Source organism: Streptomyces sp. NPDC047081 (assembly GCF_040643775.1).
Classification (GTDB): domain Bacteria; phylum Actinomycetota; class Actinomycetes; order Streptomycetales; family Streptomycetaceae; genus Streptomyces.
In genome coordinates this window covers 110727-221101 of record NZ_JBEYUY010000004.1, presented here as the reverse complement: position 1 = coordinate 221101, position 110375 = coordinate 110727, and the positions used below count along the sequence as shown (strand labels likewise).

The 110375-nt window shown below is 71.5% G+C and carries 113 protein-coding genes and 3 pseudogenes (2 of these 116 cut by a window edge); 63 read left to right on the top strand and 53 right to left on the bottom strand.

The annotated features are described in order from the left end of the window. A protein-coding gene (locus ABZ848_RS09405; RefSeq protein WP_360827871.1) for an ATP-binding cassette domain-containing protein crosses the window boundary here: on the bottom strand, positions 1-635 show its 5' portion. Its footprint begins 295 nt before the window's first position; only the first 635 of its 930 coding nucleotides appear in the window; the start codon lies at positions 633-635; its stop codon lies beyond the left edge, outside the window. 172 nt (positions 636-807) lie between these two features. On the opposite strand from ABZ848_RS09405, the gene argG reads away from it, so the two are divergent. Further along, positions 808-2262 (top strand): argininosuccinate synthase, encoded by a 1455-nt coding sequence (gene argG, locus ABZ848_RS09400; RefSeq protein ID WP_360827868.1) that lies wholly within the window; start codon positions 808-810, stop codon positions 2260-2262. 221 nt (positions 2263-2483) lie between these two features. Next, positions 2484-3587 carry an FAD-dependent oxidoreductase gene (locus ABZ848_RS09395; RefSeq protein WP_360827864.1) on the top strand — a complete coding sequence of 368 codons (1104 nt, stop codon included), beginning with the start codon at positions 2484-2486 and terminating at the stop codon, positions 3585-3587. A 32-nt stretch (positions 3588-3619) separates the two neighbouring features. Here the strand turns inward: ABZ848_RS09395 and ABZ848_RS09390 are convergent, their stop codons facing one another. From ABZ848_RS09390 to ABZ848_RS09370, 5 genes are all read right to left on the bottom strand, one after another. Beyond that, a complete protein-coding gene (locus ABZ848_RS09390) occupies positions 3620-4060 on the bottom strand; it encodes a VOC family protein (RefSeq protein ID WP_360827861.1) in 441 nt (146 codons plus the stop codon). A gap of 59 nt (positions 4061-4119) precedes the next feature. Further along, complete coding sequence (locus ABZ848_RS09385) at positions 4120-4968, bottom strand: helix-turn-helix domain-containing protein (RefSeq protein ID WP_360827858.1); 849 nt, start codon at positions 4966-4968, stop codon at positions 4120-4122. Positions 4969-5013: 45 nt separating this feature from the next. After that, positions 5014-5979: an alpha/beta hydrolase gene (locus ABZ848_RS09380; RefSeq protein ID WP_360827855.1), complete on the bottom strand. Its 966-nt coding sequence runs from the start codon at positions 5977-5979 to the stop codon at positions 5014-5016. A 63-nt stretch (positions 5980-6042) separates the two neighbouring features. Then, entirely contained in the window at positions 6043-7425 is a 1383-nt protein-coding gene (locus tag ABZ848_RS09375; RefSeq protein ID WP_360827852.1) for a Tat pathway signal sequence domain protein, read from the bottom strand. Positions 7426-7555: 130 nt separating this feature from the next. Beyond that, positions 7556-8152, bottom strand: coding sequence for a TetR/AcrR family transcriptional regulator (locus ABZ848_RS09370; RefSeq protein WP_360827849.1), 597 nt, complete (start codon positions 8150-8152; stop codon positions 7556-7558). A gap of 135 nt (positions 8153-8287) precedes the next feature. On the opposite strand from ABZ848_RS09370, the pseudogene ABZ848_RS09365 reads away from it, so the two are divergent. From ABZ848_RS09365 to ABZ848_RS09340, 6 genes and pseudogenes are all read left to right on the top strand, one after another. Next, positions 8288-9189, top strand: a pseudogene (locus ABZ848_RS09365) (NAD(P)-dependent oxidoreductase). Further along, entirely contained in the window at positions 9186-9485 is a 300-nt protein-coding gene (locus ABZ848_RS09360) for a hypothetical protein (RefSeq protein WP_360827846.1), read from the top strand. The pseudogene ABZ848_RS09365 and the gene ABZ848_RS09360 overlap by 4 nt, the downstream one beginning before the upstream one ends. Further along, a complete protein-coding gene (locus tag ABZ848_RS09355; protein ID WP_360827843.1) occupies positions 9482-10474 on the top strand; it encodes an MBL fold metallo-hydrolase in 993 nt (330 codons plus the stop codon). The genes ABZ848_RS09360 and ABZ848_RS09355 overlap by 4 nt, the downstream gene beginning before the upstream one ends. Before the next feature lie 37 nt (positions 10475-10511). Continuing rightward, positions 10512-11306: an SGNH/GDSL hydrolase family protein gene (locus ABZ848_RS09350; RefSeq protein ID WP_360827840.1), complete on the top strand. Its 795-nt coding sequence runs from the start codon at positions 10512-10514 to the stop codon at positions 11304-11306. A 40-nt stretch (positions 11307-11346) separates the two neighbouring features. Beyond that, positions 11347-11925, top strand: coding sequence for a PadR family transcriptional regulator (locus ABZ848_RS09345; RefSeq protein ID WP_360827836.1), 579 nt, complete (start codon positions 11347-11349; stop codon positions 11923-11925). Positions 11926-12015: 90 nt separating this feature from the next. After that, positions 12016-12717 carry an SDR family oxidoreductase gene (locus ABZ848_RS09340; RefSeq protein ID WP_360827833.1) on the top strand — a complete coding sequence of 234 codons (702 nt, stop codon included), beginning with the start codon at positions 12016-12018 and terminating at the stop codon, positions 12715-12717. A 28-nt stretch (positions 12718-12745) separates the two neighbouring features. Here ABZ848_RS09340 and ABZ848_RS09335 read toward each other — a convergent pair whose 3' ends face one another. Then, entirely contained in the window at positions 12746-13186 is a 441-nt protein-coding gene (locus tag ABZ848_RS09335) for an ATP-binding protein (RefSeq protein WP_360827830.1), read from the bottom strand. A gap of 186 nt (positions 13187-13372) precedes the next feature. Between ABZ848_RS09335 and ABZ848_RS09330 the strand changes: the two genes are divergently transcribed. Next, positions 13373-13879, top strand: coding sequence for a MarR family winged helix-turn-helix transcriptional regulator (locus tag ABZ848_RS09330; RefSeq protein WP_360827827.1), 507 nt, complete (start codon positions 13373-13375; stop codon positions 13877-13879). Positions 13880-13893: 14 nt separating this feature from the next. On the opposite strand, the gene ABZ848_RS09325 is transcribed toward ABZ848_RS09330, so the two are convergent. Then, positions 13894-14388, bottom strand: coding sequence for a MarR family transcriptional regulator (locus ABZ848_RS09325; protein ID WP_360827824.1), 495 nt, complete (start codon positions 14386-14388; stop codon positions 13894-13896). Positions 14389-14449: 61 nt separating this feature from the next. Here ABZ848_RS09325 and ABZ848_RS09320 point away from each other — a divergent pair, with 61 nt between their 5' ends. Next, the gene (locus ABZ848_RS09320) at positions 14450-15736 is read left to right on the top strand and encodes a multidrug effflux MFS transporter (RefSeq protein WP_360827821.1); all 1287 of its coding nucleotides are present in this window, start codon (positions 14450-14452) and stop codon (positions 15734-15736) included. A 28-nt stretch (positions 15737-15764) separates the two neighbouring features. Here the strand turns inward: ABZ848_RS09320 and ABZ848_RS09315 are convergent, their stop codons facing one another. Further along, positions 15765-16490: an alpha/beta hydrolase gene (locus tag ABZ848_RS09315; RefSeq protein ID WP_360827818.1), complete on the bottom strand. Its 726-nt coding sequence runs from the start codon at positions 16488-16490 to the stop codon at positions 15765-15767. 258 nt (positions 16491-16748) lie between these two features. On the opposite strand from ABZ848_RS09315, the gene ABZ848_RS09310 reads away from it, so the two are divergent. Further along, the gene (locus tag ABZ848_RS09310) at positions 16749-17174 is read left to right on the top strand and encodes a CBS domain-containing protein (RefSeq protein ID WP_360827816.1); all 426 of its coding nucleotides are present in this window, start codon (positions 16749-16751) and stop codon (positions 17172-17174) included. A 64-nt stretch (positions 17175-17238) separates the two neighbouring features. Here the strand turns inward: ABZ848_RS09310 and ABZ848_RS09305 are convergent, their stop codons facing one another. After that, positions 17239-17535, bottom strand: a complete 297-nt coding sequence (locus tag ABZ848_RS09305; protein ID WP_360827813.1) for a hypothetical protein — start codon at positions 17533-17535, stop codon at positions 17239-17241. A 92-nt stretch (positions 17536-17627) separates the two neighbouring features. On the opposite strand from ABZ848_RS09305, the gene ABZ848_RS09300 reads away from it, so the two are divergent. Beyond that, positions 17628-18278, top strand: a complete 651-nt coding sequence (locus ABZ848_RS09300; protein WP_360828616.1) for a phosphoribosyltransferase family protein — start codon at positions 17628-17630, stop codon at positions 18276-18278. 110 nt (positions 18279-18388) lie between these two features. Continuing rightward, positions 18389-19258 carry a fructosamine kinase family protein gene (locus ABZ848_RS09295; RefSeq protein ID WP_360827810.1) on the top strand — a complete coding sequence of 290 codons (870 nt, stop codon included), beginning with the start codon at positions 18389-18391 and terminating at the stop codon, positions 19256-19258. Between the two features lie 110 nt (positions 19259-19368). Here ABZ848_RS09295 and ABZ848_RS09290 read toward each other — a convergent pair whose 3' ends face one another. Then, a complete protein-coding gene (locus tag ABZ848_RS09290) occupies positions 19369-21540 on the bottom strand; it encodes a hypothetical protein (RefSeq protein ID WP_360827807.1) in 2172 nt (723 codons plus the stop codon). Between the two features lie 206 nt (positions 21541-21746). Between ABZ848_RS09290 and ABZ848_RS09285 the strand changes: the two are divergent. Then, a pseudogene (locus tag ABZ848_RS09285) lies at positions 21747-21968 on the top strand (type 1 glutamine amidotransferase domain-containing protein); the annotation flags it as partial. A gap of 43 nt (positions 21969-22011) precedes the next feature. On the opposite strand, the gene mftR reads toward ABZ848_RS09285, so the two are convergent. Then, the gene (mftR, locus tag ABZ848_RS09280; protein WP_360827804.1) at positions 22012-22641 is read right to left on the bottom strand and encodes a mycofactocin system transcriptional regulator; all 630 of its coding nucleotides are present in this window, start codon (positions 22639-22641) and stop codon (positions 22012-22014) included. An 82-nt stretch (positions 22642-22723) separates the two neighbouring features. Between mftR and mftA the strand changes: the two genes are divergently transcribed. From mftA to ABZ848_RS09240, 8 genes are read left to right on the top strand one after another with little or no spacing between them, the layout of a single operon-like run. Further along, positions 22724-22846 carry a mycofactocin precursor MftA gene (mftA, locus tag ABZ848_RS09275; protein ID WP_360827801.1) on the top strand — a complete coding sequence of 41 codons (123 nt, stop codon included), beginning with the start codon at positions 22724-22726 and terminating at the stop codon, positions 22844-22846. Positions 22847-22858: 12 nt separating this feature from the next. Further along, positions 22859-23155 (top strand): mycofactocin biosynthesis chaperone MftB, encoded by a 297-nt coding sequence (gene mftB / locus ABZ848_RS09270; protein ID WP_242767677.1) that lies wholly within the window; start codon positions 22859-22861, stop codon positions 23153-23155. Beyond that, the gene (gene mftC, locus ABZ848_RS09265) at positions 23152-24372 is read left to right on the top strand and encodes a mycofactocin radical SAM maturase (protein ID WP_360827798.1); all 1221 of its coding nucleotides are present in this window, start codon (positions 23152-23154) and stop codon (positions 24370-24372) included. The genes mftB and mftC overlap by 4 nt, the downstream gene beginning before the upstream one ends. A 19-nt stretch (positions 24373-24391) precedes the next feature. Next, the gene (gene mftD / locus ABZ848_RS09260; RefSeq protein ID WP_360827795.1) at positions 24392-25570 is read left to right on the top strand and encodes a pre-mycofactocin synthase MftD; all 1179 of its coding nucleotides are present in this window, start codon (positions 24392-24394) and stop codon (positions 25568-25570) included. After that, complete coding sequence (mftE, locus tag ABZ848_RS09255; RefSeq protein ID WP_360827792.1) at positions 25567-26250, top strand: mycofactocin biosynthesis peptidyl-dipeptidase MftE; 684 nt, start codon at positions 25567-25569, stop codon at positions 26248-26250. Before mftD ends, mftE begins: the two co-directional genes overlap by 4 nt. Beyond that, positions 26247-27047: a mycofactocin-coupled SDR family oxidoreductase gene (locus tag ABZ848_RS09250; RefSeq protein WP_360827789.1), complete on the top strand. Its 801-nt coding sequence runs from the start codon at positions 26247-26249 to the stop codon at positions 27045-27047. Before mftE ends, ABZ848_RS09250 begins: the two co-directional genes overlap by 4 nt. Then, a complete protein-coding gene (gene mftF, locus ABZ848_RS09245) occupies positions 27044-28474 on the top strand; it encodes a mycofactocin biosynthesis glycosyltransferase MftF (RefSeq protein ID WP_360827786.1) in 1431 nt (476 codons plus the stop codon). The genes ABZ848_RS09250 and mftF overlap by 4 nt, the downstream gene beginning before the upstream one ends. Next, positions 28471-29820 (top strand): CoA transferase, encoded by a 1350-nt coding sequence (locus ABZ848_RS09240; RefSeq protein ID WP_360827783.1) that lies wholly within the window; start codon positions 28471-28473, stop codon positions 29818-29820. Before mftF ends, ABZ848_RS09240 begins: the two co-directional genes overlap by 4 nt. A 16-nt stretch (positions 29821-29836) precedes the next feature. Here the strand turns inward: ABZ848_RS09240 and ABZ848_RS09235 are convergent, their stop codons facing one another. Both ABZ848_RS09235 and ABZ848_RS09230 read right to left on the bottom strand, forming a co-directional pair. After that, a complete protein-coding gene (locus ABZ848_RS09235; protein WP_360827780.1) occupies positions 29837-31222 on the bottom strand; it encodes an amidohydrolase family protein in 1386 nt (461 codons plus the stop codon). Further along, entirely contained in the window at positions 31212-32240 is a 1029-nt protein-coding gene (locus tag ABZ848_RS09230; RefSeq protein WP_360827777.1) for an enoyl-CoA hydratase/isomerase family protein, read from the bottom strand. Before ABZ848_RS09230 ends, ABZ848_RS09235 begins: the two co-directional genes overlap by 11 nt. A 69-nt stretch (positions 32241-32309) precedes the next feature. Between ABZ848_RS09230 and ABZ848_RS09225 the strand changes: the two genes are divergently transcribed. Genes ABZ848_RS09225 through ABZ848_RS09210 form a run of 4 tightly spaced genes read left to right on the top strand, consistent with a single transcriptional unit; the run spans position 32310 to position 36380 of the window. Then, positions 32310-33890, top strand: a complete 1581-nt coding sequence (locus ABZ848_RS09225; RefSeq protein ID WP_360827774.1) for a methylmalonyl-CoA mutase family protein — start codon at positions 32310-32312, stop codon at positions 33888-33890. 45 nt (positions 33891-33935) lie between these two features. After that, positions 33936-34325, top strand: coding sequence for a cobalamin B12-binding domain-containing protein (locus tag ABZ848_RS09220; protein ID WP_360827772.1), 390 nt, complete (start codon positions 33936-33938; stop codon positions 34323-34325). A gap of 46 nt (positions 34326-34371) precedes the next feature. Further along, entirely contained in the window at positions 34372-35328 is a 957-nt protein-coding gene (locus tag ABZ848_RS09215) for a TIGR03564 family F420-dependent LLM class oxidoreductase (protein WP_360827769.1), read from the top strand. Continuing rightward, positions 35325-36380 (top strand): CoA transferase, encoded by a 1056-nt coding sequence (locus ABZ848_RS09210; protein ID WP_360827766.1) that lies wholly within the window; start codon positions 35325-35327, stop codon positions 36378-36380. Before ABZ848_RS09215 ends, ABZ848_RS09210 begins: the two co-directional genes overlap by 4 nt. On the opposite strand, the gene ABZ848_RS09205 is transcribed toward ABZ848_RS09210, so the two are convergent. Beyond that, positions 36357-37358: a ferredoxin--NADP reductase gene (locus ABZ848_RS09205; protein ID WP_360827763.1), complete on the bottom strand. Its 1002-nt coding sequence runs from the start codon at positions 37356-37358 to the stop codon at positions 36357-36359. The genes ABZ848_RS09210 and ABZ848_RS09205 overlap by 24 nt on opposite strands. A 97-nt stretch (positions 37359-37455) precedes the next feature. Here ABZ848_RS09205 and ABZ848_RS09200 point away from each other — a divergent pair, with 97 nt between their 5' ends. The 4 genes from ABZ848_RS09200 to ABZ848_RS09185 are packed head-to-tail and all read left to right on the top strand — an operon-like array spanning position 37456 to position 41601. Further along, positions 37456-38874 (top strand): AMP-binding protein, encoded by a 1419-nt coding sequence (locus ABZ848_RS09200; RefSeq protein WP_360827760.1) that lies wholly within the window; start codon positions 37456-37458, stop codon positions 38872-38874. Further along, on the top strand, positions 38852-39745 hold the full coding sequence (locus ABZ848_RS09195; protein ID WP_360827757.1) for an acyl-CoA dehydrogenase family protein: 894 nt from the start codon (positions 38852-38854) through the stop codon (positions 39743-39745). The genes ABZ848_RS09200 and ABZ848_RS09195 overlap by 23 nt, the downstream gene beginning before the upstream one ends. Further along, on the top strand, positions 39732-40820 hold the full coding sequence (locus ABZ848_RS09190; protein ID WP_360827754.1) for an acyl-CoA dehydrogenase family protein: 1089 nt from the start codon (positions 39732-39734) through the stop codon (positions 40818-40820). Before ABZ848_RS09195 ends, ABZ848_RS09190 begins: the two co-directional genes overlap by 14 nt. A 1-nt stretch (position 40821) precedes the next feature. Continuing rightward, positions 40822-41601 carry an enoyl-CoA hydratase/isomerase family protein gene (locus tag ABZ848_RS09185; protein WP_360827751.1) on the top strand — a complete coding sequence of 260 codons (780 nt, stop codon included), beginning with the start codon at positions 40822-40824 and terminating at the stop codon, positions 41599-41601. Here the strand turns inward: ABZ848_RS09185 and ABZ848_RS09180 are convergent. The 5 genes from ABZ848_RS09180 to ABZ848_RS09160 are packed head-to-tail and all read right to left on the bottom strand — an operon-like array spanning position 41588 to position 48383. After that, entirely contained in the window at positions 41588-43348 is a 1761-nt protein-coding gene (locus tag ABZ848_RS09180; protein ID WP_360827748.1) for an RICIN domain-containing protein, read from the bottom strand. The two genes, ABZ848_RS09185 and ABZ848_RS09180, sit on opposite strands and share 14 nt — an antisense overlap. Before the next feature lie 55 nt (positions 43349-43403). Beyond that, positions 43404-44213, bottom strand: coding sequence for a carbohydrate ABC transporter permease (locus ABZ848_RS09175; RefSeq protein ID WP_360827745.1), 810 nt, complete (start codon positions 44211-44213; stop codon positions 43404-43406). Next, positions 44210-45181 carry a sugar ABC transporter permease gene (locus ABZ848_RS09170; RefSeq protein WP_360827742.1) on the bottom strand — a complete coding sequence of 324 codons (972 nt, stop codon included), beginning with the start codon at positions 45179-45181 and terminating at the stop codon, positions 44210-44212. Before ABZ848_RS09170 ends, ABZ848_RS09175 begins: the two co-directional genes overlap by 4 nt. Before the next feature lie 3 nt (positions 45182-45184). Next, complete coding sequence (locus ABZ848_RS09165; protein WP_360827739.1) at positions 45185-46432, bottom strand: extracellular solute-binding protein; 1248 nt, start codon at positions 46430-46432, stop codon at positions 45185-45187. Positions 46433-46463: 31 nt separating this feature from the next. Then, on the bottom strand, positions 46464-48383 hold the full coding sequence (locus tag ABZ848_RS09160) for a beta-L-arabinofuranosidase domain-containing protein (RefSeq protein ID WP_360827736.1): 1920 nt from the start codon (positions 48381-48383) through the stop codon (positions 46464-46466). A gap of 214 nt (positions 48384-48597) precedes the next feature. Here ABZ848_RS09160 and ABZ848_RS09155 point away from each other — a divergent pair, with 214 nt between their 5' ends. Further along, the gene (locus ABZ848_RS09155) at positions 48598-49644 is read left to right on the top strand and encodes a LacI family DNA-binding transcriptional regulator (RefSeq protein WP_360827733.1); all 1047 of its coding nucleotides are present in this window, start codon (positions 48598-48600) and stop codon (positions 49642-49644) included. A 59-nt stretch (positions 49645-49703) separates the two neighbouring features. Here the strand turns inward: ABZ848_RS09155 and ABZ848_RS09150 are convergent, their stop codons facing one another. Continuing rightward, complete coding sequence (locus ABZ848_RS09150) at positions 49704-50471, bottom strand: SDR family NAD(P)-dependent oxidoreductase (protein WP_360827730.1); 768 nt, start codon at positions 50469-50471, stop codon at positions 49704-49706. Positions 50472-50570: 99 nt separating this feature from the next. Between ABZ848_RS09150 and ABZ848_RS09145 the strand changes: the two genes are divergently transcribed. Beyond that, positions 50571-51725, top strand: coding sequence for a thiolase family protein (locus ABZ848_RS09145; RefSeq protein ID WP_360827727.1), 1155 nt, complete (start codon positions 50571-50573; stop codon positions 51723-51725). A gap of 44 nt (positions 51726-51769) precedes the next feature. Here the strand turns inward: ABZ848_RS09145 and ABZ848_RS09140 are convergent, their stop codons facing one another. Both ABZ848_RS09140 and ABZ848_RS09135 read right to left on the bottom strand, forming a co-directional pair. Then, on the bottom strand, positions 51770-52804 hold the full coding sequence (locus tag ABZ848_RS09140; RefSeq protein ID WP_360827724.1) for a dihydrodipicolinate reductase: 1035 nt from the start codon (positions 52802-52804) through the stop codon (positions 51770-51772). Then, positions 52801-53631 (bottom strand): acyl-CoA thioesterase domain-containing protein, encoded by an 831-nt coding sequence (locus ABZ848_RS09135; protein ID WP_360827721.1) that lies wholly within the window; start codon positions 53629-53631, stop codon positions 52801-52803. Before ABZ848_RS09135 ends, ABZ848_RS09140 begins: the two co-directional genes overlap by 4 nt. Positions 53632-53765: 134 nt before the next feature. Here ABZ848_RS09135 and ABZ848_RS09130 point away from each other — a divergent pair, with 134 nt between their 5' ends. Beyond that, positions 53766-54782: an alpha/beta hydrolase gene (locus ABZ848_RS09130; protein ID WP_360827718.1), complete on the top strand. Its 1017-nt coding sequence runs from the start codon at positions 53766-53768 to the stop codon at positions 54780-54782. Between the two features lie 18 nt (positions 54783-54800). Here the strand turns inward: ABZ848_RS09130 and ABZ848_RS09125 are convergent, their stop codons facing one another. Then, positions 54801-55472 (bottom strand): TetR/AcrR family transcriptional regulator, encoded by a 672-nt coding sequence (locus tag ABZ848_RS09125; RefSeq protein WP_242767641.1) that lies wholly within the window; start codon positions 55470-55472, stop codon positions 54801-54803. Between the two features lie 159 nt (positions 55473-55631). On the opposite strand from ABZ848_RS09125, the gene ABZ848_RS09120 reads away from it, so the two are divergent. Genes ABZ848_RS09120 through ABZ848_RS09105 form a run of 4 tightly spaced genes read left to right on the top strand, consistent with a single transcriptional unit; the run spans position 55632 to position 58752 of the window. Further along, positions 55632-55781: a hypothetical protein gene (locus tag ABZ848_RS09120; RefSeq protein WP_242767639.1), complete on the top strand. Its 150-nt coding sequence runs from the start codon at positions 55632-55634 to the stop codon at positions 55779-55781. After that, entirely contained in the window at positions 55771-56787 is a 1017-nt protein-coding gene (locus ABZ848_RS09115; RefSeq protein ID WP_360827714.1) for an acyl-CoA dehydrogenase family protein, read from the top strand. The genes ABZ848_RS09120 and ABZ848_RS09115 overlap by 11 nt, the downstream gene beginning before the upstream one ends. Beyond that, entirely contained in the window at positions 56784-57959 is a 1176-nt protein-coding gene (locus tag ABZ848_RS09110) for an acyl-CoA dehydrogenase family protein (RefSeq protein WP_360827711.1), read from the top strand. The genes ABZ848_RS09115 and ABZ848_RS09110 overlap by 4 nt, the downstream gene beginning before the upstream one ends. A 10-nt stretch (positions 57960-57969) precedes the next feature. Further along, positions 57970-58752: an enoyl-CoA hydratase gene (locus ABZ848_RS09105; protein ID WP_360827709.1), complete on the top strand. Its 783-nt coding sequence runs from the start codon at positions 57970-57972 to the stop codon at positions 58750-58752. A gap of 13 nt (positions 58753-58765) precedes the next feature. Here ABZ848_RS09105 and ABZ848_RS09100 read toward each other — a convergent pair. Beyond that, positions 58766-58990 (bottom strand): annotated as a pseudogene (locus ABZ848_RS09100) (DUF5713 family protein); the annotation flags it as partial. 129 nt (positions 58991-59119) lie between these two features. Beyond that, positions 59120-59965 carry a helix-turn-helix transcriptional regulator gene (locus ABZ848_RS09095; RefSeq protein WP_360827706.1) on the bottom strand — a complete coding sequence of 282 codons (846 nt, stop codon included), beginning with the start codon at positions 59963-59965 and terminating at the stop codon, positions 59120-59122. Positions 59966-60066: 101 nt separating this feature from the next. Between ABZ848_RS09095 and ABZ848_RS09090 the strand changes: the two genes are divergently transcribed. Next, positions 60067-60774 carry an SDR family NAD(P)-dependent oxidoreductase gene (locus ABZ848_RS09090; RefSeq protein WP_360827702.1) on the top strand — a complete coding sequence of 236 codons (708 nt, stop codon included), beginning with the start codon at positions 60067-60069 and terminating at the stop codon, positions 60772-60774. A gap of 1 nt (position 60775) precedes the next feature. Here the strand turns inward: ABZ848_RS09090 and ABZ848_RS09085 are convergent, their stop codons facing one another. From ABZ848_RS09085 to ABZ848_RS09065, 5 genes are all read right to left on the bottom strand, one after another. Then, the gene (locus tag ABZ848_RS09085; RefSeq protein ID WP_360827699.1) at positions 60776-61537 is read right to left on the bottom strand and encodes an acyl-CoA dehydrogenase family protein; all 762 of its coding nucleotides are present in this window, start codon (positions 61535-61537) and stop codon (positions 60776-60778) included. A 2-nt stretch (positions 61538-61539) separates the two neighbouring features. Beyond that, entirely contained in the window at positions 61540-62640 is a 1101-nt protein-coding gene (locus ABZ848_RS09080; RefSeq protein ID WP_360827696.1) for an acyl-CoA dehydrogenase family protein, read from the bottom strand. Beyond that, positions 62637-63065: a nuclear transport factor 2 family protein gene (locus tag ABZ848_RS09075; protein ID WP_360827693.1), complete on the bottom strand. Its 429-nt coding sequence runs from the start codon at positions 63063-63065 to the stop codon at positions 62637-62639. Before ABZ848_RS09075 ends, ABZ848_RS09080 begins: the two co-directional genes overlap by 4 nt. Beyond that, the gene (locus tag ABZ848_RS09070; protein ID WP_360827690.1) at positions 63055-63627 is read right to left on the bottom strand and encodes a carboxymuconolactone decarboxylase family protein; all 573 of its coding nucleotides are present in this window, start codon (positions 63625-63627) and stop codon (positions 63055-63057) included. The genes ABZ848_RS09075 and ABZ848_RS09070 overlap by 11 nt, the downstream gene beginning before the upstream one ends. 80 nt (positions 63628-63707) lie before the next feature. Further along, positions 63708-64172, bottom strand: a complete 465-nt coding sequence (locus ABZ848_RS09065) for a pyridoxamine 5'-phosphate oxidase family protein (RefSeq protein WP_360827687.1) — start codon at positions 64170-64172, stop codon at positions 63708-63710. Positions 64173-64307: 135 nt separating this feature from the next. On the opposite strand from ABZ848_RS09065, the gene ABZ848_RS09060 reads away from it, so the two are divergent. The 13 genes from ABZ848_RS09060 to ABZ848_RS09000 are packed head-to-tail and all read left to right on the top strand — an operon-like array spanning position 64308 to position 77788. Beyond that, entirely contained in the window at positions 64308-65762 is a 1455-nt protein-coding gene (locus tag ABZ848_RS09060) for an aldehyde dehydrogenase family protein (RefSeq protein ID WP_360827684.1), read from the top strand. A 44-nt stretch (positions 65763-65806) separates the two neighbouring features. Continuing rightward, positions 65807-67195, top strand: coding sequence for an ABC transporter substrate-binding protein (locus tag ABZ848_RS09055; RefSeq protein ID WP_360827682.1), 1389 nt, complete (start codon positions 65807-65809; stop codon positions 67193-67195). After that, on the top strand, positions 67196-69307 hold the full coding sequence (locus ABZ848_RS09050; protein ID WP_360827679.1) for an ABC transporter permease: 2112 nt from the start codon (positions 67196-67198) through the stop codon (positions 69305-69307). It abuts the gene before it with no gap. Further along, entirely contained in the window at positions 69288-69998 is a 711-nt protein-coding gene (locus ABZ848_RS09045; RefSeq protein WP_360827677.1) for an ABC transporter ATP-binding protein, read from the top strand. Before ABZ848_RS09050 ends, ABZ848_RS09045 begins: the two co-directional genes overlap by 20 nt. Next, on the top strand, positions 69995-70702 hold the full coding sequence (locus ABZ848_RS09040; RefSeq protein WP_360827675.1) for an ABC transporter ATP-binding protein: 708 nt from the start codon (positions 69995-69997) through the stop codon (positions 70700-70702). Before ABZ848_RS09045 ends, ABZ848_RS09040 begins: the two co-directional genes overlap by 4 nt. Beyond that, on the top strand, positions 70699-71136 hold the full coding sequence (locus ABZ848_RS09035) for a hypothetical protein (protein ID WP_360827673.1): 438 nt from the start codon (positions 70699-70701) through the stop codon (positions 71134-71136). Before ABZ848_RS09040 ends, ABZ848_RS09035 begins: the two co-directional genes overlap by 4 nt. Further along, a complete protein-coding gene (locus tag ABZ848_RS09030; RefSeq protein WP_360827670.1) occupies positions 71102-71419 on the top strand; it encodes a hypothetical protein in 318 nt (105 codons plus the stop codon). Before ABZ848_RS09035 ends, ABZ848_RS09030 begins: the two co-directional genes overlap by 35 nt. A 25-nt stretch (positions 71420-71444) precedes the next feature. Then, positions 71445-72743, top strand: a complete 1299-nt coding sequence (locus ABZ848_RS09025) for an amidohydrolase family protein (RefSeq protein WP_360827667.1) — start codon at positions 71445-71447, stop codon at positions 72741-72743. Continuing rightward, positions 72743-73510: a 3-oxoacyl-ACP reductase FabG gene (fabG, locus tag ABZ848_RS09020; RefSeq protein WP_360827664.1), complete on the top strand. Its 768-nt coding sequence runs from the start codon at positions 72743-72745 to the stop codon at positions 73508-73510. Before ABZ848_RS09025 ends, fabG begins: the two co-directional genes overlap by 1 nt. Next, positions 73510-74694, top strand: a complete 1185-nt coding sequence (locus tag ABZ848_RS09015) for a CaiB/BaiF CoA-transferase family protein (protein WP_360827662.1) — start codon at positions 73510-73512, stop codon at positions 74692-74694. The genes fabG and ABZ848_RS09015 overlap by 1 nt, the downstream gene beginning before the upstream one ends. Next, on the top strand, positions 74691-75509 hold the full coding sequence (locus ABZ848_RS09010; protein ID WP_360827659.1) for an enoyl-CoA hydratase: 819 nt from the start codon (positions 74691-74693) through the stop codon (positions 75507-75509). Before ABZ848_RS09015 ends, ABZ848_RS09010 begins: the two co-directional genes overlap by 4 nt. Then, on the top strand, positions 75494-76627 hold the full coding sequence (locus ABZ848_RS09005) for an acetyl-CoA C-acyltransferase (protein ID WP_360827656.1): 1134 nt from the start codon (positions 75494-75496) through the stop codon (positions 76625-76627). Before ABZ848_RS09010 ends, ABZ848_RS09005 begins: the two co-directional genes overlap by 16 nt. 12 nt (positions 76628-76639) lie before the next feature. Beyond that, positions 76640-77788 carry an acyl-CoA dehydrogenase family protein gene (locus tag ABZ848_RS09000; protein WP_360827653.1) on the top strand — a complete coding sequence of 383 codons (1149 nt, stop codon included), beginning with the start codon at positions 76640-76642 and terminating at the stop codon, positions 77786-77788. A gap of 20 nt (positions 77789-77808) precedes the next feature. Here the strand turns inward: ABZ848_RS09000 and ABZ848_RS08995 are convergent, their stop codons facing one another. Next, complete coding sequence (locus ABZ848_RS08995; RefSeq protein WP_360827650.1) at positions 77809-78837, bottom strand: phosphotransferase family protein; 1029 nt, start codon at positions 78835-78837, stop codon at positions 77809-77811. Next, complete coding sequence (locus ABZ848_RS08990) at positions 78834-80135, bottom strand: acyl-CoA dehydrogenase family protein (RefSeq protein WP_360827647.1); 1302 nt, start codon at positions 80133-80135, stop codon at positions 78834-78836. Before ABZ848_RS08990 ends, ABZ848_RS08995 begins: the two co-directional genes overlap by 4 nt. Positions 80136-80172: 37 nt before the next feature. On the opposite strand from ABZ848_RS08990, the gene ABZ848_RS08985 reads away from it, so the two are divergent. The 3 genes from ABZ848_RS08985 to ABZ848_RS08975 are packed head-to-tail and all read left to right on the top strand — an operon-like array spanning position 80173 to position 82144. Further along, a complete protein-coding gene (locus tag ABZ848_RS08985) occupies positions 80173-80853 on the top strand; it encodes a TetR/AcrR family transcriptional regulator (RefSeq protein ID WP_360827644.1) in 681 nt (226 codons plus the stop codon). Continuing rightward, positions 80850-81308 carry a VOC family protein gene (locus tag ABZ848_RS08980; protein ID WP_360827641.1) on the top strand — a complete coding sequence of 153 codons (459 nt, stop codon included), beginning with the start codon at positions 80850-80852 and terminating at the stop codon, positions 81306-81308. The genes ABZ848_RS08985 and ABZ848_RS08980 overlap by 4 nt, the downstream gene beginning before the upstream one ends. Beyond that, the gene (locus ABZ848_RS08975; protein ID WP_360827639.1) at positions 81305-82144 is read left to right on the top strand and encodes an SDR family oxidoreductase; all 840 of its coding nucleotides are present in this window, start codon (positions 81305-81307) and stop codon (positions 82142-82144) included. Before ABZ848_RS08980 ends, ABZ848_RS08975 begins: the two co-directional genes overlap by 4 nt. A gap of 26 nt (positions 82145-82170) precedes the next feature. Here the strand turns inward: ABZ848_RS08975 and ABZ848_RS08970 are convergent, their stop codons facing one another. Genes ABZ848_RS08970 through ABZ848_RS08955 form a run of 4 tightly spaced genes read right to left on the bottom strand, consistent with a single transcriptional unit; the run spans position 82171 to position 84931 of the window. Then, entirely contained in the window at positions 82171-83145 is a 975-nt protein-coding gene (locus ABZ848_RS08970; protein WP_360827636.1) for an LLM class flavin-dependent oxidoreductase, read from the bottom strand. Further along, positions 83142-83453, bottom strand: coding sequence for a DUF1330 domain-containing protein (locus tag ABZ848_RS08965; protein ID WP_360827633.1), 312 nt, complete (start codon positions 83451-83453; stop codon positions 83142-83144). Before ABZ848_RS08965 ends, ABZ848_RS08970 begins: the two co-directional genes overlap by 4 nt. Positions 83454-83465: 12 nt before the next feature. Then, on the bottom strand, positions 83466-83654 hold the full coding sequence (locus ABZ848_RS08960; protein WP_360827630.1) for a ferredoxin: 189 nt from the start codon (positions 83652-83654) through the stop codon (positions 83466-83468). Further along, the gene (locus ABZ848_RS08955) at positions 83651-84931 is read right to left on the bottom strand and encodes a cytochrome P450 (RefSeq protein ID WP_360827627.1); all 1281 of its coding nucleotides are present in this window, start codon (positions 84929-84931) and stop codon (positions 83651-83653) included. Before ABZ848_RS08955 ends, ABZ848_RS08960 begins: the two co-directional genes overlap by 4 nt. Before the next feature lie 143 nt (positions 84932-85074). Between ABZ848_RS08955 and ABZ848_RS08950 the strand changes: the two genes are divergently transcribed. From ABZ848_RS08950 to ABZ848_RS08930, 5 genes are all read left to right on the top strand, one after another. Further along, positions 85075-85461, top strand: a complete 387-nt coding sequence (locus tag ABZ848_RS08950; protein ID WP_360827624.1) for a carboxymuconolactone decarboxylase family protein — start codon at positions 85075-85077, stop codon at positions 85459-85461. After that, entirely contained in the window at positions 85458-86318 is an 861-nt protein-coding gene (locus ABZ848_RS08945; RefSeq protein ID WP_360827621.1) for an NAD(P)-dependent oxidoreductase, read from the top strand. Before ABZ848_RS08950 ends, ABZ848_RS08945 begins: the two co-directional genes overlap by 4 nt. A gap of 107 nt (positions 86319-86425) precedes the next feature. Beyond that, positions 86426-87694, top strand: a complete 1269-nt coding sequence (locus tag ABZ848_RS08940) for an aromatic ring-hydroxylating dioxygenase subunit alpha (RefSeq protein WP_360827618.1) — start codon at positions 86426-86428, stop codon at positions 87692-87694. Between the two features lie 12 nt (positions 87695-87706). After that, on the top strand, positions 87707-88036 hold the full coding sequence (locus ABZ848_RS08935) for a hypothetical protein (RefSeq protein WP_360827615.1): 330 nt from the start codon (positions 87707-87709) through the stop codon (positions 88034-88036). Further along, entirely contained in the window at positions 88036-89289 is a 1254-nt protein-coding gene (locus tag ABZ848_RS08930; RefSeq protein WP_360827612.1) for an amidohydrolase family protein, read from the top strand. The genes ABZ848_RS08935 and ABZ848_RS08930 overlap by 1 nt, the downstream gene beginning before the upstream one ends. A 47-nt stretch (positions 89290-89336) precedes the next feature. On the opposite strand, the gene ABZ848_RS08925 is transcribed toward ABZ848_RS08930, so the two are convergent. Next, entirely contained in the window at positions 89337-90101 is a 765-nt protein-coding gene (locus tag ABZ848_RS08925; RefSeq protein ID WP_360827609.1) for a glucose 1-dehydrogenase, read from the bottom strand. A gap of 5 nt (positions 90102-90106) precedes the next feature. Then, the gene (locus tag ABZ848_RS08920; RefSeq protein ID WP_360827606.1) at positions 90107-91597 is read right to left on the bottom strand and encodes an AMP-binding protein; all 1491 of its coding nucleotides are present in this window, start codon (positions 91595-91597) and stop codon (positions 90107-90109) included. Between the two features lie 99 nt (positions 91598-91696). Between ABZ848_RS08920 and ABZ848_RS08915 the strand changes: the two genes are divergently transcribed. Continuing rightward, complete coding sequence (locus ABZ848_RS08915; RefSeq protein WP_360827603.1) at positions 91697-92863, top strand: acyl-CoA dehydrogenase family protein; 1167 nt, start codon at positions 91697-91699, stop codon at positions 92861-92863. 17 nt (positions 92864-92880) lie between these two features. Here ABZ848_RS08915 and ABZ848_RS08910 read toward each other — a convergent pair whose 3' ends face one another. From ABZ848_RS08910 to ABZ848_RS08865, 10 genes are all read right to left on the bottom strand, one after another. Continuing rightward, entirely contained in the window at positions 92881-93843 is a 963-nt protein-coding gene (locus ABZ848_RS08910; RefSeq protein WP_360827600.1) for an electron transfer flavoprotein subunit alpha/FixB family protein, read from the bottom strand. A 36-nt stretch (positions 93844-93879) separates the two neighbouring features. Further along, a complete protein-coding gene (locus tag ABZ848_RS08905) occupies positions 93880-94668 on the bottom strand; it encodes an electron transfer flavoprotein subunit beta/FixA family protein (protein ID WP_360827598.1) in 789 nt (262 codons plus the stop codon). Between the two features lie 31 nt (positions 94669-94699). After that, positions 94700-95446, bottom strand: a complete 747-nt coding sequence (locus ABZ848_RS08900; RefSeq protein ID WP_360827595.1) for a GntR family transcriptional regulator — start codon at positions 95444-95446, stop codon at positions 94700-94702. After that, positions 95439-96605, bottom strand: a complete 1167-nt coding sequence (locus ABZ848_RS08895; RefSeq protein ID WP_360827592.1) for an acyl-CoA dehydrogenase family protein — start codon at positions 96603-96605, stop codon at positions 95439-95441. The genes ABZ848_RS08900 and ABZ848_RS08895 overlap by 8 nt, the downstream gene beginning before the upstream one ends. A 26-nt stretch (positions 96606-96631) precedes the next feature. Continuing rightward, a complete protein-coding gene (locus ABZ848_RS08890; RefSeq protein ID WP_360827589.1) occupies positions 96632-97822 on the bottom strand; it encodes a CaiB/BaiF CoA-transferase family protein in 1191 nt (396 codons plus the stop codon). After that, positions 97819-99024 (bottom strand): MmgE/PrpD family protein, encoded by a 1206-nt coding sequence (locus ABZ848_RS08885; RefSeq protein ID WP_360827586.1) that lies wholly within the window; start codon positions 99022-99024, stop codon positions 97819-97821. Before ABZ848_RS08885 ends, ABZ848_RS08890 begins: the two co-directional genes overlap by 4 nt. Before the next feature lie 248 nt (positions 99025-99272). Continuing rightward, positions 99273-99539: a hypothetical protein gene (locus tag ABZ848_RS08880; protein WP_360827583.1), complete on the bottom strand. Its 267-nt coding sequence runs from the start codon at positions 99537-99539 to the stop codon at positions 99273-99275. 52 nt (positions 99540-99591) lie between these two features. Further along, positions 99592-101025 carry a FadD3 family acyl-CoA ligase gene (locus ABZ848_RS08875; RefSeq protein WP_360827580.1) on the bottom strand — a complete coding sequence of 478 codons (1434 nt, stop codon included), beginning with the start codon at positions 101023-101025 and terminating at the stop codon, positions 99592-99594. Continuing rightward, positions 101022-102200, bottom strand: a complete 1179-nt coding sequence (locus ABZ848_RS08870; RefSeq protein WP_360827577.1) for an amidohydrolase family protein — start codon at positions 102198-102200, stop codon at positions 101022-101024. Before ABZ848_RS08870 ends, ABZ848_RS08875 begins: the two co-directional genes overlap by 4 nt. Before the next feature lie 38 nt (positions 102201-102238). Beyond that, positions 102239-103792 (bottom strand): AMP-binding protein, encoded by a 1554-nt coding sequence (locus ABZ848_RS08865; protein ID WP_360827574.1) that lies wholly within the window; start codon positions 103790-103792, stop codon positions 102239-102241. Positions 103793-103924: 132 nt separating this feature from the next. Here ABZ848_RS08865 and ABZ848_RS08860 point away from each other — a divergent pair, with 132 nt between their 5' ends. Beyond that, on the top strand, positions 103925-104653 hold the full coding sequence (locus ABZ848_RS08860) for an enoyl-CoA hydratase/isomerase family protein (RefSeq protein ID WP_360827571.1): 729 nt from the start codon (positions 103925-103927) through the stop codon (positions 104651-104653). A 63-nt stretch (positions 104654-104716) separates the two neighbouring features. Here the strand turns inward: ABZ848_RS08860 and ABZ848_RS08855 are convergent, their stop codons facing one another. The 3 genes from ABZ848_RS08855 to ABZ848_RS08845 form a co-directional block, all read right to left on the bottom strand. After that, positions 104717-105475, bottom strand: coding sequence for an SDR family NAD(P)-dependent oxidoreductase (locus ABZ848_RS08855; RefSeq protein ID WP_360827568.1), 759 nt, complete (start codon positions 105473-105475; stop codon positions 104717-104719). After that, a complete protein-coding gene (locus tag ABZ848_RS08850) occupies positions 105472-106308 on the bottom strand; it encodes a TauD/TfdA family dioxygenase (protein ID WP_360827566.1) in 837 nt (278 codons plus the stop codon). Before ABZ848_RS08850 ends, ABZ848_RS08855 begins: the two co-directional genes overlap by 4 nt. A gap of 66 nt (positions 106309-106374) precedes the next feature. Beyond that, the gene (locus ABZ848_RS08845; protein WP_360827563.1) at positions 106375-107616 is read right to left on the bottom strand and encodes an MFS transporter; all 1242 of its coding nucleotides are present in this window, start codon (positions 107614-107616) and stop codon (positions 106375-106377) included. A gap of 153 nt (positions 107617-107769) precedes the next feature. On the opposite strand from ABZ848_RS08845, the gene ABZ848_RS08840 reads away from it, so the two are divergent. Beyond that, complete coding sequence (locus tag ABZ848_RS08840) at positions 107770-108684, top strand: LysR family transcriptional regulator (protein WP_360827561.1); 915 nt, start codon at positions 107770-107772, stop codon at positions 108682-108684. A 240-nt stretch (positions 108685-108924) separates the two neighbouring features. Here the strand turns inward: ABZ848_RS08840 and ABZ848_RS08835 are convergent, their stop codons facing one another. After that, positions 108925-110136, bottom strand: a complete 1212-nt coding sequence (locus ABZ848_RS08835) for a CoA transferase (RefSeq protein WP_360827558.1) — start codon at positions 110134-110136, stop codon at positions 108925-108927. Between the two features lie 198 nt (positions 110137-110334). On the opposite strand from ABZ848_RS08835, the gene ABZ848_RS08830 reads away from it, so the two are divergent. Further along, a protein-coding gene (locus tag ABZ848_RS08830; RefSeq protein ID WP_360827555.1) for an NAD(P)-dependent oxidoreductase crosses the window boundary here: on the top strand, positions 110335-110375 show its 5' portion. Its footprint extends 775 nt past the window's final position; only the first 41 of its 816 coding nucleotides appear in the window; its start codon is at positions 110335-110337; the stop codon falls past the right edge of the window.

Genomic DNA, 110375 nt, shown 5'->3' with positions numbered 1-110375 from the left:
TCCACGGTGGTGTCCGCGAGCAGCCGGCCGCGCCCGATGATCACCAGGTGGTCGGCGATCAGCGCGGTCTCGCCCATCAGGTGCGAGGAGAGCATCACGGCCCGGCCCTCGTCGGCGAGGCCGCGCAGGAGGTTGCGCACCCACAGCACGCCCTCGGGGTCGAGGCCGTTGACCGGTTCGTCCAGCATGATGATCGCCGGGTCGCCGAGCAGGGCGGCGGCGATGCCGAGCCGCTGCCCCATGCCGAGGGAGAAGGCGCCGACGCGCTTGCCGGCCACGCTGGTGAGACCCGCGAGCTCGATCACCTCGTCCACCCGGCTGCGCGGGATGCCGTGCGTGTGGGCCAGCGCCATGAGGTGGTTGAAGGCGGTGCGGCCCGGGTGGACGGACTTGGCCTCCAGCAGGGTGCCGATCTCCTGGAGCGGCGCGGAGTGCGTGGCGTAGGTGTGGCCGTTGACGGTGACCGAACCCGAGGTGGGGGAGTCCAGGCCGATGACCATGCGCATGGTCGTGGACTTGCCCGCGCCGTTGGGGCCGAGGAAGCCGGTCACCTCGCCGGGCTTGACGGTGAAGCTCAGGTGGTCGACCACCGTCTTGTCCCCGTACCGCTTGGTCAGTTCACGTGCCTCGATCATGGGTGGCCCCTTCTCGCCTCTCGCGCTTCCGCCTCCGAAGCTATGAGCGCGGCGGGCGGCGGCCCTGGGACCACGGGGGACACTTCGGAGCCCGACTGGTACCGCGGTACCAGTCCGGTCTCATCCCGACGGGGGCTTTGCATGGTCATGCGTAATCGTGCATACTCTTCCTATGTCCAAGGTCCTCACCTCCCTGCCCGCCGGCGAGCGCGTCGGCATCGCCTTCTCGGGCGGCCTCGACACCTCCGTCGCGGTCGCGTGGATGCGCGACAAGGGCGCCGTCCCGTGCACCTACACCGCCGACATCGGTCAGTACGACGAACCCGACATCGCCTCGGTGCCCGGCCGTGCGAAGACCTACGGTGCCGAGATCGCGCGTCTCGTCGACTGCCGTGCCGCGCTGGTCGAGGAGGGCCTGGCCGCGCTGACCTGCGGCGCGTTCCACATCCGCTCCGGCGGGCGGGCGTACTTCAACACCACGCCGCTGGGCCGCGCCGTCACCGGCACGCTCCTGGTGCGCGCGATGCTGGAGGACAACGTCCAGATCTGGGGCGACGGCTCCACCTTCAAGGGCAACGACATCGAGCGGTTCTACCGCTACGGCCTGCTCGCCAACCCGAACCTGCGGATCTACAAGCCGTGGCTGGACGCGGACTTCGTGACCGAGCTCGGCGGCCGCAAGGAGATGTCGGAGTGGCTGGTCGCCCACGACCTGCCCTACCGGGACAGCACCGAGAAGGCGTACTCCACCGACGCCAACATCTGGGGCGCCACCCACGAGGCCAAGACCCTGGAGCACCTGGACAACGGCATCGAGACCGTCGAGCCCATCATGGGCGTACGGTTCTGGGACCCCGAGGTCGAGATCATCACCGAGGACGTGACGATCGGCTTCGACCAGGGCCGCCCGGTGACGATCAACGGCAAGGAGTTCGCCACCGCCGTCGACCTGGTGATGGAGGCCAACGCCATCGGCGGCCGGCACGGCCTGGGCATGTCCGACCAGATCGAGAACCGCATCATCGAGGCCAAGAGCCGCGGCATCTACGAGGCTCCGGGCATGGCCCTGCTGTTCGCCGCGTACGAGCGCCTGGTGAACGCGATCCACAACGAGGACACCGTCGCCCAGTACCACAACGAGGGCCGGCGCCTGGGCCGCCTCATGTACGAGGGCCGCTGGCTGGACCCGCAGGCCCTGATGATCCGCGAGTCGCTGCAGCGCTGGGTCGGCTCGGCGATCACCGGCGAGGTCACCCTGCGGCTGCGGCGCGGCGAGGACTACTCGATCCTCGACACCACGGGCCCGGCGTTCTCGTACCACCCGGACAAGCTGTCGATGGAGCGCACCGAGGACTCCGCGTTCGGCCCGGTCGACCGGATCGGCCAGCTGACCATGCGCAACCTCGACATCGCCGACTCGCGCGCCAAGCTGGAGCAGTACGTCGGCCTCGGCCTGATCGGCACCGGCAGCCCCACCATCGGTGCCTCCCAGGCCGCCGCGACCGGTCTCATCGGCACCATGCCGGAGCTGCCCGAGGGCGGCGCCGAGGCCATCGCCTCCCGCGGCGAGGTCTCCGAGGACGAGGCGCTGCTGGACCGCGCCGCGATGGAGTCCGGCACCGACTGACCCCGCACCGCCCGCACGAGGAAGAGGCCGCCCGGCACCGGGCGGCCTCTTCCGCGTGCGGGGTGGGCATTCGGCAACACCCGCACCACACTTCACAGAAAACCCACGCATGCTCACATCAACTTTAGAGTTCAAGGGATAGGGTCGTCGGCAGTCGAGTGGCCGAGGGAGCCCCACGCGCCACGGCGCTCGCATTCCCCCACACGGCCCTGGAGAGCGTTGTGCGCGACGGCGAGATAGTGGTGATCGGCGGCGGCTACGCGGGCGTCCGCCTGGCGAAACGACTGGACGAGACGGCCCGGGTCACGCTCGTCGACCGCAAGGACGTCTTCTTCCACCGCATCGCCTCCCTGCGCGCCGGAGTGCGCCCCGACTGGTCGGTGACGCCGTTCATCCCGTACGACCGACTCCTGCGCAACGGCCGGGTGGTGGTCGGCAAGGCCCTGCGCGTCGACACCGCCGGACGCGAGGTCGTCCTGGCGACGGGCGAACGGCTCCCGTACGACGTCGTGGTGATCGCCACCGGCGCCGACTACCCCGAACCGGCCCGCTTCACCGGCACCACCACCGACGAGGCGCTCAAGTCCTTCGCCGGCCACCAGCAGAAGATCGCCCATGCCGAGCACATCCTGGTCGTCGGCGGCGGCCCCTCGGGCGTCGAACTCAGCGCCGAGATCCGGCTGGCCCGCCCGGACGCCCGGGTCACCCTCGCGCACTCCGGGCGGTCGCTGCTCAGCTCCACGGGCGTCGAGCGGGCCGGACGCCGAGCGCAGACCTGGCTGGAGTCCCACGACGTGGAGGTACGGCTGGACTCCTTCATGTCGCCCGGCAACGACTTCGGCACCTACCGCGACGCCCACGGCAACATCGTCGCCGCCGACCTCTCCTTCTGGGCGACGGGCACCACGCCCAACACGCTCTGGCTGCGGCTCGGAGGCCACGGCGACTGGCTCAACGGCAGCGGGCACATCAAGGTCGACCGTTCACTGCGGGTCGGGGGCCGGCCGGACGTCTTCGCGGTCGGCGACGTCAACGACGCCACCGAGCACAAGATCACCCCGGCCGCGCTCGCCCAGGCCGACCTCGCCGCCTGGAACATCCGCGCCCACCTCAACGCCGGCCGACATCGCAAACAACCCCGCCACTACCGCCCGGTCCAACGCACCCCTCTGATCGTCCCCTTCGGCCCCGGCGACGGCGTGACGGTGGTCCCGGTACCGGGCGGCGAGAACGCGATCCTGGGCACCCGCACGTCGGTACTGGCCAAGGCGAAGAAACTGATGACCCCGTACATGAGACGCCAGCTGGGCTATACGGCCGGCTGAGAGCGGGGTCGCGGGCGGTCGGGCCGCCAGGGTCAGTTACCGGTGTCTCGGCGCGGCTCCCCGGGATACGTGCCGAAGTACCAGCGGTTGCCCTCGGGGTCGCGCGCCGCGAAGTCGCGGGAGCCGTAGTCGGTGACGTGCAGGTCGTCGGTGATGTCGGCGCCGGCCGCCTTGGCGCGGGCGTGCACGGCGTCCGGGTCGGCCGTGACGACGTACGCGCTGAAGGCGCCGGGCGGGGTCGGGCCGGTGCCCGGTTCCTGGTCCTCGCGTGCCGAGCCGAGCATGACGCCCCCGCCCTCGGGCCAGCTGAGCTGTGCGTGCTGGACCAGGTCGTCGTCGCCGTAGACCACCGTCTCCTCGAAGCCGAAGGCCTCGACGAGGAAGCGGATCAGGGCGCGGGCGTCGCGGGCGCGCAGGGTCGGCCAGACCTGCGGGGCGGGCGGCTGCCGGTCGGTGTCGGGTGTGCTGGGCATGGCGATGGGCCTCCGTCTCGCGGTGTCCGGCCCCAGGGACCGGCTGACACCATCAAGGGTCAGGCCGGCGGGTGGCGCCCGGATTGGATGTTTCGGAACTCCTGCGCGAGCCAGCCGCTCGGCGTGCAGGAGGCCAGCGCGGCGAACTCGCGGTCGAGGTGCGACTGGTCCGCGTATCCGCAGTCGGCGGCCAGCCCCGCCAGGTCCGGAAGTGTGGGCCGGGACGCGAGGCGGCGGCGGGCCAGGTCGAAGCGGATGACCCGGGCCGCGGCCTTCGGCGTGAGGCCGATCTCCGCACGGAAACGGTTGCGCAGATGCCGATCGCTGAACCCGGTCTCGGCGGCCAGTCGGTCCACCCGCAGCCGCCCACCGGAGGCGAGCAGCCGCTGCCACGCACCGGCGACCGGCGCGGAGGTGGCCGCCCTCTCCCCGCGGGTCATACGGTGCAGCAGCCATTCGTCGACGACACGGAACCGTGCCGTCCAGTCCCCGGCCGCCCGCAGCCGCTCATGGACCTCGCGCACACCCGCGCCCAGGACCTCGTCGGCATGGACGTCGATCCCGGCCAACTCCCCGGCGGGCAGCCCCAGCAGGGCCCGGGCGCCCAGCGGGCTCAGCACCACCTGGACGCCGGACTGCCGTCCGGGCATGTGGATCAGGGCCGGCGTCAGATGCAGGCCGCCCAGCAGGGTGAGGTAATCACCGGGCGCATCGCCCGGATTCGGGTGGGCGGTGATGGTGAGCGGTTCGTCGAGGGTGAGGATCAGCGTGAGCCACGGCGACGGCAGCCCCCGGTGCAGGCCGGCCGGGACTCCGCGCTGGCGGTAGCCGGAGTACCAGCCGACCAGGCCTCGCAGGGGCGGCGCGGGAGCGACCCGTACCCCCTCGTCCACGATCTCGGCACCCATACGGCCATTCTCCCGCCGCGCTCCGCATCGCGCAGCGAGGTCCGCTCAGCCCCTGAGCTCGGTGAGGAAGTCGATCAGCGCCGCGTTCACCTCGGCCGGCCGCTCCTGCTGCGTCCAGTGCCCGCACCCGGCGAGCCTGATCGGCCTGCGCCGCAGGCTGGGCATCAAGTCGGGGAGTTTCTCGATGAGTTCGGGCGTGCCGGGGATCGCGGGGACCAGGTCCCGGTCGCCGTAGACGTACAGCGCGGGCGCGCTGACGACGGCGTCCTGCCAGGGGGCGGTGAGCTCCCAGTTGCGGTCGAGGTTGCGGTACCAGTTCAGCGCCCCGGTGAAGCCGCCGGAGAAGCTCTCGGTCAGTACGTCGAGATCGTCCTCGGTGAACCACTCGGGCAGCACCTCGGGGTCCTCCAGGTCGGCGAGCCACCCCCGCTCGGGGTCGACCAGCGGCTGCCTGCCCTCGGCCGTGCCCGGGGCGTCGCCGGAGGCCATGTAGAAGAACTTCCGCAGCGTGGTGCGGGTGTCCCGGGCGAACTCGGCGTCGGCGACACCGGGCCGGTTGAAGTAGTTCCAGTAGAAACGGCCGCCGAACCGCTCCTCCATCACGCCCAGCGGCGGCGCCGACCCCCGGAACGGCGGCGGCACGCTCAGCCCCGCCACGCCGAGCACGACGTCCGGCCGCAGCAGCGCCGTGTGCCAGGCGACCGGCGCACCCCAGTCGTGCCCGACGACATACGCCTGCTCCTCGCCGAGCGCCCGGATCAGCCCGACGACATCCCCGACCAGGTGCAGGATGCTGTACGCGGCCACGTCGTCGGGACGGTCGCTGCGGCCGTAACCGCGCTGGTCGGGCGCGACCACCCGGAAGCCCGCGGCGGCCAGCGGGCCGAACTGGTGGTGCCAGGAGTGCCAGGACTCGGGAAAGCCGTGCAGCAGCACGACCAGCGGACCCTCGCCCTCCTCGGCGATGTGCAGCCGTATCCCGTTGACGTCGATCATCCGGTGCTCAACCATGTGCAAGAGCATACGAGTCAAGATCTTCCGCCAGTTTGCCGATCAGCAGCTGACCGGTGAAGGTCAGCCCGTCCAACCCCGCAGCGGGTTTGCGCGTGAGACGGCCAGCAGATACCAGGCGGTGGCGCCGGTGTGCCGGTACGGGTAGTAGCCGAAGCCGAAACCGGTGTCGAGCGGACTGCTCGCCGACACGACACCGGACCGCTCGGGAACCGCCCTGGACCCCAAGGTCTGCGCACCACCGAGGAGTTCCTGGGCGCGCTCGACGGAGGCGAGCAGCCGCCGGGCGCGCGCCTCGTCGTCCCGGGCCCGCCGGGTGCGCAGCGCGAGCGCGAGATGGGCCGTCCCCTCGAACCACACCCCGTTCCGGTCCGGCTTCGGCTGCCCGTCGGCGATCGGCGCGTCCTCGTTCGCCAGCAGAGCGGCCGAACTGAAGGTGACACCTTCGTACGACTGTCCTGCCGGCAGGGTGCTGTTGCGGCGGTCGGCCGTGTCCAGGACGGCGAGTTGTCCTGCGGCCCAGTCCAACGACCGTGCGTGGATGGGGGAGTTGAGGGCGAGGAAGGTCCAGGTCTGGGTGTCCTCCGGGATCGGGGACTTGTTGATCGTCACCCCGTCGTTGGTGCCGGTGTAGAAGAAGCCCCCGGACGGCTCCCACATCTTCTTGACGAAGGTCTCGGCCCGCGCCCGCCGCTCCAGCCACACCGGGTCCCCGGTCAGCCGCGCCAGCCGCCCGAACAGCCCGAGCAGATCGGTGTTGTGCTCGGTCGAGGTGAACGGCAGTTTCTCGTTCGCGCCGTTCACCCCGAACTTGTAGCCGCCCAAAGGCTCTTCGGTACGTCCCGTGCGCTCGATCCACTCTCCGATGCGCGCGGCACCGGTCAGGAAGCGCCGCTCACCGGTCCGCCCGGCGAGGGCGGCCAGCGCGATGCCGGCCCAGGCCATGTCGCCCACCGCGGTACCGGTGAAGCCGAACTGCGTCCCGACGTTGGCCGTACCGTCCGCCCGCACGAAGCCGTCCGGCTGGGCGGAGCCGTCGTAGAAGGTGTAGGGGCCGACGTTGTACGCCTGCCGCAGCCGCCCGTCGTCGTAGCCGGGGTCATGGGTCTGCGCGTACAGCAGCGCGTCACCGAGCACCACGGCCCGCGCCCGCCCGTCCGCCGTGCCCGACGCCAAGTGGGCAAGGATCGCAAGGGCGTTGTCGTACGTGAACGCGGTGCTGAACAGTCCGGCCTGGTCGGTGTAGCTCTGCGCGAGCCGGACCGGCCCGTGGTCCGGGTAGGCGTCCATGGCGGCGGCGAGGAAGCCGGCCGCGCGGCTCGGCGCCGAGGGCCGAGTCTCCGCGGCCTCGGCCGTCCCGGCACCCATGAGGACGGCGGCGCCGACACCGACCCCCGTCCCGATGAGCGCGCGCCGGCTGACTACCGGGCCTTGGCTGCCGGTCATGGGTCTCCTCGGGAGGTGCGGGAAGCGGAGGCAGGACGTTCTTGAGAGCGCTCTCAAGAACGTGCGCTCATTCTGCTGTGGGGTGGAGCCCCGGTCAACGCCTGTGATGCGCGGGGCAGTTGGTACGGGGTCACTCGGCCCGGCCGGCCGCGGCGTCGAGGAGCGGGCCGAGCTCGCGGGCCGCCGTCGTGAGGGCCCGGGTGTCCTGTTCGGCGCGGGCGATGAGGATCGCGCCCTCCAGGGTGCTGATCACGAGCGTGGCGAGGGCCGTCGAGCGCTCCTCGGGCACGCCCATGTCCGCCAGCGCCCGGGCCACCGGGTCGGTCCAGGTGGCGAAGGCGGCGGCCACGGCCTCCCGGGTGGACGCGGTGGACTCGGCGCAGTCCACCGTGGCGGCGGCCACCGGGCAGCCGCCCGCGAACCCGTCCGCCGCGTACTCGTCCGTCCAATGGCGCACCATCTCGCCGAACAGCCCGCTCGGCGTCGGCTCGGGCAGCGCGGCCAGGAAGCGCGCGACCCGCTTGCCCGCGTACCGGCCGGCCCAGCCCACCGCCTCGTTGACCAGCTGTTCCTTGCCGCCGGGGAAGTAGTGCTGGAGCGAGCCGCGCGGCGCCCCGGCGTGCGCCGCGACCTCGCGCATACCCGTGGACGCGACCCCGTCGCGCCGGATGAGCTGGGCCGCGCTGAAGACCATGCGCTCGCGCGGCCCGTGCTCGGCCGCCGTCATCCCGGACCTCCCATGCCACGAACGTTCCGGAGCCCACCCTATGACCGCTGTCATAGCGACAGCTACTATGACCGCGGTCATAATCGAGAGCGATGGCGGCCTCTGCTCCCCGCGGGCCGGAAACGGCGGTGCGTCGTGTACGTGGGTTTCATCGGCCTGGGCGTCATGGGGCAGCCCATGGCCCTCAACCTCGCCCGCGCGGGCACGCCCCTCCTCGTGTGGAACCGCACCGCGGAGCGCTGCGCACCCCTGCGCGACGCCGGAGCCGAGGTCGCGGCGAGTGCCGCCGAGGTCTTCGAACGGGCCGGGGTCGTGTTCCTGATGCTGGCCGACGAGGGCGCGATCGACACGGTCCTGGGCCGCGGCCACCGGACTTCGCCGCGCGGGCCGCCGGACACGTCGTGGTCCACATGGGGACGACCTCGCCGGAGTACTCGGCCGGTCTGCAGGACGAGATCCGGTCCGTGGGCGGAAGATATGTCGAGGCGCCGGTGTCCGGGTCCCGAGTCCCGGCCGAACAGGGGCAGTTGGTGGCGATGCTGGCGGGCGAGGACGAGGCAGTGGAGACGGTACGGCCGCTGCTCGCGCCCATGTGCCGGGAGGCGTTCGCCTGCGGTCCCGTACCGGACGCCCTGCTGATGAAGCTGTCGGTGAACCTGTTCCTGATCACACAGGTGACCGGGCTGACCGAGGCCTTCCACTTCGCCGACCGGCACGGTCTCGACCGCCGCCTCTTCCTGGACGTGCTGGACGCGGGGCCGATGGCCAGCGCCGTCTCGCGCATGAAGGCACCGAAGCTGCTCGCCCGGGACTTCACCGTGCAGGCCGGAGCGGCAGACGTACTCAAGAACAACCGCCTGATCGCGGAGGCCGCCCGCCGGGCCGGTCTCGCCTCGCCCCTGCTCGACATCTGCCATGCCCTGTTCGACGAGACCGTCGCCCACGGGTACGGGCACGAGGACATGGTGGCCGTACTCCACGCACTGGAGATCCGCACCCGGACGCGGACCGCGGTCGCGACGGAGGACCGAGTATGAGCTGGACCATCGAACGGCACGGCCGCGTCGCCGTGGTGACGATGACGACCAACGAGTTGGTGCCGGCCGAGGAGCTGGTGGCGCGGGCGGTGGCGGTGGCCGGGGAGACACCGGCGGATTGCGTCGAGCAGTACGCGTTCACCAGGCGGGCCGCCCAGGCTGCCGCCCTGCGGGACATCGCCGAGCTGTCCGATCCGCTCGACCAGGAACCGCTCGCCGGGATGAAGAGCGAGGGCGCCCGGCACGCCCATAAACGCTACTGGCAGGAGCTGAAGGGCAGTTCGGCGCCGTGGTGAGCGCGGCCGACGGTGAGCGGCTGCCCGCCTGGGTGACCTGGCGCCAGCGGGCCTTCCCGGACGCCAACCTGCTTCTGCTGCACGGCAGTCGGCCGGCCCTAGTCGACAGCGGCTTCGTCGGCCACGCCGAGGAGACGGCCGAATGGGCCCAAGCCCAAGCCGGACACATCGAGTTGGTCGTCAACACCCACTGGCACTCCGACCACGTCGGCGGCAACGCGCTGCTGCAGGCGGGCGGTTCGGCGATCGCGGCCGGCGCGCCCGAAGCCGCCGCCGTCGCCCGCCGCGACCCCGGCTGCTGCTCGGCGGAGTACCTCGACCAGCCGGTCGCCCCCTACGCCGTCGACCAACCCCTGCACGACGCACAGCTGTTGCGCCTCGGCGACGCCGACTGGATGGTCGTGTCCACCCCCGGGCACACCCCCGGCCACCTGGCCCTGTGGCAGCCCGAGGAACGGCTGCTCGCGGTCGGCGACGCCCTGTCCGACTACGACGTCGGCTGGGTCAACCTCGCCCTCGACGGGCCCGAGGCCGCCGCCACCGCACTGGCCTCCCTGCAGCGCCTGTCCGACCTCGCCCCGCGTGTCCTGCTCCCCGGGCACGGCCCACTCCCCGCGGACCCGGGCGCCGCCCTCGCCGCCGCACTGCGCCGCGCCCAGCGCCTCGTCGACGACCCCGACGGCGCGGTCTGGTACGGCGCCCGCCGCGTCTTCGCGTACGCCCTGATGATCCGCGACGGCCTCCCCGCCACCGAGGCCGAGCCCTATCTCCACGCCCGCGCCTGGCTCACGGACGCGGCCCGGCTGCTGCGCCGCACCCGCGAATCCCTCGCCGCCGAACTGATCGACACCATGCTCCGCAACGGCACGATCGTCCTGCGCGAAGGCCGTCTGCACGCCGCCGCCGAGCACACTGCGGTCGACGCGCAAGCGATGCGCGTACCGTTCCCTCGCGCATGGCCGAACCTCTATAGTCAACAAAGCGAATAGGTGCTGAGTTGGCTTGCTCGGAGGGGTGTGGGGGCTCGTGGCAGGCAGCGGATATCTGCGGTACGTCGCCCTGGGCGACAGCCAGACCGAGGGGCTCGGTGACGGCGACGAGGTCCGCGGGCTGCGTGGATGGGCGGACCGGCTCGCCGAGCAGATCGCCCGCGACAACCCCGATGTGCTGTACGCCAACCTCGCGGTGCGCGGCCGGCTCGCCGGGCAGGTGCGCGCCGAGCAGCTCGCGCCCGCCCTCGCGCTGAAGCCCGACCTCGCCACGGTGGTCGCCGGTGTCAACGACGTGCTCCGGCGCCGCTTCGACCCGGACGAGGTGGCCGGACACCTGGAGGCGATGTTCGCCGCGCTCACCGCGCAGGGCGCCCGCGTCGCCACGCTCACCTTCCCCGACCTCGGCCGGATCGCCCCGCTGGCCCGCCCGCTCGCGCCCCGCGTCCTCGCCCTCAACGCCCGCATCCGCGAGGCGGCCCGGCGGCACGACGTCATCGTGGCCGACTCGGAGCCGTACCCCGCGGTGACCGACCCGCGGCTGTGGAGCGCCGACCGGCTGCACGCCAACCCGCACGGGCATGCCCGTATCGCCGCCGCGGTCGCCCATGCCCTCACCCTGCCCGGCAGCGACGACGGCTGGACCCGGCCGCTGCCGCCCGACCCGGCGGCACTCTCGGGCCTGCGGGCCGCCGGTGCCGAACTCCGCTGGGCCGGCGCCTTCCTGGGCCCCTGGCTCGTGCGCCGGGTGCGCGGCCGCTCCTCCGGCGACGGACGGCAGGCCAAGCGGCCCGCGCTGCTCCCGGTGACGGTGCTCGCCGACGGGACGTAGTCACCGTATTGACTAATCAACACGGTGTTAATTTGGGCGAATGGCATTGCGCAACGCGGTGATGGCCGCGCTTCTGGAGGGCGAGGCGTCCGGCTACGACCTCGCCAAGGGGTTCGAGGCGTCCGTCGCCAACTTCTGGATGGCCACGCCCCAGCAGCTCTACCGCGAACTGGAACGCATGGAGGGCGAGGGGCTCGTCTCCGCCCGGGTCGTCCAGCAGGAACGCCGGCCCAACAAACGGCTGTTCTCCCTCACCGAGGCGGGACTGGAGGTCCTGCGCGACTACGTCCTCGCGACCCCGGCCAAGCCCCTCGCCATCCGTGACGAGCTGATGGTCAAGGTCCAGTGCGTCGACATCGGCGAGATCACCGCCGTACGGGCCGCGATCGCCGAACGCGTCGAGCGGTCCGCCGCCAAGCTCGCCCGCTACGAACGCCTCCAGGAGCGGCTGCTCGACGGGCGCACCGAGGACGAGTACTTCACCAACGCCGAACGCATCGGTCCCTACCTCACCCTGCTGGGCGGCCTGGCCCTGGAGCGCGGGAACCTCCACTGGGGCGAGACGGCCCTGAAACGGCTCGACCAGCGTGCCGCGGCCCTCGCGAAGCCGGAGGTGTGACGCCCGGCTCAGCCGTCTGCCCTTGAGCGAGGGAAACCGATCGGTTTACAGTGGTGGAAACCGATCGGTTTACTGCGATGGGAGCAGACCATGACCGCGATCAAGGACGCCGTAGTACTCGTCACCGGCGGCAGCCGGGGCATCGGCAAGGCGCTGGTGGAGGAGCTGTACGCGCGCGGCGCCGGCAAGGTGTACGCCACCGCTCGCGACCCGCGGACGGTCACCCACCCCGACGCCGTACCGCTGGCGCTGGAGGTCACCGACCCGGACTCGGTGGCCGCCGCGGCGGTACAGGCGCAGGACGTCACCGTGCTGATCAACAACGCCGGGGCCTCGGTCGGCGGATCCTTCCTCGACACGCCGGTCGACGACGTGCGCCGGGAGTTCGAGATCAACTTCTACGGGCCCCTGCTGGTCGCCCGCGCCTTCGTGCCGGTCATCGAGCGCAACGGCGGCGGACACATCCTGAACGTCCACTCCGTGCTGTCCTGGCTGGGCAACGCCGGTTCCTACAGCGCCTCCAAGGCGGCCCTGTGGCAGCAGACCAACTCCCTGCGCCTGGAACTGCTGGAGCGCGGCATCGACGTCACCGGACTGCACGTCGGGTACGTCGACACGGACCTGACCGCGCGGATCGACGCGCCCAAGATCGACGCCCATACGGTCGCCGCGCTGGCGCTGGACGGTATCGAGTCCGGTGCGCCCGAGGTGCTGGCCGACGACATCTCGCGTCAGGTGAAGGCGGGGCTGTCCGCCGACCTCCCGGCGCTGTACCCGCAGCTCGCGCAGTAGTGGTGGGACGGGGTCGGGCCGGCCGCCGTCACTGATCCCGGTGGCGGCGGGCCGGTGCCGGGCCGTGGGCGGGGGTGGCGACCAGGGCCCACACCGTCTTGCCGTTGCGTCCGCGGTGCCGGACGCCCCAGGTCTGCGCCAGCTGGTCGACCAGGTGCAGGCCGCGGCCCCGTTCGTCGTCCGTGTTCTGCGCGGTCTGCAGCACGGGCTGTGCGGGGCTCTCGTCGGACACGGCGATGAAGCAGGAGCCGTCCGCCCGTGCGGTCACCGATATCTCGAACTCCCGCTCCAGGATGGGCCCGTGCCGGACGACGTTCGCCGCCAGCTCGGACGCCAGCAGGACCACGTCGTGCGTGATCGCGTCGTCCTTGCCATGTCCCCAGGTGGCCAGATGCTGTCGTACCCGGTGGCGTGCGAACCCCACCGAAGCCGGATGCCGGGGCACCCGGAAAGCCTCACGTCTCAGCACAAGCGTCCTCCCCATACGCTGCCGAAGACCCTCCCCACTGCTAGAAGCGCACAGTGACAGATAAATGTCACTCCGCACATGGGGAGGGTCGAAATCGGGCCATGATCGAGAAGGGGGCCTTCGGGTGGGCATCGCCGCCATGTGGTTTGTATGAAGATTCAAACGCAGGCCGGATAGGCTGTGGCCATGTCCACTCCGCCACGCTGGCTCGATGCCGAGGAGCGACGGGCCTGGCTGGCCTACGTCGAGTTCTCCACGCTGCTCGCCGATCACCTCAACCGGCAGCTGCGGCGCGACGCCGGCATGACCCACGCCGACTACATCCTGCTGGCCCATCTGTCCTCGGTGCCCGACGGCACACTCTGCATGTCGGAGCTGGCCCAGCGCCTCAAGATCACCCGCAGCAGGCTCACCCACGCGGTGAACCGGCTGCGGGAGGCCGGCCTGGTGGACCGGCGCGAGGACCCCGCCGACGGCCGCGGCCAGCTCGCCGTCCTCACGGCTGAGGGACACGCCTTCCTGGAGCGGGCCGCGCCCGGCCATGTCGAGGCCGTGCGCCGCGCGGTGTTCGACGCCCTGACCCCGGAGCAGGTACGGCAGTTCGCGGAGATCGGCGAGGCCATCAGCGACGCCCTGCACCGGGCCGAGGACGCCGAGGCGGATCCAGCGGTGCTGCCGTGGCGGCGGCGCTGAGGCGGAAGCCGCGGTCAGTCGCGACCCGCCCCGCCCTCCATCGCCGCCACCAGCCGGCTCAACGCCTTGAGCACCCACTCCCGGTCCTCGCCGAGGCCCGCCAACAGGTCGACCTCGGCGGCTAGTTGGCGGGGGAAGAGGTCGTCGACGGCATTGGCGCCCTCCGGGGTGATGGTGACCAGGGCGGCGCGGCGGTCGGCGGGGTTGGGGGTGCGGGCGATGTAGCCGCGGCGCTCCAGCTTCGCGAGCGTCTTGCTCACGCCCGCCCGGGACAGCCCCATCCGCTGGGCGAGCGTGCGCGCGATGACCGGGTCGGTGGCGTGGCGCAGGGGGATGAGCATGTCGACCTCGGGGGCGGTGAGCGGGGCGCCCGCGTAGAGGGGTTCGACGGCGGCGTTCAGGAGCCCGGTCGCGTGTTTGAGCAGCCCGACCACCTCCATGGGGGAGGTGTCCAGGCCTGGGTTGTGCTCGGCCCACTGCGCGCGGACGTCGCCGGGGGTGGAGGTCATGCGGCTCGCCTTCTCGGAACGCTCTTTGTTAACCAGTGAACTATCGGTTATCGTTTCGCCCATGGTATCCCCGTCCCCCTCCCGCTCCACCGCACCGCACTCCACCGGCGCGGACGCCCACCCCGCCGATGCCCCTCGTCCCGCCGTCGCTCTGATCGCCGTCCTCGGTGCCCTCACAGCCGTGGCCCCGCTCGCCACCGACATGTACGTGCCGGGCTTCCCCGCCATGGGGGAGACGCTCGGGGCGAGCAGTTCGGCCGTGCAGCTGACGATGACCGCGTTCCTGGCCGGACTCGTGGTGGGACAGCTGCTGATCGGGCCGCTCAGCGACGGGCTCGGACGGCGGAAGCTGCTGCTGGGCGGAGTCACCGGTTTCGCGGTCTTCTCCCTGGCGTGCGCGTTCGCGCCGAACATCGGCCTGCTGACCGCCGCACGCTTCCTGCAGGGCGTCGCCGGCGCGGCGGGCATGGTGCTGGCCCGGGCGGTGCTCACCGACCGCTTCCACGGCCCCCGACTCCCGCGCTACTTCGCGGTGTTGTCCCAGGTCATGGGCGTGGCCCCGATCGCCGCGCCGGTGCTCGGCGGCGCGATCCTGTCCGTGTCGACCTGGCGCGCGGTGTTCGCCGTACTCACCGTGCTGGGCGTTTTTCTCCTGCTGGCCGTGGTGCGGGCGGTGCCGGAGTCCCTGCCGCCCGAGCGGCGCCACGGCGGCGGTGTCGCGGGCACCTTCCGGGCCATGGGCGGACTGCTCGCCCGCCGGACCTTCATGGGGTACGTCTTCGCGCTCGCCCTCGTCTCGGCGGCGCTGTTCACCTACATCAGCGGTTCGAGCTTCGTCTTCGAGAACCTGCACGGCGTGTCGTCGACGACGTACTCCCTCATCTTCGCCACCAACGCCGTCGGCATGCTCATAGCCGGCGCCACCTTCTCCCGGCTGGTGGGGCGGGGGACGCGGCTGAACACCCTGCTCACCGCCGGGATCGCGCTCGCCGGGCTCGGCGCGCTGGCCCAGGTGCTGCTCGTGGTCACCGTCGGCGAGACCCTCGCCGGCACCTGGGCCACGCTCTTCGTGACCGTCGGCGCCATCGGCCTGGTCTTCCCGGCGGCCATGAGCCTCGGCCAGACCCTCGGCCGCGCCACCCCCGGCGCCGCCTCGGCGCTGCTCGGCGGCTTCCAGTTCCTCTTCGGTGCGCTGGCCTCGCCGTTGGTCGGTCTGTTCGGCGAGGCCAGCTCACTGCCGATGGCCCTGATCATGCTGATCGCCGTGGCGGCGGCGGGAGTTGCCCTGGTCGCGCTGGCCCGGCCCTGGCGCGGGGAGGGCGAGCCGGGCCACGGTCACGCGGGCTGACCGCTGCCGTCGGCCCGGCAGGGCGGCCCTACTTCAGGTGCCGGTCGTAGAACCGCCCCGCGTCCTCCGCCTCGAACGCCGGGGTGCCGAGGTGTCCGCCCAGATTGGCGTGCAGGGTCTTCTCCTTGCTGCCGAAGGCGTCGAACAGGTCCAGGGCCCGTTGCCGGGGATTGCCCTCGTCGTCCCACTGCAGCAGGAACAGCAGCGGAATGGTGACCTGGCGGGCCTCCTCGCGCTGGGCGCGGGGCACGTAACCCCCGGCGAAGAAGCCGGCGGCCACGATGCGCGGCTCGGTCACCGCGAGCCGGATGCCGAGGGCGGTCCAGCCGCCCGCGTATCCGACCGGGCCGCCGATCTCCGGCAGTTCGAGGAGGGCGTCCAGCGTGGTCCGCCACTCCGGTGCCGCGTTCTCGACGAGCGGGCCGACGAAGGACTCGAAGATCTCGTCGACCGGCTCGCCCGCCCGCATGGCCCGCCGCAGTTCGGCGCGGGCCTGCTCGTCGGCGGCGGAACGGGGCCGCTCCCCGCACCCGGCCGCGTCGATGGTCGCCACCGCGTAGCCGTGCGCCGCGGTGTGCCGGCCCCGGGCCACGAGGCGGGGGTCCGCCTTGGGCAGGCCGTTGTTGTGGGGCATCAGGAGCAGCGGAGCCGGTGCGGAGCGGGGCGTCGTCCACAGGGTGCCGGGGATCTCGCCGAGGGTGAACTCGCGCTCCAGGACGCCGTCTTCGAGGAGCTGTTCGGAAGTGAATCGCATGGTCGTGCCTTTCGGGAGTGCGCTGCGAACGGCGCTCCCGGACGACCTATCGCCCGACCGCGACCCCGGAGGGGAGCACCCATGTCGATACTGTGTTCACGGGTACCACCTCCTCGTTCTCCGGCACGGCCACCGGCAAGTTAGCAGCGGCCACCGCGCTCCACCAACGGGTTTTCGCGGTTTACCGGGACCGGGACGGGCTACGCGGCTGGCAGGCAGTTGCAGACCGCCGCCGTCCCCGCATCCCGGAGGTGCCCCATGAGCCGGAAGATCCGCGACGTGATGTCGAGCGGTACCGCCGCCGTCGAGCCCATGACCACAGTGGCGCGTGCGGCGCGTGTGATGCGTGAGCAGGACATCGGCGACGTCCTGGTCGCGTACGACTGCGACCTGTTCGGTGTGCTCACCGACCGCGACATCGTGGTCCGGGTCCTCGCCGGCGGTCTCGATCCCGAGGTCACCACCGTGGGCTCGGTGTGCACGCCGCCGCCGGTGGCCACGTTGACGCCGGACGACACGACCGACCTGGCCGTCGAGCTGATGGCCCGGTACGCCGTGCGCCGCCTCCCCGTCGTCGAACGCGGCGGCTGCCCGGTCGGCATCGTCACCATCGGCGATCTCGCGACGACCGAGGACCCGCACTCCGCGCTGGCGGGCATCGGCCGGGCGGCACCCAATCACTGAGAAGCGAGCGTCCGGCGTGATCGCCGAGAAGGGCGCTACAGGCGGGATCGCTGAGAAAGGCGCGTCAGGCGTGCGCGTCCCGGCCGGTGATCCTGTCGGTGCGCGCGGTCTCCGTCGTGTCGTACGCCCTTGGCCTGCGATGACGGCGATGCGTCGCACCGCTCACGGCCATGGCCAGCGCCAGGCAGAAGATCAGCGCCAGCGCGAGACCCGAGCTGAAAATGGCGAGCGTGTTCATGGTGGCGATCGGGTGATCGAGCACCGACACGGTGTACTCGGGGCCGCCGGACAGGTTGTCGGCGATCGCCAGGGCGGTGAACGCGCCTGTCGCCCCGAGGAGGAGCAGTCCGATGAGCAGCATCCGAGTCATCTCCTCGAAAGAGGTCTTCACCACCACGGGTACCCCCGCCCCGCAAGGGCATACGGGGCATGCCGGAAGGAGAGGTGAGCGTGATGCAGTTCCATGACCGCGCGCAGGCCGGCCGGGAGCTGGCCGAGCGGCTGCGTGCCGAACAGAAGAAGGGGAATCTCCCCGACCCTGTCGTCCTCGCCCTGCCACGTGGTGGCGTCGCCGTGGCACGGGAGGTGGCGCGGGCGCTGGACGCCCCGCTCGACGTGCTGGTGGTACGGAAGATCGGCGCCCCTTTCCAGGAGGAACTCGGCGTCGGCGCGATCGCCGGCGGCGACGACCCGGTCTTCGACGAGCGGGCACTCGACCGGCTGGGCCTCGGCGAGGCGGTGCTCGCCCCGGTCGTCGAACGGGAGCGCGCGGAGCTCCAGCGCCGTGAGCGACGCTACCGGCAGGGCCGCCCCGCCCCCGACCTCGCGGGCCGTACGGTGATCGTCGTGGACGACGGACTCGCCACCGGCTCGACCGCCCGCGCCGCACTGCGCGCCGTGCGCCGCCACAACCCGGCCCGGGTCGTCCTGGCCGCGCCGGTGTGCTCCCCGGAGGCGGCGGAGCTGATGCGGGGCGAGGCCGACGAGGTGCTCTGCCTGTGGCAGCCGGCCTCCTTCATGGCCGTGGGCCTCTGCTACCAGGAGTTCGACCAGCTGACCGACGAGGAGGTCATGCGGGTGCTCCACGCGACGGCCGGTCACTGAGCGTCGTCGAGCGTCGTCGCTGCGAGTGCGCGGGGCGGCCGTAGGCTGGTGCTCGTGCGTCTCCGTCGTATCAGCAGCGTGTCCCCGTCGCCCCGGCCGTGGGTCGCCGGATGACCGCCCAGGCCGCTGAGGGGCCCGGTGCGGCGGCCGCGCGGATCACCGGGCGTACGGTGCGCGGTGAACGGCGGGTTTCCGGTGCCGTGTCCGAAGTCGCCCTTGACGACGGCCGGTTGGTGATCGTCAAGCGCGCGGAGGAGCCCGGCGCGGTGCCGGCGGAGGCGGCGGGGCTGCTGTGGCTGGCCGAGGCCCGAGCGGTTCGTGTCCCCAACGTGCTTGGCCAGGACGGGCGTTGGCTCGTCACCGACCTGGTGCCGCAAGGGCGGGCTTCGGCGCGGGCCGCCGAGGTGTTCGGGCGGGAGCTGGCCGCGCTGCATGCCACCGGTGCGGGCGCGTTCGGGGCGCCGCCGCCCGGTGGTCCCGTGGACGCGTACATCGGGCTCGCGCCGATGGGCAATCACCCCGGCTCCGACTGGCCCCGCTGGTACGCCGAGCACCGTGTGCTGCCGTATCTGCGTGCCGCCGTCGACCGGGGGACCGTCCGCCCCGCCGAGGCGGCCGTCGTCGAGCGGGTCTGCGAGCGGCTGCCCGAGCTGGCCGGACCCGCCGAGGCGCCGGCCCGGCTGCACGGCGACCTCTGGAACGGCAATGTGCTGTGGGGCGCCGACGGACACGCCTGGCTGATCGATCCGGCCGCGCACGGCGGGCACCGGGAGACCGATCTGGCGATGCTCGAACTCTTCGGCTGCCCGCACCTGGAGACCGTGCTGGACGGTTATCGGCAGGTGGCGCCGCTCGCGGACGGGTGGCGGGAGCGGATCGGGCTGCACCAGCTGTTCCCGCTGCTGGTGCACGCCGTGCTGTTCGGGCGCGGTTACGCCGAGCAGGCGCTGGCGGCGGCCCGGGCGGCACTCGCCGGCTGAACTGTCGCGGCTGGGCCTCAAGTCGGCGGCGAGGAAAGCGAACGGGCTATTTCAGAAAGGAGTTTGAGAAGGAAGCCCGTTCATGGCCTCGCCTGCGCCGACTCTAACAGTCACTCCGGGATCAGGTCGCGCAGATTTTCCGGGGTGATGACCCGCGAGTCCGCGTGCAGACCCTCGGGCCGTTCCATGCCGATGTAGGTGACCGGGCCCTCCGGAATCGACCGGCCGTCCCACAGCGTCACCGTCGCCCCGCGCCCGGCCAGCAGACCCGTGACATACCGGACGCTGACGTACTCGCGGTCGGCGATGCCCCGCAGCAGCGTCGCCACCGTCACCTGGTTCTCCTCGACCCGGTTGGCCGAAGGGGTGCCCCGCAGATACAGGTGCAGCCACTTCGCGGTCCAACGGCCGTCCCGCGCGCGGCGGAACGCCAGCGGCAGCGCGACCCGGCCGGGACCGCGCAGCTCCGACTTCATGCGCACCGTGCGCGGCTCGAACGGCCGGCCCTGCTGCTCGCCCTCGCGCAGCATGAAGCCGAAGAAGGACTCCTCGCACTCCTCGAAGCCCTCGCCCGCGTAGATGTTGACCTGCGGCACGATGAAGGTGCTCCGCACCGCGCCCAGCCGCAGGTTGATGAACTCCGAGGCCCCGTCGGGCGCTTCGGTGATGTCGCCGGAGTGCTCGCCCTCGAACCGGCTCAAAGACGTGTACGACAGCCAGGACACGGTGTTCAACTTGGCGTCCAGCAGCAGCCCCGACAGGTCGTAGTCCGTGCGCTGTTCGGTCTGCTTCCAGTAAACGAAGAACCGAAGCAGCTCGCCGTCGACCGGGGTGACGGAGCCGCGCGGCAGCACGCCGAGGCCCGCCGCGGTCGCCCGGCCGCTCAGCGGGAGCGCGACGTCGAGGACGTCCGGGTCGATCAACACCCGTTCCACGGGCGGGAGTCGGCGGCCGATCTCCGCGTCGAGGGCGGCGATCAGCCGCTTGCGCTCGGCCGGCAGCACGGGCGGCCGGGTGTCGCCGGTGACCCAGGCGCGGCCGAGCCGGTTGACGAAGACACGGCGCTCGCCGGTCTCCTCCGCACGGTTGTGGAGGTGCTCGCGCACCGACAGCACCACCCGCCCCGACACCTCCGGCGCGACCAGTTCCGCGGCGGCCACCACGGCGTCCCGCTCGTCCTGGTCGAGCGCCATGCGCAGCAGCCGGTCCAGCGAACGGAACAGCTTTCCCGGCGCGGAGGTGAGGAGTTCGGTCGCCCCGATGACGTCGTTCATGGCGAGCAGTTCCTCGACGCGGCTGTCGAAGGAGCGCGCCTCCCGCTCGCCGCGCGCCACGGCGAACACCTCGGCGGCGTGCGGCCACCGCGGGTACTCGTGCGGGTGCAGCCGCTCGCCGAGCCGCTTCCACGGCTCGCGGTGCACGGACACGTCGGCGAGCTTGGCGGGGGCCGCCGCGACGACGGAGTCCAGACCGGCCAGCAGCGCCCGCCGGACCGGACGCGGCAGGGTGCGGAAACGGGTGGGCTCCTGGAGCGCCACGTCACCGCCCGACAGCGCGCAGGCCAGCCGCAGCACGTCGGTCACGGTGTCGAGGAGCAGGCCCGAACCGGCCGACAGACGCGCCTCGTTGACCACGGCGCGGTTCTCCCGGACCGGTATCGCCTCCGGCTGCGGGCCGTCCGCGCAGTACGCGGCGAGCAGCCGGAGGTCGTGCAGACCGTCCTCGCCGAGCGGTGTGTTGCTGCCGGCCAGCGCCAGGTACAGGGCGGTGACCTCGTCCTCGGCCTTCCCGCCGAGGTGCAGGACGGTCAGGCGGTCGCCGACCGCGGCGATCAACTCGTCGTGGTGGGCGAGCATTTCGGCGTACGTGTGCCGGTAGGTGCCGTAGGACGGCAGGGTGAGCAGGTCCACCACACCGCTCGCCAGCTGGGTGAGGGAGCGCCCGCGCGTCTCGTCGTCGGCGAGGGCCTCGGTGATGCAGCGCATCCAGAAGTCGAAGGTGTCCGGCACGTTGGCCGGGAAGTCGACGAAGTAGACGTTGTGCCGCACATGGTCGCCGACCATCTCCCGGACGGTGCGCAGCGTACGGACGGCGATGTCGACGACCGTGCCCTCGGACAGTCCCGACAGCCGCTGAAGCAGCTCCGCCGAGAGCTTGAAGCCCGCAGACATCAGCACGGCGTCGAACTGGCGCGCCGCGACGTCCCCTTGACCGGACGGGCCGGTGGGCAGGGGAAGGCGGTGGGTGTGCCGGATGACCAGCGGTTCGAGTCGGTGGGACATTCCGGAATCGTCGCAGAGGACCGTCGAACGGCGCATGTGGGTTTTCTGTGAGGAACCCGCCGGGGATCTTTCGCGCCAGGTGCCGCAGATGCGCAGTGGTGGTCCGCGACGGAGCGGAGCACGGGCCGGGAGGACCGCCGATGGAAGCACACGAACGCCCGGTGGTCCCGGAGGGTATCGGCCGCCGACGGTTCCTCGGCTACCTCGTGGCCGCCTCGACCCTCGCCGTCAACGCCGAGGAGACCCAGGCCGGGTTCGCCTACAAGGCCAAGTGGCTGCTCCAGGACCGGCTGACCGAGGCCGGCGTGCAGGTCCAGGTCGGCGAGCCGTGTGCCCCGAACGTCGCCGTTGACGACAACCTCGTCACCGGCCAGAACCCGGCCTCCTCCGTACCGCTCGCCACCGAGCTGCTGAAGAAGCTGGGCTGACATTCCGTCAACTGTCCAGATAGACAGCGGCACTTCGCCCTAGTCAGCCTTCGGCGGGCGCCTCCCCGAATCCGGGCGCCAGTGCCCGCAGCGCCTCGTCCAGGAACGCGGCGAGGTCGGAGCCGTCCTGGCGCAGCCACTGCTCGTAGGCGGCCACGGCGGCGCCCAGACAGGCGTACGCGATCACCTGCGGCAGCAGGGCATCCGCGGGCTCGCCCAGCCGCCGGGCGGCGAACTCCGCTACCACCGCCCGCCATTCGGCGTACATCAGGGTCGAGTGCGCCTGGAGCGCGGGCACTTCGAGGATCAGCCGCATCCGCAGTCGGTGCCAGGGGATCTGGGCGGCGTCCAGCCGGTTGAAGTCGACGATCGCCTCGCGCAGCGCGTCCATCATCGGCGTCCCGGGCGGGTAGCCGTCGAGGACCTCCCGCATCCGCCGCAGCTCGCCCGCGAAGTCGCCCCACACGGCGTCGTTCTTCGACTTGTAGTAGCGGAAGAAGGTACGGCGGCCGATGCCGGCGGCGGCCGCGATGTCCTCGACGGTCACCTCGTCGAAGCCCCGCTCGGCGAACAGCCGCAGCGCGTGCCGCTCCAGCTCCGCGCGGGACGTCGACGGCCGCCGCCCCACACGGGAAGGCGGCTCGGCGGAGGGGGACTCCGAGGATTTCAGCACGCGCTCTTCCTTTCGGCACCGGGTGCCATTATGGTCCGAGGGGTACAGAACTTGCATATCTCGCAGTGAGAGGGAGCTTCTCATGGCTGTTGACGTGCAGACCGAAGAGCGTACGGCCGAACAGGAACCGGCCGGGCCGGAACTCGTCGAGGAGGACCTGCTCGTCGAGGAGGTCTCCATCGACGGCATGTGCGGCGTGTACTGAGCCGGCTCTCCGATGCCGTCCTTCGACATGGCCGGGACCTGGACCCTGCACCCCCAGGTCGCGGTCCGCCCGGAACCCTTCGGCGCCCTGCTCTACCACTTCGGCACCCGCCGTCTGTCGTTCCTCAAGGACCTCCGGCTCCTCGCCGCCGTCCGCCTCCTGACCGACGAACCCAGCGCCGCGGACGCCTGCCGCACCGCCGGCATCCACGACCACGAACTGGCCCGCTACCGGGCCGCGTTGGAGACGCTGGCGACCTCCCACATGATCGTGCGGCGTACGCCCCCTCGGCCCGGAGAGGCCCCATGACAACCCCCGCACCCCCGCGCCCGGCCCGGCTGGTGGACCACTTCCAGTACGGCCTCGACGCGCCGATCTGCCTGACCTGGGAACTCACCTACGCCTGCAACCTGTCCTGCGTCCACTGCCTGTCCAGCTCGGGCCGCCGCGACCCGCACGAGCTGAGCACCGACGAGTGCAAGGCCGTCATCGACGAACTCGCCCGCATGCAGGTCTTCTACGTCAACATCGGCGGCGGAGAACCCACCGTCCGCCCCGACTTCTGGGAACTCGTCGACTACGCCACGGCCCACCGCGTCGGCGTGAAGTTCTCCACCAACGGCATCAAGATCACCCCCGAGGCGGCCCGCAGGCTCGCCGCCTCCGACTACGTCGACGTACAGCTGTCCCTGGACGGCGCCACCGCCGAGGTCAACGACGCGGTGCGCGGCAAGGGTTCGTACGACACGGCCCTGCGTGCCATGGAGAACCTTCAGGCGGCAGGCTTCCGGGGCTTCAAGATCTCGGTCGTCGCCACCCGCCACAACATCGGCCAGCTCGACGACTTCAAGGCCCTCGCCGACCGCTACGGCGCCCAGCTCCGGCTCACCCGGCTGCGTCCGTCCGGCCGCGGCGCCGACGTGTGGGACGAGCTCCACCCGACCGCGGCACAGCAACGGCAGCTCTACGACTGGCTGTTGGCGCACGGCGAGGACGTCCTCACCGGGGACTCCTTCTTCCACCTGTCCGCGTACGGCGGCGCCCTGCCCGGCCTCAACCTGTGCGGCGCCGGGCGGGTCGTGTGCCTGATCGACCCGGTCGGGGACGTGTACGCCTGCCCGTTCGCCATCCACGACACCTTCAAGGCCGGCAACGTCCGCGCCGAGGGCGGCTTCACCCGGGTCTGGCGCGAGTCGGACCTCTTCACCGACCTGCGGCGCCCGCAGACCGGCGGCGCGTGCACCAGCTGCTCGGCCTACGACTCCTGCCGCGGCGGCTGCATGGCGGCGAAGTTCTTCACCGGGCTGCCGCTCGACGGCCCCGACCCCGAGTGCGTACAGGGTTACGGCGAAACGGCGTTGGCGGATCCGGCACGTACCGTCCCCGCCCCCGGCCAGGACCACTCGCACCGCCGCAAGCCCGTGTTCGTGTCGATCGGCGGGCGCCCGGACGACTCCCGCACTCCGCCCGTCTCCCCGTGCGAGGAACACCCGCTGGCCGGATTCCGGCCCGCCGAACTCCCGTAACCCCTTGTGAGAGGCACCCATGGGCCACCGTTGGTTCGAGACCGTCGCGCACGCCCAGCAGCGGGCGAAGCGGCGGCTCCCCAAGTCCGTCTACAGCGCCCTGCTCGCCGGGTCCGAGGCGGGCGTGTCCTACCGCGACAACACCGCCGCGTTCCAGGAACTGGGCTTCGCGCCGCACGTCGCCGACCTCGCCGCCGAGCGGGCCACGGCCACGACGGTCATGGGCCAGGAGATCGCGCTGCCCGTGGTGATCTCGCCGACCGGCGTCCAAGCCGTCCATCCCGAGGGCGAGTTGGCGGTCGCGCGGGCCGCTGCCGCGCGGGGCACCGCGATGGGGCTCAGCTCGTTCGCGAGCAAACCGGTCGAGGAGGTCGTGGCGGCGAACCCGAAGACCTTCTTCCAGATGTACTGGATGGGCTCCAAGGACTCCATGCTCCGCGCCATGGAGCGCGCCCGCGCCGCCGGAGCGGCCGGACTGATCGTCACTCTCGACTGGTCCTTCTCCCACGGCCGCGACTGGGGCAGCCCCTGGATCCCGGAACGCCTCGACCTCAAGGCGATGGCCAAGCTCGCCCCACAGGGCCTGTCCCGGCCCGGCTGGCTGCTCGACTACGTCCGCTCCGGCAGCCTCCCCGACCTGACCACCCCCAACCTGGCCGACGAGAACGGCGTCGCCCCCGCCTTCTTCGGCGCGTACGGGCAGTGGATGGGCACCCCGCCGCCCAGCTGGGACGACGTGCGCTGGATGCGCGACGAGTGGCAGGGCCCCTTCCTCCTCAAGGGCATCTCGCGCATCGACGACGCCCGCCGCGCCGTCGACATCGGCGCCACCGCGCTGTCCGTCTCCAACCACGGCGGCAACAACCTCGACACCACGCCCGCACCGATCCGCCTGCTGCCCGCGGTGGCACAGGCCGTCGGCGACCAGATCGAGGTCCTGCTCGACGGCGGTGTCCGACGGGGCAGCGACGTCGTCAAGGCCCTGGCCCTGGGCGCCCGGGCGGTCCTCATCGGACGCGCCTACCTCTGGGGGCTCGCCGCCGGAGGACAGGCGGGCGTCGAGAACGTCCTCGACGTCCTGGCCGGCGGCATCGACTCGGCCCTGCGCGGCCTCGGCCGCAGCTCCGTCCACGACCTCACCCCGGACGACGTACTGATCCCGCCGGGCTTCACCCGCGGCGCTCCGGAGCGGGGATGACGCCCGACCTGGCGCGGCTCACCTGGACGGACGTACCGGACAGGCCCCTCGCCCTGGTGCCGCTCGGCTCCTTCGAACAGCACGGCCCGCACCTGCCGTTGGACACGGACACGCGCATCGCGGACGCCGTCGCGCACGCGGTGGCGGAACGGCTGCCGGGGGAGGTCGTCGTGGCCCCGCCCGTCGTGTACGCGGCCAGCGGGGAGCACCAGGGCTTCCCCGGGACCGTCTCCATCGGCAACGAGGCGCTGAAGTTCGTGCTCATCGAACTCGTACGGTCGATGGCACTCTGGTCCGGGCGGGTCGTCTTCCTCAACGGCCATGGCGGCAACGCCACTTGCTTGGCCGACGCGCTGCGTGAGCTGTCGGCCGAGGGGCAGGACGTCGCCCATGTGCAGTGCTTTCCCCCGGGCGGCGACGCCCACGCCGGACACACCGAGACCTCCCTCATGCTCCATCTGGCCCCGGAACTGGTGCACATGGACCGGGCATGGCGCGGAAACCCCACGCCCATACGGGAGTTGATGCCCGCACTCGTAGCCGGGGGCGTCGCGGCCGTGTCGGCCTCCGGAGTGCTCGGCGATCCGACGACCGCGACCGGCGAGGAGGGGGCACGCCTCTTCGACGCCTTGGTCGCAGAAGTCACCGCCCGCCTCCAGACCGAGGAGACACGACGGTGACCGGACGCGTGGCACTCGTGACCGGCGCGGCCCGCGGCATCGGCGCCGCGACGGTCCGCGCCCTCTGCGCCGACGGGTACGCGGTCCTCGCCCTGGACAGCTGCGCCGCGGACGGCCCGGACCGCGGCCACGGCGTGAACTACAGCCTCGCCACCCGGGAGGACCTGGAGAAACTCGCCGCGGAACACCCCGGCCAGGTGCTGGCGGAGATGGCCGACGTACGCGACCGGGCCGCCCTGGAGCGGGCCGCGGCCAAGGCGGTCGAGCGGTTCGGCCGGCTCGACGCAGCCGTCGCCGCGGCGGCCGTCATCAACGGCGGCCGGCCCCTCTGGGAGACCCCCGAAGCCGACCTGCGCACCCTGTGGGAGGTCGACGTCCTCGGCGTCTGGAACACCGCGGCCGTCTGCGTCCCGCACTTCATCGCCGGGCCCGCCCCGAGCGGCTGCCGGTTCGTCGCCGTCGCCTCGGCCGCCGGCACCCGCGGACTGTTCCACCTCAGCGGTTACGGCGCCGCCAAGCACGCCGTCGTCGGGCTGGTCCGCGGCCTGGCCGCCGACCTCGTCAACACCGGCGTGACCGCGGTGGCCGTCTCCCCGGGCTCCACCCGCACCGACATGCTGCGGGCGACGGCCGCGCTCTACGACCTGGACGACGTCGAGGCCTTCACCGACTCACAGCTCCAGGGCCGCCTCATCGAACCGGAAGAGGTCGCCTCCCTCATCGCCTACTGCTGCTCGCCCCACGGAGGCGTCGCCAACGGCTCCGTCATGAGCGCCGAGGGAGGTTTCCGCGGATGACGACACCGGGGACGACCACCGCAGGACCGGGCCTGCCGCCCGGGTCCGTCGTCGAACTCGGCTCGCAGGTAAGGCAGTACGACGGCGGACGCGTCCTCGTCGGCGGGGCGCCGCCCCGACTCGTACGCCTCGCCGCCGCAGCCGGGCCCTTGCTGAAGAAGGGCCGCATCCGCCTCGACAGCCGCCCCGCCGCCCGGCTCGCGGACCGTCTCGTCGCCCTGGGCATGGCCCACCCGGTCGTGGCCGAACTCCCGCCCGTCGAGACGGCGTTGGTGACCGTCGTCGTCCCGGTCCGGGACCGCGCCCAGGAGTTGGACCGGCTGCTCGCGGGCATCGGCGGCCCGACGCCGGTCATCGTGGTCGACGACGGCTCCCGCGCCCCCCTTGCCGTGGCCCGCGTCGCCGCCCGCCACGGCGCCCGGCTGATCGCCCTCGCCGAGAACCGCGGCCCGGCGGCGGCCCGCAACGCAGGCCTGCGCCAGGTCCGTACGCCCTATGTCGCCTTCACCGACTCGGACGTCGTCCTCACCCCCGACACCCTGCCCACCCTCCTGCGCCACTTCAACGACCCCCGACTGGCCGTCGTCGCACCCCGCGTCCTCGGCCTCGAAACCCCGGCCCCCGGCTGGCTGTCGCGCTACGAAGCCGCCCGCTCCTCCCTCGACCTCGGCCCGCACCCCGCCCTCGTCCACCCCCGCTCCCGCGTCGCCTGGATCCCCAGCGCCTGCCTGGTCGCCCGGGTCGACGCGCTCGGCGCCGGATTCGACGAGCGCCTGCGGGTCGCCGAGGACGTCGACCTGGTCTGGCGGCTGGCCGCCGAGGGACGACGTATCCGCTACGACCCCACGGTGACCGTCCGGCACGACCACCGCACCCGCTTCACCAAGTGGCTTGCGCGCAAGGCCTATTACGGCACCGGAGCGCACGCACTCGCCGAACGCCACGGTGCCGCGATCGCACCGGCCACGCTCACCCCGTGGGCCGCCGCGATCGCCGCCGCCCTGCTCGCGCAACGCGCCTGGTCGGTACCGGTCGCCGGCGCGGTCGCCCTCGGCGTGACCCGCGGCTACACCCGGGACATCACGGCCGGAACCGCCGATCCGCGGCGCCTCGCGGCCTCCCTCACCGGGCTGGGCCTCGCGGCCACGGCGGAGCAGACGGCGGCTCTGCTGCTGCGGCACTGGTGGCCGTTGACGGCGGCCGGGTGCTTGGTGTCCCGGAGGGTGCGGCGGGCGACGACGGTGGCGGCGGTGGTCGACGGGCTCCTTGAACACCGGCGCTGTGCACCGGAGTTGGACCGGGCGCGTTTCGTCCTTGCGCGGCGGGTGGATGACCTCGCCTATGGGGCCGGGGTGTGGGCGGGGGCGGTTCGGGGGAGGTCGGTCCGCTGTCTGCTGCCGGAGATTCGGGGGAGGGGGGAACGGTGAGTGTGCGGCGGTGGCTGCGGGATGTGGGTGAGTTGACGCCTCCGCCGGTCCCGGACGACGGGTGTCCGAACCTCGACTGGGCCACCTCCGGCGCCATGGCCCTCACCGGGCATGGGGACGGACCGCCTGTGGTCTCGCCCGGTTCGATGTGGCCTCTGCTGCGGGAGGCCGGGGCTGCTCTGACCTGGCTGAGCACCCGGATCGGCGCTCCCGTCCACCCCGATCTGGCTCTGTTGCTCACCGGTCGGGCGGGCGCCAGGAACCTGACTCGCCGGGGGCGAACATCGGCGGGCGGTGCGACCAGGCTGCTGGAGGCCTCCGACGGTTGGTGTGCGCTGACCCTCAGCCGCCCTGACGATCTGGAACTCGTCCCCGCGATTCTGGGGCGGGCCGAGATGCCTGACCCTTGGGCGGCGCTCACTGCGGCGGTGCGAGGCACGAAGGCGGATGAATTCGCCGCGCATGTACGGCAGTTCGGGCTGCCAGTCGCAGCGCTGGCGCCCGAATTTACTGCCGTCCCTTGGAGGGTCACCCGTATCGCCCCGCCAGACCGCGCGTTGCGCCTCGATCGCGCCCTCGTCGTGGACCTCTCCTCCCTCTGGGCAGGCCCGCTGTGCGCCCGACTGCTGGGCCAGGCGGGCGCCCGGATCGTGAAGGTGGAGAGCACACGGCGGCCTGACGGCGCGCGGTCCGGCAGCCGGACCTTCTACGACTGGCTCCACGCCGGGCACGAGAGCGTCGCCGTCGACTTCACCACGGGCGAAGGGCGGGCCGCGCTCGCCGAGTTGGTGCGTGCCGCGGACGTGGTGATCGAGGCCTCACGGCCGCGGGCGTTGGGCCAGTTGGGGCTGGCGCCGGAGCGGCTCGGGCATCGGGCGGGCAAGGTGTGGGTGAGCATCACGGGGTATGGGCGCAGGCATGCCGACCGGGTCGCCTTCGGCGATGACGCGGCTGTCGCGGGTGGGTTGGTGGGCTGGTCCGGGGGAGAGCCGGTGTTCTGCGCGGACGCGGTGGCCGATCCGCTGACGGGGCTGGTGGCCGCGTTGGGGGTGATGGGGTCCGTTGCTGTGGGCGGGGGGCAGCTGATCGATGTGTCGATGCGGGATGTGGCGGCGGTGTTCGCTGGGGCGGGGCCGGTCGGGCATGGGCCGCATACGGTGAGCGACGGCAAGGTGGAATGCTCGGCGCTCGGCCGGACCGCGCCGGTACGCCCGCCGCGCACACCGGCACCGGCGGGCCGAGCCGCCGCGATGGGCGCCGACACCGCCCGGGTGCTGGCGGAGGTGGCCGTCACCCGAGAGCCGGGAGTGGCCGCCGACCGAGACCTGGATGCGTCCGCCCGCTGAAGCCGGGAAGCGCCCGTCACCCAAAGTCGCCGTACACGACCCGCCCCCCGATGAACGTCCCCCGCACCAGACCGGCATCCGGCGCCCGCAACACCTCGCCCAGCGGCCGGTCCAGCAGTACGAGGTCGGCCGCCCCGCCCTCCACGATCCGCCGCTCGGCACCCCCAGGGTCGTCCAGCGGTGACAGCAGGCCGCGCAGCACCGTCTCCGCAGGGACCCGCTCGTCGGGACCGAGCACCCGCCCCGAGGGCGTCGTCCGCTCGGTCGCCGCCCGTAGGCAGGCCCAGGGATCCGGGTCCCCGTACGGCGCGTCGCTGCTCGGCGCCACCCGGACGCCAGCGCGCAGCAGGCCGCCGTACCGCCACAGATCCTGCCGGTCCTCGGGCTCCACGCGGTCCCAGTAGTCGTCGCCGCGCCGGGCGACGAGCGTCGGCTGGGTGACCACCCGGATGCCCCGCGCCGCCAGTTCCTTCGCCGCGGCCGGGTCGGCGACCGCGCAGTGCTCCACCCGGTCGCCCTCGACCACGCCCGCCGCGTCCAGCGCCGCCAGCGTCAGGGCCAGGGCCGTGCGGGTCACGCAGTGCACGGCCACGGGACGACCGTTGGCATGCGCGCGGCGGACGCGGTCCGTGAGGTCGTCCAGGTCGGGGAGGGCGTGATCGGCGGCGACCAGCTTCACCGGGCCGACGGTCAGGCGAGGGTGCGCCGATGGGCCCGCGTCGGCGGCCATCACCATGACGTGCTGGGGCAGCTCGTCCCGCCGTACCGCATCGGCGATGACCTCGGCCGCTCCCGCGTCCGGCGTGGCATCCGCGACATGCGTCACCCCGAACGCGGCCAGCCGCGCCCCCACTGCCCGCAGCGACGGCCGCCGCCCCCCGATCGCCGCCCGCAACCACGCGTCCGCCCGCCACAACCGCCCCGTCGGCCGCCCGCCGGCATCCCGCTCGACGCCCTCATGGTCCCCGAGCCGCGCCAGTCCGGCCGAGTTCACCACCCACAGCGCCCCGGAACGGTGCTGCACCCGCACCGGCACCCCGCCACCGAACCCGTCCAGCACATCCCGGTCCAGCTCACCGTGGACCACGTCGTCGTACCCGACCGCCCGCACCCACCCGTCCTCGGCCACCCGGGCCGCCGCGAACACCGCCGCCAGCCGCGCCCGCGGGACACCGGCCAGGTCGACCGAGGCCTCGGCCGCCGCCATCGCCGCGAGGTGGAGATGATGATCGGCCAGCCCCGGCAGCAGAGCGCCACCATCTCCTCGTACGACCAACTCGCCTTCCATGGAAGGGAGTTGACGGCCGATCTCCGCCACCACCCCCGCCCGGACCCGGACGTCGACCAGCCCCTCCGCCGGGTAGCGCTCCACTCCGCGCAGGAGCAGCGCCTCACTGGTCATGGTCGTCGATCTCGTCGATCAGCCCCCACCGGAGCGCGGTCGTGGCATCGGTCCGGGCCCCGCTCAGGATCATCCACGCCGCCCGCCACCGCCCGATCCGGCGCGGCACGCTCACGGTCCCGCCCGCGCCCGGCACCAGCCCCATCGCCACCTCGGGCAGCAGGAAGAACGTGTCCGGCGAGGCGACCACCCGCCCGGCGAACGCGGCCATCTCGATGCCCGCGCCGACCGCAGCGCCCTGGACGCGGACCGTCATCCGGTCCCGCAGCCGGTGGATCAGCCGCCACGGCGCCCGGTCCAGGCGGACCAGGTACGCGGCGACCGGATCACGGGCGGTGCCGAACTCGGCGAGATCGCCGCCGCTGCTGAACACAGGCCCGGTACCGGTGAGTTCGACCTCTGCGATCGTGTCGTCGAGGACCGCGAGCTCAAGGGCCTCGTACAGCTCCTCGCGCATGCGGAAGCTGAACGCGTTCCGTCGTTCCGGCCGGTCGAGGAGGACCGACAGGCGATCGCCGTTCCGGTCCACGCGGACGCAGGGCCGTTCGTCCGTGGCGGGTGCCGTCCTTCGGCCGTCCAGCCAGGCCGCGAACTCGGTTCCGCCCAGCAGCATCGAGTACGCCGCCGCTTCGGCCGCCAGTCCCTGGAGGGTGCCGAGGGACGGAGTCTGCCGCAGGAGCTGGCCCAGGGCCAGGGCCGCCTGCGGGTTTCGGTCGACGGCCTGGGCCAGGGTGGCGTACGCCTTCTCCGGGTCCTCCGCCGGCATCAACGCCCGGTCGTCCGGGGCCACTTGAGGACCGGCGAGCGTCAGTGTGAGCGCGTCCAGCAGGGGGCGTAGGCGCTCCGCTGGCTGCCGTGTCGCCACCCCGATCGTGAGCGACAGGGACTCGCGCACCCGCTCCGCGGCGGCCGCCGGGTCCTCGCCCTGCCAGTCGTCGAGATCGAGGCGCCGGACCGGTGCCTCCGGGCGTCCGTCAGGGGCGAGCCGCAGCCCTTCGTCGACGCCGGTCCGTTCCATCCGGCCAGCGTAGTCGATTCTCTCTGCCGGTATTGGCATTCTCATTTTTCGCAAGTACCGTATCCGGCGATGAATGACTTCGCCCAGACCTCGTCGGGCATCCCGCTCAAGCCGGTCTACGGGCCGGCCGACCGGGCTGCCGAGCCGCCCGCACCGGGCGCGTTCCCCTTCACGCGCGGCAACTACTCCTCCGGCTACCGGGGGCGGCTGTGGACGCTCAGGCAGTACTCCGGCTTCGGCACCGCGGAGGAGTCGAACCGGCGCTACCGCTATCTGCTGGAGCAGGGCGGCACCGGCCTCTCGGTGGCGCTCGACCTGCCCACCCAGTGCGGCTACGACTCCGACGACCCGGAGGTGAGCGAGGAGGTCGGCCGGGTCGGCGTCGCCGTCGACACCCTCGCGGACGCCGAGGTGCTGTTCGAGGGCATCCCGCTGGACCGGATCAGCACCAGCTTCACCATCAACGGCACGGCGGCGATCCTGCTCGCCTTCTACGTGGCCGCCGCAGAGCGCAGGGGCGTGCCCCGGGCGAAGCTCACCGGCACCATCCAGAACGACATCCTCAAGGAGTACGCCTCCCGCGGCACCTGGATCTGGCCGCCGGAGCCGTCGCTCAGGCTCATCGCCGACACCATCGAGTTCTGCGCGGCCGAGGTGCCGAAGTTCAACGCGATTTCCGTGGCCGGCGCGCATTTCCGGGACGCGGGCGCCAACGCCGTGCAGGAGATGGCGTTCACGCTCGCCGACGGGGTGACGTATGTCGACACGGTGCTGGAACGCGGCCGTATGACGATCGATCAGTTCGCCCCGCAGGTCTCCTTCTTCTTCTACACGCACGGCGACTTCTTCGAGGAGATCGCCAAGTACCGTGCCGGGCGCAGGCGTTGGGCGACGATCGTGCGGGAGCGGTACGGCGCCTCGTCCGACAAGGCGGCCATGTTCCGCTTCGGCTGCGTCGCCGGCGGCGCCTCGCTGTACGCCCCGCAGGCTCGCAACAACACCGTCCGGGTCGCCTACGAGGCGCTCGCCTCGGTGCTCGGTGGCGTGCAGTCCATGTTCACCGCCGCCTGGGACGAGCCCTTCGCGCTGCCCAGCGAGGAGTCGGCGACCCTCGCCCTGCGTACGCAGCAGATCCTCGCCCACGAGACCGGCGTGGCCCGGGTGGCCGACCCGCTCGGCGGCTCGTACTTCGTCGAGGCGCTCACCGACGCCACCGAGGAGCGGATCGTCGAGATCATGGCCGACCTGGAGGCGCACGGCGGCATGGTCCGGGCGATCGAGGACGGTTATCTGCAGGGGCTCATCGCCGACGAGGCCTACCGCGTGCACCAGGACGTCGAGGCGGGCGTCCGGCCCGTCGTCGGCGTCAACCGGTACGTCGACGAGAACGAGCCCGCTCCAGACGTCGCCACCTACGAGCTCGATGCCAAGGGCCGCGAGACCCAGCTGGAGCGGCTGGCCCGGGTCAAGTCCGAGCGCGATCCGGCCGCCGTGCGCGACCGGCTGGCTGCCCTCTCCCGTGCCGCCGAGGGCAGCGACAACCTCATGGGCCCCCTCGTCGACTGTGCCAACGCCTACTGCACGGTCGGCGAGATGGTCACGGCGCTCAAGGACGTGTGGGGCGAGTTCCAGCAACCGGTGGTGTTCTGATGGCGACGACGGTGGTGTGCTCATGAGAATGACGGTGGTTTTCTGATGGGTACCAGGATCCTGATCGCCAAGCCCGGCCTCGACGGGCACGACCGGGGCGCCAAGATCGTGGCGCGGGCGCTGCGCGACGCCGGCTTCGAGGTCGTCTTCACCGGCATCCGGCAGCGCGTCGAGGACATCGTGGCGACCGCCGTCCAGGAGGACGTGGCGATGGTCGGCCTGAGCATGCTCTCCGGCGCGCACCTCGCGCTGACGGCCCGGACCGTCGAGGGGCTGCGGGCCGCTGACGCCGGTGACATCACGGTCGTCGTCGGCGGGACCATCCCGCCGGCGGACGTACCCCGGCTGAAGGCCGCGGGGGCGGCGGCCGTCTTCCCCACCGGAACACCCCTGGATGTGCTGGTGGCGGACGTGCGTGCCCTCACCTCACCCTGACCCTCCGCACGCGCGGAGCCTTCGAAACCCGACCCCTGGAGGGAACGTGCGGATCGGTGTCATGATCGGGCCCGAGCGGGGCGACTCCGCCCGCAAGGTCTCGCGGATGATCGCAGACGTGGAGTGGGCCGAGTCGGCGGGCATGGACACCGCCTGGATCCCCCAAATCCCCACGGACTTCGACGCGTTGACGGCCGTCGCCCTGATGGGTGCGCGCACCTCGCGGATCGAGCTCGGTACCGCCGTCGTACCGCTCCAGGCCCAGCACCCGATCGCCCTCGCCCGCCAGGCACTGTCCACGCAGGCCGCGACGGGCGGACGGCTGGCGCTGGGTGTCGGGCCCTCGCACCACTGGATCATCCAGGACATGCTCGGCCTGCCCTACGAGCGCCCGGCCGGCCTCACCCGCGACTACCTCGACATCCTGGACGCGGCCCGCCGGGGCCCCGGCCCCATCGACGTCGAGAACCGCACCTACACCGTGCACAATCCCCTCGACCTCGCCCCCGTGGCCCAACTGCCCGTCCTGCTGGCAGCCTTGGGCCCGGTCATGCTCCAGCTCGCGGGGGAGCGGGCGGACGGAACCATCCTGTGGATGGCCGACGAACGCGCCGTCGCCGAGCACGTCGTCCCCCGCATCACCAAGGCCGCCGAGTCGGCCGGCCGCGCGGCCCCGCGCATCGTCGCCGGCATCCCGGTCTGCCTGTGCGGCCCCTCCGAGGTCGACGCGGCCCGCGAACGCGCCAACCGCATCCTCGGCGAGGCCGAGATCTCGCCCAACTACCAGCGCCTGCTGGACCACGGCGACGCCGAGGACATCGGCGACCTGTGCGCGGCGGGCGACGAGGCGGCCATCGCGGCCCGCTTCAAGCGGTTCGCGGACGCGGGCGTCACCGACCTGTCCGTACGTCTCCTGCCGATCGGCGAGGGCCGCGACGAGCTCGTCGCCTCCAAGCGCCGCACCCGCGAGATGATCGCCCACCTCGCCGCGGAGTTCAGGTGACCGCGGGCCCCCTCGCCGGCCTGCGCATCCTGGAAGTCGGTCACATCCTCGCGGGCCCGTTCGCCACCATGCTCCTCGCCGACCTCGGCGCCGAGGTCACCAAGGTCGAACCACCCGGCGGCGACCTCTCCCGCCAGGTGGGCGACGCCTACTTCGCCAGCATCAACCGCAACAAGCGCAGCATCTGCCTCGACCTCGGCAGCGAGCAAGGAAGGGCGGAGCTGGGGAAGTTGGCCGCCGACGCGCACGCGCTGCTCGTCAACCTCAAGCCGTCGGTCATACGGCGGCTCGGGCTGACGTACGACAGCATGCGTCGCTTCAACGAGCGGATCGTGTGTGTCGCCGTCACCGGTTACGGGCTGGACGGCGGTGACGATCCGGCCTTCGACTACGTCATCCAGGCCGCCACCGGCGTCGCCGCGCTCACCGGCGACCCGGAGGGACCGCCCACCCTGCCCGGGTACTCGTCCGTCGACAACTCGGCAGCTCTGACAGCCGCGTTGGGGCTGCTCGCCCAGATCGTGTCCGGGCGCGGTGGTCAAGTCGACGTCGCGCTGCGGGACGTGATGCTCGCCCAGCTCAACTACCGGGCCTCCGCCTACCTCAACGACGGGGTCGAGCCACGCCGGATGCCCTTCGGCGCGCACTCCTACTACGTGCCGGCCCAGCTCTTCCCCACGGAGGAAGGGCACTTGGCGCTCTTCGTCACGCACGACGGCTTCTGGAAGAGCTTCGCCGCCGAGGCCGGGATCGACGGCTTCCCGACGATGGCCGAGCGTGCCGCGCGCCGCGAGGAGGTGCTGGCCGCCGTCACCCGGGCCCTCGCCGCGGACACCGCCCGCGGCTGGGAGGCGCGTCTGCGGCCCCTCGGCGTCCCGGCGGCGGCCGTGCGCACCCTGCCCGAAGCGCTGGACGCCACCCCGGAGATGGTCGTACGGGCGGGCGACTTCCGGCTGGTCGCGGGCCCGGTCCGGATCGCCGGATACGAGCCCGAGTACCGGCCGCCGCCGCGCCTCGGCGAGCACGGTTCACTCGTAGTGGACGGTGACTGACCCCTCGTCCGGGACGCCCTGGCAGGTGAGGACGTAGCCCTCGGTGACCTCCTCCTCGGTCAGGGCGTCGTTCACGCGCATGGTCGCGCTGCCCTCGGTCAACTTGGCCATGCAGCTCGCGCAGTTGCCCGCCTCGCAGGAGAACGGCGGGGTGAGCCCGGCCCGGCGGGCACTCTGCAGCAGCGTCTCGTTCGGGTGCTTGGGCACCGAGACCCGCTTGTTGCCGAGCAGGATCGTGACGGTGCCGGAGACCTCGGGAGTATTGGTCCCGTTCACCACGGGCGTCGGCCCACCGCCGCCGAACCGCTCGCTGAACACTCGGCCGGGCCCGGGCAGCGCCGACTCCACCAGCTCCATGAAGGGCTCGGGCCCGCACACATAGGCGTCCCCGTCGCAGTCCGCGCCGACGAACTCCCGTATGGCGGCCGGGTCCAGGAACCCACGCTCGGCGTCGAGATGCCGTACGACCGTCAGCCGCCCGGGATGGCGCGCGGCCAGATCCTCCAGCACCGACCGGAAGATCGCCGCCTCCCGGTCCCGGTCGGCGCACAGCAGCCGGACGCTGCGGTCGGTGGTGGACAGCGTGCTCTTGGCCAGGGAGAGGATCGGCGTGATGCCGCTGCCGCCGCTGAAGCCGAGCAGCGGCGAGTCGGCCGGGCGCAGGCAGAACAGGCCGCGCGGCTGGGTGAGTTCGAGCTCGTCGCCCTCCGACACATGGTCGATCAGCCAGTTGGAGACCTTGCCGTCCGGGACGCGCTTGACCGTGGTCATCAGCTCGGCGTCGGTCTCCGGCGCGCTCGACATCGAGTACGAGCGGAGCAGCTCCCGGCCGTCGACGCGCACCCGGAAGACACAGAACTGCCCTGCCTGGTAGGTGAATCGGCCGTCGTGCGGGTCCAGCACGAACGTCCGGGCGTCGGCGGTCTCCTCCACGATCTTGACGATGGTCGCACGCCGGAACAGGGCGGGGCTCGCCATGGACGCCCTCCTCTACCTCTGGTATCAAGGTTCTAACAAAGCGAGAATACTATTCTCGCTCAGTAGATGGGACCCTCTCAACAGGTGGGGGCGGGATATGACCGAACGGGCCGCGCTGGTCTTCGAGGACCGGGAGTACGGCCGGACCGAGCTGACGGCGCTCGCCGACGGGCTGGCCGGGACGCTGGCCCGGCGGGGCGTCGGGGCGGGGGACCGGGTCGCGCTGATGTCGTCGAACCGGCCCGAGTTCGTGCTCGCGGTGCTGGCCGTCTGGCGGCTCGGGGCCGCGGTCGTGCTGCTCAGTCCGGCGTGGAAGCGGGGCGAGGTCGAACACGCCCTGGAGATCACGCGGCCAGCGCACGCGATCGGCGACCATCCGGTGCTCGCCGGCCTCATGCCGATGCTGCACCTCGACGAGCCGATCGAGCCGGGACGCGGCGACGACCTCCCGTACGACCGGGACGCCGACGCCGTCCTGGTCTTCAGCTCGGGCACGACCGGCATGCCCAAGGCGGTCCGGCACACGCACGGCTCGCTCGCCGCCGCCGTACGCCACTGGCGGGACGCCCTCGGCCTCACCTCCGCCGACCGCATCCAGATCGCCACCCCGCCCTCGCACATCCTCGGGCTGCTCAACATCGTCACGGCCCTGGAGACCGGCGCCTGGCTGCGGCTGCACCGCCGCTTCGACCTCGACCGGCTGCTGCACCACATCGAACTCGACCGCATCACCGTCGAGATGGCCGTCGCCCCGATCGCGCTCGCCATCGCCTCCCACCCGAAGCTGGAGCGCTACGACCTGTCCTCGCTGCGCTACATCATGTGGGGCGCGACCCCGGTGACCCCGAGCATCGCCGAGACGGTGACCCGGCGCACGGGAGTGGGCTGGGTGCCCGCGTACGGCGCCAGCGAACTGCCCGTCATCGCCTGCAACCCGCTCGACGGGGCCCGCCTGGACACACCCGGCCGGCCCGTGCCCGGGGTGAGCATGCGTGTCGTCTCGCTGGAGACCGGGGAGCCGCTCGGACCGGACGAGACGGGCGAGATCGAGGTGCGCTCCGAGTCCCTGATGGCCGGGTACCTGCCCGCCGAGGCCACGGCGGACGCCCTCCACGACGGCTGGTACCGCACCGGCGACGTCGGCAGCCTCGACGCGGACGGCTGGGTGCACCTCACCGACCGCTCCAAGGAGATGATCAAGGTACGCGCCTTCCAGGTCGCCCCCGCCGAGGTGGAGGCCGTGCTGCACGGGCATCCGGCGGTCGCCGACTGCGCGGTGTTCGGCATCCCCGACGGAGCCGACGGCGAGGCGGTCATCGCGGCGGTGCAGCGGGCCGCGCCCGTCGAGGCCGCCGAACTCGTCGAGCTGGTCGGCAACCGTCTGGCCTCCTACAAACGGCCCCGGCGCGTGGAGTTCGTGACCGAGATACCGCGCCTGCCCTCCGGCAAGGTGCTGCGACGAGTCCTCAAGGAACGGGCCCTCAAGGAGCACGATGGACGTACGTCTCACAGCTGAGCAACGCCAACTCCGCGACGCTGCCGCCCGGTTGGCGAGCGACCTCGGGCCCGGCTCGGTCCTCGACCTGGACGACGCCGACCGGATCGCCCGGCTGGAGAAGGCGGTCGAGGCGACCGGCTGGCGGGCCCTGCGCTCCGACGGCGCGTCCGGCGTCGAAGTGGCCCTGGTCGTCGAGGAGTTCGGGCGCGGACTGGTCGACGTACCGCTGCTCGGACCCGTGCTCGCCGACGACCTGGCCCGGGGCATCTCCTCGGCGACGGTGGCCGTGGCCGGTGAGGCGCGGGACGCGCGCGGGATGCGGCAGGCACTGGAGCTGGTGGGCGACCGGGTGCTCGCCACCGAGGTCGGCCCGCTCACCTCCGGCGTCGATCTCACCCGCCGCAACGCCGAACTGCACGGCACCCAGGAGCAGATCGGCACCCTGACCGACGAAGTCGCCGTCCGCTGGCGGGCGTTGGCCCTCGTCGCCACCTCCGCCGACCTCCTCGGCACCGCCCGCGGCGCCCACACCCTCGCCGTCGACTACGCCAGGATCCGCGAGCAGTACGGCCGTACCATCGGCTCCTACCAGGCCGTCGCCCATCTCCTCGCCGAAGGACTGGCCCTGATCGAGGGCTCGATCAGCGTGCTGCGGCACGCGGCCTGGGCCGTCGACGAACTGCCGCCCGCCGAGGCCCTGCACGCCGCCCGCATCGCCAAGCTCTACTGCGCCCGCGCCGCCCGCACCGTCTGCGAGACCGCCGTCCAGGTGCACGGCGGCATCGGCAACACCTGGGAGTGCCTCGCCCACGTACACCTGCGCCGGGCACTGGCGTCCGCCGAGCTGTTCCCCGTGCGCCTGGAGGAGATCGACCGTGGACTTTCGTGACTCGCCCGAGGAGGCCGCCTTCCGCGACCGCCTGCGCACCTGGCTCACCGAGCAGGCCGGCACCTTCCCCACCTCCGGCGACGAGTACTGGGCCCGTCAGGGCGACTGGCACCGCGCCCTGCACACGGCCGGCTTCTTCGGCCTGTCCTGGCCCAAGGCGTACGGCGGTCACGAACTCCCGCCCGTCTACGACGTCATCCTCGACGAGGAACTCGCCCGCGCCGGCGCCCCCGCCCGCCCCAGCCTCGGCTATCTCGTCCAGGGCCTCGGCCGGCACGGCAGCGAGGAACTGCGCCGCCGCTTCCTGCCCGGCATGATCGACGGCACCGAACGCTGGTGCCAGGGCTTCAGCGAACCCGGCGCCGGCTCCGACCTCGCCTCCCTCACCACCACTGCCACCCGCGACGGCGACACCTATGTCCTGCACGGCCACAAGATCTGGACGAGCTACTCCGACGTCGCCGACTGGTGCCTCCTCCTCGCCCGCACCGACCCGGACGCCCCCCGCCACAAGGGCATCTCCGCGTTCATCGTCGCCATGGACCAACCCGGCATCGAACAGCGGCCGTTGAAGATGATGAGCGGGGTGACGAAGGAGTTCGGGCAGGTCGTGCTCGACGGCGCGACCGTCCCCGCGGACCAGATGGTCGGCGCACCCGGCGAGGGCTGGGCGCTGGCCATGACGGTCGTCGGCCACGAACGCGAACCCTCCACCCTCGGCTTCACCGCCCGCTACGGCAAACTCGTCCGCGAACTCCTGGCCCGCACCGACGGCACCCCGCCGCCCGAGCTGTCCTGGGCGGTCGTCGAGACGGAGATGCTCCGCCTGCATGTACGCCGACGCCTCTCCGAGCAGCTCGACGGCGTCTCGCACGGGCCCGAGGGCTCCCTCGACAAACTGCTCATGACCTGGACGGAACAGACCGTAGGTCACGCGGCCCTGGCCGTCGGCGGCACCGGCGACCCCGACCTCCTGCACGCCTACCTCTACAGCCGCGCGCAGAGCGTCATGGGCGGCACCTCGCAGATCCAGAAGAACATCATCGCCGCCCGAATCCTCGGACTGGGAGCCTGACATGACGGACGATCAGAACCTGTACGGCATGCCCGAGGAGATCGAGGTCCGTGCGGACGGCCCCCTGCGGATCATCACCCTGAACCGGCCCGCCGTCTTCAACGCCGTCAACGACCCGCTGCACACCGGCCTCGCACAGCTCTGGCCCCGGCTCGCCGCCGACCGGGAGGCCCGCGCGGCCGTCCTGACGGGGGCGGGCAAAGCGTTCTCGGCGGGCGGCGACTTCGCCTACCTGGACGAGATCAGGCAGGACCCCGACCTGCGCTCGAAGACCATCGCCGACGGCCGGGACATCGTCCTCGGCATGGTCCGCTGCCGTGTCCCGGTGGTCGCCGCCGTCAACGGCCCCGCCGTAGGCCTGGGTTGCAGCCTGGTGGCGTTGAGCGACATCGTCTACATGGCCGAGTCCGCTTATCTCGCCGACCCGCACGTCCAGGTCGGCCTGGTCGCCGCCGACGGCGGTCCGCTCACCTGGCCGCTGCACACCAGCCTGCTGCTCGCCAAGGAGTACGCCCTCACCGGCGCCCGTATCCCGGCCGGGAAGGCCGTCGCCCTGGGGCTGGCCAACCATGTGGTGGCCGACCCGCTGGCCGAGGCGACGGCCTGCGCGAAACGGATCGCCGGGCTGCCGAGGCAGGCGGCGGAGAGCACCAAACGCGTCCTCAACATGCACCTGGAACGCGCGGTGCTCGCCACCCTCGACTACGCCACGAGCGCGGAGGAACAGTCCTTCCAGACCGACGACTTCCGCGACACCCTGGCCAGGCTCACCGAGAAGTGAGCTTCCACAGATGGTCCGCCGTGCCGTTGTCGTCCCACTGCAGGACCTGAGAACCGGAGGACGTACTCATGCTGTTCACGCCCAGCAGCAGCCCGCTGTTGTAGTTGGCGATCTTGTAGTACCCGCTGCCGTCCGGGATGAGCTGCCAGAGATGGTCGGCGGTGCCGTTGTCGCCCCAGATCAGAGCGGTGCCGCCGTCGCTGGTGCTCATCCCGTTGATGCCGAGGAGCAGACCGCTCGCCTGCTGCTGGATCTTGTAGAGGCCGCTTCCGGCGGACACCAGGGTCCAGTTCTGGTCGGTGCCGGTGGTCAAGGTCGCCTGTACGACGGCGGTCCCCTGAGCGGTGCCCGCGCCGCTGGTGTCCAGCGCGAGCCCGCTGTTCTTGTTGGTGATCTGGTACCGCCCGGCGAGCGAACTGGAGCTGCCGCTGGGCGTGATGGTGATGTGGTAGCCGTCGGAGGCGTTCATCGTGACGGGCACGGTGATGGACCCGCCGCTGACCGTGTGGTCGGCGTCCGAGATGGTGACCGGCCCGGAAACGGCGGTCGTACGGCCCTTCGACGGGGTGTACTCCAGCTTCACGTGTACGGTGCTGCCGAACGCGGACAGCGAGGACAGCCCGTTGACGGTGACGGCACAGGAGCCGGTGCAGCCGCCGATGACGACACTGATCTGGTTGCCGGCCGTGTTCCGCGAGGCGAAGCCGTCGATGCCGGTCTGCGCAGGTGGCGTGGTGACCAGCATGTTCCCGGACATGTCGCCGTACCACTTGTACAGCCAGTACGAGCCGTTGGGCGATCCGCCGGTGTCGGTCAGGGTGTCGCCGAGGGTGCCGTAGTGGTTCCAGAAGGCGAGTTCCGCGTCGTGCACGCCGGCCCGCTCGAACTTGGCGACGTAGCTCGCCAGCGGCCCGGGCACGCCGACCTCGCTGGGGGTGCCGTACTCCTCGATGGCGATCGGGCGGGGGCTCAGGCCGAGGCTCGACTCCAGGGCGCGGTAGTCCGCCACGTGCGCGGCGATGTTCGCGCTGCTCTGCAGTTCGTGCCAGGCGACGATGTCGGGCACCGCGTTGTTCGCGATGGCGTCCTGGAGGAACGTCTTCATCTTGCTGTCGGTGTACGTGGCGAAGCTCGGCCCCTGGATGGGCATGCTGGTGTCCTTCGAACGGACCTCCTTGTAGGTCCGCGACCAGCCGTCGTCGAAGGCGCCCGCGTTGGTGGTGTCCCAGGTGCCGTCGGGCTCGTTCCACAGCTCGTACGCGGCGATGTTCGTGGCGCCAGAGGCCTTCACCGACGCGATCTGCTTGTCCACGGCCGACAGCCAGTCGCTCCAACTAACCCATTTGTAGGGGAAGTTCGGATACCAGTCCGGCATCCGTACGACGACCTTGGCGCCCGCCTTGGCCGCCTCGGGCGCGACCACGAGGGCGTCGCCGCCCGGCGCCGGCTCGCCGTTGGGCAGTTGGCTGCCGCCCGGCGCCATCTGCACGAAGGTGTTCGGCTTCAGCGGCTGGACCAGGCTGTCGGCGGGCACGCTCGCCGTGTCGAGGCCGTACAGGCTGCCCGTGGCCACATGGGTGACCGGGCGCAGTGTCTGATTGGCGTTCACGACGAGGGTGGTCGCAGAGCTGGGGGAGGCGTGCGCGGGGACAGCGATGCCGAGGGCGGCGGCGAGGGTTGCGGCACCGAACGCAGCGGTCGCTCTGGCGCGGTGCCGTCGGCGTCCGGGCAGGGAGATGCGGCTCATGAAGGGGTTCTCCTCACGAGAGGGAAGGGGGAAGTGCGTTGTGCGGTACGGGGGTTCAGTCCTTCACGGCGCCCGCCGTCACGCCCGCGGCGACATAGCGCTGGGCGAGCACGAGCAGGACGGCCGCGGGGACGGACGCGACGACGGCGGTGGCCATGATCGCGTTCCACTCCTGGTTGTTGTTGCCGATGTACTTGTAGATGCCGAGGGTGATCGGCCGCAGATCGCCGCCGCCGTCGAGGGTGTTGGCGAAGACGAAGTCGGACCAGGCCCACAGGAAGCTGAACAGGGAGACGGTGACCAGGGCGTTGCGGCTGACCGGCAGCACGACCGACCAGAAGGTACGGAAGGTGCCGGCGCCGTCGATGCGGGACGCGGCGATGAGCTCGCCGGGGATGCCCGACATGAACGCGGTGAAGATCATCACACCGAAGGGCACGGCGATGGTGGAGTCCGCGATGATCAGTCCCCACCAGGAGTTGAGCAGACCGAGGTCCAGGAAGATGCCGTAGAAGCCCATCGCCATGACGATCCCGGGGATCATCTGGGCGACGAGGAGAGCCAGGCCGAGCGCGCCGCCGCCCCGCGGGTGGAGTTTCGCGAGCGAGTGACCGGCGGGCGCGGCCAGCAGCAGGGTCAGCGCGACCGTGCCGAGCCCGATCAGCAGGCTGGTGCCGAGATACGGCAACTGGTCGTCCAGGACGGCCCGGTAGCCCTCGAAGGTGGGATGCAGCGGGAACAGGTCCGGCGGGTCCTTGCGCATGTCCTGCTGCGGGGTGAGGGACACGTTCAGCATCCAGTACACCGGGAACAGCATCAGCGCGGTGAGGAGGAGGCCGATCAGGGTGTACCGGCGCGACTTCATGCTTCCTGCCTCCTCTGGACGCGGATGTACAGCAGCCCGAAGACGAGCGCGATGAGGATGAGGATGTTGCCGACCGCCGCCCCGGGGCCGAACTTCGGCAGCAGCGTGCCGAATCCGAGCTGGTACGACCAGGTCGCCAGGGTCGACGAGGAGTCCCCGGGGCCGCCCTTGGTCATGATCCAGATCAGGTCGAAGACCTTGAGCGTGTAGACGAGCCCGAGCAGCAGGGTGATCGCGGACACCGGGCGCAGCAGGGGAAAGGTGATCCGCCGGAACTGCTGCCAGGCACCAGCCCCGTCCAGCGCCGCGGCCTCGTACAGCTCGCCCGGGATGTTCTGCAGCCCGCTGTAGATGATGACCAGGTTGAACGGAATCCCGATCCAGATATTGGCGACGATCACCGAAGTCAGCGCCCAGTCCGGCGAGGTCAGCCACCCGACCGGATCGACGCCGAAGAAGTGCAGGAAGTAATTCACCACCCCCGACTCGCTGTTGAACATCCACGACCACGTGGACGCCGACACGATCAGCGGCAGCAGCCACGGAATCAGGAACAGCGCACGCAGGGTCGGCGCGAGCCGGAAGTGCCGGTTGAAGAACACCGCGAGGGCGAGCCCGATGACGTACTGAAAGGCGATCGACACAAAGGTGAAAACCATGGTGTGCCGCAAGGCCGGCCCGAACGTCGGATCGTCCACCACCTTCCGGAAGTTGTCCCACCCGGAGAACGGCGCGTCCCCGGCAACGAAGGACCGCACGGTGTAATCGCGCAGGCTCAGATCGAGATTGCGATAGAGCGGATAGAGATAGAAGGCGGCGAGATAGACGAGCAGGGGCGCCACGAAGGCAAACGCGACGAGCCGCCCTCTAAAGGCAGGGGACAATCGAACTCCCTGCTCTGCAGAGCCCCGATAGGGGCGCGGGGAACTGCGCGACAAGCCCCCACCGGCCCGCAGATTGACAGCCACCGGTCACCCCTTCCCCACCGCATCCTGCGCCGCATCCAACGCATCCTGCGGACTCTTGCTCCCCGACAACGCCGCCTGCACGGCCGTCCACATCGGCTGCGAGATCGTCGGATACTTCGTTCCCAGCCCCCCACTGGTCCGCCCCCGAGCCGCCGCGACCGCCGACACCCACGGCTTCAGCTTCGGGTTCTGCTTCACCTGCTCGGCCTGCACCGCGGCCGTGGGAGCGACGTACTGCAACGTCGTGTCGGTCGGCAGCAGATTCGCGTCGCTCGTCAGACACGTGACGATCTTCTTGCTGACGTCGTACCGCCCGGTGTCCTTCTGCACGGGCACGGTCACGAACTCGCCGCCTGTCGGCACCGGCGCCGAACCGCCGTTCTGCCCCGGGATGTTGATGATGCCGTAGTCGAACCCGGCCTTGTCCGCGTTGCCCAGCTGCCACGTGCCGTTCTCACCGAACGCGTAGTCCCCGGTCGCGAACTCCTGCCAGCTGGTCGTCTGCGTGTTCTGCAGCACGTCCTTGGGCGCGTACCCCTCGTCGACCCACTGCTTCCACAACGACAGAGCCGCAACTCCCTTGGCGGAGTTGAGCTTTGTGAGATCCCCGCCCGCGCCCCAGAACCAGGGCAGGAACTGGAAGCTGCCCTCCTCGGTGTTGATCGCGGAGAAGGTGATGCCCTTCTTCCCGGCCGAAGTGACCTTCTTCAGCGCGGCGGTCAGGGAGTTCCAGTCCTTGACGGAGGCGGGGTCGACGTCGGCCGCGGTCAGGATCTTCTTGTTGTAGTACAGCGCAAGCGTGTTGGCGCCGATCGGCACCCCGTACGAGGCGTTGTCGATGGTCCCCGCGCCGATGATGTTCTGCTGGATCGACTTGGTGTCCAGGCCCAAGTCGCTCGTCTTGTTGAGGATCCCCGCCTCCACCAGCGTGGACACGACCGGGTTGTCGACGAGCATGACGTCCGGCGCGTTGCCCTGCTGCGCGGCCAGCAGTGCCTTGTTCCCGAGGTCGGTGGTGTCGTACGCGGTCCGCTTCAGCTTCACCCCCGCCTTGGTCCCGCACGAGGTCACGAGCTTGCCCCAGGCCGACGAGGCGTCGAACTGCGGATACGGGTCCCAGAAGGTGTACGACCCACCGGACCCGCCGGAGGAGCCGGAGGAGGAACTGGAGCCGCCTCCGCAGGCGGTGAGCGAGGCGAGGGTGCCGACGGCGGCGACGGCCGCGAGGAGAGTACGGCGGGTGGGTATCACGGGGTGACCTCGTTGTCATAGAGGGAGGGGCTCAGGAGGTGGGCAGCCAGACGCGCATCGAGCCGTCCTGGCGGTTCGCCCACGCGTAGTAGGGGATGGCGGTGAGCTCGACGGGATCGCCGTCCTGCCGCGGGACCTGGTCCGCGGTGGTGTACGGCCACCAGCCCGCGTCCGGCACGGCGCGCCGCCGCCCGGCCGCCACGACCGTCGTGACCCCGCCGAGCAGGTCGGGGCGGTGCTTCACGGCGAGCGGGCGGGTGGTGTCCAGGACGACGTCGTCCAGGCCCCCGCCGGGATGGTCGACCTGCTCCAGACAGAAGACCAGCGGCCCGCGCTCGATCGCCACACATCCGCGTACGGCGTCCACCCGCGGGTCGGCCGCGGTGAGCCGGGGTTCGAGGGCGAGCTCCAGCACGACCCGGTCGCCCGGCGCCCAGGTCCGTTCCAGCCGCAGCCAGCCGTCCTCGACGACCGGCGAGTCGTACGTCTCGTCCCCGCACCGCACCCGGAAGTCCCGGCACCACTGCGGGATGCGCAGGGACAGTGTCCAGGGCCGGTCGGCCGGGGCATCCTCGACGGTGAGGGCGATCGTGCCGTGCCAGGGGTAGTCGGTCTCGGCGCGCACGGCGATCGGGCCGGCCGCGTAACGCCCGGTGACGTACTGGTGGATCTGCAGCCCGCCGTCGTCGCTCGTGGCGAGGTAGTGCTCGAGCCCCGCCAGCAGCCGCATCACATTCGGCGGGCAGCAGGCGCAGCGGAACCAGCGGGTGCGGCGGGCCGACTGGTCGCCGCCGGGGTCGGTGTGGCCGTCGCGGACCTGGAGCGGGTTGACGTACAGCCAGCTCTCGCCGTCGAGGGAGACGCCGGCGAGGAAGCCGTTGAAGAGGGTGCGCTCGATCAGGTCGGAGTAGCGGGCCTCGCCGGTGAGCAGGGCCATCCGCCAGCTCCACTGGACGGAGGCGATGGCGGCACAAGTCTCGCAGTAGGCACGCTCGTTGGGCAGTTCGTACGGGTCGCCGAAGTCCTCCCAGTCGTGATGCGCGCCCAGGCCGCCGGTGATGTGGGTCTTGGTCGTGGTCATGGCCCGCCACAACCGCTCGGCCGCGGACCGCAGTTCGGCCTCGCCGGTCTCGGTGGCGAGGTCGGCGACCGCGGCCAGCAGATACAACTGCCGTACGGCATGGCCCTCGACGTTCGTCGCCTCGCGCACCGGGATGCGGTCCTGGCAGTACGCCTCGCCGCCGAGCAGGCCGTGGCCGTGCCGGTCCACGAAGTACCCGGCGAGGTCGAGGTAGCGGCGCTCGCCGGTCTCCCGGTACAGCTCGACCAGGGCGGTCTCGATCTCCGGGTGGCCGTCGATGCCGTCGATCTCCTTGCCGCTGCCGGGCGGCCCGAAGGCCGAGTCGACGTGATCGGCGAACTTGCGTGCCACGTCGAGGAGTTCCGTGCGTCCGGTGGCCCGGTGGTGGGCCACGGCGGCCTGGATGAGATGGCCCGCGCAGTACAACTCGTGGCCCCAGCGCAGGTCCTGGTAGCGCTCGCCGCCCTTGACCAGCTGGAACCAGGTGTTGAGATACCCGTCGGACTGCTGGGCGGCGGCGACCAGGGAGACGATCCGGTCGACGTCGGACTCCAGCTGCGCCGAGGGCGCCTGGGCCAGCTGCCAGGCCGCCGCCTCCAGCCACTTGTAGACGTCCGTGTCGACGAACGGGTACGCGCCCTGGAACTCGCCCTCGGCCGCGCCCGCCGCCAGCCGCAGGTTGTGCAGATTGCCGGCGGACTCCAGCAGACCGGGGCCCTGCGGGATGGAGGTACGGGCGTTGACGTCCCGGCGGGTGTGCCAGAAGCCGTCGGTCACCTCGGCGACGGCTGGACGCAGGGCGACATGGGCGTCGGGGCCCGGGCGGACGGGACCGGGGGAGGAGGGCGGGACGGAGCTGGTGCGGGGCATGGCTCTCCGGGGGTGTGAGCAACCAAATGAGCAATCGTTTTCCTCGCCGAAGAGTAGAGGGGAAGCGGGGAATCACGGTCAAGGGTGCTGCAGAAGATTTCTCGCTCTTCTGAAGGACTGGTACTTACCGCGACCGCCTGCGACCATGGACGGGTCGACCCGTCGAACAATCGCGTCGGGACTCCGCACAGCCGGATTGAGAAAAGGATTGCCCGTGACCGAAGCCGCGCCGAGTTCCCCCGCAGCTCCCGCCGCTGCCTCCGCCCCCGCCGGCCGCGCGAAGCTCGCCGATGTCGCCGCGCTCGCCGGCGTCAGCGTGGGCACGGCGTCCAAGGCGCTGAGCGGCAGCGGACGGATGCGACCGGAGACCCGGCAGCGAGTGCTGGACGCCGTGGAGGCCCTCGGCTTCCGGCCCAACCAGCACGCGCAGAGCCTGCACACGGGCCGCAGCTGGACGGTCGGGCTGATGACGACGGACGGCATAGGCCGCTTCAGCACGCCCGTCCTGCTGGGCGCCGAGGACGCGCTGGGCGCCGGAAAGATCTCGGTGCTGCTCTGCGACACGCGCGGCGACACCATCCGCGAGCAGCACCACCTGCGCAACCTCATGGACCGCCGGGTCGACGGCATCATCGTCACCGGCCGGCGGACGGACCCGCGCCCGCCGCTCCAGGGCGTCGACGGCATCCCGGTCGTCTACGCGCTGTCCCCCTCCACCGACCCGTCCGACACCTCGGTGGCCTCGGACGACCGGGGCGGCGCCCACCTCGCCGTGGAGCACCTGATAGCCACGGGCCGCTCCCGGATCGCCCACGTCACCGGCCCGGAACACCACGCGGCCGCCCGCGACCGGGCCCGCCACGCGGTGGACCTGCTGGAGCGTTCGTCCCTCCAGCTCGCCACGGGGCGTGTCCACTTCGGCGAGTGGAGCGAGGCGTGGGGCCGGCGGGCCGCCGACGCGATCCTGCGTACGGCTCCCGACACGGACGCCGTCTTCTGCGGCAACGACCAGATCGCCCGAGGCGTGGCCGACGCGTTGCGGGAACGGGGCGTCGACGTTCCGGGCAGGATCGCGGTCGTCGGCTACGACAACTGGGACACCATGGCCCTGGCCTGCCGCCCGCCCCTCACCACGATCGACATGAGCCTGGGCGAGATCGGCCGCATCGCCGCGCTGAAGCTGCTGGAGGCCATCGACGAGGGGCCGGTGGCGGGGGTGCACACGGTGCCGTGTCGGTTGGTGGTGCGCGAGTCGACGTGAGGTTCGGGGGCGCCGGGTGCTGAAGACTCATCCAGGACCAAGGTGAGGGCACCGAGGCCTTACTTCGGCGGGAACCGCAGCGCCCCGTCCAGCCGGATGACCTCGCCGTTGAGGTAGTCGTTCTCGCAGATGTGCTGGACCAGGGCTGCGTACTCGGGGGAGCGGCCCATGCGGCGGGGGTGGGGGATCTGTGGGCCCCAGTACGCCTCCAGTCGGTCGCCCGCCTGGCCGTAGGCCGGGGTGAGGAAGGTGCCGGGGGCGATCGTGACCACGCGGATGCCCAGGGGGGAGAGGTCGCGTGCGGCGACCAGGGTCATGCCGACGACCCCGCCCTTGGCCGCGGCGTACGGGAGTTGGCCGATCTGGCCCTCGTACGCCGCGATGGACGCGGTGTTGACGATGACGCCCCGGTTGCCGTCCTCGTCGACCGGCTCGTGGCGGGCTATCGCCGCCGCGGTGAGGCGCATGACGTTGAAGACGGCGGTCAGGTAGATGTCGACGGTCCGCCGGAAGCCGGCCAGGTCGAGGGGCTCGCCGTCGCGGCCGATCAGGCGCCCGCCGGTCGCGGGTCCGCCGTGGGTGTCCACGGAGACGCGCAGCGGGCCGAGGGTCTCCGCCTCGGCGATGGCGGCCTGTACGTCGGCCTCGTCGGTGGCGTCGGTCCGGACGTACCGGATGCCCAGCTCCGCCTCCAGGGCCTTGCCCTTCTCGTCGGCGAGGTCGGCGACGACCACGGCCGCGCCCGCCGCGTGCAGCCGACGGACCGTGGCCTCGCCCAGACCCCCCGCCCCGCCCACCACGACCGCGGAAGTCCCCTGAACCTGCATCGCGACTCCCCTCCCAGGGATACATGGTTCTAGTATGGCGAGAGTAGCATTCTCGCTCTCTGCTGTGATCCCGTCCGCCCCGCCGAGTTGGAGACCCGCATGCCCGAGGCAGTCATCGTGTCCGCCCTGCGCACCCCCGTCGGCACCGCGTTCAAGGGCACCCTGCGCGACACCACGGCCTTCGACCTGGCCCGTCGCATCGTCGGCGCCGCCGCGGACGGGCTCGACCCGGACCGCGTGGACGACGTGATGCTCGCCGAGGGCCTCTACGGCGGCGGTGTCCTCGCCCGGCACGCGGCCCTGACTGCAGGGCTCACCTCGGTCCCCGGCCTCGCCCTCAACCGGCACTGCGCCGCCGGCCTCTCCGCCGTCGCCGGCGCCGCCGCGTCCATCCGCTCCGGCATGGACGACCTGATCATCGCCGGAGGCGTCAACTCCGCGTCCACGGCGCCGAAATCGGCCTTCAGGGTGGACGGGGAATGGGTCGAGCCCTGGATGCCGCCCACGCATCCCGACCGCCCCGACGCCCCCAACAACGACATGTCGATCACCATCGGCTGGAACGTGGCCCAGCGCGCCGGCATCTCCCGCGCCGACATGGACGCCTGGGCCCTGCGCTCGCACCGGAACGCGGTGCGGGCCATCGACGAGGGCCGCTTCGACGCCGAGCTCGTCCCCGTCGAGACCCCGTCCGGGCTCTTCTCCGTCGACGAACACCCGCGCCGGGACACGTCGTTGGAGAAGCTGGCCTCGCTCAAGCCGCTGCACCCCGAGATCGAGGGCTTCAGCATCACCGCGGGCAACGCGTGCGGCGGCAACGACGGGGCGGCCGCCCTGGTGGTGGCGAGCGACGGCACGGCGGCGGCCGAGGGCCTGCCGGTACTGGCCACCGTCCGATCCTGGGCGTCGGTCGGCGTGGACCCGGTGGAGACCGGACTCTCCCCGGTGAAGGCGATCCCCAAGGCCCTCGCCCGCGCCGGCCTCACCGCCGCCGACGTCGACCTCTACGAGATCAACGAGGCCTTCGCCTCGGTCACCGTGGCCGCCATCCGCCGCCTCGACCTCGACCCCGACCACGTCAACGTCAACGGCAGCGGCTGCTCCCTGGGCCACCCGGTCGCCGCCACCGGCGCCCGCATGCTCGTCACGCTGGTGCACGAACTGCGCCGCCGGGGCGGGGGGATCGGGGTCGCGTCGATGTGCGCGGGGGGCGGGATGGGGTCGGCGATGGTCGTGGAGGTGGCGGCGCCGTAACGCATGCTCAAGGTCGGCCGGCGCCGCGGTGTGCGCCGGTCGGCTCAGCCCAACTCCGCCGTCACCTGCGGCAGATCGACCGTCGTCCGGATCCCGGGTTCCGCCGCACACACCAGCGGCACCGCGTTGACCGCCCGGTTGGCCGTGTACGACGGTGAGATCTCCGCCATCCGGTCCAGCGGTACCGGCAGGCGCAGGCCGACCTCGAGGGGTGCGTCGCCCTCTATCGAGATGTGCCAGCCGGTGTCGTGGAGGTCCCAGGCCGGGGCGAGGTCGGTCGTGCAGTACCAGGTGGCGCGGAAGCGGAGCAGGGGGCGGCCCGCGCGGAGGCCGGTGACCGTGAGGCGTTGCGCGGCCACCGTGCCCGGTGCCAATTCGCCTGCTGCTATGCGGACTTGGCTGCGGGCCGTCGCCAACTCGCCCGTCGCCTCCAGGGAGTCGAGTGGGAGGCCCAGTGCCTCGGCTATCAGGTGGAGCGAGGGGCCGAAGCTGGTTCGTGCCCGGGACAGTCGTTCCTCGGCGAACGCGGTCGGCGCGACGCCGTAGCCCATCACGTCGAACAGCAGCTCGGGGGAGGGGCGTTGGGACAGGTCCGCGGACTCCTCGATGGTCAGGGAGTCGACGCGCCGCGCGATCGACGTCAGGACCAGAGGTACCGCCTCGGTGATGAAGCCGGGGCTGCTGCCCGTGCTGTGGATCGACGTGCCACCGCGTTCGCACGCCGCCTCGACCCGCTTGCGCAGCTCGGGATCCATGCTGGCCGGGTGGTGGAACTCGCCGCGCGTCGTCACGACGTTCGCGCCCGACTCCAGCAGCCGGCACACCTCGTCGGCATCGCATTGGAGAGGCATGTACAGGACGCAGTCCGCGCCCAGTTCCAGGACGCGTTCGATGTCGGCGGTGGCGGTGACTCCGGTCGGGCCCGTCCCGCACAACTCGCCCGCGTCCAGGCCCTCCTTGGCGCGGGTGTGCACGTACACCCCGGCCAGTTCGAGGCGGGGGTGCTCAACGACGGCCCTCAGCGACCGCGCGCCTATCGTGCCCGTGGCCCACTGCACGACCCGCAGTGCCGCCGTCATGACGCCGCCTCCCCAGTGAAGCGCAGCAGCGCCTCCTGGGCGTACGACGCCACGAGCGAACCCCGCTCCGTGAGGACGTCGCCCCGGCCGAAGCAGCGGCCGTGGGCCAGGACCGGGCTGTGCTGGCGCAGCAGCAGCCACTCGTCGGCCAGGAAAGGGCGATGGAACCACACCGTGTGCGAGGTGACGGCCGAGGTGAACGCCTTGCCGGAGTCGTGCTGCGTGACGCCCGCGACAGGGCGCAGGGCCGTGCCGATGAGGGTCAGATCGGTGGCGTACGAGACGAGGGCCGGGGCCAGCTCCGGCTCCGACGCCGGCGTGCGCATCCACACGTCGAACTCGGACGGCTCCGGCGCCGAGGTGTCCAGGTCGGCGGTGGCCCGCGTCTCCCACGGGATCGGGTGCAGGTCGATGCGGTGCTCGGGGCCGGGGAGACCCGGGACGTCCGGGACTGCTTGGTGGGCGGGTCCGTCCTCCGCTGCGTGTAGCGAGACGCTCCCCGTCGCCACCACGCCCTTCGACTGCCGGGCCACCACCGTCAGCGCGGCAAACGACCCGCCGTCGTGATGGCGCTCCACCTCGTAACGCACGGGTTCGTCGGGCCGGCCGGCCCTCGCGAACAGGGCGTGCAGGGACTTGATGCCCTTGTCGGGGCAGCTCAGTTGTGCCGCCCGGACGAACTGGGCCAGTAGTTGGCCGCCGAACAGACGGTGGTAGCCGAGTCGTTGGTTGCGCGCCTCGTAGGTGAGGGCGTTTCCCTCGTCCTTCGCCCGAAGGTCGAGGCAGTCGAGGAGGTCGTCCCAGAGTTCACTCACGGCAAGTGGCATGCCAGCGAGGGTAATGGAAATCTGCCTATACGAGAATGTCACTCTCGCCTTGGATTCGGGTGGCGGTAGGTACACCCGCGGTCGGGTGTACAGGGCCATGTCGAGGCGGCTGGGGCCTCCGTAGCGTCGTGGACATGGCTGACAACGAGAACATCAGTGGAACCACGTCCCCTGCCGGTTCGCCCTCCCGGCGGCAGGCGCTGCGCCTCGGGGCCGGCATCGGCGGCGTCGGACTCGCCGCCGGACTCGGTGCGCCGGTCGCCCGGGCGGACGAGCGCGCCGGGGGCGGGCGGCACGGGCGGCCCGGGACCCGTACGTACGTCCTGGTGCACGGCACGCACAGCGCCGGCGCCTTCTGGACCGCGATCGGGCGGGAGCTGACGCTGCGCGGCCACCGTGTCGTCTCCGTGGACCAACCCCTGCACGGGGAGGAGCGGTTCGTACCGGCGTCGTACCAGACCCAGGACCTGCGCGCCCTTGCCACCGAGCCGTCCCCGGTCGCCGCGCTCACCCTGGACGACTTCGAGCGGCGCGTCACCGGCGTCGTGCGCCGTGCCGCGCGGCTGGGCGGGCCCGTGGTGCTCGTCGGGCACAGCCTGGGCGGCGCCTCGGTGAGCCGGGTCGGCAACGCCGTACCCGAACTCCTCGCGCACATCTGCTACATGGCCGCCTTCTGCCCGAGCCGCACCATGCCCACCGTCAACGCCTGCTCCGACTCGCCCGAGGGACGGCAGGCCGTGACGCCGGTGGACCACATGACCGGCGACCCGGAGAAGCTCGGCGTGCTGCGCCTGAACTGGCGTACCTCCGACCGCAAGGCGCTCGCGGTGTTCAAGGAGATGATCTGCGCGGACTACTCGGACGTAGCGTTCCTGCGGGTGCTGGAGGGCCTGCAGACGGACGAGTCGATGACCGTCTACGACAACCGGGCCGTCGGGCGCGCCGACACCTGGGGGCGGATCCCGCGCACTTATCTGCGGTTCGGCAAGGACCGCACGGTCGCCACGGCACTCCAGGACCGCATGATCGCGGAGGCCGACGCCCTGACGCCGGACAACCGCTTCACCGTCCACAACGTGCCCGGGGCGGGACACCTCGGCCCCGAGGACCCCACCCGCGTGACCGACCTGCTGCACGGGCTGGCGGTCTGACCGCCGGCCGGGCGCGCCCTAGCTGAGCGTGAAGCCCTTCGCGCAGAAGTCCCAGATCTCCTCCGCGGTGAGCGGATGGGCGCCGTCCTGGCCGCTCGACTGGGCGTTGAACATGACGGTCTGCATGGTCAGCGCCGCCACCCGACGGGCCTTGAAGCCCGGACGCAGCAGCCCGGCCTCCTCCAGCTCCGTCATCAGCTCGGTGAACAGCGCGAGCAGTGGAGCGTTCGCCACCCGCATCTCGGCCGGGTGCGAGACCAGCAGGCGCAGCGCGAAGTCGCTGAACAGCGGTCCCTGCCGGCCGGACGGGTCCGGACGCGAGCTGTCGAACAGCTCCTGGACGACGACCCGCACCCGCTCCAGCGGGTTCGACTGCTCGGCCGCGCTGGCGCGCAGCTGGTCGGCCGACTTGCTCATCGCGTCCTCGAACAGCGCGAGCAGCAGCTCGTGCTTGCCGTCGAAGTGCTGGTAGAAGCTGCGCAGCGACTGCTTCGACCGGTCGACGACCTCCTGCACGGTGAAGTCCGTCGTGCCCTTCTCCGCCATGATCGCCTGGGCCGCGTCGAGGAAGCGTTCGACCCTCTGCTCGGCCCGACGTTTCGCCGCCTGCGTGGAGCGCTCTACCGCGCGCTGCTTCCAGGCCGGTTCCTCGGTCGGGGTGCTCACGGGCTGGTCCGCCTTCTGTGCCATGGGGAGAACATTACTGCAGTGTAGCGGCAGCATGCTGCGTCCATGCTGGACACCTCCGACGATGTGGAGGAGACTGTGGATTCCCGATAGTGAGAATCGTATTCTCCATAAGCGCATTCTCCATCAAGTTCTCCATCTTCTCCAGCGAGGAGGCCGTTCGTGGCGAGGGACGTGCGGACCGACCACGGGGTCGGGCAGTTGAGGCCGGTGGTCGAGGGCCTGCTCGTCGGGGCTCTGCTCACCGGAGCCGTGCTGGTCGGAGCGGTGCTGGCCGGGGTCTTCGTGCTCGGGGGGCCGGATGCTGTTTGAGTTCGACGCCGAGCAGCGGCTGTGGCAGGACACCGTGCACAAGGCCGTCCTCAAGGAGTGCCCGCCGACGCTGGTGCGCGCCGTCTCCGACGCGGGCGCCGACCCGTCCCCGCTGTGGCGCGTCTACGCCGATCTGGGCTGGACCGAGCTGACCGATCCGGCCGACGCGGTCGAGCTGGCGATCGTCCTGGAGGAACTCGGCCGGGCCACCGACCCGACGCCCTACCTGGCCACGCTGACCCAGTTCGGCCCGCTCGCCCCCGGGGTCGCCGATCCCGACCAGTCCGGCGCCGCCGTCCACACCGGGATCACCGCCACCCCCGAGGGTGACGGCTGGGTGCTGGACGGCACCGCCCGGCACGTCCTCGACGGGGACCGGGCCGACCTGCTCGCCGTGGTCACCGACGCCGGCGTCTTCGTGGTCCCCGCCACCGAGGCGACCGCCGTACGCACCCCCGCCTTCGACCCCGTCCTGCACCTCGCCGACGTCACCCTGGCGCAGGTGCGCGTCGGCGAGAGTGCCCGGACCGCGGCGGACCCGGAAAGGGCCCGGCACATCGCCCTCACGGGCATGGCCCTGACCATGGTCGGTGCCTGCCGGCGCGCCCTCGACCTGGTCCTCGACCACGTCCGCACCCGGCACCAGTTCGACGCCCCGATCGGCTCCTTCCAGGCCGTGCAGCACAAGGCGGCCGACATGCACGTCGCCCTCGAACGGGCCCGCGCCCTCGCCTACTTCGCCGCGCTGACCATCGCCGAGGACGACCCCCGCCGCCGTATCGCCGCGTCGATGGCGAAAGCGTCGGCGGGGGAGTGCCAGTCCGTGGTGTTCCGCAACGCCGTGCAGCTGTTCGGCGCGATGGGGCACACCTGGGAGAACGACCTGCAGTTCGCGATCAAACGGGCCAAGGCGGGCGAGCTCATGCTGGGCGGCGCCACCCATCACCGGGCGCTGATCACCGACGCGTACCTGGCCGAGGCGCCGCTCGCGGAGGTGGTGTCGTGAAGCTGACCTTCGACGCCGAAGTCGAGGCGTTCCGCGCCGAGTTCGTGGCGTTCCTGGAGGCCAACCTGCCCGCGGAGGCCGAGGCCGCCGAACGCTCCCGCTCCACCGCGCACATCCCCGAGTGGGCCAGGCGCTGGCAGCGGCTGCAGTTCGACCAGGGCTGGCTGCTGCCGGGCTACCCGCCGGAGTTCGGCGGCCGCAACGCCAACGTCATCGAGCAGTACGTCCATCGCGAGGAACTGTCCCGGCGCCGTATCTACCACAGCTTCAACCCCCAGGGCGTGGGCATCATCGCCGCCTCGCTCATCTCCTTCGGCACCGAGGAGCAGAAGCGCCGCTGGGCCGTGCCCATCCTGCGCGCCGAGATCACCGCCGCGCTCGGCATGAGCGAACCCGGCGCCGGATCCGACCTCGCCTCCCTGCGCACCCGGGCCGAACCCGACGGCGACCACTTCACCGTCAACGGCCAGAAGGTGTGGACGTCCGGCGCCCACGACGCCGACGTGCTGCTCACGTTCGTGCGCACCGACCCGGACGCCCCCAAGCACAAAGGCATCAGCGTCCTGCTCATCCCCACCGACACCCCGGGCGTGACCCGCCGCCCCTTCGCCTCCTACACCAGCCCCGACGACAAGGACTTCAACGAGGTCTTCTTCGAGAACGTCCGGGTCCCCGCCGAGAACCTCGTCGGCCCCCTCAACCAGGGCTGGCGGGTCGCGAACGGCTCGCTGGGCCACGAGCGCACCCTGATGTGGCACGGCGAGGCCGAGCGGATGGGCGAGGTGCTGCGGGACTACCGCCCCTCGGGCCCGCTGGAGAAGGACTGGTACGCCACCCTCGTCATGGACCTCCAGGCCCTACGGCTGCTCGGCTCGGCCGCGCTCGCCCGCGCCGCCCGCGGTGAACAGGACGTACCCGCGCTGTCCGTGCTGAAGGTCTTCGGCTCGGAGTCGGCCCAACGCGCCCTGGAACGCGTCCTGGAGGCCTCCGGCCCGGACGGGCTGACGCACCCGGCGCGGACGGCGCCGTACAACCACATGAGCTACGACGACGACTCCGCCAGCTGGTTCAACCGCTACGCCCGCAGCTTCGGCGGCACCATCGCCGGCGGCACCTCGGAGATCCAGCGCACGATCATCGCCGAGCGGGTGCTCGGTCTGCCCCGACGCTGAGGAGACACCCGTGCACATCCTGTACGAGGTCAAGGACCGCATCGCCACCATCACCCTGAACCGCCCCGAGGTCGCCAACGCCCAGAACATGGACCTGCTCGACGAACTCGACGCCGCCTGGGCCCGGGGCGCCGAGGACGAGGAGGTGAAGGTGATCGTGCTGCGTGCCGAGGGGAGGCACTTCTCCGCCGGACACGACCTCAAGGACCGCTGGCCCGCGCCGAACGAGATCACGCTGGAGTGGATCTACCGGGCCGAGAACCGCCGGTACCTGGAGTACACACTGCGCTGGCGCAATGTGCCGAAGCCGTCCATCGCCGCCGTCCAGGGGCGCTGCATCGCGGGCGGGCTGATGCTGTGCTGGCCCTGCGACCTGATCGTGGCCGCCGAGGACGCCCTGTTCTCCGACCCGGTCGTCACCATGGGCATCGGCGGCGTCGAATACCACGGCCACACCTGGGAGTTGGGGCCGCGCAAGGCGAAGGAGATCCTCTTCACCGGGCGCCCGCTGACCGCCGATGAGGCCGAGAAGGTCGGCATGGTCAACCGGGTCGTACCACGCGCCGAGTTGGACGGCGCGGCACGCGAACTCGCCGAGCAGATCGCCGGGATGCCCGCCTTCGGACTGCGCCAGGCCAAGCGCGCCGTCAACCAGACCCAGGACGTACAGGGCTTCTACGCCGCCATCCAGTCCGTCTTCGACATCCACCAGACCGGCCACGGCAACGCCCTGAGCGTCAGCGGCTATCCGGTCCTGGCGAAGCTGGACGAGATGAAGGAGAAGCTCCGCTAGAGAGGCCGTCTCCTCACCAGTCCCGGGTGGCGATCAGCTCCTCCACGTCCGCGTCCGCGAACCCGTAGGCGGAGGCGACGAACCAGAAGTTCTCGGCGATCTCCTCACGGGCAACCGTCTCGATCTCGCTCCCGGCCGCCTCGAAGTCCGACTCCGGCAGGTTGAACTCCTCCGTCGCCGCCTGCGTCAGCACGTACAGGGCCGCGAGATCCGGCGGCTGTTCGGCCTCGATCCGCTGACTCGTACTACCCGGATCACGTGGTGGACAAGGGCAGGACGATCCTGGTGCGGCTCTGCGAGTGCTCCGTCCGTAGTGAAGAACTGTTGCACCGATCATGCACGCCACCACTGACAACGCGGACCGTATCTAGCTCTGCCCCACCAGGTTCTGCGTGCCCAGTACCGAGATCAGCTCCAGTTTCTCGGCGGCCTCGGTGCCGGGCTCGGCCGAGTAGACGAGGATGTGGAGGTCGTTGCCGTCCACGCGGAGCAGGTCGCAGTCCAGGGTCAGCAGGCCCACCTGCGGGTGCTCGACCGTCTTGCGGGAGGCCTCCAGGCGGCCGACCACACCCTCGTCCCACAGCTCGGCGAACCGCTCGCTCGTCGTGCGCAACTCAGCGATCAGCCGCTGGAGTTGACGGTCGGCGGGGTAGCGGGCCTGCGTCGCACGCAGCTCCGCCACCAGGCCGGCCTCGAAGGCGCGGTGCTCCTCCGGTGTGTGCCGGACCCGGGTCGGCCAGCCCATGAAGTTGCGCCACACGCCGTTGCGTTCGAAGCCGCGAAGACCCGACGGATCACCCATCAGCGCCGCGTACATCGAGTTGGCCACCAGCAGGTTCATCGCCGCGTCGGAGACACCCACGGGCGTGCCCACCAGCCGGTCCAGCAGCCGCTGCACACTCGGCGTGAGATACCCCGGCACCACATCGGGGCCGGGCGGCACCAGCTCCGCCAGCCGGAACAGGTACTCCCGCTCGTCCCCGGACAGCCGCAGCGCCCGCGCCAGCGCCTCCACGACCTGCACGGACGGGTTCGCCGCGCGGCCCTGTTCGAGCCGGGTGACGTAGTCGACCGAGATCCCGGCCAGCAGGGCCAGCTCCTCGCGCCGCAGCCCCGCCGCGCGCCGCTGGCCGCCCGTGGGCAGCCCCGCCGCGTCCGGGGAGACCCGGTCGCGCCAGCGCCGCAGCGCCTGTCCCAGTTCCGTCGCAGCCATGCCTCCAGTGAACACCGCCGGGCGTGCGGGTGCCTGGTACCGGCAGTCCCAGGAAGAAGGGTCTTCTGGCTGCCCGCGGTGGCGCGACGCAGGCTGGACGCATGACGACAACACTGATCACCGGAGCGAACAAGGGCATCGGCCGCGAGACCGCCCGCCGACTCGTCGCCGCAGGCCACACCGTCTACATCGGCGCCCGTGACGCCGAGCGGGGCCGCCGGGCCGCCGAGGAACTGGGCGCACGGTTCGTCCTCCTCGACGTCACCGACGACGCCACGGTCGAGGCCGCGGCCAAGACCGTCGAGGCAGCCGGCGGCCTCGACGTGCTCATCAACAACGCCGGCATCGAGACCAGGACCGAGGACAACAGCGTGCCGGTCGCCGCGACCGTCACCGGCGACCAGATGAGGAACACCTTCGAGACGAACGTCTTCGGCGTCGTCCGCGTGCTGCACGCCTTCCTGCCCCTGCTGGAGCGCTCGGCCGCGCCCGTCGTGGTCAACGTCAGCAGCGGCCTGGCCTCGCTGGCCCACCTCTCCGACCCCGACCACCCCGCGCACTTCTACCCGGGCATCGCCTACCCGACGTCGAAGAGCGCGGTCAACATGCTCACCGTGCAGTACGCGAAGGCCTTCCCGGGCATGCGGATCAACTCCGTCGAGCCCGGCTTCACCAAGACGGACCTGAACGGCAACACGGGCACCCAGACGGTGGAGGAGGCAGCCGAGATCATCGTGCGGATGGCGCAGGTCGCGCCCGACGGCCCGACCGGCGGCTTCTTCGACATCAACGGGCCGCTGCCCTGGTGACTCAGAGCTGGACCAGCCGGGGCGCCGCGCCCTCTTCGCGCAACGTCGCCCCGGCCTCCCGCGTCAACTCCCGTGCGCTGCCCAGCAGTCCGTCCAGTACGACGGCCCGGCGCACATGCCGGTGCAGCGGGTGCTCGGCGGTGAACCCGATGCCGCCCAGCACCTGCTGGCAGTGCCGGGCCGCCGTCAGCGCCGCCTGCCCGGCCGCCGCCTTGGCCAGGCCCGAACCCAGGCCGTCCTCGGCGACCGCGAGCGTTGCTTCGGCGCCCTCCAACGCCACCAGCGTCTCCGCGAGCCGGTGCCGTACCGCCTGGAAGGAGGCGAGGGGCCGGCCGAACTGGACGCGGTCCAGGACATGCGCCCGGGCGAGCGTCAGCATGGCCCGCCCGGTGCCGAGGAGCCACCAGCCGACGGCGCGGCGGCCCGCGGCCACGGGGACCGGAGTGCCGCCGGGCACCGGGCGCAGAGGGAGCTCCTCGTCCAGCCCGGCACCGGGTGCCGTATCGCCGCGGTCCCACTCCACCCACCGGCCGCCCGCGTACGGCAGCGTCACCGCACCCACCACATCGGTGAGCACCGAGGCATGCGCCCCCGTCTCCCCGAGCAGCCGGAACACGGTCGGCACCGCCACGCCCGGATACTCGGCGAGCAGCTCCCGCCACCCCAGCTCCACGAGGGCCGCGTCCAGGGCGGGGCCGGAGGCCACCGTGGTCATCGTCTTGCGGAGCGTCTCCATGAGGAGTTCCACCTCGGCGGGGTCCATGGTCAGTCCCTCCCCAGGTCGAGCAGGCGGCGGGCGATGATGTTGCGCTGGATCTCGGCGGTGCCGCCGTAGATGGTCGCCGCCCGTGCGTAGAGGTACTCCGAGCGCCACGGAGACTCGGTCAGCTCCAGCGCTCCGGGCAGCAAGTCCCGTACCGTCTCGAAGAGTTGTTGCTCGGCGGTGGCCAGCAGCACCTTGTCCACCGAGGTCTCCGGGCCGAGCCTGGCCCCGTCGGCCAGCCGTCGCTGGGTCGCGTGTGAGCGGCAGCGGACCGTGTGCAGGGCGAGGTAGGCGGCGCCGAGTGCCGCGTCGTCCGGGATCTCGGTCTGGGCGAGCAGGCGGTCGAGGCGGGTGTAGAGGTGGGCGACGCGGTGCCAGAAGCAGGTGGAGCGCTCGTGCGGGAGCAGGTCCATCGCGAGGCGCCAGCCGTCGCCGGGGCGGCCGAGCATCCGGTCGGCGGGCACGATCACGTCGTCGAAGAAGACCTCGGCGAACTCGTCCACGCCGTGCATCGTGCGCAGCGGACGGACGGTGATGCCCGGGGTGTCCATGTCGACGAAGAAGGCGGTGATGCCGTCGTGGCCGGGTGCGGTGCGGGTGAGCAGGACGCAGCGGGCGGCGTACTGGGCGAGGCTCGTCCACACCTTCTGGCCGTTGACCACCCAGTGGTCGCCCTGCCGCACGGCCCGCGTGGTGAGGGAGGCGAGGTCGCTGCCGGAGCCCGGCTCGGAGAAGCCCTGGCACCACTGCTCGCGGCCGCTCAGCAGCAACGGGACCATTTCGGCGGCCAGTTCGGGACTGGCGTACGAGATGAGGGTCGGGGTGAGGACTTCGACCATGGAGTAGATGCCGGGCTCCGCGAGGCCGCGGGTGGCTACCTCCTCGCCGAGCACCGCACGGAAGACCGCGGGGCCGCCGAGCCCGCCTACCTGCTCGGGCCAGCCGTACCGCATCCAGCCGGCGTCGAACAACGCCCGCCGCACGCGGGCCAGTTGCGCGACCTGGGCGTCCAGCGAGCGGTCGGGGCCGGGGGAGAGGTCGTGGTCGTCGAGCCAGGTCTGGACGGCGGTGCGGAACTCCGCCGCCGTGGTGAAGGCGTTCATACGCCGGGGAGTTCGAACGCGTGCGGGCGCCCCGAGTCGTGCGCCCCGCTGCGGCGGATGAAGGTCATGGCCCGGGTGCGCAGCCGCCAGCCGTCGGCGGTGCGGACGTAGGTGTCGTTGTAGTAGCCGATGCGCATGTCGTGCGTGGCGTGGTCGACGAAGCACAGCGGCTGGGTGCCGGTCGCGGTGTCCCCGGACAGCTCGACGAGCGGTGTGCCGGTGAGGAACAGGCCCTTGGGGGCGGCGGCCACCAGGGCGGGGAAGTCGGCGAGCGGATAGGTGTCGCCGAACGCGCTGTAGGTGCCGTCCGGGGTGAAGACCGCGAGCACGCCGTCGATGTCGCCCCGGGTGATGGTCACCGCGTAACGGGCGAGGAGCTGCTGGATCTCCACGAGGTCGTCGGTGGTGGTGGCGTCACTTGCCACGAGCACTCCTTCTCTCCGCACGCTCGCGCGCGTCGTGTTCGGGCCGGATGCCGAAGGTGTTGAAGGCCGTCGCCATCAGGCCGTACGCCCCCACGGTGAACACCAGGTCCATCACCTGGTGCTCGGACAGCTGCCCGGAGAGGGCGGCCCAGGTTGCGTCCGAGACGTCGAAGCCGTCCTCCAGCTCGTCGACGGCGCCCAGGACCAGGCTCTCCAGCGGATCGGCCGCCTTGCCCTGCCCGGCCGCCTCGATCTCGGCCTCGGTCAGGCCCAGCTGCTGGGCCGCGTGGAAGTGGTGGGTCCACTCGTAGGCGCAGCTGCGGCGCTTGGCGATCCGCAGGACGACCAGCTCGCGCAGGCGGTCCGGCAGCGTCGAGTGGACCAGGAAGTACGTACTGAACGGGAGGAACGCCCCGGTCAGATCGGGATGGCGGACCAGCGTGGAGAGCATGCTGCCGGCCGCCTCGGCGTTGCGCATGCTGCGGGGGAGCAGGGCGGAGAGCACCTCGCGGGTGCGGTCGTTCCACTGGTCGGCAGGGAGTGGGGAGAGGCGGGGCGGCATGCGGGTCTCCCTCGATCTGAGAATGGCGTTCTCAATTCTGAGTGACAAGATTTCCATCCGGTCGGCCGCCCCGTCAACCGTCAGGCCCGCAGCTTCCCGAAGTCCCAGCTGACGACCTTCTCCGGCCGCAGTCGCAGCCACCCGTGCCGGCCGTCGTACCGGAAGTCCCCGCCGCCCATGTACTTCTCCGCGAAGAGCCGCTCGGGCTCGGCGAGGCCGTCAACCGCCGCACCCTTCCGCGGCACCTCCCCGACCACCTCCGCGCTGCCCAGCAGCTCGACGCCCCGCAGTCGCAGGAACTCGAACCCCCCGTCGTCGACCAGCACGCTGAGCCGCGGGTCGCGTCCCAGGTCGCTCCAACGCTGGCTGCGCGTCAGTGAGTTGAGCCAGAGCGCCGTTCCGTCCCAGACGAACCAGAGCGCCCCGGCGTGCGGATGTCCGCCGGGGCCGACGGTGGCCACGCGGCAGACGGGCTGGGTGCGCAGAAAAGTGTCCTGTTCCTCGCCGGTCATGGCGATGGCGGTACCCCTGCGTTGACCGGGCATGATTCCTCCCGCTCTCGTGTGAATGCCTAATTCTCCTGCACGACAGGTTGCTTCTCATCTAGCGAGAAGCTACTTTCCACCGCAGGCAGGGCCATGGCAAGCAGAGCCTGTGACACCCAGAAGAGATGGGGAGCCGTGAGTCTTTTCCATGAGGACCGGCTGTTGATCGACGGGGAGCTCGTGGCTGCGGGACGCAGCTTCGAGACCGTCGATCCGTCCACCGGGAAGGTGCTGGGGACGGCGTCCGACGCGGAGGCCGGCCATGTCGAGGCGGCCGTCGCGGCCGCCCGCCGGGCCTTCGACACGACCGACTGGATGCGCGACCGCGAGCTGCGGCTGCGCTGCCTGCGCCAGTTCTACGACGCGCTGCACGAACACCGCGAGGAACTGCGGGAGTTGACCATCGCCGAGGTGGGCGCGCCCCGCCAGCTCACCCACGGGCCCCAGCTGGACGAGCCGATCGAGATGGTCAAGTACTACGCCGACCTGCTCGAACGCTACGAGTTCCGCGAGGAGTTGCCCGAGCTGGAGAGCCGGGGCCTGCGCCACCGTCGCTGGGTGGAGAAGGAGGCGTCCGGGGTCGTCGCGGCGATCCTGCCGTACAACTTCCCCAACCAGCTGGCGATCGCCAAGCTCGCCCCCGCGCTCGCCGCCGGCTGCACGGTCGTGCTCAAGGGCGCCCCCGACACCCCGTGGACGACCCTCGCGCTCGGCCGGATCATCGCCGAGGAGACCGACATCCCCGCAGGGGTCGTCAACATCCTCACCTCCGCGGGACCGGAGACCGGGCAGCTGCTCACCACCCACCCCGGCATCGACATGATCACCTTCACCGGGTCGACTCCGGTCGGCAAGGCGATCATGGCGGCAGCCTCGGCGAGCCTGAAGCGGGTGTTCCTGGAGCTCGGCGGCAAGTCCGCGATGATCGTCCTGGACGACGCCGACTTCGCGACCGCCGCCATGTTCACCGCGTTCACCATCTGCTCCCACTCCGGGCAGGGCTGCGCGCTCACCTCACGGCTGCTGGTCCCGCGCGACAAGCACGACGAGATCGTCGGCCTGGTCGCGGCCATGCTCGGCAAGGTGCGCTACGGCGACCCGGCCGACCCGAAGACCAACATGGGCCCGCTGATCAGCGAGAAGCAGCGCGCCAAGGTGCACGGCATGGTCGAGCGGGCGGTCGCCGCCGGAGCCCGTCTGGTGACCGGCGGGCGACCCGCCGAGCGGGAGGGCTTCTTCTACGAGCCGACGCTGCTCGCGGGTGTCGACCCGGACTCCGAGATCGCCCAGGAGGAGGTCTTCGGGCCGGTGCTCGCCGTCATCGCGTACGACGACGAGGACGACGCCGTCCGGATCGCCAACGGCACCGCGTACGGGCTGTCCGGCGGGGTGATGGGCGCCGACGAGGAGCGGGCGACCGCGGTGGCCCGGCGGATTCGCAGCGGCACGTTCAGCATCAACGGGGGCAACTACTTCGCCGCCGACGCCCCGTTCGGCGGGTTCAAGGAGTCCGGTATCGGACGCGAGATGGGTGTGGCGGGGCTGGAGGAGTTCCTCGAGCTCAAGACCTTTGCCGTGCCGGTCGGCTGACCGAGCGCGCGGCAGTCCGGGGAACACCACCGAGGAGGCACCCCGTGAGAGTCAAGGCAATTCCTGCCGCCCTGGCGGCGGCCGCGCTGCTGGCCGTCGCCGGATGCGGCGGTCACGACAGCGCGGGTGACGCGAGCGACGGCGACGCGTCCCCCACCAAGGCCGCCCAGCAGGCCACGAGCGGCGACTTCGGCGACCTGAAGAAGGTCTGCGGACCGGGGGACGCCAAGAGCGCGACCGCCCAGGGCGTCACCGCCGACACGATCAAGCTCGGCGTGATGTCCGACGTCGGCTTCAGCAAGAACTCCGAATTCGGCGACACCGCCAAGGTGTTCACCTCCTGGTGCAACGCGGCCGGCGGCATCAACGGCCGCAAGATCGAGGCCACCGTCCACGACTCCAAGCTGATGGAGGTCCGCCAGCGGATACTGGAGGCCTGCAAGTCGGACTTCGCGCTGGTCGGCGGCGGCTCCGCGCTGGACGCCCTGGGCGTGCAGGACCGGCTGAAGTGTCTGCTGCCCGACTTCCCCGCCCAGGTCAGCCAGATCCAGAACCAGGGCTCCGACCTCCAGCTCAACCTGACGGGCGGCGCCTCCTACGACCGCTACCCCGGCTACTACCAGTGGCTCCTGAAGACCGCCTACCCGGGGTCCGCCGGGGCCGTCGGCACCATCGCGGGCGACGCCGCGGTCAGCAAGGTCATCGACGCGCGCGCCCAGGAGAGCCTCAAGGCCGCCGTTGCGAAGATCACGTACCACGATCTCTACCCGGCCGCCGGCGTCTCCGACTGGACGCCGTACGCGCAGTCCATCAAGAGCAAGGGCGTCAAGGGCCTGGTGTTCCTGGGGGACTTCGCGAGCCTGTCCAAGCTGGAGCAGGTCCTCACCGGCATGAACTACAAGCTGGACTGGATCGACGCCAACAACAACGCCTACGGTCCCGCCTTCCTGCAGCTGGCCGGCAAGTCCCTCGACTACCAGAACAACTTCGCCGACCTCAGCGGCGTCTACCCGCTGGAGAAGGCCGCCGACAACCCGGCGACCGAGCAACTCGTCTCCCTGTTCAAGAAGTACGCGCCCAACGCCCAGCCGACGCTGCCCGGTGTGCAGGGCTTCGCGGCCTGGCTGCTGTTCGCCAAGGCGGCCTCCTCCTGCGGCGACCAGCTGACCCGCACCTGCGTGTACGAGGCGGCCCGCAAGGAGACCGCGTGGACCGGCGGCGGACTGCTCGCCCCCCGCGACCTGTCCAAGGCCGACACCCCGCTGACCTGCTTCAACATCGAGAAGGCCACCTCGAAGGGATGGGAGCCCGCGGACTTCCGGCCCGATGACGGCGCCTACCGCTGCAACGAGGCGCCCTACAAGTTCAAGGGGAACTACGGCAAGCCCCTCACCCTCGCCGACGTCGGCAAGAGCATGAGCGATGTGAAGTAGATGGAGCAGTTCCTGACCTTCGGGATCGTCGGCCTGAGCACCGCCGCCATCTACGCGGTCATCGGCAGTGGCCTGGTGCTCACCTACGTCACCACCGGCGTGTTCAACTTCGCGCACGGGGCGGCGGGCATGCTGGCGGCGTTCTGCTACTGGCAGTTCACCGTCGGCTGGGGCTGGCCGGTCCCGGTGGCCCTGGCGGCGGTGCTCCTGGTACTCGCCCCGGGGTTCGGCCTCGCCGTCGAACGGGTCCTGATGCGGCCCGTGCAACGGCTCGGCGAGGCCGAACGGCTGGTGATGACGGTGGCGCTGCTCAGCGGCGCCATCGCCGCCGCCCGCTGGATCTGGGACCCCGACGTCCCCCGCCCGCTCTCCGTGTTCTTCGCCGACAAGCAGCCCTTCCACCTCGGCCCGGCCACCATCACCTGGCACCAGGCGATCACCATGACGGTCGCGGTGGCCGTCGCGGCCGGCCTCTGGTTCCTGCTCAACCGCACCCGTACGGGTGCCGAGATGCGGGCCACCGTCGACGACCGCGCCCTGGTCCGGCTCACCGGCGCCGACCCCGTCCGGGCCGGGCGGGTGGCGTGGATCCTCGGCACCCAACTGGCCGCGATCGGCGGCATCCTCATCGCCCCGACCGTCGCCCTCGACGCCTCCCAGCTCTCCCTGCTGATCGTCAGCGCCTACACCGCCGCCGTCTTCGGCCGGCTGCGCAGCCTGCCGCTCACCTTCGCCGGCGCGATCGTCGTCGGCTGCCTGGAGAGCTACCTGACCGGCTATCTCCCGCAGAACCAGTACCTGCCCGGTCTGCGCCTGGCCGCACCCGCCCTGCTCCTCTTCCTCGCCCTGCTGCTGTTCCGCCACCCGCGCCTGCGCGGCCGCGACCGGCGGCTGGTGCAGGTCCCGGCGCCCAGTCTGCGCGGCACGGCCGTCTTCGCCGCGTCGACCGTCCTGTTCGGCGTGGTCCTGGCCACGGTGCTGGACGAGGCCGACCTCGTCACCTACGGGCCGATCTTCTCGCTGGGCATCGTCGCCCTGTCGTACGTCCCGCTCGCCGGGTACGCCGGGCAGATCTCCCTGTGCCAGCTCAGCATGGCCGGCATCGGAGCCGTCGTCTGGGGGCACCTCGGCGCGCACGGCGAGCTGTGGGCGCTGGTCGCCGCGGTCGCCGTGTCCGGGGCGGCCGGCGCGCTGATCGCGGTGCCCGCGCTGCGGTTCTCCGGCGTGTACCTGGCCCTCGGCACGGCGGCGTTCGCGGTGATCCTCGACCGGTGGATCTTCACCCTGCCCTCCTTCCACCTGTTCGGCGTCCGCGTCTCCCTCTTCGACCAGGGCTCGGTGGAGATGACCGGGCCGAACCTCTTCGGACTGCACCTCGACTCCACCGCCGAACTGACCGTCCTCGCCGCCGTGTTCCTCGGCCTCGCCTCGCTGTCCGTCGCCTGGCTGCGCCGCGGCGGCTTCGGACGGCGGCTGATCGCCCTGCGCGACAGCGAGGCGGCGTACGCGACGCTCGGCGGCAACCTGCTGGTGACCAAGGTGTTCGTGTTCGCCCTGTCGGCCGGCATCGCCGGACTCGGCGGCGCCCTCTACGGCATGCAGCAACGCACCATCACCGCCGAGCAGTTCAACCTGGTCGCGGGACTGCCGATCTTCCTGGTCGCCGTCATCGGCGGCCTCGGCGCGGTCGGCAACGGCCTGTTCTCCGGGACCGCCTACCTCGGCCCGAACATCCTGATCGGCGTGGCCTCCTGGACCCAGAACATCGTCACCGTCCTGCCCGCCCTCGCGGGCATGGGCCTCGGCCACAGCCCCGAGGGCATCGTCGCCCGCTTCCGCCGCGAATGGGAGCCGCTCGGCCGCGACCTGATCGCCCTGCCCGCCCTCCTGGGCCTGCTCGCCCTGGGCTGGGTCCTGCGGCTGACCGACGCGATCAACGGCTGGACCTTCCTGATCGGTTCACTGGTGGCCGCGTTCGCCCTCCGCGCCTGGGCCGCCGCACGCGAGGCCCCGAAGACAGAGCCGGACATTCCTGTCGAGTGGTGGGGTGTACGGCGTCCATGGCGTCCGCAGGACGGGGAGGTGCTGGTCCGTGCCACTGCTGGAAGTTAGCGGAGTGACCGTCTCCTACGGCGGCAACCGCGCCCTGGACGGCGTCGGCATGAGCGCCGAACGCGGCTCGGTCACCGGCCTCATCGGACCCAACGGGGCAGGGAAGAGCACCCTGTTCGACGTCGTGTCAGGGTTGCGCAGACCGCAGGCCGGACGCGTGGTGCTCGGCGGGCGCGACGTCACGCGGCTCGGGCCCGCCCGCCGCTGCCGGCACGGGCTCGCCCGCACCTTCCAACGCCTGGAACTCTTCGGCCGGTTGAGCGTCCGCGACAACCTCCTGGTCGCCGCGGAACTCGGCCCGGAGCGGCGCAGGGCGCAGCAGGTGGCCGACGGCCTCCTCGACCGGCTCGGACTGACCGGCATCGCCGACACCCGCGCCGACAACCTTCCCACCGGCGTCGCCCGCCTCGTCGAGGTCGGTCGCGCCATGGCCGTACGCCCCGAACTGCTCCTCCTCGACGAGCCCGCGGCCGGACAGGACGGGGAGGAGACCGAGCGGTTCGCGGCGCTGCTGCGCTCCCTCGCGGCGGACGGCACCGCGGTGGTGCTGGTCGAGCACGACATGGGCCTGGTGATGGGTGTGTGCGACGAGGTGTACGTGCTCGACCTCGGCAAGGTCATCGCCGTGGGACCGCCCGAGGTGATCCGCAACGACGAGACCGTGCTGGCGGCCTATCTGGGGGACGTGTGAACGCTCTGCTCGAACTGCGCTCCGTGCGCGCCGCCCACGAGGGCATCACCGTCCTGCACGGCGTCGACCTCCGCGTCGGCGCCGGGCAGGTCGTCGCGTTGCTCGGCCCCAACGGCGCGGGGAAGACGACCACTTTGCACGTCGCGGCCGGACTGCATCCGGTGCAGTCGGGCCAACTCGTGCTCGGCGGACGGGAGATGACCGGCGCCGACCCCCGCGGCCTCGCCCGGGCCGGCGTCTGCCTGATCCCCGAGGGGCGCGGGGTGTTCCCCAACCTCTCGGTGCGCGACAACCTCCTGATGATGACCTTCACGGGCCGCACCCGCGAGGAGATCGAGGAGACCGCCTTCACCCGCTTCCCGGTGCTGGGCAAGCGCGCGGGCCAGATCGCGGGCACCCTCTCCGGCGGCGAGCAGCAGATGCTCGCCCTCGCCCGCGGCCTCGCCACCGACCCCGCGGTCCTGCTCCTCGACGAACTGTCCATGGGACTCGCCCCGTTGGTGGTCTCCCGGCTCTACGAGCAGGTCGCCGAGATCGCCCGGCAGGGCGTCGCGGTCCTCGTCGTCGAGCAGTTCGCGGCGGCCGTCCTCGGCATCGCCGACCACGCGGCCGTCCTCGTGCGCGGCCGCATCGAACGCCAGGGCCGCCCCGACGGCGGGCTGCGCGACGAACTGTCCGCCCTCTATCTGGGGAGTTCCGCATGACACCGACCGAGCCCCACACAGACTCGCGCGAGGCGCATACGAGCACCGGCGAGCGCCCCTCGGACTCCCGCGCGGACCGCTTCGTCCGCGAGCTCGCCGACCTGAAGATCCCCGACCCGGCCGCCGCCCGGGCCGGCCTCTGGCTGCGCCTCGGAGCCGCCCTGATGGCCGTAGGCCTGGTCCTCGCGGTGTCGGCGTACTTCGTCTCGCACAACACCCAGAACCCGCTCGACCAGCGCGACGCGCTCGCGCTGGGCCTCGGCGGCATCGCGGGGACGGTCGTCGGCGCGGCCCTCTTCCTGCGCTACTCGCTCACCGGCTTCCTCCGCTTCTGGATGGCCCGCCAGTCCTACGACCTCGCCGTGCTCGCCGACCGCCTGGCGGAAAGGGACCTGAACCATGACCTCACCAGCACCGACGCCGCGCCCCGGTGACCAGCTCGCCAGCACGGTGTGCACCACCCGGGTGGTCGTGGTGCGCGCCCCAGCCGACCGGCAGCCGGCCCTGACCTGCGGCGGCGCCCCCATGGTGCCCGCCGCCACCGCACCGCCCGCACCCGCCACGGGCGCGGACCCGGCCACCCTCCTCGGCAAGCGCTACACCGACGCCGAGGGTGCCCTGGAGCTGCTCTGCACCAGTCCCGGAGCCGGCGAACTCGCCTGCGACGGCGTCCCCATGACCATCAAGGCCGCCAAACCCCTCCCGGCCTCCGACTGACCCCCCTCAGCGAAAGGGACCTCGCATGAACAAGGACGACTTGATCCTCATCAGCGTCGACGACCACATCATCGAGCCGCCGGACATCTTCGTGAACCACCTCCCGAAGAAGTACCTGGACGACGCGCCCAAGCTCGTCCACCGCGAGGACGGCAGCGACCGCTGGCACTTCCGCGACAACAGCGTCGGCAACGCCGCGCTCAACGCGGTCGCCGGACGGCCCAAGGAGGAGTACGGCCTCGACCCGCAGGGCATGGACGAGATCCGGCCCGGCTGCTACGACGTCCACGAGCGTGTCAAGGACATGAACGCGGGCGGCGTCCTCGCCCAGATGAACTTCCCGTCCTTCCCCGGCTTCTCGGCCCGTATGTTCGCCACCGAGGACTCGGACTTCTCGCTCGCGCTGGTACGGGCGTACAACGACTGGCACATCGACGAGTGGTGCGGCGCCTACCCGGGCCGCTTCATCCCCATGGCGCTGCCGGCGATCTGGAGCGCCGAGCTCACCGCCGGCGAGATCCGCCGCGTCGCCGCCAAGGGCTGCCACTCCATGACCTTCCCGGAGAACCCGGCGGCCCTCGGCTACCCGAGCTTCCACGACCCGTACTGGAACCCGGTGTGGCAGGCCGCCTGCGACACCAACACCGTCCTGTCGGTGCACATCGGCTCCTCCGGCCGGCTCGCCATCCCGGCCGTCGACTCGCCGCCCGACGTGATGATCACGCTACAGCCCATCAACCTCGTGCAGGCCGCCGCCGACCTGCTGTGGTCGCGCACCATCAAGGACTTCCCCGACCTGAGGATCGCCCTGTCGGAGGGCGGCACCGGCTGGATCCCGTACTTCCTGGAGCGCGTCGACCGCACCTTCGAGATGCACGCCGCCTGGACCCTCCAGGACTTCGGCGGCAAGCTGCCCTCCGAGGTCTTCCGCGAGCACTTCCTGACCTGCTTCATCACCGACAGGCTCGGCGTGAAGCTGCGGCACGACATCGGCATCGACAACATCTGCTGGGAGGGCGACTACCCGCACAGCGACTCCCTGTGGCCGGACGCGCCCGAGCAGCTGCACGGGGTGCTCACCGAGTGCGAGGTCCCGGACACCGACATCGTGAAGATGACCCACGAGAACGCGATGCGCTGGTACTCCTTCGACCCGTTCTCGCACATCCCGCGCGAGCAGGCCACGGTCGGCGCCCTGCGCAAGGCCGCCGAGGGCCACGACGTCAGCATCCGCCCGCGCAGCCGCCAGCTCACCGAGCCCGTCGACAAGCTGGAGGCCTTCCGCCAGCGGGCCCGCGCGGCCGTAGCGGCGGCGAGCAAGTAGTGGCCCACGACAACGGGCTGTTCGACCTGACGGGACGGTCCGCGCTGGTCACCGGCGCCGCGGGCGGCATTGGCGCGGCCGTCGCGCACGCCCTGGCCCGGGCCGGCGCGGCCGTCCTCGTCACGGACGTCGACGCGGAGGCGGCCGCGGCAGTCGCCGGCAAGATCGGCGCGGTCGGCGGCACCGCCGACAGCGCCGGACTGGACGTACGGGACCGGGGCGCCGCCGAGGCCGCGGTGTCCCGGGCCGCCGCCCTGGCCGACGGGACGCTGCACGTCCTGGTGAACAACGCCGGCGTGACCGCGCCGGCCATGTTCGCCGACCTGGACGAGAACAGCTTCCGCCGACTGCTCGACGTCCACGTCCTCGGCACCTTCACCTGCTCGCAGGCCGCTCTGCCGTTCCTGCCCACCGACGGCACCGGACGCATCATCAACGTCACCTCGTCGGCGGGCCTCACCGGCACGCTCGGCCAGGTCAACTACTCGGCCGCCAAGGCCGCGATCATCGGCATGACCAAGTCGATGGCCCGCGAGTTCGCCCGCAAGCAGATCAAGGTCAACGCCCTGGCACCGCTGGCCGCGACCCCGATGACCGAGACCATCCGCACCAACGAGAAGTTCGCCGCCACCATGCTCGCCCGCATCCCGCTCGGCCGCTGGGCCGAGCCCGAGGAGGTCGCCGGAGCCTTCGTCTTCCTCGCCTCGGACGCGGCCTCCTTCGTCACCGGCCAGGTCCTGCCGGTCGACGGCGGCCTGGTGATCTGATGGCACCTTCGCAACAGGAGGGACCGCTCTCCGGGGTGACGGTCGTAGCCCTGGAACAGGCCGTCTCCGCGCCCCTGTGCACCCGCGTCCTGTGCGACCTGGGCGCCAGGGTCATCAAGGTGGAGAACCCGGACGGCGGCGACTCCGCCCGGCACATCGACGACGTGGTGAACGGCCTCGCCGCCCACTTCGTGTGGACCAACCGCGGCAAGGAGTCCGTCGCCCTCGACCTCAAGACCGAGGCGGGGATGGCGATCCTGCACCGCCTGCTCGACCGCGCCGACGTCCTGGTCTCCAACCTGACCCCGGGCACCACGGCCAAACTCGGCATCGCCCCCGAAGACCTGACGACCCGTCACCCCGACCTGATCGCGGTCGAGATCGACGGCTACGGACAGGGCGGCCCGCTCTCCCACAAACGCGCCTACGACCTCCTCGTCCAGGCCGAGTCCGGGGTGTGCGCCATCACCGGCCACCCCGGAGCCCCTGCCAAGCCGGGCCCGCCCATCGCGGACGCCAGCACCGGCCTGTACACCGCGCTGTCCATCGTGGCGCTGCTGTACGCCGGTGAGCGCCGGGGCGCGCGCGGCGGTGCCGTCGCCGTCAGCCTGTTCGACACCATGACCGAGCTCATGGGCTACCCGCTGACCTACACCCGGCACTCGGGCCAGGAGCCGGACCCGATCGGCATGAGCTCACCCGCCGTCGCCCCCTACGGCGCCTACCGCACCGCCGACGGACACACCGTCGTCCTGGGCACCATCAACGACCGTGAATGGCAGCGCCTGGCAAGGGAGTTGCTGGACCGCCCCGACCTCGCCGACGACGCACGCTTCCGCACCAACCCCGACCGCGTCGAGCACCGGGCCCTCCTCGACGCCGAGATCGGGGCCTGGTGCGCCCGGCACGACCTGGCGCACATCCAGCGGCGCGCCGACGAAACCGGCATCGGCAACTCCCGCTACAACACCCCCAAGGACGTCCTCGCCCACCCCCACCTCGCGGCCCGCGACCGCTGGCGCACCATCGACACGCCGGCCGGACCGGTGCCTGCGCTGCTGCCCCCGCCGGTCATCTCCGGTTACGACCCTCCGATGGGCGCCGTACCGGGGCTGGGGGAGCACACGGAGGCGGTTCTGGCCGAACTCGGCGTCTCCGAGCCGGAGTTCCGGGGTGACGCGTGACCGACGTCCCCGCACTGCTGGCCCACGACCGGGACGGCGTACGGACCCTGACCCTGAACAGGCCGCACCGAAAGAACGCGATCGACCGGGCGCTGTGGGCGGCCCTGCGAGACGCGCTCAGCCAGGCCGCCCGCGACGGCGTACGGGCCCTCGTCCTCACCGGCGCCGGCGGAGCCTTCTCCTCGGGCGCCGACCTCACCGCCGCCGCGGACGACACCCGGCACCCCCTGGACAAGGTGCGCGATCTCAACGAAGTCGCCCTGCTCCTGCACGAGTTGCCCGTCCCGAGCATCGCCAAGGTCACCGGAGTCGCGGTCGGCGCCGGCTGGAACCTCGCCCTCGGCTGCGACCTGGTCGTGGCCACCCCTGAAGCCCGCTTCTCACAGATCTTCACCCGGCGCGGACTCTCCCCGGACTGCGGCGGCAGCTGGCTGCTGCCCAAACTCGTCGGACTCCAACAGGCCAAGCGGCTCGCCCTGTTGGCCGAGACGATCGACGCCGAGGAGGCGCGGTCGCTGGGCCTCGTGACCTGGGTGGTGCCCGCCGAGGAGATCGACAAGTACGTCACCGACCTGGCCGACCGGCTCGCGGCGGGCCCGCCGGTCGCCCTCGCCCAGACCAAGGCGCTCCTCAACGAGGGCACGGGCCGCACCCTGCGCGAGGCCCTCGCCGGTGAGGCCCGCGCCCAGACCGTGAACTTCGCCTCGACCGACGTGACGGAGGCGTACGCCGCCTTCGCCGAGAAGCGCGAGCCGCGCTTCACCGGCCGCTGGTACCGACAGCCCCCGGAGGACCCTTCATGCGCGAAGCAGTGATCGTCGAGGCCGTCCGCACCCCGGTCGGTAAACGCAACGGCGGCCTGTCCGACACGCACGCGGCCGACCTGTCCGCCATCGTCCTCGGCGCACTCGCCGAGCGCACCGGCATCGACCCGGCGCTCGTCGACGACGTCGTCTGGGGCTGCGTCTCCCAGGTCGGCGACCAGTCCAGCAACATCGGCCGCTACGCCGTCCTCGCCGCCGGCTGGCCCGAGACGATCCCGGGGACGACGGTGAACCGGGCCTGCGGATCGAGCCAGCAGGCCCTCGACTTCGCCGCCCAGGCGGTCATGTCGGGCCAGCAGGACGTCGTCGTCGCGGGCGGCGTCGAGGTGATGAGCCGGGTGCCGCTCGGCTCGGCGCGGGCGACCGGAATGCCGTACGGGCCGAAAGTCCTCGACCGCTACGACGGCTTCTCCTTCAACCAAGGGATCTCCGCCGAGAAGATCACGCAGAAGTGGGGTTTCACGCGAGGGGAGTTGGACGAGTTCGCGGTGCTCTCGCACGAGCGGGCCGCCGCCGCGCAGGACGCGGGCGCCTTCGACGCGCAGATCGTGCCCGTGGGTGCGGTGACCGCCGACGAGGGCGTACGGCGCACCAGCACCGTCGAGAAGCTGGCCGCGCTCAAGCCCGCCTTCCTCGACGACGGGACGATCCACGCCGGCAACTCCTCGCAGATCTCCGACGGCGCCGCCGCGCTGCTGGTGACGACACCGGAGAAGGCGCGCGAGCTGGGCCTGACGCCCATCGTGCGCTACCGCGCGGGTGCGGTGGTCGGCGCCGACCCCGTGCTGATGCTGACCGGCCCGATCCCGGCGACCGAGAAGGTGCTCGCCAAGGCCGGCGTCGGCCTGCCCGAGGTCGGTGTCTTCGAGGTCAACGAGGCGTTCGCGCCGATCCCGCTCGCCTGGCTCGCCGAGACCGGAGCCGACCCGGCGCTGCTCAACCCCCTGGGCGGCGCGATCGCCCTGGGCCATCCGCTCGGGGCGTCCGGCGCGGTCCTGGCCACCCGCATGATCCACCACATGCGCGACCACGGGCTCCGCTACGGCCTGCAGACCATGTGCGAGGGCGGCGGCACCGCCAACGCCACACTCGTCGAACTCATCTCCTGACCGGGGGTTCCGTTGCGCCGACAGATCTTCACCGCCGACCACGAGGAATTCCGCAAGCTGGCAAGGGAGTTCGTCGCCAAGGAAGTCGTCCCGCACTATGCCGACTGGGAGAAGGCGGGCCGCCTGCCCCGCGAGATCTTCGAACAGCTCGGCTCGCTGGGCCTGTTGGGCATGGCGATCCCCGAGGAGTACGGCGGTGCCGGCCTCGCCGACTACCGCTACAACGTCGTCCTCCAGGAAGAGGCGGCCAGGGCGCTGGTCACCCTGGGCACCGTGCGCACCCAACTCGACGTCGTGCTCCCGTACTTCCTCGCATACGCCGACGAGGACCAGCGGCAGCGCTGGTTCCCCGGCCTCGCCGCCGGCAAGCTGCTCACCGCCATCGCCATGACCGAACCCGGCACCGGCTCCGACCTCGCGGGCATCCGCACCACGGCCGTGCGCGACGGGGACACCTACGTCCTCAACGGCGCCAAGACCTTCATCACCGGCGGCCTGCTCGCCGACCTGGTGATCGTGGTGGCCCGCACCTCCAGCGACCCCGACGACCGGCGCGCGGGGCTCACGCTGCTGGTCGTGGAGGACGGCATGCCCGGGTTCACCCGGGGGCGGGTGCTCGACAAGATGGGCATCAAGGTGCAGGACACCGTCGAGCTGGCCTTCGACGACGTACGCGTGCCCGTGACGAACCGGCTGGGGGAGGAGGGCGCCGCCTTCGGCTACCTCGGCCACAACCTCCCGCAGGAACGGATGACGGTGGCCGTCGGCTCGGTCGCGCAGGCGCGGGCCGCTCTGGAGACCACCGTCGCCTACGTCAAGGAGCGCGAGGTGTTCGGCAGGACGGTGGCGTCCTTCCAGAACACCAAGTTCGAACTCGCCGCCGTGGCCGCCGAGATCGAGGCCGCGCAGACCATGCTGGACCGCGCGGTCCTCGACCTGGTGGACGGCGAACTCTCCGGCCCGGACGCCGCGAAGGTGAAGCTGTTCTGCACCGAGATGCAGGCCCGGGCCGTGGACCGGTGCCTGCAACTCTTCGGCGGCTACGGGTACATGGCCGAGTACCCGATAGCCCGGCTGTACGCCGACGCGAGGATCACCCGGATCTACGCCGGCACCAGCGAGGTGATGAAGGTGATCATCGCCAAGTCGCTGGGGCTGTGAGACGGGGTCGGTGAGGCGGGTCAGGTCCCGTACCGGGTCGTCTCCGCCAACTCGGCCGCGCTCTTCATCAGTTGCAGCACCATGGGCCCGAAGGCCTGGAGCTTCTCGTTGTCCCCGGCCCGCTGGAAGCCCTGCTCCAGGACGACGCCCAGCTTCCACTGGGCGAGGACGTCGTAGTAGTCCATGTCGTCGACCTGGCGGCCGGAGACCTCGGCGTAGTGCTGGATGAGCGCCTCCCGCGAGGGCATGCCGCGCAGGTCGACATAGGAGGCGGTGGCCGCCTCCGGTGCTCCGGTGTCCTCGGGCCAGCCGCGGAGCATCCAGGCGAGGTCCAGCTTGGGGTCGCCGACCGTGCCCATCTCCCAGTCGACGATCGCCGCAAGGCGCGCAGGGCCGCCGTGCCGGAACATGACGTTGGCGAACTGGTAGTCGCCGTGCATGAGACCCGGGACGTAGTCGAGCGGCTTGTGCGTGCGCAGCCAGTCCGCGGCCACCTCGAAGCCGGGCAGCTCGCGCGTCTTCACCCGCTCCAGATAGCGCGTCCAGCGGTCCACCTGGCGCTCGTGGAAGCCGTCGGGGCGGCCGAGGTCGTGCAGGCCCTTCGCCTTCCAGTCGACGCGGCCCAACAGGGCCACGCCTTCGGTCAGTTGGTAGGCGAGCCCCGCACGGGCTGCCAGGTCCGTGCCGAAGGGGGCCGGCCAGCCGCCCTCGCCCGTGTGGGACATGGGCGACCAGCCATCGACGAACTCCATCAGATAGAACGTCCGGCCCAGTACGGCCGGGTCCGTGCACACGGCGATCGCCTCGGTGTGCGGCACGTCCGTGCCGTTCAGCGCCTCGGTGATCCGCCACTCCCGCACAATGCCCTCGTCGCGGGAGGCCGGCGCGGTGGGCGGCGGGATCCGAAGGGCACTGTGCAGTTCGCCGCGCCTGATCTCGTAGATCTCGTTCTGCGCGCCGCCCGTGACGAACCGGTGCTCGATCGGCTCGCCCTTCCCGGGCAGCCCGGACTCGTCCAGCCAGGCCGCCAGCCGCTCGACGTCGATCATCGGGCCTCCGTCTCCGGCTCCAGGAACTCCGCGTACTTGGCCCGCGCCGCCGCGATCCGCTTGGGCAGATATCCGCTCGGCCACAGGTCGTCGCTGGCCTTGTGGTCGCGCAGCACCTGCCGGGCCACGGTCACCTTGTGCGCCTCGGTCGGCCCGTCGGCGATGCCCAGCACGCTGGCGCCCAGCAGCATCCGGAACAGCGGCATGTCGCCGCTCACCCCGAGCGCGCCGTGCACCTGGATCGCCCGGTGGGCGACGTCGTGCAGCACGCTCGGCAGCACGACCTTGATCATCGCGATGTCCTTGCGGACCTTGCGGTAGTCGTTGTACTTGTCGATCTTCCACGCGGTGTGCAGGACGGCCAGCCGGAACTGCTGGATCTGCGCCCACGAGTCGGCGATGTGCCCCTGCACGAACTGCTTGTCGGCGAGGACCGTGCCCTGCGTGTGCCGGCTCAGCGCCCGCTCGCACATCATGTCGAAGGCCTTGGTCGCCAGGCCGATCGTCCGCATGGCGTGGTGGATACGGCCGCCGCCCAGCCGGGTCTGCGCGATCACGAACGCCTGACCCTCACCGCCCAGCAGCGCGTCCGCGGGCACGCGCACGTCCTCGTAGTGCACCAGCGCGTGCGAGCCGCGCTCCTCCGGCTCACCCGCGAGAGCCACGTTCCGCTCGATGCGGATGCCGGGCGTCTCGGCCGGGACCAGAAGCATCGACATGCTCTTGTACGGGTCCCCGTCGGGGTCGGTCACGGCCATCACGATGAAGAAGGCCGCCGTCTTGGCGTTGGACGAGAAGTACTTCCAGCCGTTGACGACCCACTCGTCACCGTCGCGCACGGCCCGGGTGGTGAACTCCTTGGGGTCGGAGCCGGCCTGGGGCTCGGTCATCGAGTAGCAGGAGAAGATCTCGCCCTCCAGGAGCGGGCGCAGGTACCGCTCCTTCTGTGCCTCGGTCCCGTAGTGGGCGAGGATCTCGGCGTTCCCCGTGTCCGGGGCCTGGCAGCCGAAGACGATCGGGGCCCAGGAGGAGCGGCCCAGGATCTCGTTCAGCAGGCACAGCTTGACCTGTCCGTGCCCCTCACCGCCCAGGTCGGGCCCGAGGTGGGTCGCCCACAGCCCGTGGGCCCGCACCTCCTTCTTGAGCGGGTCGAGGACGCGGCGGAGGTTCTCGTCGGGCGGGGTGAACTGCAGGCCGTCCCACAGGAGGTCGAGGGGTTCGACCTCCTCCCGCACGAACTGGTCCGCCCAGTCCAACTGTGCTTGGTAGTCCGGCTCTGTCTCGAAGTCCCACGGCATTGTGTCTCCTTCCGGCGCCTGTCAGAATAGCGTTCTCATGAAAGAGAACACAATTCCCCAGTCTCGGAACGATGTTTCCGACCGGCCTCCCGACGGGGTCGCGGACCGCATCGCCCAGCGCGCGCTCGCCCGCCGCGGTGCCCACTACGCCGGCGAGGTGCGCGCCCTCCTCGACGCCGCACGCGAGGTCATGCGCCGCTGCGGGACCGGCTCACGCCCGCGCGTCGCCGACATCGTCACGGCGGCCGGACTCTCGAACGAGGCCTTCTACCGGCACTTCCGGTCGAAGGACGCCCTGGTCGCCGCGATCATGGAGGACGGTGCCGGGCAGCTGTGCGGCTACCTCACCCACCAGATGGCCAAGGAGCCGACGCCCGAGGGCAAGGTGCGGCGCTGGGTCGAGGGGGTCCTCGCCCAGGCCATGGACGAGGACACGGCGGCCACCACGCTGGCGGTCATGTGGAACGCGCAGAGCGTGGGGGAGGGGTTCCTGGCCGGGCAGCCCACCATCGCCGGCCTGCTGGCGGATCTGTTGCGCGCCCCGTACGCCGAACTCGGCAGCGCGGACGCGGAGTTGGACGCCTCCCTCGCCGCCCACGCGACGGTCGGGAAGCTCGCCGATCACCTGTGGCGGCGGGTGCCCCCGACGGGCGCCGACGTCGACCACGTCACCCGGTTCTGTCTGCGCACGGTCACACCCCAGGGAGGGGACGAGTGAAGAGCAGCGATCAGTTCCACGTCGGGATCGTCGTCGACGACATCGCGGCGGCCGCGGCCGAGCTGTCGGCGGTGTTCGGCTACCAGTGGTGCGAGGAGCTCGGCGCGCCGGCCCAGGTGACGCTGCCCGGCGGCGACGCCGTACTCGATCTGCGGTCGACGTACTCGATGTCCGTGCCCCGCCTCGAACTCGTCAAGCGCGTGCCGGGCACCCTCTGGGAACCGGCCGCCGACTCCGGCGTCCACCACCTCGGCTACTGGTCCGACGACGTGGCCGCCGACTCCGCCGAACTCGCCCGCCGCGGCCACGAGGTCGAGGCACTCGGCAAGCGGCCGGACGGGACGCCGTACTGGGCCTTCCACCGCAGCCGCACCGGCCCGCGGATCGAACTGGTGGCGCGGACGCTGCAGCCGCTCCTGGAGCCGTACTGGGCGACCGGGACGAGGCCCTCATGACGGAGTCGGCGCAGAACGCGACCGTGGGCATCGTGACGGGCGCAGGGCGCGGGATGGGGCTGGAGTGTGCGCGCAGCCTGCTCGGAAGGGTGGACCGGCTGCTGCTGGTCGACCTCGACGAGAGGACGGTGACCGAGGCGGTCGAGGAACTCGCCGGGCGCAGGGCGCTCGTCGAGCCGTTCGTCCTCGACATCACCGACCGCGACGGACTGGCCCGCCTCGCCGCCCGCACCCGCGAGCTGGGCACCCTGCGTGCAGTCGCCCACGCGGCCGGGATCTCACCGACCATGGCCGACTGGCGCCGCATCCTCGCGGTCGACCTCGTCGGTACGGCGCTGCTGGCCGAGGCGCTGCGGCCGCTCGCGACCCGGGGAACGGCGACGGTGTGCTTCGCGTCGATGGCGGCGATGTTCGGGGACACCGAGCCGCGGCCCGAGGTCGAGGAGGTCCTGGCCGATCCGCTCGACGAGCACTTCCTGGAGCGCCTCCGGGAGGCCGTGGGTCCCGAGATCGAGGACCCCGGCATGGCGTACACCTGGGCCAAGCGAGGCGTCCACCGCTTCGTCCAGCGGGAGGCGGTCCGGGTCGGTCCGGTCGGTGCCCGGGTCTGCTCGGTCTCGCCCGGCATCGTCGCCACCCCGCAGGGGAAGCAGGAGGCCGCGCACCACCCGTCCATGAAGGCGCTCGTGGACCGGTCGGCGCTCGGCCGCGAGGGCCGACCCGAGGAACTCGCGGCCGTGGTCGCCTTCCTGCTGTCGGACGAGGCGTCCTTCCTCACGGGCGTGGACGTCCTCGTCGACGGTGGGGTGCGGGCGGGGCTGGCCGCGCGGGCGTGAGCGACGGCGGCCGTACCGGCGAACAGTCAGACGTCTTGCCGGTACGCCGCCGCGAACGTCCGCAGCTCACGGGCCACGTCCGGCCCGCTGGGGGTGTAGATGACCTCCCGGTACCCGAGGCCGCCGAGGTGCGCGAGCCCGGCGCCGATGTGGGCCGCGTCGCCGACCATCGTCTTGACGTCGATGTGGTCGAGCAACTGGCGATCGCGTTCCGGGAGATGGGTGACGTGCCCTTCGAAGGCCACCAGGTGCCGCTCGCCCTCCGGCGCGAGGGCCTCCACCGCCGCCCGCCATTCCTTCCCGCCGGGCAGCGCGTCGACGGCCGTGGCGCCTCCGCCGGCGTACGCGGTGTGCCAGTCGACCACCCGCCACGGCCCGATCGCCTCCCGTACCCGCTGCGAGTCCGGCTCCTCGCCGTCGTCGAGCACCGTGCCGGAGACCATGGTGGCGGTCGGCAGCGAGGGATGCGGCAGCCCTACGATCCCGTCCGCGAGCTCCCCGGCCAGCGCGGCACCCTTCGGCCCGAACGCGCTCAGCCACAGGGGTACGTCCACCGGGCGCGCGGCGGTCAGGCCCTCCGCGTGCAGCATCCGGGCCGGACTGCCCTCGACCAACACCGTTTCACCGGCGAGGAGTTGACGGACGGCGGCCATGTACGTGGCGAGCGCGCGCAGCGTCATCGGGCGCTGCCCCATGGTCACCCGGGCCGTGAAGCCCGTACCGAAGCAGGCGCGGAAACGACCTCCGGAGAGGCGGGCGAGGGTGGCGATGCCGGAGGCCATGGCCATCGGCGAGCGCTGCTGGGGGATCAGGACGGCGGTGGACAGGCCGATGCGGGTCGTGCGCCGAGCGGCCAATGCGAGATGGACGAACGGGTCCTCCCACAGCGGGGCCGAGTCGTGGATCCACACCCGGGTGTAGCCCAACTCCTCAGCCAGCACGGCCAGTTCGGCGAAGTCCGGGCCGGGCGGCAGACCGCAGGACAGCTCCAGGGCGCTCACTCGGACACCGCCGGCATGACGAACCCCGACACGATCACCGCGTTCGTCTCGGCCGCGGCCTGCCGCAGTGGCTTGGCCTTCTCGTAGGCGGCCGACTCGTACCAGGCCCGCGCCGCCTCCACCGACTCGAACTCCAGGACGACGGTCTGGTCGCCGTGCCAACTCCCCTCCAGAAGCTGTGGGTTGGCGTCCAGGGCGAGGACGGACCCGCCGCTCTCCGCCAACGAGAGCCCGGCCGCCCTGCCGTAAGCGGCCATGCCGCCGGGGTCGTTGATGGCCTCGGTCAGGATGACGTACCCCTTGGGCATGGTTCTCCTCGTTCAGTTCACGGTGATGGCGCGCTCGGGGCACATGGCGGCGGCCTGGCGCACCGCGTTCTCGTACTCGGCGGGGACGTCGGGCGTCTCGACCACGGCATAGCCGTCGTCGCTCAGGTCGAAGACCTCGGGGCAGTACGTGCAGCACACCCCGTGCCCGCGGCAGCGGTCGTCGTCGACGGTGACCTTCACCGGGCCTCGCTCCACTCCAGGTCGAGGTGGGTCAGGCCGCGCAGGATGAAGGTGGGGACGTAGTCGTAGCGGCGGGCGCCGGCCGGGCCGTGCACCTGCTCGGCGATGCGGATGTCCGAGGTGCGGTCCAGCAGGCGTTCCAGGGTCACCCGGGCCTCGGCGCGGGCCAGCGGGGCGCCCGGGCAGGTGTGGACGCCGCGGCCGAAGGCGAGGTGACGGCGGACGTTCGCCCGGCCGACGTCGAAGCTCGCCGGGTCCTCGAACTGGCGGGGGTCGCGGTTCGCCGCGCCGTTCAGCACCATCACCGTGGTTCCGGGCGGGATGTCGACACCGCCCACCGAGGTCGCCACCTTCGACAGCCGGAAGTCGCCCTTGATGGGGCTCTCGGCGCGCAGGGTCTCCTCGATGAAGTTCGGGATGCGGTCCCGCTCGGTGCGCAACAGGCTTTGCAGTTCCGGCTGTTCGGCGAGGATCCTGAGCGCGGAGCTCAGCAGCCGGACGGTGGTCTCCTGGCCGGCGGCGAAGAGGTTGGCGGCGACACGCACGACGTCGATGACCTCGGGGGTGGATCCGTCGGGGAAGGTCGCGGTCGCCAGGCCCGTCAGCACGTCCTCGCGCGGCTCGCGCCGCCGCTCCTCGATGTACGTGGTGAAGCGGCCGTACAGGTACTCCAGCGGAGAGTGGTGCAGTGTGTCGTCGCCGGTGCTGCCGATGCCGGCCTCGGTCTGCGGCCGTCGCTGGAGCTTGTCCATGAACTCCTGGCGGTCCTCCTCGGGCACCCCGAGCAGGTCGGCGATGACGAGCAGGGTGAAGGGCCCGGCGAACCCGCCGATGAACTCCCCTTGGCCCGGGGCGAGATAGTCGTCCAGCAGTCCGTCCGCGAGGTGCCACATGGACGCCTCGTTCTCCTTGAGGCGCTTCGGAGTGATCAGCCGCATCAGCAGCGCGCGGTGGTCGGTGTGCGCCGGCGGGTCCATGGTGGGCAACTGGTCGCTCATGGGCAGCTCGTCGCGGTGCAGCGCGATCAACTCGCTGACGTCGTCGCCCTCCAGGGGCACCGGGAACCCGGGGAAGGGGCCGGTGACCGAGATGCAGGCGGAGAACGCGTCGGTGTCGTTGTAGACCTGCACCGCTTCGTCGTAGCCCGTCACCATCATCACGTCGTGATGGTTCTCGCGCTGCACCGGGCACCGTCCGCGCAGCGCTTCGAAGTAGGGATAGGGATCCGCGACGAGGGCCTCGTCCCGGAAGAAATCGATCGCCTCGAAGTCGTCCACGGTCTGCTCGGCTCCCTCTCGGTCAGCGCCCCGACGATCAGGGACGGTAGCACAATTCTCCCGGTGCTGGAATGCTGGCTTGCCTGCTGGAGAGGGGCATTCTCGCCCACGTGAGGCCAACGGCCGACCACCCAGGGAGACCCATGGAAGAGACCGAAGAGCTGCGCGCCGCGCGCGGTGTCCGCCGCAAGATCCTCGGCGACGCCTACGTCGACGCCGCGACCGCCGACCCCGCCCCCGCCGCCGTCGAGTTCCAGGACTACCTCACCGCGACGGCCTGGGGCGTCTGGGCCCGCGAGGGCGCCCTCAGCCCCCGCGACCGCAGCCTCCTGGTGCTCGCGATGACCGCCGCGCTCGGCCGCATGGACGAGTTCCGCATCCACGCGGGCACCACACCCCGCACCGGCGTCACCGACGCCGAGATCGACGAACTGCTCTTCCAGATCGCCGCCTACTGCGGAGTCCCCGCCGGCAGCGCGGCCCGGCGAGCCGTGCAGAGCGTGCGTGCCGAGCGGGAGGGGGAGCAGTGAGCGCCGAAAGCGTCGGATTCGTCGGGCTCGGCAACATGGGCAGCGTCCTCGCCGCCAACCTCGTGGGAGCAGGCCGTACGGTCGTCACGCACGACGTCACCGGTCCGCAGCGGTCGCCCGCGGGCGCCGTACACGTCCCCGAGGTCGCCGAAGTCGCGCGCCGCGCCGAGGTGTTGGTGCTCAGCCTCCCCGACGGGACCGCGTCCGAGCAGGTGGCCCGTGCCGTCCTGGAGGCCCCCGACCGGCGAGTCCGGTACGTCGTCGACACCTCCACGATCGGCGTGAGCGCGGCCCGGACCGTCGCCGAACTCCTGGCCGACGGCAAGGTCGGCTACGTCGACGCCCCCGTGTCCGGTGGTGTCGCCGGGGCTCGCGCCCGCACCCTCACCGTCATGTACGCCGGGGACGACGAGGCCTGCGCCCGCGTCGAACCGGTGCTGGCGGGCCTCAGCGACCGGCGCCGCCGGGTCGGCGACCGGCCGGGCATGGCCCAGGCCCTCAAGCTCGCCAACAACTTCCTGTCCGCGACCACCCTCGCCGCCACCAGCGAGGCCGTCGCCTTCGGGCTCGCCGCCGGACTCGACATGGCCACCATGCTCGCCGTGCTCGACGAGTCCAGCGGCCGCAGCGCGGCGACGGCCGACAAGTTCCCGCAGCACGTCCTGACCGGCCGCTACGCCGCAGGCTTCACCAACTCCCTGATGGACAAGGACGTACGGCTCTATCTGCGCGAGGCCGGTGAGCGCGGCGGGCCGGTGTCGGTCGGCGAGGTGATCGGCGCCCTGTGGGAGCGGTTCGCCGAGGCCGAACCCGGGGCCGACTTCACCCGGATCTTTCCCTTCGTGCACGGCTCCTGAGCGACAGCCGCCTTGACGGCCGATCTCCCGTGAGAATAGCATTCTCATTCGGAGAGACTGAGATTATCGTGAGTGCCCTCCGTACAAGCGACTGGAGGCCAGACCCCATGGCGCACTTCAAGAAGCCCGAGGCGGGCAGCTGGACCGAACACCTCAAGATCGGCACGGAACCGGTGTCGTACGAGGACTCGATCTCACCCGGGCACTACGAACTGGAGCGGGACGCGATCTTCCGGCGGACCTGGCTGAACGTCGGCCGCGTCGAACAACTCCCCAAGCGGGGCAGCTACTTCACCAAGGAGCTGGACGCGGCGGGCACCTCGATCGTCGTGGTGCGCGGCATGGACGACGAGGTGCGCGCCTTCCACAACGTGTGCCGGCACCGCGGCAACAAGCTGGTGTGGAACGACTTCCCGCGCGAGGAGACCGGCGGCATCTGCCGCCAGTTCACCTGCAAGTACCACGCCTGGCGCTACGACCTGGAGGGCAAGCTCACCTTCGTACAGCAGGAGCAGGAGTTCTTCGACCTGGACAAGTCGAAGTACGGCCTCAAGGGCGTACAGACCGACGTCTGGGAGGGGTTCGTCTTCGTGAACCTCGACGACGAGAACACCACCCCGCTGCGGGAGTATCTCGGCGAGTTCGCCAAGGGCATCGAGGGCTACCCGTTCCACAAGATGACGCAGGCGCACAAGTACCGGGCGGAGATCGGCGCCAACTGGAAGCTGTTCATCGACGCGTTCGCCGAGTTCTACCACGCGCCGATCCTGCACGCCGGCCAGTACGTCTCCGACGAGGCCCGCAAGATCCAGAAGTACGGGTACGAGGCGCTGCACTACGACATCGACGGCCCGCACAGCATGGTTTCCTCCTGGGGAGGCATCGCCCCGCCGCACGACCGCTCGATGGTCAAGCCCATCGAAGGCGCCCTGCGCAGCGGCCTGTTCGGGCCCTGGGAGTTCCCGGACATCGGCGTGTCAACCGAGGAGCTGCCGCCGGCCATCAACCCGACCCGCGACAAGCGCTGGGGCATGGACTCCTTCGTGTTCTTCCCCAACTTCATGCTGCTGATCTGGCGGCCCAACTGGGTGCTGACGTACCACTACTGGCCGACCTCGTACAACACGCACGTCTTCGAGGCGACCTGCTACTTCGTGCCGCCGGAGAACGCCTTCCAGCGGCTCCAGCAGGAGCTGGCCGTCGTGTCGTTCAAGGAGTACGGCCTGCAGGACGGCAACACCCTGGAGGCGACGCAGACCATGCTCGAGTCGCGGGCGGTGGGGGAGTTCCCGCTCAACGACCAGGAGGTCCTGCTGCGCCATCTGCACCAGACCGCCCGCCAGTACGTCCGCGACCACGAGCAGCGCACGGCCTAGGAGGACCCGAGCATGGCCACTGTCTTTCCCCCCGAGTTCGCCGCCCTGGAGCCGTTCGCCGACTGGGCGGTGCCCACCGAGAAGGCCCGCTACGCCAAGCGGATCGCCTCGACCATGGACGAGCTCGACGCCTTCTACGACACGGCGTTCCCGCTGCTGAAGGACGGCACGGCGTACCTCCAGGGCGTCTCCATGGCGGACATCTCCGAACCCGACAAGCACCTGCTGTGGCTGTTCTGCGCGCTGGTCACCGTCGCGTTCTCTGTCGAGGCCTGGCGTCAGCCCAAGGTGCCCGACACGGGGGCGGCCAGCATCGACGCCGTCTTCGAACCGGCCGTCTGATGCCGCGTCCCCGCGCCCCGCAACCCCCCGTCCACCTCCGTGCCGCCCGGATGCTCGACATCGACAAGGGTGAACTGGTCGAGCCGGGCGACCTGTTGATCGAGGGCGAGCGCATCGCCGCGGTCGGCCCGGCCACGGTCCCTTCCGAGGCGGTGGTGATCGACCTCGGCGACGTGACGCTCCTGCCCGGGCTGATGGACATGGAGGTCAACCTCTTCCTGGGCGGCCCCGACCACCGCAGTCCGCTCATCCCCGTCCAGGAGGACCCGGCCGTACGCACCCTGCGCGCGGTCGCCAACGCCGGCCGCACGCTCCGGTACGGCTGGACGACCGTACGCAACCTCGGTCTGTTCGTGCAGACCGGGGGCGTGCTCCTCGACGTGGCGCTGAAGAAGGCGATCGACCTCGGCTGGGTCGACGGCCCGCGGATCGTGCCCGCCGGACACGCCATCGCACCCACCGGCGGCCACCTCGACCCGACGATGTTCCAGGCGTTCGCGCCGAACGTGCTGCCCCTCACCGTCGAGGAGGGCATCGCGAACGGCATCGCCGAAGTACGCAAGGCGGTCCGCTACCAGCTCAAGTATGGCGCCCGGGTGATCAAGGTGTGCGCCTCCAACGGGGTCATGTCGCACACCGGGCCGGCCGGCGCCCAGCAGTACTCGGACGAGGAGCTGCGGGCCATCGTGGACGAGGCGCACCGGGCCGGGGTCAAGGTCGCCGCGCACTGCATGGGGGACAGCGCGATCCGGGCGGCCGTCGAGGCGGGCATCGACTGCATCGAGCACGGCTTCCTCGCCGGCGACGCGACCCTCGACCTGATGGCCGAACGCGGCACGTTCCTCGTCGCGACGACCTATCTGACCGAAGGCATGAACACCGCCCACGCGGACCCGGAACTCCAGGCCAAGGCCGCGGACGTCTTCCCGCGCGCCCGCGAGTCCACCGCCCGCGCGATCCGGCGCGGCGTCAAGGTCGCCCTCGGCACCGACGCACCCGCCATCCCGCACGGCAGGGGCGCCAAGGAGCTGCTGGCCCTCGTCGACCGAGGCATGCGACCGATCGACGCGCTGCGCGCCGCGACCGTCGTAGCCGCCGACCTGATCGACGCCGACGACCGCGCCCGCCTGGAACCGGGCCTCCTGGCCGACATCATCGCCGTACCCGGCGACCCGCTGACGGACATCGGGGTCACGCAGGACGTGCGGTTCGTGATGAAGGGCGGACAGGTGTACCGGCACGAGGCCGGCTGAACAGCCGAAAAGGGGCCCTCCAGCAGGAGGGCCCCTTTCGTGCGTGCTCACACCTTGCGCGTGATCCCGCCGTCCACCCGGACGATGGCGCCGGTCGTGTAGCTGGACGCGGCACTGGCGAAGTGCAGCGCCAGTGGGGCCACGTCGTCCGGTACGCCGAGGCGGCCCAGTGGCACGAAAGACGTGTCGAAGTCCTCGGAGGCCCAAGCCTTGTGAGCGTCCGTCAGAACAGGACCCGGGAGGATGGCGTTGACGCGGACCTTCGGCGCGTACGCCTCCGCCAGGCCGACCGTCAGGGCGTTCAGGCCCGCCTTCGCGCAGGCGTACGGGAGTTCGTGGACGCTGGCCATCAGGGAACCCGCCGTGCCGATGTTGATGATCGAGCCGCCGCCGTGGTCCGCCATGTGCTTGGCCGCGAGGACCGCCAGGCGGAACGGGCCCTTGAGGTTCACCGCGAGTGTCTTGTCGTAGAGCTCCTCGCTCACCGCGTCGAGACTCTCGTAAGTCGGCGACATGCCCGCGTTGTTGACCAGCACGTCCAGCTCGCCGAGCCGCTCCACCGTCTCCGCGACCAGCCGCTCGCAGTCCCCCCAGTGGCCGACATGACAGGCGATGCCCACCGCCCGCCGCCCCGTCGACGCACGTACCTCCTCGGCCGCCGCCGCGCACGCCTCCGCCTTCCGCGAGGCGATCACCACATCCGCGCCGGCCTCGGCCAGCGTCTGCACGATGGCCCGCCCGATACCGCGCGAACCGCCGGTGACCACCGCCACCTTGCCCGTCAGATCATGAAGCTCCGCGAAGGACGTCACGCACGTCAGCCTTTCCGTATCGTCGTCAGCAGCTCGCGCCGCAGCAGCTTTCCCGTCGGCGTGTACGGCAGTTCGTCCCGGAAGACGACCACGTCCGGCGTCTTGGAACCGCGCAGATGACCGCGCACCCAGCCGCGCAGCGACTCGGCGTCCACGGCGCTCCCCTCGTGGGTGACCACGAACGCGGCGATCCGCTCGCCCCACTCCTCGTCCGGCACCCCCACCACCGCGACCTCGCGCACCGCGGCATGCCGCAGCAACACGTCCTCCACCTCCGCGGGGGCGATGTTCTCCCCGCCGCGGATGATCGTGTCGTCGGCCCGCCCGGCGATGAACAGATAGCCCTCGTCGTCGAAGTGGGCCAGATCGCGGGTGTGGAACCAGCCGTCCGCGTCCAGCAGTGCTGCCGCGCCCTTGTACTCGCCGGACACCTGAGGTCCTCGCACCCACAGTTCACCGGGAACGCCGGTGGGCATCGCAGCCCCCGCCGCGTCCCGGATCTGGGCCTCGACGCCTGGGACCATCCGCCCGGCCGAGCCCAGCCGGGCCCGCACGGAGGGGTTGTCGGACGAGAGCGCCGCCCGGTGGTCGTCGGGACCCAGCAGGGCGATGGTCGAACTCGTCTCGGTCAGGCCGTACGCGTTGGTGAACCCGGTGCCGGGAAATGCCCGCAGCGCCGCCTCCAACACGGTCCGCGGCATCCGCGCACCGCCGTAGGCCAGCGCCCGCAACGTCGGCACCTCGGCCGGCCGTCCCGCCAGATGCTCCACGACGCGGGCCAGCATGGTCGGCACCACCATCGCCGACGTGACGCCCTCGGCGCGCACCAGCTCCAGCCAGGCGCCCGCCTCGAAGGTGCCGAGATGCACCATGCGCCGCCCGGCGTAGAGGTTGCTCAGCACCGAGCCGACGCCCGCCACGTGGTACGGCGGCACGCAGGCCAGGACCGTGTCGTCCGGGTCGGCGGAGCCGAACTCGACCGTCTGCAGGACGTAACTGGTCAGGTGCCGGTGCCGCAGCACGGCCGCCTTGGGCGCCGCCGTCGTCCCGCTGGTGAACAGCAGCACGGCGGGATCGTCCGCGGAACCTTCCAGCCCCTCGGCGGGCTCCGCGGCCCGCCCCTCGGCCAGCAGCTCCTCGGGCGTACGCACGTCGAGCCCGGCCGCGGTGAACACCTCCGCGAACGGCTCGTCCGCCACGACCAGCGGCTTCTCGGTGTGCTGCAGCAGGCCCGTCAACGCCTCTGCGGAGAGGCGGTAGTTGACGGGAACCAGCGGCACCCCCGCCAGCGCGGCCCCGAACAACAGCAACGGAAACACAGGACCGTTGACCCCGGCGAACACCAACTCCCGTGCTCCGGCCCGGTGTACGACGCCCGCGACCCCCGCCGCCGTACGACGCAGCTCGGCACAGGTCGTTCCCGACCGGCGCGACCCGATCGCCACCCGGTCCGGATCGCCCGCCACGGCCATGTCGAGCAGCATCGCGATGTTCACGCCGACCCCTTCCTTCCGCTCCCCGACGGCGAACGATATTCTACCTATGGGAAAACGTCATTCTCCAGAGTCGTGCAGGACTGTGCTGCAGGAGGCTTCGTGGACTTCGAGTTGACCGAGCAGCAGGAGGACATCCGCAAGGGTGTGCGCGAGCTGGCCGCCTCCTTCGGCCCCGAGTACTGGGCCGAACAGGACGAGAAGGCCGAGTTCCCGTGGAGCTTCTACGACACCTTCGCCAAGGCCGGCTGGCTGGGCATCGCCGTCCCCGAGGAGTACGGCGGCGGCGGACTCGGCGTCCTGGAGGCCTCGCTCCTGCTGGAGGAGGTCGCCGCCTCCGGTGCCGGCATGAACGGCTGCAGCACCATGCACCTGACCATCTTCGGCCTCAACGTCCTGGCCCGGCACGGCAGCGAGGAGCTGCGCCGCGAGGTCCTCCCGCACGCCGCCTCCGGCGACCTGCACGTCTGCTTCGGTGTCACCGAGCCCGACGCCGGCACCGACACCACCAGCATTTCCACCTTCGCCCGCCGTGACGGCGACCACTACGTCATCGACGGCCGCAAGATCTGGATCACCAAGGCCGGCGACTCCCAGAAGATGGTCCTCCTCGCCCGTACGACCCCCCGTGACCAGGTCGACAAGCCCACCAAGGGCATCTCGGTCTTCCTGGTCGACATCGACCGCACCGCCATGGACATCCGGCCGATCCCCAAGATGGGCCGCAACGCCGTCGCTTCGAACCAGATCTTCATCGACGGCCTGCGCGTCCCGGCGAGCGCCCGGATCGGCGAGGAGGGCGAGGGCTTCCGCTACCTCCTCGACGGCCTCAACCCCGAGCGCATCCTCCTGGCCCACGAGGCGCTGGGCCTGGGCCGGGCGGCCCTGGACGCGGCCACCCGCTACGCCCGCGACCGGGTCGTCTTCGGCCGCCCCATCGGCCAGAACCAGGGCATCGCCTTCCCGCTCGCCGAGGCCCTCACCCGCCTCGACGCCGCCCGCCTGATGGCCCGCAACGCCGCCTGGCGCTACGACCGGGGGCTGGAGTGCGGCCGCGAGGCCAACATGGCCAAGTTCCTGTGCGCCGACGCCGGTTTCCAGGCCGCGGACCGGGCCGTGCAGACACTGGGCGGCATGGGGTACGCCCGCGAGTACCACGTGGAGCGGTACTTCCGCGAGTCACGGCTGCTGCGGCTGGCGCCGATCAGCCAGGAGATGGTGCTGAACTACGTGTCCCAGCATGTGCTGGGGCTGCCCAGGTCGTACTGAGCAGCCCGGCAACACGCCTATCCCTTGCGGGTGTTGATCTCTTCGGTGAGCTGGGGGACGACGTCGAAGAGGTCGCCGACGACGCCGTAGTCGACGAGGTCGAAGATCGGGGCCTCGGCGTCCTTGTTGACCGCGACGATGGTCTTCGAGGTCTGCATGCCGGCGCGGTGCTGGATGGCGCCGGAGATGCCGTTGGCGATGTACAGCTGCGGCGAGACGCTCTTGCCGGTCTGGCCGACCTGGTTGGTGTGCGGGTACCAGCCCGCGTCCACCGCGGCCCGGGAGGCGCCGACGGCCGCGCCGAGGGAGTCGGCGAGGGCCTCGATGATGGCGAAGTTCTCGGAGCCGTTGACGCCGCGGCCGCCGGAGACCACGATCGCGGCCTCGGTCAGCTCCGGACGCCCGGTCGACTCGCGCGGGGTACGGGCGGTGACCTTGGTGCCGGTCGCCGCCGCGGAGAAGGACACGGTCAGGGCCTCGACCGTGCCGGCGGCCGGGGCGGCCTCGACGGCGGCGCTGTTGGGCTTGACGGTGATGACCGGGGTGCCCTGGGAGACCCGGGTCTTGGTGGTGAAGGAGGCGGCGAACACCGACTGGGTGGCCACCGGGCCCTCGTCGCCGGCTTCGAGGTCGACGGCGTCGGTGATGATGCCGGAGCCGATGCGCAGCGCGAGGCGGGCGGCGATCTCCTTGCCCTCCGCGGAGGACGGCACGAGGACGGCGGCCGGGGACACCTGCTCGACGGCGGCCTGCAGGGCGTCGACCTTCGGGACGACCAGGTAGTCGGCGTACTCGGCGGCCTCGTGCGTGAGGACCTTGACCGCGCCGTGCTCGCCGAGCACGGTGGCCGTCTCCTGAGCACCGGCACCCAACGCCACAGCAACCGGCGAACCGATCCGGCGGGCGAGCGTCAGCAGCTCCAGGGTGGGCTTGCGGACGGCACCGTCCACGTGATCGACGTAGACGAGAACTTCAGCCATGAAAAAGCAACTCCTGTGGAATCAAGCCGTGTTGGATCAGATGAACTTCTGGCTCGCGAGGAACTCGGCGAGCTGCTTGCCGCCCTCGCCCTCGTCCTTGACGATCGTCCCGGCGGTACGGGCCGGACGTGCCGCAGCGGAATCCACGGCGGTGTAAGCACCTTCGAGACCGACCTCTTCCGCGTCGATCTCCAGGTCGGACAGGTCCCAGGACTGAACCGGCTTCTTCTTGGCGGCCATGATGCCCTTGAAGGACGGGTAGCGTGCCTCACCCGACTGGTCGGTCACCGACACCACCGCCGGAAGCTGCGCCTCCAGCTGCTCGGACGCGGCATCCCCGTCCCGGCGGCCCTTCACGGTGCCGTCCTCCACGCTCACCTCGGACAGCAGGGTCACCTGCGGCACCCCCAGCCGCTCCGCCAGCAGCGCCGGCACGATACCCGCAGTACCGTCCGTGGAGGCCATGCCGGAGACCACCAGGTCGAAGCCGGCCTTCTCGATCGCCTTCGCCAGCACCAGCGAGGTGCCGATCGCGTCCGTGCCGTGCAGGTCGTCGTCCTCGACGTGGATCGCCTTGTCGGCGCCCATCGACAGCGCCTTGCGCAGCGCGTCCTTGGCGTCCTCCGGGCCGACGGTCAGCACCGTGACCTCGACGTCGTCGTCGGAGTTCTCGGAGATCTGCAGCGCCTGCTCGACCGCGTATTCGTCGAGTTCGGAGAGCAGACCGTCCACGTCGTCCCGGTCGACGGTCAGGTCATCGGCGAAGTGCCGGTCGCCAGTGGCGTCGGGCACGTACTTCACAGTGACAACGATCCTCAGGCTCAAGACTCTTTCTCCTTACATGTGTTCATGGAAATCACTGGCCGCTGCGCCGCAGCCGCACGCGATACGAGTAGTGCTCGGGCAGGAAGTGACTGATGGCCAGCTCGACGAGCTGTCCGGTGACCGTCTGGTAGACACGGTCGATACGCAGCAGCGCACGCCCCGGTTCGCAGCCCAGGTGTTTGGCGAGCTCAGGCGTGGCCTCGGCCACGGTGATGCTCTGCTCGGCCTCGGCGATCGGCTCGGGCAGCCGCTGGTCGAGGAGCCCGATGACGGTGAAGGCGTTGGGTGTGCCGGGCAGCATCAACTCCTGGACGGATTCGAGGAGCCGGCCGACCGTGGGCGGCAGCCACACCGACGTGTGGCAGAACGCCACGTCCTCGTGCAGCCGCAGGAAGGCCAGCTTGTGCACCCGGTCCGTGTGCAGGCCGAGCCGCCCCGCCGCGTCGACGTCGACCCGCCGGTGCAGCGGGGTGACGACGTCCATGCGGGTGTCGATGGACAGCCCCATGAGGTCGTCCACCGAACCGAACTGCCGTAGGTACTGTTCCTCGCGGGGCGTGGCGAAGGTGCCGCGCCCCGGCACCCGGTAGACCAGACCCTCGGCGACGAGGTCCTGGAACGCCCGCCGCACGGTCTGCCGGCTCACCGCGTACTGCTCGGCCAGCTCGGCCTCGGTCGGCAGCCGCACCCCGTCCGGGTAGTCCTGCCGCAGGATCGCAGCGCGCAGCTCCCGGGCGAGCCGGAGGTACGTGCTCTCCCGCTGTGTCTGTTCAGGCATCGAGACCGCCTCTTGCCACCAACTGGGCCGCGATCACGTTCCGTTGGATCTCGTTGGTGCCCTCGCCGACGATCATCAGCGGCGCGTCCCGGAAGTACCGCTCGACGTCGAACTCGGTCGAGTAGCCGTAACCGCCGTGAATGCGGACGGCGTTGAGCGCGATCTCCATCGCCGTCTCCGAGGCGAACAGCTTGGCCATGCCGGCCTCCATGTCGACCCGGCGCCCGGCGTCGGCCTCGCGGGCCGCGTACAGCGCGAGTTGACGGGCTGCGGTGAGCTTGGTCGCCATGTCGGCGAGGTAGTTGCCGATGGCCTGGTGGCGCCAGATCGGCTTGCCGAAGCTCTCGCGCTGCTGGGCGTAGCGCAGCGAGTCGTCGAGGGCCGCACGGCCGACACCCAGGGCCCGGGCGGCGACCTGGAGCCGCCCGGTCTCCAGCCCCTTCATCATCTGGGCGAAGCCCTGGCCCTCCGTGCCGCCCAGCAGCGCGTCGACCGGTACGCGGTAGTCCTCGAAGGACAGCTCACAGCTCTCCACGCCCTTGTAGCCGAGCTTGGGCAGGTCGCGGGAGACGACCAGGCCCGGTCCGTGTTCGGCCAGCAGCACGGAGACGCCCGCATGGCGGGGCTCGGCCGCCGGGTCGGTCTTGCACAGCAGCGCGATCAGCCCGGCGCGGCGCGAGTTGGTGATCCAGGTCTTCGCCCCGTTCACGACGTACTCGCCGCCCTCGCGGCGCGCGACGGTCGTCATGGCCTGTAGATCCGAACCGCCGCCCGGCTCGGTCAGCGCCATCGTCGCCCGGACCTCACCGGTCGCGAGCCTCGGCAGATAGCGCTCCTTCTGCTCCCGAGTGCCGTACAGCAGAAGGAGTTTGGCGACGACGGTGTGCCCGCCCATCGCCCCGGCCAGGCTCATCCAGCCGCGCGCGAGCTCCTCGGTGACCAGTACGAAGCAGGGTGTGGAGACGGGGTTGCCGCCGAACTCCTCGGGGATCGCGAGTCCGTAGACGCCGAGTTCCTTCATCCGCTCGATGAGGTGCTCGGGGTAGGTGTTGGCGTGCTCCAGCTCCTGGACGACCGGCCTGACGTCCTTGTCGACGAACTCGCGCACGGTCCGTACGACGAGCCGCTCGTCGTAGGAGAGGATGTCCAGGACACTCATCGCACGCAACTCCCGGTCGGTGGTGGTCAGATGACGGCGTCGGCGCGCAGCGCCTCGATGTCGTCGCGGGTACGGCCCAGTCCGGTGAGGATCGCCTCGGTGTGCTCGCCCACGTCCGGCACGGGATCCATACGGGCCGGCACTCCCGCGAGGTCGGCCGGCGGCAGCAGCGCCTGGACCGTGGCACCGGGCACCGCCACCTCCTGCCAGCGCCCGCGCGCGGCCAGCACCGGGTGGTCGAGGAACGCGGCGACGTCGTTGACTCCGGCGCCCGCGACGCCGATCTCCTCCAGGTCCTTGAGGATCTCCTCGGCGTCGGAGCGGGCGAGACGCTCGGCGACGATCGCGTTCAACTCCGCGCGGTGGGCGACGCGTTGGGAGCCGGTGGCGAAGCGTGGATCGGCCACCAGCTCCGGCCGACCGAGGAACTCCCGGCACAGGGCCGCCCATTCGCGCTCGTTCTGGATGGAGAACAGCACCTGCTTGCCGTCGGCGGTGGGGTAGGCGCCGTACGGGGCGATGGTCGCGTGCTGGGTGCCGAGGCGGGCGGGCTGACTGCCGCCGTACCGGGTGTAGTTGGCGGGCTGGCCCATCCACTCGGCCAGCGCCTCGAAGAGGGAGACCTCCACCGGGTGCGCCCGGCCGGTGGTGGCGCGGGTGTACAGGGCGGTCAGGATCCCGCTGTACGCGTACATCCCGGCGGCGATGTCGGCGACCGAGATGCCGACCCGGGCGGTCTCGTCGGCCGTGCCGGTCAGCGAGACCAGGCCGGTCTGGCACTGCACCAGCAGGTCGTACGACTTCCGGTCGGCCCAGGGCCCGGTCGTGCCGTATCCGGAGATCGTGCACGGGATCAGCCGCGGGTAGCGGTCGGTCAGCGCGTCGGTGCCGAGGCCGAGCCGGTCGGCGGCGCCCGGCGCGAGGTTCTGCACGAACACGTCGGCGCCGTCGAGGAGTTGGTGCAGGATCTCCATGCCGCGCGGGTCCTTGAGGTCCAGGGTGAGGGACTCCTTGGACCGGTTGAGCCAGACGAAGTAGCTGGAGTGGCCGTGCACGGTCGTGTCGTACCGGCGCGCGAAGTCGCCCTCGCCCGGCCGCTCCACCTTGATCACGCGGGCGCCGAGGTCGGCGAGCTGCCGGGTGGCGTAGGGGGCGGCCACGGCCTGTTCGAGGCTGACCACGGTGATCCCGGACAGGGGGAGCTGCTGCACGGTCATGCCTCCTCGGCCTCATACGGGAACTGCCGCCGCAGCAGGTCACGTGCGCCCGTCCACGTCAGCCCGTCCAGCAGTGCCGGCACGTCACGGCCGCAGGCGGCGGCCTTGGCGCTCAAGTCCCCGGTGGACAGCGGCCGTTCGGGCGCGCCGGGCGGCACCGCCAGCTCGGTGTAGACCTCGCTCCCGTCGGCGAGTTCGATGCGTACGGCGACCTGGCCGTCCAGCAGGGAGCCGACCTCGCCCGGCAGCAGTTGGACGCGCACGAGGTCGACGAGCTTCTGCGCCTCGGGCCGCCGTACCGCCGCGTCGGTGAAGCTGTCGAAGCCGGGATAGTCGTCGAGCAGCGCCGCGGCGACCGCGTACGGCAGCGAGAACTTGCCCTCCAGACCGGTCGACGGCCGGTCGTGGACGAGCGGCTGAACCGTCCCTGCGGGTGTCGTGACCGTGACCCCGGTGATCTCGCCGCGCACCTGGTCGCGCACCGCGCGCAGGGCGGCGATCGGGCGCTGCATGGCATAACAGCAGGGGAACAGCTTGACCGCCAGGCCGCCCGGGATCGCGGGCTCGGTGGGGAAGTCCGTGGCGGGTGTCCCGCCGACCAGCTCCAGCCAGGCATCCAGCGCCCCCGGTTCCGCGCCGGCCCCCGCACGCGCCAGCCGCGCGGCCCGCACGCCCGCCTCCGCCGCGAAGCCGACCTGGAGCGACTTGCCGTGCGTGCCGAAGGCCGCCTGCACGCCACCGGCGGCGGGCACGGCGAGCGCCATCGCCGTGGCGAGGCCCTCCGCGTCGAGGCCGAGCGCGACCCCGGCCGCGACGGCGGCGGCCGGGGCGCCCGCCGTGCAGGTCGCGTGCCAGCCGGCCGCGTAGTGGTCCCAGCCGAGCATCGCCCCGAGCCGGGCCATGACCCCGGCGCCCGCCAGATAGGCACGGGCGTCCCCACCCACGGCCAGCACGGCGGGGACGGTGACCACGGAGATGTGGGTGGTGGTGTCGGTGTGCAGGTCGTCGAAGTCGAGCACATGGGCCATCGCAGCCCAGCGGGCCGCGTCCGGCAGGGCAGCGGCGACACCCCGAAGCGGGTGCGTCCGCGCGGCCAGCGCGACGGAGAGGGTGTCGGCCAGCGCCCGGTCCGCGAGCGCCAGGTCTTCCGGCGTCGCGCGGAAGCCGTGGGCCCACTCGGCGAGGGCTCGGGCGACGGTCAAGGGTCCCCTCCACGGATTCGGTGCCGGGCCGTCGTACGACCTTTCCCAGATTTGTACGGCCAAATACGCGGGCCCGTCAACGGCTCACCGGCCGTGGTGACCTGTGTTCTGGCGCACTGCGCGGATGTGTCTTGGACGACAGCGGAGCAACCCATGGACCTTTGTACGCACCAATGCGCCCGCCGTGCAGCAGGGAAGCCCACGCCGGGGCGGGCGTGGGCTTCCTCGGTGTGTGTGGCCGCGGCCGGTCAGGACTCCCTGCTGGGGTCGCACAGCACCATGACGGCGCGGGCGACGAGTTCACCGGCACCGCCCAGTTCCTTGCGGTACCGGCCGGTTATGCCCCGTACCGTCTCCGCGAAGGCCGGATCGGCGGCGCGGGCGCGGGCGGGGTGCGGGAGACCCTGGGCCATCGCGCGGCGCTGGGCGAGGAGCGCGATGATCTCCTCGTCGAGGCGCTCGATCCGGTCGAGTGACACGTCCGCCGGAACATCGGCAGCGGGGTTCGTCGTCATCACGGGAGGTCTCCGTTCGCCTGCGGGGGCGTGGTGGCCGCCCCCGTCGTCCTCATCGCAGTTGGTCCTTCATCACTTTGCCCGTGGCGTTGAGCGGCAATTCCTCACGGAACTCCACGGATCGCGGCACTTTGAACCCGGCCATGCGCTCGCGGCTCCAGGCGATCAGTTCCCCCTCGGTCACCGGGCCGTGCCGTACGACGAAGGCCTTGCCGACCTGGCCCATCCGCTCGTCCGGCACCCCGATGACCGCGACCTGCGCCACGGCCGGGTGCTTGAGCAGGAAGCCCTCGATCTCGGCCGGGTAGGCGTTGAAGCCGCCGACCAGGAACATGTCCTTCTTGCGGCCCACGATCCTCAAGTGGCCGCGCCCGTCGAGGGTTCCGAGGTCACCGGTGTGCAGCCGGCCGTCCGCGTCGATCGCCTCGGCGGTCGCCTCCGGGTCGTCGAGGTAGCCGCGCATCACGGTGTAGCCGCGCACGAGCACCTCGCCGTCGTCGGCGATGCTCACCTCGACGCCCTCGCAGGGGGTGCCGACGGTGGTGGCGATGTCCTCGAAGGAGTCGCCCGGGCGGGACGCGGTCACGGTGCCGGCCTCGGACAGGCCGTAACCCGTCATGATCGACCGGAAGGGGAGTTCCTCGCGGATACGGCGGATCAGCTCGACCGGGATGTCCGCGGCGCCGGTCACCGCCGACCGCAGCGAGGACAGGTCCCGGCCGCCCTTCGCCTGCGCCTCCAGGAGCGAGTGGTAGAGCGTCGGCGGCCCGGGCAGCATCGTCACCCGCTCGCGCTCGACCAGGTCCAGCACCCGGTCCACCTCGAAGACCGGCACGGGCAGGATCGTGGCGCCCCGGATCAGGGAGGTGATGACGCCCGCCTTGTAGCCGAAGATGTGGAAGAACGGGTTGACGATCAAGTAGCGGTCGCCCTCCCGCAGATCGGCCAGGTCGCACCACTCCGCATACAGCCGGAGCGTCTGCGCGTGCGTCATCAGGACGCCCTTGGGACGGCCGGTGGTGCCCGAGGTGAACACGATGTCGGCGACGTCGTCGCCGTCGACCTCGCGCTCGAACGGCGAACCGCTCGCCAGGAAGCCGGACTTGAGGTCGATCACCGGAATGCCCGGCGGGCCCGTGAACTCCAGCCCCAGAAAGCCCTGTTGGACGAGGACCGCCTTGGCGCCGCTGCGCGTGACGATGTCGTGCGCCTCGTCCGCCTTGAACCGGGTGTTGACCGGCACCAGCACCCCGCCCGCGGTCAGCAGCCCGAACGCGGCCACGATCCACTCGGCCGAGTTCGGCGCCCAGATCGCCACCCGGTCACCCTTGCCGACCCCCGACTCGGCGAACGCGCCCGCGGCCACCCGTACCCGCTCCACGAGTTGGGCGAAGGACAGGCGCAGTTCGCCGTCGACGACCGCTTCGGCGTCTCCGAAGCGGTCGGCCGCGCTCAGCACCATCCGGGGGATGGTGTCCCACTTCATGCGGGGATCAGCCGGGACAGGTTGCCGCCCATGATCTTCGCCTGGTCGGCCTGGCTCAGGTCCTGGATGGCGTCGACGTACGAGGTCGGCTGGGCGAGACCCTCGGGGTGCGGGTAGTCCGAGCCGAACAGCACCCGGTCCACGCCGACCAGGTCGACCAGGTCGCTCAGGTTGTCCTCGTAGAACGGGCTGACGTGAATGCTGTTCTTGACCGCCTCCACGGGGTTGCCGAGGAACTGCTCCGGCATCTTCTTGTAGGCGTCGGCGAGTTGGTCGAGCAGCGGCGCCACCCACGACGAGCCGTTCTCGATCAGCGCGATCTTCAGCTCGGGGAAGCGGAACAGCGCGCCGTGGCACACCCAGGAGGCCACCGCGTCCTGGATCGGCCGCCACTCGTTGATCTGCCGGAAGGCGTTGGACTTGAACGGCAGCATCTCGCCGGAGCTGCCCTCCCAGTCGTTGGCGTACCGGGAGTACCCGCTGTCGGAGGAGTGCATCGCGACCAGGACGCCCGTCTCGACGACGCGCTTCCAGAACGGGTCGAACTCCGGCAGCGCGAACGACCGCGAGCCGCCGTACCCGGGAACCGGCGCGGGCCGCACGAGGATGGCCCTGGCCCCGCGCTCCACCGCCCAGTCGAGCTCCGCGATCGCCTTCTCGACGATCGGCAGGGTGATCACCGGGGTGGTGAGGATGCGGTCCTTGTAGTTGAAGGACCAGGTCTCGTGCAGCCACTCGTTCAGCGAGTGGATGACGGCGTGGATGAGCTCCGGATGGTGCCGCATCCGCTCCTCGATGAGGCTCGCCAGCGTCGGGAACATCAGCGTGCGCTGCACGCCGAGCTCGTCCAGCAGCTCCAGGCGCGGCCCCGGTTCACGGAAGGCGGGGATCGAGCGCATCGGCTCGCCGAAGATCTCCCGGCGGGACTTGCCGTCCGGGTTGCCGACGCGGAAGTACTCCTCCATGGCGCCGGGCCGGGCGACCACCTCGAAGGTGGGGTTCGGGATGTAGTCGCTGATCTGACCGAGAATCGCGATCTTCGTACGACCGCGCACCTGCACGTACTCGATCGCTCCCGCGTACTGCTTCGGCAGGAACTTGGTCAGCGCCTCCTCTGTCTCGTAGAGGTGGTTGTCCGCGTCGAAGAGCGGATACGGCAGCGCACGCGAAGACATGAGACCCTCCTTTGCGATTTGGGAGAATCATATTCTCATCACTTGCGTACGGCAATGTCCTGACGGAGACGGAACTTCTGCACCTTGCCGCTCGCGGTCCGCGGGAAGTCCTCGACCTGGTGCAACTCCTCGGGCCACTTCTGCCGGGCCAGGCCCGCCCGTTCGAAGTGGGCCCGCATCTCGTCGAGGGTGGGCAGGGCGTGCCCGGGCAGCATCCGCAGGAAGCCGGCCGCGTGTTCGCCGAGCCGCGGGTCGGGCGCGGCGACGACCGCGGCCTCCGCCACGCCCGCCATGCCCAGCAGGATCTCCTCGACCTCGACCGCGCTGATGTTCTCGCCGCCTCGGATGATCATGTCCGACTTGCGGCCGGTGATGGTCAGATAGCCGTCCTCGTCCAGCTCCCCGATGTCGCCGGTGCGGTACCAGCCGTCCTCGTCGAACGCCCGCTCCGTCAGGGCCGGATCGGTGTAGCCGAGGCAGAGGTCCGGGCCGCGGCTGAGGATCTCGCCGTCCTCGGCCAGCCGTATCTCCACGCCCGGCAGCGCGTCCCCGTCCGTGAACAGCCGCTTGGGCTCGGGCGCGGTGTGCCGGGAGGAGGTGATCGAGGGGTGCTCGGTGCTGCCGTACGCCCGGAAGACGTGGATACCGAGGCCCGCCAGTCGGGTGGTGACGGCGGCCGGGACCGACGAACCGCCCAGCCCGGCGTGCCGCATGTGGCGCAGGTGGCTGTCCCTGAAGTCGGGGTGGTCGAGCAGGCTCGTCAGGTAGTACGGGGCGCCCCCGCCGATGTGGAGCTCGTGCGCCGACATGAGTCTGAGGGCCTGGGCCGGGTCCCACACGTCGGTGAGGTTGACGGGCGTGCCCTCCAGGACCGGGATCAGGAAGGCGTTCACCATGCCGATGAAGTGGCCGACCGGCGCGGCGGTGAGCTGTTTGCCGCGGTCGGGCGGGTAGCTCGCGGCGAGTTGGCGGGTCTCGTGGCCGAGCGTCTGGTGGCTGTGGACGACGCCCTTGGGGTCACGGGTCGTACCGGAGGTGAAGGCGATCAGGGCGGGGCCGGTCGGGTCGGCCGGGAGGACGCCGGTGAGGGGTTCGTCGCCCAACAGGTCGTCGAAGCGCTGCCGGTGGGGCGCGTCCCGCCCCACCACGCCCACGATCGGCACCTCCGTGCACAGGTCCGATTGGAACTCCAGCCGCCCGAACCGCTCGGCGGCCACGAACACGCTCGGCCGGACCGCGTCGAGGATGTAGCCGACCTCCTTGCGCCCGTAGAAGTGGACGATCGGCACGACCGCCGCCCCCAGCAGGGCCGAGGCCCAGAACACCGCGGCCGCCTCCATCCAGTTGGGCAGCTGGAAGGCGACCGTGTCACCGGGACCCACGCCCCGCTCGCGCAGCCCGCCCGCGAGCCTGCGCGCGACGCCCTCGACGTCCCGGAAGGTCCCGGACCACGGCCGTACCGACGAGTGCACCCGGAACTCGACCTCCGGTGCCCCGGCCAGCCCCCGGGCCAGCAGGTCACCGATCGTGTCCCGCGTCCACCAGCCCTCCGCTTCGTAGCGCTCGACCAGCTCGGCGGGGATCTTTCGCATCTGCGGCTACCTCCGGTTCGGCGGCTCTGCGGAGCCTGAGGCTTGCGGCGACCAGCGGCGCATACGCTATTCTCCGAATCGGAGAATGCCAATATCCCTCGGGGACAATCGACTGATCGTGGGGGTAATCGAGTGATCGACCTGGCGCAGGAAGACGGCCTGGCCGTCCTCACGATCGACCGCCCCCACGCCCGCAACGCCATCTCGCTCGCCACGATGGACGAGCTGGAGAAGGCGCTCGACGCGGCGGCCGGCGCCCGGGCGCTGGTGATCCGGGGAGCGGGCGACCGGGCGTTCGTCTCCGGCGGAGACCTCAAGGAACTCGCCGCGATCCGCACCGAGGAGGACGCGGCGGCGATGGCCCGGCGGATGCGGGGCATCTGCGACCGCATCGCGGCCTTCCCGGCGCCCGTGATCGCCGCCCTCAACGGCCATGCCCTGGGCGGCGGGGCCGAGGTCGCCGTCGCCGCCGACATCCGGGTCGCCGCCGACGACATCAGGATCGGCTTCAACCAGGTGACCCTCGCGATCATGCCCGCCTGGGGCGGCGCCGAACGGCTCGCGGCCCTCGTCGGACGCGGCCGGGCGCTCATGCTCGCGGGCACGGGCACCGTGCTCGACGCGGCCGAGGCGCAGCGCCTCGGACTGGTCGACCGGGTCGTGCCGCGGGCCGCCTTCGAGGAGGAGTGGCGCTCCCTCGCCCGGGCCCTCGCCACCGGCCCGGCGGCGGAGATCAAGCGCGTGGTGGACGAGGGCACTTCGGCGGACGAGGCGGTACGGGCCTTCGCCCGCCTGTGGGCGGCGGACGCGCACTGGGAGGCGGCGGACCGCGTGATGAACCGCGGGGCCAGCGGGCGGTGACGTGCGGGCGGGCCGGGCGCCCACCCGCGGGACCGCACGAGCGCCCGGTCCCTTGGGCCCCGCTCAGGTGTTCCGGCCCCCGTTGACCCCGATCACCTGCCCGGTGATGTACCCGGCCTCCTCCGACACCAGGAACGAGCAGGCGGCCGCGATGTCCTCGGGCCGCCCCGGCCGCCGTACCGGCGTCAGCTCCGCGTGATGGTCCACCGAGCCGCCGAGCAGCCCGCGCTCCTCCGAGTCGCGCAGCATCGGGGTGTCGATGAAGCCCGGCGGAATGGTGTTCACTGTGATCCCGTCCGGACCGAGCTCCAGCGCGAGGGACTTGGTGAGCCCCACGAGCCCCGACTTCGAGGCGACGTAGGCCGCCATGAACGGCTGTCCCGAGTGCGTGCTCGACGAGGAGATGTTCACGATCCGGCCCCAGCCCGCTTCCCGCATGTCGGGAACGACCGCCTGGCAGAGATAGAACGGCCCGTCGAGGTTCACGGCCATGACCCGGTTCCACGTCTCGTCGCTGATCTTCAGGAACCGCCCGACGTCACTGACCCCGGCGTTGTTCACGAGCACCAGCACAGGCCCGCCCAGTGTCTCCCGCACCCGCTGTACCGCGTCATTGACCTGCGCTCGGTCGGACACGTCGACGCCCCCGAAGGCGACTGCCTCGTGTCCCTTCTCCCGTGACTCCGCGGCGACCCGCTCGGCCGCCTCCCCGTTCAGATCGAGTACGGCGGTGGCGAAGCCGTCCTCCGCCAGCCGCTGCGCGATCCCGCGCCCGATGCCCGAACCGCCGCCCGTGACCAGGGCGATACGCCGCTCGCTCATGCCACCGCCTCCTCGCCCAGCAGCGAGGTGCGGTGCATCAGCCGGGAAGACGCCTGTCCGTAGGGCAGCGCGCGGTGCAGCATCCCGGTGTTGTCCCAGATGACGAGGTCGCCCTGGCGCCAGCGGTGGCGCAGGGTGAACTCCGGCCGGGTCGCGTGGTCGAGGAGCCGGTCGAGCAGCTTGCGGCCCTCGTCCGCGGGCCTGCCCACGATCTCGCCCGCCGTCGCGCCGATGAGCAGTGACTTGCGGCCACTGCGCCGGGTCCACACCAGCGGGTGCTCGCGGGACGGGTTGCGGTCCCAGGCCGCCCGCTCCTTCGGGGACGGATCCGGTGTCACCAGCAGCTGCGAGGCGGCGAAACTGTGCACGACCCGCAGCCCGTCCAGCTCCTTGCGTTCCGCCTCCGGCAGCGCCTCGTACGCGGCGAAGGTGTTGGCGAACGCGGTGTCGCCGTCCCCGTCGCCGGATATCTGGCGTGCCGTCAGAAGTGTTGCCTTATTGGGCACTTGCTCCGTCGTGCCGTCGATGTGCCAGTGGAAGGTGGACTCGCGGTAGGCGGCCAGCGGGCTCTTCGAGGGGTCGCGGGTGATCCGCTGGATCTCCCGGTGGGTCGGGTGGCCGCCCATCGGCAGCGGGACGACCTCGCCGAGCAGGCGGCTGAAGGCGACCAGATCGTCGTCGTCGATGTCCGCCTCGCGGTAGATCACCACCCCGCGCCGCTCCAGCGCGGCCAGGCATTCCTCGGCGACACCCCGGTCGACCAGCCGGCTCCCGGAGAGCCCGGTGATCTCGACGCCGGTGGCGGGGGTGGGTTCGGTGACGGTGACGGGCATTCGGGTGCGGCCCTTCTCTCGATTCCGTCAAGCGCCTTCTCTCTCAGAGAGAATGGCGTTTTCGGATCAGCGTACTCCGTCCGTCCGCAGCCGCGCCATCTCCGTGACGGGCTCGATACGGCGGGGGAGCAGCAGCGGTGTGGCGAGGGCGAGGACACCCGCGATCGCGATCGCCGCGCGCGGGCCCGTGACCCCGGCCAGCAAACCCCACAGCGCGGTCATCCCCGCGGTGGCCGCCTTGTTGGTGACCGACCACGCCGACAGCGTGCGGGCCACCCGGTCCGGGTCCGTCAGCCGCAGACGTGTGGTGGCGTACACCGGGTTGAAGACGGCGCAGGACGTGATCACCCCCAGCTCCACGGCCATGACGAGCACCAGCCCCGGCGTGCCGGGCCCGACGAACGCGAGCCCGATCGGCCAGCAGGCCCGCAGCCATCCCGAGGTGAGCAGCACCCGGCGCTCCCCGAAGCGCGGCACCAGCCGCCGCGCCAGCCACGACCCGAGCAGACCGCCGAGGCTCGGCACGGAGAACGCCAGGCCGTACTGCCAGGCGGTGAACCCCAGATCGCCCACCATCAGCACGGCGAGCAGCGGGAGCGACACCATGATCAGGGCGTTGTAGAGCGCGGTGTTGAAGAAGAGCGGCCGCAGCACCGGATGGCCCAGGATGTACCGCCACCCTTCGAGCAGCCCGCCGGCCGGCGCCGGGCCCTTGCGCGCCGGAGGCGTCTCGGTCCCGCCGATGGCCCGGATGCCGAGCGCCGACAGCACGAAGCTGACGGCGTTGACCAGCACGGTCGTCACCGGCCCGAACAGCCCCATCGCGGCCCCGCCCAGCGGCGGCCCGAGGATGGTCGCGGTCCACTGGGTCGCCTCGAACCGCGCGTTCGCGGCCAGCAGGTCCTCCGGCGGCAGCAGCGACTTGAGGAAGGCCCCACTGGCCGCGGTGAAGCTGATGTCGGCCGCTCCGACGACGACCGACACAACCAGAAGTTGTACGAAGGTGAGGCCGCCGAGGGCGAAGGCGGCCGGAACGGTCAGCAGCGCCGCGAAACGGACCAGGTCCATGGCCATCATCACCGGCCGCTTGCGCCGGAACTCCATCCACGGCCCCAGCGGCGTCGCCACCACCGCTCCCACCGCGAGGCCGGCCGCCGACAGCACCGCCACCTCGGTCGCCCCGGCGTGCAGCACCATCACCGCGATCAGCGAGAACGCGTCGAAGGCGAGCCAGGTCCCGAGCGCGCTGACGGCGTACGCCGTCCACAGCCACCCGAACCGCCGCCCCAGCGATCGCCCGCCCCGCATGCCCGTCTCCCCGCCCCGCCCGAATGCCGACCGGCGACATCAAAGCCGGTCGCGCGGCGCACGGGCAAACAACCGACACGCTCGACGCCGTACAACCGGAAGTTGTCGGGGAAGAAGACCCGCGGCTCTCGACGGACATGTAGAAAGGAGCCCGTGGATCTCGACGCTGTGCGCACCTTCGTGTCCGTCGCGGACGCCGGACGGTTCCGGGAGGCCGCCCTCGCCCTGGACGTCACCCAACAGGCCGTCTCAAAACGGGTCGCCGCGCTGGAGAAGGACCTCGGGGCGCGGCTGTTCACGCGTACGGCGCGTGGTGCGCGGCTCACCGTCGACGGGCAGGTCTTCCTGCCGCACGCCCGCGAGCTGCTGGCGGCCGAAGAGCGGGCCGCGGCCTCCGTGCGCCCCGGCCGGCGCGCCCTGCGCATCGACGTGATCGGCCGCCGGCTCGCCCCGGCCGACCTGGTACGGGACTTCCACCGAGCCCACCCCGAAGTCGCCTTGGACGTGGTGACCCTCTTCGACGCCGACGCGGCGATCTCCGCGGTCCGCTCCGGCACGATCGACGCGTCGTTCCGTGCGCTCACCGAGCGCCGGTTGCCCGACGGAGTCGAGAGCGCCCGCGTCCACGACGAACCCGTCCAGCTCCTCACCGGACCCGCCCACGCACTCGCCGCCGCCCGCACGATCACCCCGGCCCGGCTGGCCGGGCACCGGATCTGGATGCCCGGCAATGACGCCGGCACGGAATGGGCCGCCTTCTACGACGACCTCGGCGCCGAGTTCGGCATCACCATCGAGGTGACCGGCCCCGACTTCGGCGCCGAGCCGCTCCTGGACACGATCGCGGACTCCCCGCACCTCGCGACCTTCGTCGGCGAGCAGACACGCATGGTCTGGCCGGCCGGCCACGACCTGCGCCGCATCCCCATCCACGACCCGACACCGGTGTACCCGCACTCGCTGATCTGGCGCACGGACAACCCGCACCCGGCCCTCGCCCTGCTCCGCACCCACCTCGGCTCACCTCGGTTCGACAGCGACACGTGGACGCCGAAGTGGGCGCGATAGCCGCTACGTCACCTTCTCCGAAGCAGGTGCGCCGCTCTGCCCCGTCCGCTCGGGCCGTCGCGGACGCACCGACTTGACCGGTCAGGCGTTCCCGGGCGGATCCGCGTGGATCGCGGGCTCGGGCAGGGGTTCGGTGTTGCCCGGCCGGTCGCCCCGGAGCGGCTCCCGCGGATCGTGACCGGCACGCGCCCGGCGCGGCCGTGACCCCAGGCTGCCCGGGCCGCCGCTTCATCGGTCCGGTCAGCTCACCGCCCCCGCCATCTTCAGCGCCAGAATCCGCTCCCAGTCCAGCCCCAGCTCCAGCAGGATCTCCTCGGTCTGCGCCGCGAACTCCGGGGCGGGGCCCAGCTGTGGCGCGGTCACGTCGAACTGCACCGGATTCGCGGCCAGTTCGAGCTCCCCGGCCCGTACGACGTACTCGTTCGCCCTGACCTGCGCGTCCGAGCCGACCTGCAGGGAGTCCTGCACCGGAGCCCACGGCCCCGCCAGCGTCGCGAATCGCTCGCTCCACTCGGCCAGCGTGCGGGTGGCGATCACCTCCCGCAGGATCTTCACCGCCTCCTCGGTGTGCGCGGCGATGTCCGCACCAGTGGCGAAGCGCGGGTCCTCGGCCAGCTCGGGCCGGTCGACGTGCCGGCACACGTCCGCCCAGAACTTGCCCGGCTGCATCATCACGAACGCCAGATAGCGGTCGTCGGAGGTGCGGTACAGCCCGGACAGCGGGTTGGTCGGCGAGCCGTGGCCGCCCAGCGGCGGCGCGACCATCGGTTTGTCGAGGTGGAGCGAGAGTGCGATGCCGTGTCCCAGCGCCCACACTCCGCTGCCGAGCAGGGAGACGTCCACGACCGGTGCCTCACCCGTGCGCTCCCGCTTGAGCAGGGCCGCCGCGATGCCCCCGGCGAGGTTCGTGCCGGAGATGGTGTCGCCGTAGGCCGGCCCCGGGGGCGGGATCATGCCCTCCACCCCCGGCGGCGTCAGGCTGGCCGCCGTGCCGGCCCGGGCCCAGAACGCCGTCATGTCGTAGCCGCCCTTGTCCGCCTCCCGGCCCCGCGGGCCGAGCCCGCTGCCCCGGGCGTACACGATCCGCGGATTGACCGCGCGGATGTCGTCCACGTCGATGCCGAACTTCCGCCGCGCGGACGGCAGGAAGCTGGTCAGGAACACGTCCGCGCGCCGGGTCAGCTCGTACAGCACCTCCCGGCCCTCGTCCCGCGCCATGTCGAGACCGATGCTGCGCTTGCCCCGGTTCGCGTGCTCGATGTTGGGATTGGGATCGCCCTCCACCTTGAACGCGCCGGTCTGCCGCAGCCCCCGCTGCGGATCGCCGTTCACGGCGTGCTCGACCTTGACGACGTCCGCGCCCCAGTCGGCGAGCACCGCACCGGCGGACGGGACGAACCCGTACATCGCCACTTCCAGGACCCGTATCCCGTCCAGCGGGCCACCGCTCATCCGACGCACTCCCTTTCCCGTCCCGACCGTGAAAATGAAGTTCTCCGATTTGAGAACCATAGCGGCGGGGCTGGTCAACGTCACGACCTCGGAGCCGCCTCGCCCTCACTTGTCGCGCCGTGACACAAAGTCGCTGCGCGGGACTTCCGGCAGTCCAGCGGCGAAAGTATGGTTCTCGCATTCGGAAGGGAGATTCTTGTGATCGGAGTCGTGGGCGCCGGCCGGATGGGCCTGCCGAT

Bases quoted from the DNA above. Each gene is read 5' to 3' on its own strand.
- argG (WP_360827868.1), top strand. From the start codon at position 808: ATGTCCAAGGTCCTCACCTCCCTGCCCGCCGGCGAGCGCGTCGGCATC.
- ABZ848_RS09390 (WP_360827861.1), bottom strand. From the start codon at position 4,060: ATGCCCAGCACACCCGACACCGACCGGCAGCCGCCCGCCCCGCAGGTC.
- ABZ848_RS09385 (WP_360827858.1), bottom strand. From the start codon at position 4,968: ATGGGTGCCGAGATCGTGGACGAGGGGGTACGGGTCGCTCCCGCGCCG.
- ABZ848_RS09380 (WP_360827855.1), bottom strand. From the start codon at position 5,979: ATGGTTGAGCACCGGATGATCGACGTCAACGGGATACGGCTGCACATC.
- ABZ848_RS09375 (WP_360827852.1), bottom strand. From the start codon at position 7,425: ATGACCGGCAGCCAAGGCCCGGTAGTCAGCCGGCGCGCGCTCATCGGG.
- ABZ848_RS09370 (WP_360827849.1), bottom strand. From the start codon at position 8,152: ATGACGGCGGCCGAGCACGGGCCGCGCGAGCGCATGGTCTTCAGCGCG.
- ABZ848_RS09360 (WP_360827846.1), top strand. From the start codon at position 9,186: ATGAGCTGGACCATCGAACGGCACGGCCGCGTCGCCGTGGTGACGATG.
- ABZ848_RS09345 (WP_360827836.1), top strand. From the start codon at position 11,347: ATGGCATTGCGCAACGCGGTGATGGCCGCGCTTCTGGAGGGCGAGGCG.
- ABZ848_RS09340 (WP_360827833.1), top strand. From the start codon at position 12,016: ATGACCGCGATCAAGGACGCCGTAGTACTCGTCACCGGCGGCAGCCGG.
- ABZ848_RS09330 (WP_360827827.1), top strand. From the start codon at position 13,373: ATGTCCACTCCGCCACGCTGGCTCGATGCCGAGGAGCGACGGGCCTGG.
- ABZ848_RS09325 (WP_360827824.1), bottom strand. From the start codon at position 14,388: ATGACCTCCACCCCCGGCGACGTCCGCGCGCAGTGGGCCGAGCACAAC.
- ABZ848_RS09320 (WP_360827821.1), top strand. From the start codon at position 14,450: ATGGTATCCCCGTCCCCCTCCCGCTCCACCGCACCGCACTCCACCGGC.
- ABZ848_RS09315 (WP_360827818.1), bottom strand. From the start codon at position 16,490: ATGCGATTCACTTCCGAACAGCTCCTCGAAGACGGCGTCCTGGAGCGC.
- ABZ848_RS09310 (WP_360827816.1), top strand. From the start codon at position 16,749: ATGAGCCGGAAGATCCGCGACGTGATGTCGAGCGGTACCGCCGCCGTC.
- ABZ848_RS09305 (WP_360827813.1), bottom strand. From the start codon at position 17,535: ATGCTGCTCATCGGACTGCTCCTCCTCGGGGCGACAGGCGCGTTCACC.
- ABZ848_RS09300 (WP_360828616.1), top strand. From the start codon at position 17,628: ATGCAGTTCCATGACCGCGCGCAGGCCGGCCGGGAGCTGGCCGAGCGG.
- ABZ848_RS09295 (WP_360827810.1), top strand. From the start codon at position 18,389: ATGACCGCCCAGGCCGCTGAGGGGCCCGGTGCGGCGGCCGCGCGGATC.
- ABZ848_RS09290 (WP_360827807.1), bottom strand. From the start codon at position 21,540: ATGTCCCACCGACTCGAACCGCTGGTCATCCGGCACACCCACCGCCTT.
- mftA (WP_360827801.1), top strand. From the start codon at position 22,724: ATGGCTGTTGACGTGCAGACCGAAGAGCGTACGGCCGAACAGGAACCG.
- mftB (WP_242767677.1), top strand. From the start codon at position 22,859: ATGCCGTCCTTCGACATGGCCGGGACCTGGACCCTGCACCCCCAGGTC.
- mftC (WP_360827798.1), top strand. From the start codon at position 23,152: ATGACAACCCCCGCACCCCCGCGCCCGGCCCGGCTGGTGGACCACTTC.
- mftD (WP_360827795.1), top strand. From the start codon at position 24,392: ATGGGCCACCGTTGGTTCGAGACCGTCGCGCACGCCCAGCAGCGGGCG.
- mftE (WP_360827792.1), top strand. From the start codon at position 25,567: ATGACGCCCGACCTGGCGCGGCTCACCTGGACGGACGTACCGGACAGG.
- mftF (WP_360827786.1), top strand. From the start codon at position 27,044: ATGACGACACCGGGGACGACCACCGCAGGACCGGGCCTGCCGCCCGGG.
- ABZ848_RS09235 (WP_360827780.1), bottom strand. From the start codon at position 31,222: ATGACCAGTGAGGCGCTGCTCCTGCGCGGAGTGGAGCGCTACCCGGCG.
- ABZ848_RS09230 (WP_360827777.1), bottom strand. From the start codon at position 32,240: ATGGAACGGACCGGCGTCGACGAAGGGCTGCGGCTCGCCCCTGACGGA.
- ABZ848_RS09225 (WP_360827774.1), top strand. From the start codon at position 32,310: ATGAATGACTTCGCCCAGACCTCGTCGGGCATCCCGCTCAAGCCGGTC.
- ABZ848_RS09220 (WP_360827772.1), top strand. From the start codon at position 33,936: ATGGGTACCAGGATCCTGATCGCCAAGCCCGGCCTCGACGGGCACGAC.
- ABZ848_RS09205 (WP_360827763.1), bottom strand. From the start codon at position 37,358: ATGGCGAGCCCCGCCCTGTTCCGGCGTGCGACCATCGTCAAGATCGTG.
- ABZ848_RS09200 (WP_360827760.1), top strand. From the start codon at position 37,456: ATGACCGAACGGGCCGCGCTGGTCTTCGAGGACCGGGAGTACGGCCGG.
- ABZ848_RS09195 (WP_360827757.1), top strand. From the start codon at position 38,852: ATGGACGTACGTCTCACAGCTGAGCAACGCCAACTCCGCGACGCTGCC.
- ABZ848_RS09185 (WP_360827751.1), top strand. From the start codon at position 40,822: ATGACGGACGATCAGAACCTGTACGGCATGCCCGAGGAGATCGAGGTC.
- ABZ848_RS09180 (WP_360827748.1), bottom strand. From the start codon at position 43,348: ATGAGCCGCATCTCCCTGCCCGGACGCCGACGGCACCGCGCCAGAGCG.
- ABZ848_RS09175 (WP_360827745.1), bottom strand. From the start codon at position 44,213: ATGAAGTCGCGCCGGTACACCCTGATCGGCCTCCTCCTCACCGCGCTG.
- ABZ848_RS09160 (WP_360827736.1), bottom strand. From the start codon at position 48,383: ATGCCCCGCACCAGCTCCGTCCCGCCCTCCTCCCCCGGTCCCGTCCGC.
- ABZ848_RS09150 (WP_360827730.1), bottom strand. From the start codon at position 50,471: ATGCAGGTTCAGGGGACTTCCGCGGTCGTGGTGGGCGGGGCGGGGGGT.
- ABZ848_RS09145 (WP_360827727.1), top strand. From the start codon at position 50,571: ATGCCCGAGGCAGTCATCGTGTCCGCCCTGCGCACCCCCGTCGGCACC.
- ABZ848_RS09140 (WP_360827724.1), bottom strand. From the start codon at position 52,804: ATGACGGCGGCACTGCGGGTCGTGCAGTGGGCCACGGGCACGATAGGC.
- ABZ848_RS09135 (WP_360827721.1), bottom strand. From the start codon at position 53,631: ATGCCACTTGCCGTGAGTGAACTCTGGGACGACCTCCTCGACTGCCTC.
- ABZ848_RS09130 (WP_360827718.1), top strand. From the start codon at position 53,766: ATGGCTGACAACGAGAACATCAGTGGAACCACGTCCCCTGCCGGTTCG.
- ABZ848_RS09125 (WP_242767641.1), bottom strand. From the start codon at position 55,472: ATGGCACAGAAGGCGGACCAGCCCGTGAGCACCCCGACCGAGGAACCG.
- ABZ848_RS09115 (WP_360827714.1), top strand. From the start codon at position 55,771: ATGCTGTTTGAGTTCGACGCCGAGCAGCGGCTGTGGCAGGACACCGTG.
- ABZ848_RS09095 (WP_360827706.1), bottom strand. From the start codon at position 59,965: ATGGCTGCGACGGAACTGGGACAGGCGCTGCGGCGCTGGCGCGACCGG.
- ABZ848_RS09090 (WP_360827702.1), top strand. From the start codon at position 60,067: ATGACGACAACACTGATCACCGGAGCGAACAAGGGCATCGGCCGCGAG.
- ABZ848_RS09085 (WP_360827699.1), bottom strand. From the start codon at position 61,537: ATGGACCCCGCCGAGGTGGAACTCCTCATGGAGACGCTCCGCAAGACG.
- ABZ848_RS09080 (WP_360827696.1), bottom strand. From the start codon at position 62,640: ATGAACGCCTTCACCACGGCGGCGGAGTTCCGCACCGCCGTCCAGACC.
- ABZ848_RS09070 (WP_360827690.1), bottom strand. From the start codon at position 63,627: ATGCCGCCCCGCCTCTCCCCACTCCCTGCCGACCAGTGGAACGACCGC.
- ABZ848_RS09065 (WP_360827687.1), bottom strand. From the start codon at position 64,172: ATGCCCGGTCAACGCAGGGGTACCGCCATCGCCATGACCGGCGAGGAA.
- ABZ848_RS09050 (WP_360827679.1), top strand. From the start codon at position 67,196: ATGGAGCAGTTCCTGACCTTCGGGATCGTCGGCCTGAGCACCGCCGCC.
- ABZ848_RS09035 (WP_360827673.1), top strand. From the start codon at position 70,699: ATGACACCGACCGAGCCCCACACAGACTCGCGCGAGGCGCATACGAGC.
- ABZ848_RS09030 (WP_360827670.1), top strand. From the start codon at position 71,102: ATGACCTCACCAGCACCGACGCCGCGCCCCGGTGACCAGCTCGCCAGC.
- ABZ848_RS09025 (WP_360827667.1), top strand. From the start codon at position 71,445: ATGAACAAGGACGACTTGATCCTCATCAGCGTCGACGACCACATCATC.
- ABZ848_RS09015 (WP_360827662.1), top strand. From the start codon at position 73,510: ATGGCACCTTCGCAACAGGAGGGACCGCTCTCCGGGGTGACGGTCGTA.
- ABZ848_RS09005 (WP_360827656.1), top strand. From the start codon at position 75,494: ATGCGCGAAGCAGTGATCGTCGAGGCCGTCCGCACCCCGGTCGGTAAA.
- ABZ848_RS08995 (WP_360827650.1), bottom strand. From the start codon at position 78,837: ATGATCGACGTCGAGCGGCTGGCGGCCTGGCTGGACGAGTCCGGGCTG.
- ABZ848_RS08990 (WP_360827647.1), bottom strand. From the start codon at position 80,135: ATGCCGTGGGACTTCGAGACAGAGCCGGACTACCAAGCACAGTTGGAC.
- ABZ848_RS08985 (WP_360827644.1), top strand. From the start codon at position 80,173: ATGAAAGAGAACACAATTCCCCAGTCTCGGAACGATGTTTCCGACCGG.
- ABZ848_RS08975 (WP_360827639.1), top strand. From the start codon at position 81,305: ATGACGGAGTCGGCGCAGAACGCGACCGTGGGCATCGTGACGGGCGCA.
- ABZ848_RS08965 (WP_360827633.1), bottom strand. From the start codon at position 83,453: ATGCCCAAGGGGTACGTCATCCTGACCGAGGCCATCAACGACCCCGGC.
- ABZ848_RS08950 (WP_360827624.1), top strand. From the start codon at position 85,075: ATGGAAGAGACCGAAGAGCTGCGCGCCGCGCGCGGTGTCCGCCGCAAG.
- ABZ848_RS08940 (WP_360827618.1), top strand. From the start codon at position 86,426: ATGGCGCACTTCAAGAAGCCCGAGGCGGGCAGCTGGACCGAACACCTC.
- ABZ848_RS08935 (WP_360827615.1), top strand. From the start codon at position 87,707: ATGGCCACTGTCTTTCCCCCCGAGTTCGCCGCCCTGGAGCCGTTCGCC.
- ABZ848_RS08930 (WP_360827612.1), top strand. From the start codon at position 88,036: ATGCCGCGTCCCCGCGCCCCGCAACCCCCCGTCCACCTCCGTGCCGCC.
- ABZ848_RS08910 (WP_360827600.1), bottom strand. From the start codon at position 93,843: ATGGCTGAAGTTCTCGTCTACGTCGATCACGTGGACGGTGCCGTCCGC.
- ABZ848_RS08900 (WP_360827595.1), bottom strand. From the start codon at position 95,446: ATGCCTGAACAGACACAGCGGGAGAGCACGTACCTCCGGCTCGCCCGG.
- ABZ848_RS08895 (WP_360827592.1), bottom strand. From the start codon at position 96,605: ATGAGTGTCCTGGACATCCTCTCCTACGACGAGCGGCTCGTCGTACGG.
- ABZ848_RS08890 (WP_360827589.1), bottom strand. From the start codon at position 97,822: ATGACCGTGCAGCAGCTCCCCCTGTCCGGGATCACCGTGGTCAGCCTC.
- ABZ848_RS08880 (WP_360827583.1), bottom strand. From the start codon at position 99,539: ATGACGACGAACCCCGCTGCCGATGTTCCGGCGGACGTGTCACTCGAC.
- ABZ848_RS08875 (WP_360827580.1), bottom strand. From the start codon at position 101,025: ATGAAGTGGGACACCATCCCCCGGATGGTGCTGAGCGCGGCCGACCGC.
- ABZ848_RS08870 (WP_360827577.1), bottom strand. From the start codon at position 102,200: ATGTCTTCGCGTGCGCTGCCGTATCCGCTCTTCGACGCGGACAACCAC.
- ABZ848_RS08865 (WP_360827574.1), bottom strand. From the start codon at position 103,792: ATGCGAAAGATCCCCGCCGAGCTGGTCGAGCGCTACGAAGCGGAGGGC.
- ABZ848_RS08855 (WP_360827568.1), bottom strand. From the start codon at position 105,475: ATGAGCGAGCGGCGTATCGCCCTGGTCACGGGCGGCGGTTCGGGCATC.
- ABZ848_RS08850 (WP_360827566.1), bottom strand. From the start codon at position 106,308: ATGCCCGTCACCGTCACCGAACCCACCCCCGCCACCGGCGTCGAGATC.
- ABZ848_RS08845 (WP_360827563.1), bottom strand. From the start codon at position 107,616: ATGCGGGGCGGGCGATCGCTGGGGCGGCGGTTCGGGTGGCTGTGGACG.
- ABZ848_RS08835 (WP_360827558.1), bottom strand. From the start codon at position 110,136: ATGAGCGGTGGCCCGCTGGACGGGATACGGGTCCTGGAAGTGGCGATG.